The 113,490-nt window shown below is 65.0% G+C and carries 107 protein-coding genes and 3 tRNA genes (2 of these 110 running past the window's edge); 33 read left to right on the top strand and 77 right to left on the bottom strand.

Going from position 1 to position 113,490, the window contains the following annotated elements:
• The 3 genes from IV113_RS01105 to IV113_RS01115 all read right to left on the bottom strand — a co-directional run.
• A protein-coding gene (locus IV113_RS01105; RefSeq protein WP_291079966.1) for a pseudouridine synthase crosses the window boundary here: on the bottom strand, positions 1–437 show its 5' portion. The gene continues 913 nt to the left of window position 1, outside the view; 437 of the gene's 1,350 nt are visible here — the first part of the coding sequence; it begins with the start codon at positions 435–437; the stop codon falls past the left edge of the window.
• Positions 403–1,146: an SMC-Scp complex subunit ScpB gene (gene scpB / locus IV113_RS01110; protein WP_291079968.1), complete on the bottom strand. Its 744-nt coding sequence runs from the start codon at positions 1,144–1,146 to the stop codon at positions 403–405. The genes IV113_RS01105 and scpB overlap by 35 nt, the downstream gene beginning before the upstream one ends.
• Positions 1,147–1,397: 251 nt before the next feature.
• Positions 1,398–2,438 (bottom strand): RluA family pseudouridine synthase, encoded by a 1,041-nt coding sequence (locus IV113_RS01115; RefSeq protein WP_291081143.1) that lies wholly within the window; start codon positions 2,436–2,438, stop codon positions 1,398–1,400.
• A gap of 46 nt (positions 2,439–2,484) precedes the next feature.
• Here IV113_RS01115 and IV113_RS01120 point away from each other — a divergent pair, with 46 nt between their 5' ends.
• Positions 2,485–3,291 carry an outer membrane protein assembly factor BamD gene (locus tag IV113_RS01120; RefSeq protein WP_291079970.1) on the top strand — a complete coding sequence of 269 codons (807 nt, stop codon included), beginning with the start codon at positions 2,485–2,487 and terminating at the stop codon, positions 3,289–3,291.
• Here the strand turns inward: IV113_RS01120 and IV113_RS01125 are convergent.
• Positions 3,254–5,302, bottom strand: a complete 2,049-nt coding sequence (locus IV113_RS01125; RefSeq protein ID WP_291079972.1) for an ATP-dependent DNA helicase — start codon at positions 5,300–5,302, stop codon at positions 3,254–3,256. The two genes, IV113_RS01120 and IV113_RS01125, sit on opposite strands and share 38 nt — an antisense overlap.
• Before the next feature lie 101 nt (positions 5,303–5,403).
• Here IV113_RS01125 and IV113_RS01130 point away from each other — a divergent pair, with 101 nt between their 5' ends.
• Positions 5,404–6,162, top strand: coding sequence for a protein phosphatase 2C domain-containing protein (locus IV113_RS01130; RefSeq protein WP_291079974.1), 759 nt, complete (start codon positions 5,404–5,406; stop codon positions 6,160–6,162).
• A gap of 99 nt (positions 6,163–6,261) precedes the next feature.
• Here IV113_RS01130 and zapE read toward each other — a convergent pair whose 3' ends face one another.
• The 8 genes from zapE to IV113_RS01170 all read right to left on the bottom strand — a co-directional run bounded on the left by zapE (position 6,262) and on the right by IV113_RS01170 (position 17,199).
• Positions 6,262–7,359, bottom strand: a complete 1,098-nt coding sequence (gene zapE / locus IV113_RS01135; RefSeq protein ID WP_291079976.1) for a cell division protein ZapE — start codon at positions 7,357–7,359, stop codon at positions 6,262–6,264.
• Between the two features lie 19 nt (positions 7,360–7,378).
• Complete coding sequence (gene lpdA / locus IV113_RS01140) at positions 7,379–8,806, bottom strand: dihydrolipoyl dehydrogenase (RefSeq protein WP_291079978.1); 1,428 nt, start codon at positions 8,804–8,806, stop codon at positions 7,379–7,381.
• 63 nt (positions 8,807–8,869) lie between these two features.
• Positions 8,870–10,114, bottom strand: coding sequence for a 2-oxoglutarate dehydrogenase complex dihydrolipoyllysine-residue succinyltransferase (gene odhB, locus IV113_RS01145; RefSeq protein ID WP_291079980.1), 1,245 nt, complete (start codon positions 10,112–10,114; stop codon positions 8,870–8,872).
• Positions 10,115–10,197: 83 nt separating this feature from the next.
• Entirely contained in the window at positions 10,198–13,089 is a 2,892-nt protein-coding gene (locus tag IV113_RS01150; protein ID WP_291079982.1) for a 2-oxoglutarate dehydrogenase E1 component, read from the bottom strand.
• 178 nt (positions 13,090–13,267) lie between these two features.
• A complete protein-coding gene (locus tag IV113_RS01155) occupies positions 13,268–13,642 on the bottom strand; it encodes a metalloregulator ArsR/SmtB family transcription factor (protein ID WP_082585987.1) in 375 nt (124 codons plus the stop codon).
• Positions 13,643–13,742: 100 nt separating this feature from the next.
• Positions 13,743–15,644: a propionate--CoA ligase gene (locus IV113_RS01160; RefSeq protein ID WP_291079986.1), complete on the bottom strand. Its 1,902-nt coding sequence runs from the start codon at positions 15,642–15,644 to the stop codon at positions 13,743–13,745.
• A 122-nt stretch (positions 15,645–15,766) separates the two neighbouring features.
• A complete protein-coding gene (locus IV113_RS01165) occupies positions 15,767–16,378 on the bottom strand; it encodes an isochorismatase family protein (RefSeq protein ID WP_291079988.1) in 612 nt (203 codons plus the stop codon).
• Between the two features lie 86 nt (positions 16,379–16,464).
• Entirely contained in the window at positions 16,465–17,199 is a 735-nt protein-coding gene (locus IV113_RS01170; RefSeq protein ID WP_291079990.1) for a TetR/AcrR family transcriptional regulator, read from the bottom strand.
• Positions 17,200–17,467: 268 nt separating this feature from the next.
• Here IV113_RS01170 and IV113_RS01175 point away from each other — a divergent pair, with 268 nt between their 5' ends.
• Positions 17,468–18,019 carry a C40 family peptidase gene (locus IV113_RS01175; protein WP_291079992.1) on the top strand — a complete coding sequence of 184 codons (552 nt, stop codon included), beginning with the start codon at positions 17,468–17,470 and terminating at the stop codon, positions 18,017–18,019.
• 65 nt (positions 18,020–18,084) lie between these two features.
• Here the strand turns inward: IV113_RS01175 and IV113_RS01180 are convergent, their stop codons facing one another.
• Both IV113_RS01180 and IV113_RS01185 read right to left on the bottom strand, forming a co-directional pair.
• Complete coding sequence (locus IV113_RS01180) at positions 18,085–19,056, bottom strand: tripartite tricarboxylate transporter substrate binding protein (protein WP_291079994.1); 972 nt, start codon at positions 19,054–19,056, stop codon at positions 18,085–18,087.
• Positions 19,053–19,988 carry a LysR family transcriptional regulator gene (locus IV113_RS01185; RefSeq protein ID WP_291079996.1) on the bottom strand — a complete coding sequence of 312 codons (936 nt, stop codon included), beginning with the start codon at positions 19,986–19,988 and terminating at the stop codon, positions 19,053–19,055. Before IV113_RS01185 ends, IV113_RS01180 begins: the two co-directional genes overlap by 4 nt.
• A 97-nt stretch (positions 19,989–20,085) precedes the next feature.
• Between IV113_RS01185 and IV113_RS01190 the strand changes: the two genes are divergently transcribed.
• A complete protein-coding gene (locus tag IV113_RS01190) occupies positions 20,086–21,432 on the top strand; it encodes a hypothetical protein (RefSeq protein WP_291079999.1) in 1,347 nt (448 codons plus the stop codon).
• 65 nt (positions 21,433–21,497) lie between these two features.
• Here IV113_RS01190 and lpdA (IV113_RS01195) read toward each other — a convergent pair whose 3' ends face one another.
• The 3 genes from lpdA (IV113_RS01195) to aceE are packed head-to-tail and all read right to left on the bottom strand — an operon-like array spanning position 21,498 to position 27,766.
• Positions 21,498–23,363, bottom strand: a complete 1,866-nt coding sequence (gene lpdA, locus IV113_RS01195; RefSeq protein ID WP_291080001.1) for a dihydrolipoyl dehydrogenase — start codon at positions 23,361–23,363, stop codon at positions 21,498–21,500.
• Between the two features lie 9 nt (positions 23,364–23,372).
• Entirely contained in the window at positions 23,373–25,043 is a 1,671-nt protein-coding gene (aceF, locus tag IV113_RS01200; protein ID WP_291080003.1) for a dihydrolipoyllysine-residue acetyltransferase, read from the bottom strand.
• A gap of 20 nt (positions 25,044–25,063) precedes the next feature.
• Entirely contained in the window at positions 25,064–27,766 is a 2,703-nt protein-coding gene (gene aceE / locus IV113_RS01205; protein ID WP_291080006.1) for a pyruvate dehydrogenase (acetyl-transferring), homodimeric type, read from the bottom strand.
• A 204-nt stretch (positions 27,767–27,970) separates the two neighbouring features.
• Here aceE and IV113_RS01210 point away from each other — a divergent pair, with 204 nt between their 5' ends.
• From IV113_RS01210 to folD, 3 genes are all read left to right on the top strand, one after another.
• Positions 27,971–30,532, top strand: a complete 2,562-nt coding sequence (locus tag IV113_RS01210) for a PAS domain-containing sensor histidine kinase (protein WP_291080008.1) — start codon at positions 27,971–27,973, stop codon at positions 30,530–30,532.
• A complete protein-coding gene (locus tag IV113_RS01215) occupies positions 30,529–31,155 on the top strand; it encodes a response regulator transcription factor (RefSeq protein WP_291080010.1) in 627 nt (208 codons plus the stop codon). The genes IV113_RS01210 and IV113_RS01215 overlap by 4 nt, the downstream gene beginning before the upstream one ends.
• A gap of 78 nt (positions 31,156–31,233) precedes the next feature.
• Positions 31,234–32,085, top strand: coding sequence for a bifunctional methylenetetrahydrofolate dehydrogenase/methenyltetrahydrofolate cyclohydrolase FolD (gene folD / locus IV113_RS01220; protein WP_291080012.1), 852 nt, complete (start codon positions 31,234–31,236; stop codon positions 32,083–32,085).
• Here the strand turns inward: folD and IV113_RS01225 are convergent.
• The 21 genes from IV113_RS01225 to rpsB form a co-directional block, all read right to left on the bottom strand.
• A complete protein-coding gene (locus tag IV113_RS01225; RefSeq protein ID WP_291080013.1) occupies positions 32,082–32,540 on the bottom strand; it encodes a DUF4149 domain-containing protein in 459 nt (152 codons plus the stop codon). The two genes, folD and IV113_RS01225, sit on opposite strands and share 4 nt — an antisense overlap.
• Positions 32,540–33,016, bottom strand: coding sequence for a transcription elongation factor GreA (greA, locus tag IV113_RS01230; protein WP_291080015.1), 477 nt, complete (start codon positions 33,014–33,016; stop codon positions 32,540–32,542). Before greA ends, IV113_RS01225 begins: the two co-directional genes overlap by 1 nt.
• A gap of 152 nt (positions 33,017–33,168) precedes the next feature.
• Positions 33,169–36,414 (bottom strand): carbamoyl-phosphate synthase large subunit, encoded by a 3,246-nt coding sequence (carB, locus tag IV113_RS01235; protein ID WP_291080017.1) that lies wholly within the window; start codon positions 36,412–36,414, stop codon positions 33,169–33,171.
• Positions 36,415–36,451: 37 nt separating this feature from the next.
• A complete protein-coding gene (locus tag IV113_RS01240) occupies positions 36,452–36,814 on the bottom strand; it encodes a hypothetical protein (protein ID WP_291080019.1) in 363 nt (120 codons plus the stop codon).
• A gap of 10 nt (positions 36,815–36,824) precedes the next feature.
• Positions 36,825–37,991: a glutamine-hydrolyzing carbamoyl-phosphate synthase small subunit gene (gene carA / locus IV113_RS01245; protein WP_291080021.1), complete on the bottom strand. Its 1,167-nt coding sequence runs from the start codon at positions 37,989–37,991 to the stop codon at positions 36,825–36,827.
• 165 nt (positions 37,992–38,156) lie between these two features.
• Positions 38,157–38,936, bottom strand: a complete 780-nt coding sequence (locus tag IV113_RS01250; protein WP_291080023.1) for an RNA methyltransferase — start codon at positions 38,934–38,936, stop codon at positions 38,157–38,159.
• A complete protein-coding gene (gene rnhB, locus IV113_RS01255) occupies positions 38,929–39,579 on the bottom strand; it encodes a ribonuclease HII (protein ID WP_291080025.1) in 651 nt (216 codons plus the stop codon). The genes IV113_RS01250 and rnhB overlap by 8 nt, the downstream gene beginning before the upstream one ends.
• Positions 39,551–40,696 (bottom strand): lipid-A-disaccharide synthase, encoded by a 1,146-nt coding sequence (lpxB, locus tag IV113_RS01260; protein WP_291080027.1) that lies wholly within the window; start codon positions 40,694–40,696, stop codon positions 39,551–39,553. Before lpxB ends, rnhB begins: the two co-directional genes overlap by 29 nt.
• Positions 40,697–40,703: 7 nt before the next feature.
• Positions 40,704–41,498 carry an acyl-ACP--UDP-N-acetylglucosamine O-acyltransferase gene (gene lpxA / locus IV113_RS01265; RefSeq protein WP_291080029.1) on the bottom strand — a complete coding sequence of 265 codons (795 nt, stop codon included), beginning with the start codon at positions 41,496–41,498 and terminating at the stop codon, positions 40,704–40,706.
• Between the two features lie 19 nt (positions 41,499–41,517).
• Positions 41,518–41,958, bottom strand: a complete 441-nt coding sequence (gene fabZ, locus IV113_RS01270) for a 3-hydroxyacyl-ACP dehydratase FabZ (RefSeq protein ID WP_291080031.1) — start codon at positions 41,956–41,958, stop codon at positions 41,518–41,520.
• Complete coding sequence (gene lpxD / locus IV113_RS01275) at positions 41,955–43,007, bottom strand: UDP-3-O-(3-hydroxymyristoyl)glucosamine N-acyltransferase (RefSeq protein ID WP_291080033.1); 1,053 nt, start codon at positions 43,005–43,007, stop codon at positions 41,955–41,957. Before lpxD ends, fabZ begins: the two co-directional genes overlap by 4 nt.
• A 16-nt stretch (positions 43,008–43,023) precedes the next feature.
• The gene (locus IV113_RS01280) at positions 43,024–43,542 is read right to left on the bottom strand and encodes an OmpH family outer membrane protein (RefSeq protein WP_291080035.1); all 519 of its coding nucleotides are present in this window, start codon (positions 43,540–43,542) and stop codon (positions 43,024–43,026) included.
• Positions 43,542–45,869: an outer membrane protein assembly factor BamA gene (gene bamA / locus IV113_RS01285; protein WP_291080037.1), complete on the bottom strand. Its 2,328-nt coding sequence runs from the start codon at positions 45,867–45,869 to the stop codon at positions 43,542–43,544. The genes IV113_RS01280 and bamA overlap by 1 nt, the downstream gene beginning before the upstream one ends.
• A gap of 12 nt (positions 45,870–45,881) precedes the next feature.
• Complete coding sequence (rseP, locus tag IV113_RS01290) at positions 45,882–47,246, bottom strand: RIP metalloprotease RseP (protein WP_291080039.1); 1,365 nt, start codon at positions 47,244–47,246, stop codon at positions 45,882–45,884.
• Between the two features lie 55 nt (positions 47,247–47,301).
• Positions 47,302–48,486: a 1-deoxy-D-xylulose-5-phosphate reductoisomerase gene (ispC, locus tag IV113_RS01295; RefSeq protein WP_291080041.1), complete on the bottom strand. Its 1,185-nt coding sequence runs from the start codon at positions 48,484–48,486 to the stop codon at positions 47,302–47,304.
• 5 nt (positions 48,487–48,491) lie between these two features.
• Complete coding sequence (locus IV113_RS01300; protein WP_291080043.1) at positions 48,492–49,325, bottom strand: phosphatidate cytidylyltransferase; 834 nt, start codon at positions 49,323–49,325, stop codon at positions 48,492–48,494.
• Positions 49,318–50,088 (bottom strand): polyprenyl diphosphate synthase, encoded by a 771-nt coding sequence (gene uppS / locus IV113_RS01305; protein WP_291080045.1) that lies wholly within the window; start codon positions 50,086–50,088, stop codon positions 49,318–49,320. The genes IV113_RS01300 and uppS overlap by 8 nt, the downstream gene beginning before the upstream one ends.
• Before the next feature lie 36 nt (positions 50,089–50,124).
• Positions 50,125–50,685, bottom strand: a complete 561-nt coding sequence (gene frr / locus IV113_RS01310) for a ribosome recycling factor (RefSeq protein WP_069046663.1) — start codon at positions 50,683–50,685, stop codon at positions 50,125–50,127.
• A 41-nt stretch (positions 50,686–50,726) separates the two neighbouring features.
• Complete coding sequence (gene pyrH, locus IV113_RS01315) at positions 50,727–51,437, bottom strand: UMP kinase (protein WP_291080050.1); 711 nt, start codon at positions 51,435–51,437, stop codon at positions 50,727–50,729.
• Positions 51,438–51,585: 148 nt separating this feature from the next.
• Positions 51,586–52,506, bottom strand: coding sequence for a translation elongation factor Ts (gene tsf / locus IV113_RS01320; protein WP_291081145.1), 921 nt, complete (start codon positions 52,504–52,506; stop codon positions 51,586–51,588).
• A 110-nt stretch (positions 52,507–52,616) separates the two neighbouring features.
• Entirely contained in the window at positions 52,617–53,372 is a 756-nt protein-coding gene (gene rpsB, locus IV113_RS01325) for a 30S ribosomal protein S2 (protein ID WP_291080052.1), read from the bottom strand.
• Positions 53,373–53,709: 337 nt separating this feature from the next.
• On the opposite strand from rpsB, the gene IV113_RS01330 reads away from it, so the two are divergent.
• Positions 53,710–55,002, top strand: coding sequence for an FAD-dependent oxidoreductase (locus IV113_RS01330; RefSeq protein WP_291080054.1), 1,293 nt, complete (start codon positions 53,710–53,712; stop codon positions 55,000–55,002).
• A 15-nt stretch (positions 55,003–55,017) separates the two neighbouring features.
• Positions 55,018–56,604: an NAD(P)H-hydrate dehydratase gene (locus tag IV113_RS01335; protein WP_291080056.1), complete on the top strand. Its 1,587-nt coding sequence runs from the start codon at positions 55,018–55,020 to the stop codon at positions 56,602–56,604.
• Between the two features lie 14 nt (positions 56,605–56,618).
• On the opposite strand, the gene IV113_RS01340 is transcribed toward IV113_RS01335, so the two are convergent.
• The 3 genes from IV113_RS01340 to rnr form a co-directional block, all read right to left on the bottom strand.
• The gene (locus tag IV113_RS01340) at positions 56,619–57,170 is read right to left on the bottom strand and encodes a YggT family protein (RefSeq protein WP_291080058.1); all 552 of its coding nucleotides are present in this window, start codon (positions 57,168–57,170) and stop codon (positions 56,619–56,621) included.
• A gap of 50 nt (positions 57,171–57,220) precedes the next feature.
• Positions 57,221–58,075, bottom strand: a complete 855-nt coding sequence (locus IV113_RS01345) for a gamma-glutamyl-gamma-aminobutyrate hydrolase family protein (protein WP_291080060.1) — start codon at positions 58,073–58,075, stop codon at positions 57,221–57,223.
• A 124-nt stretch (positions 58,076–58,199) separates the two neighbouring features.
• Positions 58,200–60,497 carry a ribonuclease R gene (rnr, locus tag IV113_RS01350; protein ID WP_291080062.1) on the bottom strand — a complete coding sequence of 766 codons (2,298 nt, stop codon included), beginning with the start codon at positions 60,495–60,497 and terminating at the stop codon, positions 58,200–58,202.
• 34 nt (positions 60,498–60,531) lie between these two features.
• Here rnr and IV113_RS01355 point away from each other — a divergent pair.
• Positions 60,532–60,616, top strand: a tRNA-Leu gene (locus IV113_RS01355).
• Positions 60,617–60,785: 169 nt separating this feature from the next.
• Here the strand turns inward: IV113_RS01355 and rimO are convergent.
• From rimO to IV113_RS01380, 5 genes are all read right to left on the bottom strand, one after another.
• Entirely contained in the window at positions 60,786–62,171 is a 1,386-nt protein-coding gene (gene rimO / locus IV113_RS01360; RefSeq protein WP_291080064.1) for a 30S ribosomal protein S12 methylthiotransferase RimO, read from the bottom strand.
• 90 nt (positions 62,172–62,261) lie between these two features.
• Positions 62,262–62,798, bottom strand: coding sequence for a polyhydroxyalkanoate synthesis repressor PhaR (gene phaR, locus IV113_RS01365; protein ID WP_291080066.1), 537 nt, complete (start codon positions 62,796–62,798; stop codon positions 62,262–62,264).
• 213 nt (positions 62,799–63,011) lie between these two features.
• Positions 63,012–63,088: transfer RNA gene (locus IV113_RS01370), tRNA-Val, on the bottom strand.
• 48 nt (positions 63,089–63,136) lie between these two features.
• Positions 63,137–65,437 (bottom strand): bifunctional (p)ppGpp synthetase/guanosine-3',5'-bis(diphosphate) 3'-pyrophosphohydrolase, encoded by a 2,301-nt coding sequence (locus IV113_RS01375; RefSeq protein ID WP_291080068.1) that lies wholly within the window; start codon positions 65,435–65,437, stop codon positions 63,137–63,139.
• 13 nt (positions 65,438–65,450) lie between these two features.
• On the bottom strand, positions 65,451–66,371 hold the full coding sequence (locus IV113_RS01380) for an alpha/beta hydrolase (RefSeq protein WP_291080070.1): 921 nt from the start codon (positions 66,369–66,371) through the stop codon (positions 65,451–65,453).
• Between the two features lie 87 nt (positions 66,372–66,458).
• Between IV113_RS01380 and IV113_RS01385 the strand changes: the two genes are divergently transcribed.
• On the top strand, positions 66,459–67,229 hold the full coding sequence (locus IV113_RS01385; protein WP_291080072.1) for a 3-hydroxybutyrate dehydrogenase: 771 nt from the start codon (positions 66,459–66,461) through the stop codon (positions 67,227–67,229).
• A 57-nt stretch (positions 67,230–67,286) separates the two neighbouring features.
• Here IV113_RS01385 and IV113_RS01390 read toward each other — a convergent pair whose 3' ends face one another.
• Both IV113_RS01390 and IV113_RS01395 read right to left on the bottom strand, forming a co-directional pair.
• On the bottom strand, positions 67,287–67,952 hold the full coding sequence (locus IV113_RS01390; RefSeq protein WP_291080074.1) for an SIMPL domain-containing protein: 666 nt from the start codon (positions 67,950–67,952) through the stop codon (positions 67,287–67,289).
• A 68-nt stretch (positions 67,953–68,020) separates the two neighbouring features.
• Positions 68,021–68,314, bottom strand: coding sequence for a hypothetical protein (locus IV113_RS01395; RefSeq protein WP_291080076.1), 294 nt, complete (start codon positions 68,312–68,314; stop codon positions 68,021–68,023).
• Between the two features lie 169 nt (positions 68,315–68,483).
• On the opposite strand from IV113_RS01395, the gene ompR reads away from it, so the two are divergent.
• On the top strand, positions 68,484–69,215 hold the full coding sequence (gene ompR / locus IV113_RS01400) for a two-component system response regulator OmpR (protein ID WP_291080078.1): 732 nt from the start codon (positions 68,484–68,486) through the stop codon (positions 69,213–69,215).
• Positions 69,215–70,618, top strand: coding sequence for an ATP-binding protein (locus tag IV113_RS01405; protein ID WP_291080080.1), 1,404 nt, complete (start codon positions 69,215–69,217; stop codon positions 70,616–70,618). The genes ompR and IV113_RS01405 overlap by 1 nt, the downstream gene beginning before the upstream one ends.
• Positions 70,619–70,631: 13 nt before the next feature.
• Here IV113_RS01405 and ispF read toward each other — a convergent pair whose 3' ends face one another.
• Positions 70,632–71,135 (bottom strand): 2-C-methyl-D-erythritol 2,4-cyclodiphosphate synthase, encoded by a 504-nt coding sequence (gene ispF / locus IV113_RS01410; protein ID WP_291080082.1) that lies wholly within the window; start codon positions 71,133–71,135, stop codon positions 70,632–70,634.
• Positions 71,132–71,866 (bottom strand): 2-C-methyl-D-erythritol 4-phosphate cytidylyltransferase, encoded by a 735-nt coding sequence (ispD, locus tag IV113_RS01415; RefSeq protein WP_291080084.1) that lies wholly within the window; start codon positions 71,864–71,866, stop codon positions 71,132–71,134. The genes ispF and ispD overlap by 4 nt, the downstream gene beginning before the upstream one ends.
• Positions 71,867–72,006: 140 nt before the next feature.
• Between ispD and mfd the strand changes: the two genes are divergently transcribed.
• The 8 genes from mfd to IV113_RS01455 all read left to right on the top strand — a co-directional run bounded on the left by mfd (position 72,007) and on the right by IV113_RS01455 (position 78,437).
• Positions 72,007–75,546: a transcription-repair coupling factor gene (gene mfd / locus IV113_RS01420; protein ID WP_291080086.1), complete on the top strand. Its 3,540-nt coding sequence runs from the start codon at positions 72,007–72,009 to the stop codon at positions 75,544–75,546.
• 53 nt (positions 75,547–75,599) lie between these two features.
• On the top strand, positions 75,600–76,325 hold the full coding sequence (gene serB / locus IV113_RS01425) for a phosphoserine phosphatase SerB (RefSeq protein WP_291080088.1): 726 nt from the start codon (positions 75,600–75,602) through the stop codon (positions 76,323–76,325).
• A gap of 160 nt (positions 76,326–76,485) precedes the next feature.
• The gene (locus IV113_RS01430; protein ID WP_291080090.1) at positions 76,486–76,803 is read left to right on the top strand and encodes a BON domain-containing protein; all 318 of its coding nucleotides are present in this window, start codon (positions 76,486–76,488) and stop codon (positions 76,801–76,803) included.
• Positions 76,804–76,848: 45 nt separating this feature from the next.
• Positions 76,849–77,073 carry a glycine zipper 2TM domain-containing protein gene (locus tag IV113_RS01435; protein WP_056277876.1) on the top strand — a complete coding sequence of 75 codons (225 nt, stop codon included), beginning with the start codon at positions 76,849–76,851 and terminating at the stop codon, positions 77,071–77,073.
• A 59-nt stretch (positions 77,074–77,132) separates the two neighbouring features.
• A complete protein-coding gene (locus IV113_RS01440) occupies positions 77,133–77,507 on the top strand; it encodes a hypothetical protein (RefSeq protein ID WP_291080092.1) in 375 nt (124 codons plus the stop codon).
• 18 nt (positions 77,508–77,525) lie between these two features.
• Complete coding sequence (locus tag IV113_RS01445) at positions 77,526–77,909, top strand: hypothetical protein (RefSeq protein WP_291080094.1); 384 nt, start codon at positions 77,526–77,528, stop codon at positions 77,907–77,909.
• On the top strand, positions 77,906–78,271 hold the full coding sequence (locus IV113_RS01450) for a hypothetical protein (protein WP_291080096.1): 366 nt from the start codon (positions 77,906–77,908) through the stop codon (positions 78,269–78,271). The genes IV113_RS01445 and IV113_RS01450 overlap by 4 nt, the downstream gene beginning before the upstream one ends.
• A gap of 16 nt (positions 78,272–78,287) precedes the next feature.
• Positions 78,288–78,437: a lmo0937 family membrane protein gene (locus IV113_RS01455; RefSeq protein ID WP_291080098.1), complete on the top strand. Its 150-nt coding sequence runs from the start codon at positions 78,288–78,290 to the stop codon at positions 78,435–78,437.
• Positions 78,438–78,458: 21 nt separating this feature from the next.
• Here IV113_RS01455 and IV113_RS01460 read toward each other — a convergent pair whose 3' ends face one another.
• Positions 78,459–78,821, bottom strand: a complete 363-nt coding sequence (locus IV113_RS01460; protein ID WP_291080100.1) for a translation initiation factor Sui1 — start codon at positions 78,819–78,821, stop codon at positions 78,459–78,461.
• Between the two features lie 76 nt (positions 78,822–78,897).
• Here IV113_RS01460 and IV113_RS01465 point away from each other — a divergent pair, with 76 nt between their 5' ends.
• Complete coding sequence (locus IV113_RS01465) at positions 78,898–80,148, top strand: DEAD/DEAH box helicase (protein ID WP_291080101.1); 1,251 nt, start codon at positions 78,898–78,900, stop codon at positions 80,146–80,148.
• Between the two features lie 19 nt (positions 80,149–80,167).
• Here IV113_RS01465 and IV113_RS01470 read toward each other — a convergent pair whose 3' ends face one another.
• Positions 80,168–80,755 carry a sigma-70 family RNA polymerase sigma factor gene (locus tag IV113_RS01470; RefSeq protein WP_291080103.1) on the bottom strand — a complete coding sequence of 196 codons (588 nt, stop codon included), beginning with the start codon at positions 80,753–80,755 and terminating at the stop codon, positions 80,168–80,170.
• 180 nt (positions 80,756–80,935) lie between these two features.
• On the opposite strand from IV113_RS01470, the gene IV113_RS01475 reads away from it, so the two are divergent.
• The 4 genes from IV113_RS01475 to IV113_RS01490 all read left to right on the top strand — a co-directional run bounded on the left by IV113_RS01475 (position 80,936) and on the right by IV113_RS01490 (position 85,632).
• The gene (locus tag IV113_RS01475; RefSeq protein WP_291080105.1) at positions 80,936–81,346 is read left to right on the top strand and encodes a hypothetical protein; all 411 of its coding nucleotides are present in this window, start codon (positions 80,936–80,938) and stop codon (positions 81,344–81,346) included.
• 10 nt (positions 81,347–81,356) lie between these two features.
• Positions 81,357–82,934: a hypothetical protein gene (locus IV113_RS01480; protein ID WP_291080107.1), complete on the top strand. Its 1,578-nt coding sequence runs from the start codon at positions 81,357–81,359 to the stop codon at positions 82,932–82,934.
• Positions 82,935–83,045: 111 nt separating this feature from the next.
• Complete coding sequence (locus IV113_RS01485) at positions 83,046–83,504, top strand: hypothetical protein (RefSeq protein WP_291080109.1); 459 nt, start codon at positions 83,046–83,048, stop codon at positions 83,502–83,504.
• Positions 83,505–83,514: 10 nt separating this feature from the next.
• Complete coding sequence (locus tag IV113_RS01490; protein ID WP_291080111.1) at positions 83,515–85,632, top strand: hypothetical protein; 2,118 nt, start codon at positions 83,515–83,517, stop codon at positions 85,630–85,632.
• Between the two features lie 76 nt (positions 85,633–85,708).
• Here IV113_RS01490 and IV113_RS01495 read toward each other — a convergent pair.
• From IV113_RS01495 to IV113_RS01545, 11 genes are all read right to left on the bottom strand, one after another.
• A tRNA-Val gene (locus tag IV113_RS01495) sits at positions 85,709–85,783 on the bottom strand.
• 69 nt (positions 85,784–85,852) lie between these two features.
• Complete coding sequence (gene dnaQ / locus IV113_RS01500; RefSeq protein ID WP_291080113.1) at positions 85,853–86,560, bottom strand: DNA polymerase III subunit epsilon; 708 nt, start codon at positions 86,558–86,560, stop codon at positions 85,853–85,855.
• Complete coding sequence (gene fdx / locus IV113_RS01505) at positions 86,560–86,898, bottom strand: ISC system 2Fe-2S type ferredoxin (RefSeq protein ID WP_291080115.1); 339 nt, start codon at positions 86,896–86,898, stop codon at positions 86,560–86,562. The genes dnaQ and fdx overlap by 1 nt, the downstream gene beginning before the upstream one ends.
• A gap of 5 nt (positions 86,899–86,903) precedes the next feature.
• Positions 86,904–88,775: a Fe-S protein assembly chaperone HscA gene (hscA, locus tag IV113_RS01510; protein ID WP_291080117.1), complete on the bottom strand. Its 1,872-nt coding sequence runs from the start codon at positions 88,773–88,775 to the stop codon at positions 86,904–86,906.
• 30 nt (positions 88,776–88,805) lie between these two features.
• Positions 88,806–89,324, bottom strand: coding sequence for a Fe-S protein assembly co-chaperone HscB (hscB, locus tag IV113_RS01515; RefSeq protein WP_291081147.1), 519 nt, complete (start codon positions 89,322–89,324; stop codon positions 88,806–88,808).
• Positions 89,325–89,389: 65 nt separating this feature from the next.
• Entirely contained in the window at positions 89,390–89,713 is a 324-nt protein-coding gene (iscA, locus tag IV113_RS01520; protein WP_159605588.1) for an iron-sulfur cluster assembly protein IscA, read from the bottom strand.
• Positions 89,714–89,725: 12 nt separating this feature from the next.
• Positions 89,726–90,112, bottom strand: a complete 387-nt coding sequence (gene iscU / locus IV113_RS01525; RefSeq protein WP_069046695.1) for a Fe-S cluster assembly scaffold IscU — start codon at positions 90,110–90,112, stop codon at positions 89,726–89,728.
• Positions 90,113–90,124: 12 nt separating this feature from the next.
• A complete protein-coding gene (locus IV113_RS01530) occupies positions 90,125–91,342 on the bottom strand; it encodes an IscS subfamily cysteine desulfurase (RefSeq protein WP_291080121.1) in 1,218 nt (405 codons plus the stop codon).
• A gap of 110 nt (positions 91,343–91,452) precedes the next feature.
• Positions 91,453–91,989 carry a Fe-S cluster assembly transcriptional regulator IscR gene (iscR, locus tag IV113_RS01535; protein ID WP_291080123.1) on the bottom strand — a complete coding sequence of 179 codons (537 nt, stop codon included), beginning with the start codon at positions 91,987–91,989 and terminating at the stop codon, positions 91,453–91,455.
• Positions 91,990–92,349: 360 nt separating this feature from the next.
• The gene (uvrB, locus tag IV113_RS01540) at positions 92,350–94,470 is read right to left on the bottom strand and encodes an excinuclease ABC subunit UvrB (protein WP_291080125.1); all 2,121 of its coding nucleotides are present in this window, start codon (positions 94,468–94,470) and stop codon (positions 92,350–92,352) included.
• On the bottom strand, positions 94,424–94,789 hold the full coding sequence (locus tag IV113_RS01545; protein ID WP_291080127.1) for a DUF6172 family protein: 366 nt from the start codon (positions 94,787–94,789) through the stop codon (positions 94,424–94,426). The genes uvrB and IV113_RS01545 overlap by 47 nt, the downstream gene beginning before the upstream one ends.
• 75 nt (positions 94,790–94,864) lie before the next feature.
• On the opposite strand from IV113_RS01545, the gene IV113_RS01550 reads away from it, so the two are divergent.
• A complete protein-coding gene (locus tag IV113_RS01550) occupies positions 94,865–95,467 on the top strand; it encodes a 3'-5' exonuclease (protein WP_291080129.1) in 603 nt (200 codons plus the stop codon).
• A 9-nt stretch (positions 95,468–95,476) separates the two neighbouring features.
• On the opposite strand, the gene IV113_RS01555 is transcribed toward IV113_RS01550, so the two are convergent.
• Entirely contained in the window at positions 95,477–95,689 is a 213-nt protein-coding gene (locus tag IV113_RS01555; protein WP_069046701.1) for a DUF3820 family protein, read from the bottom strand.
• Between the two features lie 88 nt (positions 95,690–95,777).
• Here IV113_RS01555 and IV113_RS01560 point away from each other — a divergent pair, with 88 nt between their 5' ends.
• Entirely contained in the window at positions 95,778–96,371 is a 594-nt protein-coding gene (locus IV113_RS01560; RefSeq protein WP_291080131.1) for a lysophospholipid acyltransferase family protein, read from the top strand.
• Between the two features lies 1 nt (position 96,372).
• Here IV113_RS01560 and IV113_RS01565 read toward each other — a convergent pair whose 3' ends face one another.
• Positions 96,373–97,575 carry a PLP-dependent aminotransferase family protein gene (locus IV113_RS01565; RefSeq protein WP_291080133.1) on the bottom strand — a complete coding sequence of 401 codons (1,203 nt, stop codon included), beginning with the start codon at positions 97,573–97,575 and terminating at the stop codon, positions 96,373–96,375.
• Positions 97,576–97,710: 135 nt separating this feature from the next.
• Between IV113_RS01565 and IV113_RS01570 the strand changes: the two genes are divergently transcribed.
• Complete coding sequence (locus tag IV113_RS01570; protein WP_291080135.1) at positions 97,711–99,135, top strand: hypothetical protein; 1,425 nt, start codon at positions 97,711–97,713, stop codon at positions 99,133–99,135.
• A 21-nt stretch (positions 99,136–99,156) separates the two neighbouring features.
• Here IV113_RS01570 and IV113_RS01575 read toward each other — a convergent pair whose 3' ends face one another.
• The gene (locus tag IV113_RS01575) at positions 99,157–99,483 is read right to left on the bottom strand and encodes a DUF2917 domain-containing protein (RefSeq protein WP_291080137.1); all 327 of its coding nucleotides are present in this window, start codon (positions 99,481–99,483) and stop codon (positions 99,157–99,159) included.
• Between the two features lie 98 nt (positions 99,484–99,581).
• Between IV113_RS01575 and IV113_RS01580 the strand changes: the two genes are divergently transcribed.
• The 4 genes from IV113_RS01580 to IV113_RS01595 all read left to right on the top strand — a co-directional run bounded on the left by IV113_RS01580 (position 99,582) and on the right by IV113_RS01595 (position 102,614).
• Positions 99,582–100,508 carry a LysR substrate-binding domain-containing protein gene (locus IV113_RS01580; RefSeq protein WP_291080139.1) on the top strand — a complete coding sequence of 309 codons (927 nt, stop codon included), beginning with the start codon at positions 99,582–99,584 and terminating at the stop codon, positions 100,506–100,508.
• A gap of 22 nt (positions 100,509–100,530) precedes the next feature.
• Positions 100,531–101,166 carry an endonuclease III gene (gene nth, locus IV113_RS01585; RefSeq protein ID WP_291080141.1) on the top strand — a complete coding sequence of 212 codons (636 nt, stop codon included), beginning with the start codon at positions 100,531–100,533 and terminating at the stop codon, positions 101,164–101,166.
• Between the two features lie 70 nt (positions 101,167–101,236).
• Positions 101,237–102,262: a phosphotransferase gene (locus IV113_RS01590; RefSeq protein ID WP_291080143.1), complete on the top strand. Its 1,026-nt coding sequence runs from the start codon at positions 101,237–101,239 to the stop codon at positions 102,260–102,262.
• A 94-nt stretch (positions 102,263–102,356) separates the two neighbouring features.
• A complete protein-coding gene (locus tag IV113_RS01595; protein WP_056275206.1) occupies positions 102,357–102,614 on the top strand; it encodes an SWIB/MDM2 domain-containing protein in 258 nt (85 codons plus the stop codon).
• 124 nt (positions 102,615–102,738) lie between these two features.
• On the opposite strand, the gene IV113_RS01600 is transcribed toward IV113_RS01595, so the two are convergent.
• The 11 genes in view from IV113_RS01600 to bioB are tightly spaced (at most 10 nt apart) and all read right to left on the bottom strand, a layout consistent with a single transcriptional unit that may run on beyond the window.
• Positions 102,739–103,638 (bottom strand): GNAT family N-acetyltransferase, encoded by a 900-nt coding sequence (locus IV113_RS01600; protein ID WP_291080149.1) that lies wholly within the window; start codon positions 103,636–103,638, stop codon positions 102,739–102,741.
• 8 nt (positions 103,639–103,646) lie between these two features.
• Positions 103,647–104,201: a histidine phosphatase family protein gene (locus tag IV113_RS01605; protein ID WP_291080151.1), complete on the bottom strand. Its 555-nt coding sequence runs from the start codon at positions 104,199–104,201 to the stop codon at positions 103,647–103,649.
• Complete coding sequence (locus tag IV113_RS01610) at positions 104,198–105,001, bottom strand: adenosylcobinamide-GDP ribazoletransferase (protein ID WP_291080153.1); 804 nt, start codon at positions 104,999–105,001, stop codon at positions 104,198–104,200. Before IV113_RS01610 ends, IV113_RS01605 begins: the two co-directional genes overlap by 4 nt.
• Positions 104,998–106,047 carry a nicotinate-nucleotide--dimethylbenzimidazole phosphoribosyltransferase gene (gene cobT / locus IV113_RS01615; RefSeq protein ID WP_291080155.1) on the bottom strand — a complete coding sequence of 350 codons (1,050 nt, stop codon included), beginning with the start codon at positions 106,045–106,047 and terminating at the stop codon, positions 104,998–105,000. The genes IV113_RS01610 and cobT overlap by 4 nt, the downstream gene beginning before the upstream one ends.
• A 2-nt stretch (positions 106,048–106,049) precedes the next feature.
• The gene (locus IV113_RS01620) at positions 106,050–107,501 is read right to left on the bottom strand and encodes a cobyric acid synthase (protein ID WP_291080157.1); all 1,452 of its coding nucleotides are present in this window, start codon (positions 107,499–107,501) and stop codon (positions 106,050–106,052) included.
• On the bottom strand, positions 107,498–108,472 hold the full coding sequence (locus IV113_RS01625) for an aminotransferase class I/II-fold pyridoxal phosphate-dependent enzyme (protein ID WP_291080159.1): 975 nt from the start codon (positions 108,470–108,472) through the stop codon (positions 107,498–107,500). Before IV113_RS01625 ends, IV113_RS01620 begins: the two co-directional genes overlap by 4 nt.
• Positions 108,469–109,443, bottom strand: coding sequence for an adenosylcobinamide-phosphate synthase CbiB (gene cbiB, locus IV113_RS01630; protein ID WP_291080161.1), 975 nt, complete (start codon positions 109,441–109,443; stop codon positions 108,469–108,471). Before cbiB ends, IV113_RS01625 begins: the two co-directional genes overlap by 4 nt.
• A 5-nt stretch (positions 109,444–109,448) precedes the next feature.
• Positions 109,449–110,702, bottom strand: coding sequence for an 8-amino-7-oxononanoate synthase (bioF, locus tag IV113_RS01635; RefSeq protein WP_291080163.1), 1,254 nt, complete (start codon positions 110,700–110,702; stop codon positions 109,449–109,451).
• 4 nt (positions 110,703–110,706) lie between these two features.
• On the bottom strand, positions 110,707–111,387 hold the full coding sequence (gene bioD / locus IV113_RS01640) for a dethiobiotin synthase (RefSeq protein WP_291080165.1): 681 nt from the start codon (positions 111,385–111,387) through the stop codon (positions 110,707–110,709).
• The gene (bioA, locus tag IV113_RS01645) at positions 111,377–112,753 is read right to left on the bottom strand and encodes an adenosylmethionine--8-amino-7-oxononanoate transaminase (protein ID WP_291080167.1); all 1,377 of its coding nucleotides are present in this window, start codon (positions 112,751–112,753) and stop codon (positions 111,377–111,379) included. Before bioA ends, bioD begins: the two co-directional genes overlap by 11 nt.
• A gap of 10 nt (positions 112,754–112,763) precedes the next feature.
• A protein-coding gene (gene bioB, locus IV113_RS01650) for a biotin synthase BioB (RefSeq protein ID WP_291080169.1) crosses the window boundary here: on the bottom strand, positions 112,764–113,490 show its 3' portion. The gene runs 299 nt beyond the window's last position; the window shows 727 of its 1,026 coding nt (coding positions 300–1,026); its start codon lies off the right edge, out of view; the stop codon is at positions 112,764–112,766.

The raw sequence follows: 113,490 nt of genomic DNA on the forward strand, positions 1-113,490 counted from the left end.
TCGCCCGCAGGCTTGTGGTACGCCAGCACGCGGGGCGGCGGCGGTGTCATGCGCACGCGCACCGGCTTGCCGTTGACTTTGATCACGTCGCCAAACTGGATACGCTGCCCCACGTGGGCCGGCTCACCGTTGACCGAAATGCGGCCTTCCAGGATCAACTGCTCCATCTCCAGCCGCGAACCCATACCGGCCTGCGCGAGCACCTTGTGCAGCTTGGGAGACTCGGCCTGGGGCGCCAGCACCCGCTTGGTGGGCAGCAGCGGCAGATCCTGCTCCTGCTCGGCGTCAAAAGCGCCGCTGACCACGTCGTCAAAGCGCAGCACCTCGGGCACAGCCGACGCTTGCGCCAGGCGTGCCGCACCGGCTTGCTCGGGCGCATTCTCCTCGGGAGCGTGATCGGGTTCAGGCGAGGTTGGGGGGGTTTGATCCGGGGTCATGGTCTTCCTGGGTGGACGGTTCCAACAACTGCGGGTCGGAGGGCGGGGAAATGGGGTCAGGCGAAATGGGGTCGGTGGCCAGGGGGTCGGCCACCAGAAGCAGATCTGATTCCGGTGCGTCGGGCTCGGATGCGCCAGGCTGCAGGCTGTTCGCCAGCGATTCGAAATCAAGGCGGTCCAGCGCAGACTCCTGCACCTCGCTGCCGTCCAGCGGGGGCAGTTGGTCCAGCGAAGCCAGCCCCAGGTCGTCGAGGAACTGGCGCGTGGTCGCGAACAAGGCCGGGCGACCAACGGTTTCGCGGTGGCCGATGACTTCGATCCAGCCCCGGTCTTCCAGTTGCTTGATGATCAGCGAGTTGATCGTGACACCGCGGATGTCTTCCATGTCGCCGCGCGTGACCGGCTGGCGGTAGGCAATGATCGCGAGCGTTTCCATGGCGGCGCGGCTGTAGCGCGGCGGCTTCTCGGGATGCAGGCGGTCCAGGTAGGGACGCAGCTCGGGCCGGCTCTGGAAGCGCCAGCCCGTGGCGACCTGCACCAGCTCCACGCCGCGCCCGGTCCACTCGAGCTGCAGATCGGCCAGCAAGGTCTTCAGCGTGTCGGCCGACACTTCCATGTCGAACAGCGTGCCGAGCTCGCGCACCGACAGCGGCTGGGGCGCGCAGATCAATGCCGTCTCGAGGACACGCTTGGCATCCGTTGTGTTCATGGTGTCTGTCAGTCAAAAACCGGTTTGTGGCCGGGACGGTGCGAAAGGCAAACGGTGCTTGCATCATCCGGGCGGTGTGTCCGGGCCATGCGGCATGCGGGTGCGACCGTTGGGTCGGGCGAATCAGCCGGATCCCGCAGCGCCCGGGTGTGGGCTCTCGGTCAGGCGGTTGGTTGGGCAGCTGGACGTTGGTCGGCGTGAAGGAGGCCGTCGGGCGATGGGGCCATCCATCCGCGTGGGAGGGTGCAGCTTCAGGATGCCGATTCGCTGTCCCAGCCTGCTGCATTGTAATGGAGCCCGCAGGATTCCAGCGCCAGGAGCATGTCGGCCGGCGGCGTGGAGCGAAACAACAACGGCTGGCCGTTGATGGGGTGCTTGAGTTCGAGACGCGCCGCGTGCAACGACTGCCGGCCCATGCTCCACAGCGCCCGCCCGCCATACAGCGTGTCGCCCACCAGCGGATGACCAAGCCAGGCCATGTGCACCCGAATCTGGTGGGTGCGCCCGGTGTGCAGCTTGCAGGCCACCAGACTGGCCTGGTCGCAGGTGTCCAACAGGCGGAAGGTGGTCTGGGCGGTCTTGCTGCTGCCACCCTCCACCCTCACCACCGCCATGCGCAGGCGGTTGTGCACGTCACGGCCGATGGGCTGGTCCACATGCTGATCACCCAGGCCCTTCCAGCGGCCATGGGCAAGGGCGAGGTACTGGCGACTCACCTCTCGCGCGGCGATGGCGCGCACCAGCGCTTCCACCGCCTGACGCGACTTGCCCACCAGCATCAGGCCCGAAGTGTCCTTGTCGAGCCGGTGCACGATGCCCGCGCGTGGCAGGCTGGCGGCACCCTTGTGGTGGGCCAGCAGACCATTGAGCAGGGTACCGCTCCAGTTGCCGGCAGCGGGGTGCACCACCAGGCCGGCGGGCTTGTGAATGACCAGCAGGTCGGCGTCTTCGAACACCACGTCCAGCGTCATCGCTTCGGGCACAAACGCCTGGGCTTGCTGGGTGGGCCGCAATTCCACATGCAGTTGATCTCCGGCTGCAATGCGCGCAGACGGTTTGGTCTGGGCCACTCCGCGCAGCTCCACCGCACCATCGGCCATGAGTTGTTGCAGGTAGGAGCGGGAGAACTCGGGGATCAGTTGGGCCAGTGCGCGGTCGACTCGCCAACCATGCATGCCCACAGGCACGGCACAGAGGCGTTTTTCATTCTCGAGCACCCATTCGTCGGTGGTCGCCGCCGCATCGTGGCCTGTGTCTGCTGCCAGACCGTCCGACCCACCCCCCGTCGATATACTTTGCGCTTTCAATCCGTAGTTCCGTTGTGAAGGTGAGTTCGTTATGTTGACGTCCAGATTATCGGCTCTGAGTGCTTGTGCACTGGGGGCCGCGCTCACACTCAGCGCTTGCGGCAGCACCAAACCGGTGGACGAAACCGTGAACTGGAGCCCCAACCGCATTTACAGCGAGGCCACCGACGAACGCTCGGCCGGCAATTTCGAACGCTCGGTGACCTTGCTCGAAAAGCTCGAAGGCCGCGCTGCCGGAACCCCACTGGCGCAGCAGGCCCAGCTCGACAAGGCCTACACACACTACAAAGCCAGCGAGCCGCCACAGGCACTGGCTGCCATTGAGCGTTTCCAGAAGCTCCACCCGGCCAGCCCGGCCATGGACTACGCGCTCTACCTCAAGGGCCTGGTGAACTTCAACGACAACCTGGGTCTGTTCGGCGCGATTGCGCGACAGGACCTGTCCGAGCGCGACCAGAAGGCCGCCAAGGAGTCTTTCGAGGCGTTCCGCGAGCTGACCACCCGTTTCCCCGACTCCCGCTACACGCCCGACGCGCGCCTGCGAATGACCTACATCGTCAACTCGCTGGCCCAATACGAAGTGCACGTGGCCCGCTACTACCTGAGCCGAGGCGCTCATGTGGCGGCCATCAACCGAGCACAAACCGCGCTGAACGAATACACCGACGCGCCCGCGCTGGAAGAAGCCTTGTTCATCCTGGTGCGCTCGTACGACGCACTGGGCATGACCCAGCTGCGCGATGATGCCCGGCGTGTGATGCAGGCCAACTACCCGCGAAGCGAGTACCTGAGCCAGGGCTTCAAGACCGCGAACGATCCTTGGTGGAAGATCTGGTGAGCACCAGCGCGTCCAGCGCTGCGCTCATCTCGGCGTCGTCCATCAAACGGCGCATGGGTGGCAAGCCGGCCAGCAACTGATGTCCGTAGCTGCGCGTGAGCAGCCGACGGTCGCCGATCACCAACACTCCCCGGTCGGTCTCGGTCCGGATCAAACGCCCAGCCCCCTGCTTCAGAGCCATGGCGGCTTCGGGCAAATGCCCATCATTGAATGCCTTGAGGCCCCGAGCCTCCAGGCGTTCTGAGCGCGCAGCGGTCAGGGGATCGTCGGGCGAAGGAAACGGCAGCTTGTCGATCACAAGCAGCTGAAGTCCATCCCCTGGCAGGTCCACCCCTTCCCAGAACGAGGCCGAGGCCACCAGGATGGCGCCGTGGCGCGATGACTCGGCCGCCTGAAACCGCGCCAGCAGCGCTGCGCGCGACAACTGCCCTTGCGCCAGCACCGCCATCGGTGCACAGCGCCCCTGCAGCACCTGCTCGATCAGAGCATCGGCCATGCGAGCCACCGCGCGCAGTGTGGTGGTCAGCACCAGGGTGCGCCCGCCCAACTGACCGGCCCACTGCGCCACCCGCACCGCCAGTTGGGGCGTGTGCGTGGCGTCGGACGGCTCGGGCAGATCGTGCGGCACATAGAGCGCGGCCTGGTCGCCATGGTCGAACGGGCTTGCTACCCGGAGCGTTTGCACGGTGCCGTGATCCGCCAAGCCCAGACCGCGGGTGAACCAGCTCAGTGCATCGTCGTGGCCGAGCGTGGCCGACGCAAAGATCCAGCTTCGAGCGCTGGGCCCAGAGTCCAACACGAGGCGGCTGAAGCGGGCTGCACTGTCCAGCGGCGCACGCACCATGCGCCAGGAACGATCGGCGCCCCACTCCATCCAGCGCACGCTGGCGGCATCCAGCGGGCTCGGGCCGCCCGGCGCCAACAGGCTCCAAGTGGTCTGCAGCCCCTTGATGCGGTCGAGCAGGCGTGCGAGCTCAGCGGCACTCTGGGCGGTGGCTGACACAGCCTCCAGCGCAGCCGTCAAGGCTTGGTCAAGGCCGGATACCGCCAGAAGCCAAGTGCCGGGGTCCAGGCCTTCGGGGGTGGACTCGGTCCACCGGCTGCGACCCTGGATGCCCGCCTCACGGACCAAAGAACCCAAGGTGCGACAGGCCTGCTCCAGGCAGAACGCCAGATGACTCCACGGCCGCAGCCCACGAGCCCAGGCCGTGCCCTGCATGCCCAGCTCGCGCGCGAGATCGCGCAGGTTGTCTGAAGAGATGGACTGCGACAACAGCTGGATGCCGGTGTCATTGAGCTGGTGCGCTTCGTCAAGCACCACCACCCCGGTTTCGGGCAACCAGTCCACCGCTTCGGCTTCGCGGATGACCTGGTCGGCAAAAAAGAGGTGGTGGTTGATCACCACCCAGTCGGCTTCGCGTGCCTGGCGGCGCGCCAGATTGACGTGGCACTGCGCGGCCTGCGGGCAACTGGCTCCTACGCAGTTGTGGCGGGTGGAGGTGATCAGGGGGCGCAGCGGCGAGCGCTCGTCCAGCATGTCCAGTTCCCCCACATCGCCGCTGCGGGTGGTCCGAGCCCAGCGCTGTACCCGTTCCAGGCCTGCGGCCATGGAGGGGTCGCGCTGTGCAGCCGATCCCACGGTTCTGGCCAACTCCAACCTGTGCACGCACAGGTAGTTTGAGCGCCCTTTGAGCAGGGCCGCGCGAACCGGCAAGCCCAATGCGCGAGAGACGGCTGGAATGTCGCGGTTGAACAATTGGTCCTGCAAGGCTTGCGTGGCCGTCGACAACAGCGCGCGTTGCCCGCTCAGCAGCACAGGCACGAGGTAGGCAAACGTCTTGCCCACCCCGGTGCCGGCTTCCACAGCCAGATGCTCGCCCGTCTGCAAAGCCCGCGCCACGGCCAGCGCCATCTGCAACTGGCCGGGTCTGGTGCGAAGACCAGGCCGGCCCGCGGCCAGAGGTCCATGGGCAGCAAACGCGGCTGCCACGCCATCGGCCAGATCGATCACGCCAGTGGCGTGCAGAGGCGCACGGAAGGTAGAGGCACCGCCGAAACATAACTGGATACCATTGCACGCATCGAACGGCATCCGAACAACGATTGATTCATATGTCCAAAGGCTACCGCATCCAGGCATCCACCGGCATCCACCGGGGCGACCGCGACTATCAGCAGGACCAGGTGTGTCTGCTGAACCATCCGCGCCAAAGCAGTTGCATGCTGGCCGTGCTGGCCGACGGCATGGGTGGGCGCAGTGGGGGCCGCAAGGCGTCTGACCAGGTGATGCTCACCGCGCGCCAATTGTTTGAACGGTATGACCCGGACACCGACGACGCGTCCGCCCTGCTGCGCCAGATCGTCGAAGAATCGCACCTGGTGATCAAGCTCACCGCTGTGTCGGCTGAACAGGAACCTCACAGCACCATCGCGGCTTTCCTGATCGATCCCGACGGTGAGAGCCACTGGGTGCACGCCGGTGATTCGAGGGTCTACCACTTCCGCAACGGGCGCCAAGTATTTCGCACCATAGACCATTCCTATGTGCAAACACTGGTCAACCAGGGCGAGATCAGCGAACAGGATGCCCTGGATCACCCGCATGCCAACATCCTCATGGGTTGTCTGGGCACGGAGAACGACCCGCCGGTGGACCTGCACGTGGTGCCACAACTCATTCCGGGGGAAGCCCTGATGGCATGCAGTGATGGCGTGTGGCACTACTTCACGCCCGAAGAACTGGCCAGCACGATCGCCATGCTCTCGCCACGCGAGGCTTGCGAGTTCCTGATCCAGAAGGCGCGCACCCGGGCCAAGGGCGCGGGTGACAACCTGTCGATCGTGATTGTGAAACTGGAACCGCTGAGCTGAGGCCCATCAGGCCCCCACGCTCCACCGCCGCACGGGTCGCTACCCCCGGAGAGGCTGATCCGCCTTGGGGCAGCCCGGAGGCGGATCGCTCGCTGCCTTTCAGGTCAGACCGGTGTCCACCACCCGATGCTCCAGCGCCAGAAACTCCTGTGACTGCATCTCGCTCAAGCGCGACACCGTGCGGGGAAATTCGTGCGACATCGGCCCTTCAAGGTACAGCTCTTCCGGTGGCACCGCCGCCGACATCACCAGCTTGACACGGCGGTCGTAGAGCACGTCGATGAGCCACGTGAAGCGACGCGCTTCGGACGCCTGGCGCACCTGCATCTGCGGCACGCTGGAGAGCATCACCGTGTGGAACTGGGTGGCGATTTCCAGGTAATCGTTCTGTGATCGCGGCCCACCACACAGGGTGTGGAAGTCAAACCAGATCACGCCACCGGCACGGCGCAGCGCACGAATCTGGCGCGACTCGATATGCATCACCGGTTCCTGGTCGCCCGCTTCAGCCAGCTCATTGAAAGTGGCTCGCAGCGCCGCATCGGCCTGTGGCCCGAGCGGGCAATGGTAGAGCTGGATGTGGTTGAGCGTGCGCTGGCGGTAGTCGGTGCCGTTGTCCACGCTGAGCACCTCCAGCCGCTCCTTCAGCAACTCGATGGCGGGCAGGATGCGGTCGCGGTGCAGCCCGTCGGGATACAGGCCGTCGGGGTGGAAGTTGGAGGTGGTGACGAAGCCCACGCCCGCCTTGAACAAGGCATCCAGCAGGCGGTGCAGGATCATGGCGTCTGTGACGTCCGCCACGTGGAACTCGTCAAAGCAGATCAGCTTGTAACGTTTGGCGATGCGCAGGCCGAGTTCGTCCAACGGGTTGACCGTGCCCTGCAGATCGCGCAGTTCGCGGTGTACCTCGCGCATGAACTCGTGAAAGTGCAGCCGCGTCTTGCGCTTCAGTGGCACCGCGTTGAAGAAGCACTCCATCAGGAAACTCTTGCCCCGGCCCACGCCGCCAAACATGTACACGCCGCGCGGAATGTCGGGCTTGATGAAGAGCTTCTTGAGCGAATTGGAGCGGCGCTGCTTGTACACCGCCCACTCGGAGGCACACCGCTCCAGCGCGTCGATGGCACGCTGCTGGGCGGGGTCGGTGCTGTAGCCGCGCTCTTTCAGCGCGGCTTCGTAGGTGCTGCGAACGCTCAAAACCGGCGACCTGGCGTGATCAGAAGTTCAGCGTGCGCTTGTCCACCGCCAGCGCGGCCTCTTTCGTGGCTTCCGACAGCGAGGGGTGAGCGTGGCAGATGCGTGCGATGTCTTCGGCGCTGGCCTTGAACTCCATGGCCACGACGGCCTCCGAGATCAGCTCGCTGGCCATCGGGCCCACGATGTGCACACCCAGGATTTCGTCGGTGGTGGCATCGGCCAGGAACTTGACCATGCCTGTGGTGTCACCCAACGCGCGAGCGCGGCCGTTGGCCAGGAACGGGAAGGTGCCCGCCTTGTAGGCGGCACCGCGCGCCTTGAGCTGCTGCTCGGTCTCGCCCACCCAGGCAATTTCCGGGCTGGTGTAGATCACCCAGGGGATGGTGTTGAAGTTCACATGACCGTGCTGGCCGGCAATACGCTCAGCAACGGCAACGCCCTCTTCCTCTGCCTTGTGCGCCAGCATGGGGCCACGCACCACGTCGCCCACCGCCCACACGCCCTTGAGGTTGGTGCGGCATTCAGCATCGACCACGATGGCGCCGCGCTCGTCGAGCTGCAGGCCAACGGCTTCGGCGTTGAGACCGATGGTGTTGGGCACACGGCCGATGGAGACGATCAGCTTGTCAGCGTCCAGCGACTGGGCCTCGCCCTTGGCGTTGGTGTAGGCCACGCTCACACCCTTTTTGGTGGTCTTGATCTCGCCGACCTTCACGCCCAGCTCGATCTTCAGACCTTGCTTGTCGAACGCCTTTTTGGCTTCCTTGGCGATCTGCTCGTCCACCGCGCCCAGGAAGGTGGGCAGGCCTTCGAGGATGGTCACGTCCGACCCGAGGCGGCGCCAGACCGAACCCATCTCCAGGCCGATCACACCGGAGCCGATCAACACCATCTTCTTGGGCACGGCGCCCAGGCGCAGCGCGCCATCGTTGGAGAGCACCATCTCTTCGTCAAAGGGCGTGCCGGGCAAAGCGCGTGCGTTGGAGCCGGTGGCCACGATGATCTGGCGCGCGGTCAGCAGCTCTTCCGTCGCCCCGGTCACCTGGATCTCATAGCCGGCTTCCACCGCCTTGGCGAACGAACCGCGACCGTGGAAGAACGTGATCTTGTTCTTCTTGAACAGATACAGGATGCCGTCGTTGTTCTGCTTCACCACCGTGTCCTTGCGGCCGATCATCTTCGCGATGTCGATCTTCACGTTGGTGGCGGTGATGCCGTGATCGGCAAAGTGGTGGTTGGCGTGGTCGAAGTGCTCAGACGACTGAAGCAGCGCCTTGGACGGGATGCAACCGACGTTGGTGCAGGTGCCGCCCGGGGCCGGGCCGCCAGCGGCGTTTTTCCACTCGTCGATGCAGGCGACCTTGAAACCGAGTTGGGCTGCGCGGATGGCGGCGATGTAGCCACCGGGGCCACCGCCAATGACGACGACGTCAAATGTTTGAGACATGTTGGATTCCTGAGTTCAAAAGGCCAACGCCCCTGTCGGGGCGTTGGCAAGAGGGGTTGCCGGTCAAATATCGAAGAGCAGACGGGCGGGGTCTTCCAGTGCCTCTTTCATGGCCACCAGGCCCAGCACGGCTTCGCGGCCGTCGATGATGCGGTGGTCATAGGACATGGCGAAGTAGTTCATGGGGCGCACGACGACCTGGCCGTTTTCCACCATGGCGCGGTCCTTGGTGGCGTGCACGCCCAGGATGGCCGACTGGGGCGGGTTGATGATGGGGGTGGACATCATCGAGCCGAAGGTTCCGCCATTGGAAATCGAGAAGGTGCCACCGGTCATTTCATCAATACCCAGCTTGCCGTCCTTGGCTTTCTGGCCGTATTCGGCGATCTTCTTCTCGATGTCGGCAAAGCTCATCTGATCGGCGTTGCGCAGGATGGGCACCACCAGGCCGCGCGGCGAACCCACCGCAATGCCGATGTCGAAGAAGCCGTGATAAACGATGTCGTTGCCATCCACCGAGGCGTTGAGGATGGGGTACTTCTTGAGCGCGTGCACCGCCGCCTTGACGAAGAAGCTCATGAAACCGAGCTTGACACCGTGTTCCTTCTCGAACTTCTCCTGAAACTTCTTGCGCATCTCCATGACCGGGGCCATGTTGATCTCGTTGAAGGTGGTCAGGATGGCGTTGGTCGACTGCGACTGCAACAGGCGTTCGGCCACGCGTGCGCGCAGGCGCGTCATGGGCACGCGCTCTTGCGGGCGATCACCCAGGTCAGGGGCGACCACGGGCACCTGCGGCAACACCTTGGCGGGCGCGCCGGTCGGAATCGCCACGGGTGCTGCCACCGCAGGCTTGGGTGCGGTCACCGCGGAGAGCACGTCACCCTTGGTCACACGGCCATCTTTGCCGGTACCGGGCACCGAACCCGAGGCCAGGTTGTTGTCGGCCATCAGCTTGGCAGCAGCGGGCATGGCCACGCCGGCTTTGCTGGTGGACGCGACCGCGGCTGCTGCGGCGGCAGGGGCCGGGGCGGCAGCAGGTGCAGGTGCAGCAGCACCGGCCACGGCTGCGGTGTCGATGCGAGCGATCAATTGTTCGGCCGCCACCGTGGCGCCATCGCCCTGCAGGACCTCCACCAGCACGCCGGCCGAGGGTGCCGGCACTTCCAGCACGACCTTGTCGGTCTCGATTTCGATCAGGATCTCGTCGACCGCTACCGCGTCGCCGACTTTTTTCTTCCACTGCAGCATGGTGGCTTCGGCCACCGATTCGGAGAGCTGCGGAACTTTGACTTCTACGATTGCCATGTTTCTTCTACCTGGGTTGTTTCGGACTGCGCTTTGGCACCCGACCCGGGATGCACATCCTCGGGCCGGTCAGCAAGAGCGGCTTACTTGGTGAGGATGTAGCCCTTGAGCTTGCCGTAAGCGGCTTCGATCAGGTTCTTCTGCTGTTCCTGGTGCAGGTGGGAGTAACCCACCGCCGGCGAAGCCGACGCTGCGCGCCCGGCATAGCCGAGCTTCTGGCCGTCGAGCATGTTCTCGTGGATGTAGTGCTGCACGAAGAACCAGGCACCCTGGTTCTGCGGCTCGTCCTGGCACCACACGATGTCGGTGGCGTTGGGGTACTTGCGCAGTTCGGCACCAAACACTTTGTGCGGGAACGGATAGAGCTGCTCCACGCGCAGAATCGCCACGTCGTCGGACTCTCGCTCCTCGCGCTTCTTCACCAGGTCGTAGTACACCTTGCCCGAGCAGCAGATGACGCGCTTGACCTTCTCGGCCTTCTTGGCCACGTCAGCACTCTGATCCGGGATGACGGTCTGGAAACCGCCCTTGGTGAACTCGGAGAGCGGCGAGGTCGCGTCCTTGTTGCGCAAGAGCGACTTGGGCGTGAAGATCACCAGCGGCTTGCGCAACCCGCGAATCATCTGGCGGCGCAGCACATGGAAGATCTGGCTGGCCGTGGTGGGCTGCACGATCTGCATGTTGGTGTCGGCGGCCATTTGCATGAAGCGTTCCAGGCGTGCCGAACTGTGCTCGGGACCCTGGCCTTCGTAGCCGTGCGGCAGCATCAGCGTGATGCCGTTGACGCGGCCCCACTTCACTTCGCCCGAGGCGATGAACTGGTCGATCACCACCTGGGCGCCGTTGACGAAGTCGCCGAACTGCGCTTCCCAGATCACCAGCGTGTTGGGATCGTTGGAGGCGTAGCCGTATTCGAAGGCCAGCACCGCTTCTTCGGACAGGATCGAATCGATCACCACAAACGGGGCCTGGTTGTCGGCCACGTTCTGCAGCGGCACGTAGGTGCCCTCGTCGAACTTCTCGCGGTTCTGGTCGTGAATCACCGCATGGCGGTGCGTGAACGTGCCGCGACCACAGTCCTCGCCGGACAGGCGCACCGGGAAGCCACTGGCCACGAGCGAGGCAAACGCCATGTGCTCGCCCATGCCCCAGTCCACCGGAATCTCGCCACGGCCCATGGCCGCGCGGTCGGCGTACACCTTCTTCACGAGTTGGTGCGGGGAGACGCTGTCAGGAATCGTCGTGAGTCGCTCCGACAGTCGCTTCCACTCCGCCATCGGAATGGCCGAGTCGGAGCTGTCTGTCCACTTCTTGTTGAGGTAAGGACTCCAGTCCACCGCGAACTTGCTCTTGAAGTTGGTGAGCACCGGGTCCACCGTGTGGCGGCCATCGTCCAGCGCGGCGCGGTAGGCCTTGGCCATATCGTCGCCGAGCGTGTCGCCCAGACCTTGGGCCGCCAGCTTGTCGGCGTACAACTTGCGCGTGCCGGGGTGGGACGCGATCTTCTTGTACATCAGCGGCTGCGTCAGGCTCGGGGTGTCCTGCTCGTTGTGGCCGAGCTTGCGGAAACACACGATGTCGACCACCACGTCCTTCTGGAAGGCCATGCGGAATTCGAGCGCGAGCTGGGTGGCGTACACCACCGCTTCGGGGTCGTCACCGTTCACGTGCAGCACCGGCGACTCGATCATCTTCACGACATCGGAGCAGTACAGCGTGGAGCGGCTGTCGCGCGGGTCGGAGGTGGTGAAGCCGATCTGGTTGTTGATCACCAGATGCACCGTGCCGCCCGTGGTGTAGCCACGGGTTTCGGCCAGCGCCAGCGTTTCCATGACCACACCCTGGCCGGCAAAGGCCGCATCACCGTGCACCAGCACGGGCAGCACCTGCTTGCCCAACGGATCGCCGCGGCGATCCATGCGGGCGCGCACCGAGCCTTCAACCACGGGGTTGACGATCTCCAGGTGCGAGGGGTTGAACGCCAGTGAGAGGTGCACCGGTCCGCCGGGGGTGGTCACGTCGGAACTGAAGCCCTGGTGGTACTTCACGTCGCCGGAAGGCAGATCTTCAGGGGCGGTGTGGTCGAACTCGGCGAACAGGTCCTTGGGCATCTTGCCCAGGGTGTTCACCAGCACGTTCAGGCGGCCACGGTGGGCCATGCCGATCACGATTTCCTGGATGCCGATCTGGCCCGCCTGGCGGATCAGCTCGTCCATGGACGCGATGAAGCTCTCGCCACCTTCGAGCGAGAAGCGCTTCTGGCCCACGTATTTCGTGTGCAGGAAACGCTCCAGGCCCTCGGCCGCGGTGAGGCGGTCGAGGATGTGCTTTTTCTTCTCGGCGTTGTAAGCCGGCTTGGAGCGACTGCCCTCGAGGCGTTCCTGCCACCAGCGCTTCTGGCTCTGGTCGGTGATGTACATGTACTCGGCGCCGATGGAGCCGCAGTAGGTTTCACGCAGGGCATTGAGCAACTCGCGCAGAGACATCGTCTCCTTGCCGAAGAAGGTGTTGCTCGTGTTGAAGATCATTTCCAGATCGGCGTCGGCAAAGCCGTAAAACGACAGATCGAGTTCTGGAATGTTGTCGCGTTCGGCGCGTTTGAGCGGATCGAGATCGGCCCAGCGGGCGCCCACGTTGCGGTAGGCGGCGATCAGTTGCTGAACGGCGACGCGCTTGCGTCCGAGGTCGGAGTCGGCGCCGGCGGCGATGACGACCTTGGTGCCGCCCTGCTTGGCGCGGTCCGCAAAGGCGTTGATGACGGGCTGGTGGGGAACGTCGCGGGCATCAGAGCCGTCGCCAGCTGGAACGTTTTGAAGTGCGTCGAAATAACCGCGCCAGTTGTCCGGCACGCTGCCAGGGTTGGCGAGGTAGTTCTCGTACATCTCTTCCACGTACGGCGCGTTGCCGCCGAAGAGGTACGAGTTGGTCTTGTAGGCAACATAGACGTTGCCCCCATTGGCTTGGGAATCGCTCATAAATCCGCTGACCTCCGTTTCCCTGCAGGAAACATTAGCTGGTTAGAAAAACCTTCCGCTGCACGGCTTGACCGTTATGCGGATGCGACAGTGACTGTGGAAGGACCTTGCTGCAACCCGAGATTGTGCCACCTCGCCGATGCGTGCAGGAAAAACTTCGGCGCCAGAGGCGCCGTCATCAGGATGTCACACGGGGCGAGAGCCGTTCCGAGGCGGGAACGGCGCTGGGCTCGTCGATCTCGATCGCGATCTGCGTGCACACGGTTCGACACAGCATGACGGCCTTCTCGCTTTGCACCCGGTAGATGACCTGCGTGCCTTCCTTGCGCTTGGCGAGCACCCCGGAGCGGTACAGCAGATTCAGATGCTGGGACAGGTTGGGTTGGGTGGTGTCGATCTCCTGCAGCAACTGCGAGACCGATTTTTCTCGATCACACAGGGCACTCAGGATGCGCAGGCGCATTGGGGTGGCCAGCACGCCGAAAAGTTCTGCCGCGAGTTCGAAAACGCGAACCCGTTCCACCTGCCCGTCAGACGCGATCATCTTGTCCATGGTGCCCGTCGCTCGTGTGAATATAAGCATGAATCATACTTAGAAAGCACACTGCCGACCATGCACCGGGCGTGAGGGAGTGAGATGTGCACAGCTCCCTTCAGCCGAGCAAATCCTTGATCTGCTGCAACGCGGCCGGATCGTCCATGGTGGTGAGGTCTCCAGGATCGCGCCCCTCGCACACCGCCTGAATGGCGCGGCGCAGCAATTTTCCGCTGCGGGTCTTGGGCAACACCGAGACGAAACGCACACGGGCCGGGCGTGCCACCGCGCCCAGTTGCTCGTCCACCAGCTTCATCACCTCGCCTTCAAGCTTCAGGCGCGAGGCGTCGTCGGTCAACGTTGACGCATCTTTGACCACGGCAAATGCCATCGCCACCTGGCCTTTGAGCTGATCGGCCACACCGACCACCGCCACCTCGGCGATGCGCGGGTGGCTGGAGATGCTCTCCTCAATTTCGCGCGTTCCCAGGCGGTGGCCCGCCACGTTGATCACGTCGTCGGTGCGGCCCAGGATGAAGAAATAACCGTCCGCGTCCTTGATGCCCCAGTCGAAGGTGCTGTAGACCATCTTGCCCGGTACGCTCGACCAGTAGGTCTTCACGAAGCGCTCGTCGTCGCGCCACACGGTCTGCATGCAACCAGGCGGCAACGGGCCCTCGATGGCCACCACGCCTTTTTGCCCGGGCTCGGTGAGTTCGGCGCCGGTCTGATCGTCCAGCAGTTTGACGTTGTAGCCATAGACGGCGCGCCCGGGTGAGCCGAACTTGCTGCTGGCCGGCTCCACGCCGTTGCACAACGACAGGATGGGCCAGCCGGTTTCGGTCTGCCAGTAGTTGTCGATGATGGGCTTGCCCAGCGCTTCGGCGATCCATTGCGCGGTCGGCTCGTCCAGCGGCTCGCCAGCGAGGAACAAGGCCTTGAGGCTGGAGAGGTCGTGGTTCTTGATGAACGAGGGGTCGTACTTCTTGAGCACCCGCACGGCGGTGGGTGCGCTGAACATGACGCTGACCTTGTACTTTTCGACCAGATGCCACCAGATACCGGCGTCCGGGCGAATCGGCAGGCCCTCATACATGATGGTGGCCATGCCGGCGATCAACGGTCCGTAGACGATGTAGCTGTGGCCCACCACCCAGCCGATGTCGCTGGTGGAGAAGTAGGTCTCGCCCGGTTCGCCCATGAACACGTGCTTCATGCTCGAAGCAAGCGCCACCGCGTAGCCCCCCGTGTCGCGCTGCACGCCCTTGGGTTTGCCGGTGGTGCCGCTGGTGTAGAGCGTGTAGCTCGGGTGTGTGGAGTCCACCCACTCGCAGGGAACGATGGTGTCCAGATGCTGTTCGCGCGCGCTGGCGTAGTCCACATCACGCCCCGGGACGAGCTTCATGGGCGCCAAGCCGCGGTTGACCATCACCACGCTGGCCGGCTTGTGGGCCGAGAGGCGGATGGCCTCGTCCAGCAGCGGCTTGTACTCAACCACTTTGCCGCCGCGCGAACCGGCGTCGGCACTGACGATGGCCACGGGCGAGGCATCTTCAATGCGGCTGGCCAGCGAATGGCTGGCAAAGCCGCCGAACACCACCGAGTGAATGGCGCCGATGCGCGCGCAGGCCAGCATGGCGAAGGCGGCCTCGGGAATCATCGGCATGTAGATCAGGACGCAATCGCCCTTCTTGACGCCCTGACCGAGCAGCACCGCGGCCATGCGCTGCACCTCGGTGTGCAGTTCACGAAAGCTGTAACTGCGCTCCACGTCGATTTCGGTGGAAACGAAGATCAGCGCGTTCTGGTCGGGACGATCCTTCAGATGCCGGTCCACCGCGTTGTGGCAGAGATTGGTAAGCCCCCCTTCGAACCAGCGGGCAAACGGAGGGTTGTCGTGGTTGCAAACTCGGTCGAACGGCCTTTTCCAGTCCACCAGGGCAGCCTGTTCGGTCCAGAAGGCGTCGCGGTCTTCGATGGAGCGGCGATAGAACTCGGCGTAACCCTGAGCTTGGCTCATGAATGTCTCCTGCGGGTTGTGTCGGGTGGCCCCACCCAAACTGAATTCATAATTATGATCAAGCGGCTTTCGACAGTCTGACAGCGCCCGGCGCCACCTCCCTGGCGCTTTCCCTGTCTGCTCTATTTGATGAGCGCCTGCACGTCGCGAAACAGCGGATGGTCTGCGGTGCGCAACCACTCGAAGGCCACCATCTCGGTCGTCACCAGTTCGGCGCCGGCGCCGGCAAGGCGGTCAAAAGCCGCGTCCCGGTTGCGCTCGGTGCGCGAACCGCAGGCGTCGGTCACCACCCACACGTCGAACTCCTGCTCGATCAGTTCCAGCGCGGTCTGCAGCAGACACACGTGGGCTTCACAACCGGCCACCACCACGGTCTGGCGTTCGGCGGCCGGCGCGGCTGCGGGCTTCTGCAGATGTTTGGGCAGGCTGCGCGCGTTGCCGCCACCCTGGGCGGGGCGCGCAGGCGGGCGCAACCAATCACCCAGCCCTTCAGACACCGCACCAAAGTGCATCTTGGCCAGCGTCTTGCGGCACATTTCGCGCAACTCCGGCGGGTTGGGCCCCAGCTTCTCGGGGTTCTGTTCGGTGCCCCAGGCCGGCACCTCCAGCAGCTGTGCCATGCGGGCCAGACGCACGGCGTTGGCCAGCACTTGCGGGCCTTCAAAGATGGCAGGCATCAGGCGGGCCTGGTAGTCCACCAGCACCAGTTGGGAGTCTTCAACGTCCAGCAGCATGCTCAACTTTCCTTGTTTTGTGTGTGGTTCAAATCGCTCGGATGCTGGATTTTCGCAGCGCAGTCCAGGCCTTCCCCTGACAAGCGTCAAAGGCCGAACAAATCAGGCTGATCGAGCCCCCGCGGGGCGGCCAACGCACCCGGGTTCAGGCGTTCCACGAGCTGCTCCACATAACTCGTGAAAAGCGGCTCCACGGACTGTCCAAACAACCGGATGCGGCCGGTGTGCAGCAGCAACAGCAAACCGACGCCGTGCGCGAACAGGGCCGTGTTTTCCCGCAACGCGGACTCGGGCGACAACCCCATGGCCTGCAACGCAACTTCGCAAGGACGCAGCGCGTCCTGCAGGCGGCCATTGAGATGCTGATTGAGTCCTCCGTCGAGCCCGCGCGGCGCCAAGCCCTGGACCAGATAGAAGCAAAGATCCAGGTCACGCGGACTGCTTGCGTAAAAACCAAACCAAGCCTGCGCCTTGGCCGCCAGGGTCAATTGCGGCTGCAGCTTGAAATGCCGGGCGGACGCAACCTCGGCGTTGAGCCGCTCCAGCGACTCAGCGAGCAGCGCGGCGTAGATGGCTTCCTTGCTCTCGAAGTAACTGTAGATCGCACCCGGGGTGTAACCGGCCCGGCGGGCGATCTCGCGGATGCTTGCACCGTCCACACCGCTCTCGGCAAACACGCTGCGCGCGGCGTCCAGCACCAGTGCGCGGCGGGTATCGGACATGGCCAGTTGGCGCTGTTGGCGTTGCTGCTGCTGGCGTTGCGCAGCCTCCTGCTCGGCGGCTGACAGCACCGGGGTGAGCTCGTGCAACTGGACTTCCATGCCGGCAGTTTAGCAATGGCCGACGTGGCCGTACGAATATTTGAACGCAACATTACAAATTTAAACAGCATTTAAAATATTGGTCGAATCTCAATGCAATTTTTTGTGGTCAATCGCTTTGCCTTGCAGTCAAAACAAAGCCGGAGACCTGTGCCATGGAAGCTGAAGGTCGGTTTGCCGGATGAGTGGTACAAAACCTAACAAAATCAATAGTTTGCAGGGTATTTCTCGCTTGACTTCACCGAGCATCGCCGCTACTCTCCGGGCGATGCATCGAATCCTCCTTGTCCTCATGCTCAGCTTCGCTGCCGCCGCCCATGCCGCGCCACCCGACGCAGCCTATGAAGACATGGACAGTTTGCTGACCGAGAAGGGCCTGATGTCCCGCCTGGGAAGCCAGTTTCAGCAAGCCCGCGACACCGTGGGCGAGCAGGCTTCCGGTCTGGTCATCAATGCGATGGCTTTCCTGGGCGTGCCCTACAAGTACGGCGGCAACACGGTGGACACCGGCTTCGACTGCAGCGGCTTTGTGCGCGCTGTTTTCGAACAGTCGGTGGGCAAAATCCTTCCGCGTCGCTCCGACGAGCAGGCAGCGGCCACGCAGGAAATCGAGCGCAGCGAACTCAAACCCGGCGATCTGGTGTTCTTCAACACCATGCGCCGAGCCTTCAGCCACGTAGGCATTTATGTGGGTGACGGCAAGTTCATCCACTCGCCCCGCTCCGGGTCACACGTGCGCGTGGAAGACATGCGCATGGCCTACTGGAGCAAGCGTTTCAATGGCGCGCGTCGCGTGCCGATGGCTGACAAAGGCCCTTGAGCCTGCAGGCCGGCCGCGGCACAGCGGCCATCCACGCGGCGCACCTTGCCGTCGCCCTCCCCCCTTCACTCCATCCGGACATTGACCCTCTTGAGCCGGCGGTTGCTGCGCCACTCGTCCGCGATCCGGCGTGCAAACGCCGGCCGGTCGCCCAGGACGGGCAGGTTGTCCGACGCCAGAAGGCGCTCGCGGATTCCGGGCGTCTCAACGGCCCGGTTGATCTCCGTGTTCAAGCGATCGAGCAGCGCCACCGGCGTGCCCTCCGGTGCGAACAGGCCGAACAGTGAACTGACGTTGGCGTGTGGCAGGCCCAGCTCGGCGAAGGTGGGCACGTGTGGCAAAACATCCAGCCGCTGAGGCGCGCCCACAGCCAGCGGCTTGAAGCGGCCGGCTTCGATATGACGCAATTGCGCCGGCGCCACGTTGGTCGACAACAGCTCGAACTGCCCGCCCAATGCATCGGTGAGTTGCTGACCACCCCCTTTGTAGGGGATGTGCGTCACCGCGATGCCGCTGCCCACCTGCACCTGCTCCAGCACCAGATGGCCCGCGGTGGCCAGGCCCGAGGTCGCCCAGCGAAGCGCCTCCGGTCGCTCACGCGCCTGCGACAACACGTCGGCAAAGCCGTGTCCGCTGAACGCCGGGGTGCCCACCAGCAGCACAGGCGTGTACATCACGCTGGCCACGGGCTCGATACCGTGCAGCGGGTCGTTGCCCACGTGGGGGCGCAGCGTCAACGGGCTGACCGCTGAAAACGCCAGCGTGTGCCCGTCGGGTGTGGCGCGCGCGAGTGCCTGCAGCCCCACGCTTCCGCCGCCACCAGCACGGTTCTCCACCCGAACCGGCACGCCCAACTGCAGCGCGAGGCGCTCGGCGAGCGAACGCGCCACGCCATCGCTGAGACCACCCGGCGGATACACCACGATGATGCGCAGCGCCTGCGCCGGCCAGTGCGGCTGCGATGCACCCAGGCGCAACACAGCGGCGCCCGCCATTGCCAGCAGGGCGTTGAGCGCACGCCGCCGTTGCAGCGTCATGGCGGGCGCCCTCGCCGGCTGCGCGCCTGCGCCTTGCGGGCCGTGTCGCGCGCGATCTTCAGGAAATGCGCGGCCGGCCCGACGCCATCGGCCGTACGGTAGACCAGGGTGAGTGGTGCGTCCAGCGGCGTGCCATCGGCCAGCGGCAGGTAGACCACGGCGTGGGGATGAAGCCCCCGCATCGAGGCCGGCACCACCGCGATGCCGGCGCCCGCGGCCACCAGGTTCAGGCTGGTCACCATGCGCTCCACCTCGGCCGCGATGCGCGGACGAAAACCCAGGGCCTCGCACAGCGCCAGCAGGTTGGCGTACAGACCGGGCGCACCGGGTTGCCGCACCAGGATGAAACCCTCGTTGCGCAATTCGGCCAAGGTCACCGCACGCGCGGTCTTGCGCGTGGCCAGCGCGTGGTCGCCCGGCAGCGCCACCAGCACCGGCTCGCGCAGCAGCACCTCGAAAGTGAGGCCTTCGGGCTGCGACACCGGCACGCGGATCAGGCCGCAATGCAGACGCCCGGCCGCCACCGCTTCGGTGATGCCGGCCGCGTGGTCCTCGCGGATCGACAGCGTGATCCCGGGCCAAGCCCTTCGGCACGCCCTCAACGCATCGGGCGTGAACACGTGGGCGGCCGCCGAACTGGTGAAGCCGACATTGAGCACGCCGAGTTCGCCGCGCGCCACACGCGCCATGCGCTGCTCCATCGCCGCCATGTCGTCCACCAGCCGGCGCGCCTCCATCTCGAACAGCCGGCCCGCATCGGACAAGGCCACGCCCTTGGGATGGCGGTGGAACAGCGCCACCCCGAGCTCCTTCTCCAGCCCCTTGATCTGGAGGCTCAGCGGCGGCTGCTGGATGCCCAGGCGCTCGGCCGCGCGTGTCATGTGGCCCGCTTCGGCGACGGCCAGAAAGTAGCGCAGGTGCCGGATATCCATATCTGAAAGGTATTGAGAATCGGGTTTCAGTATATTTGACACCAGGTGGTTGCACCCCTATCGTGCCCTGGCCTCGCACAAATACAAGGAGACAAACGTGCACATCCGCCCCCTCGCGCTGCTGGCGCTGGCCGCCCTGGCCTGCCACAGCGCCAGCGCCCAGACGCCCGCCAATCCCCAACCCCGTGCCTGCCCGACCGAAGTGCCGGCGAGCGCGGTCTGCCACACAGGCGAAGACGGGCTCGGCGGCTTCTACTGGATCGCCCTGCCCGCCCAATGGAAACCCAAAACGGGCGTGCTGGTGATGCACGCGCACGGTGGCCCCGCCGACACCGGCCCGGCCACGCTGGCACGCGGCGAGGAAGATCTCAAGCGCTGGGCTGTGACCGTCAAGGCGGGCTACGCCTGGGCCAGCGCCACCTACCGGCGCGGCGGCTTTGGCGTGACCATGGCCGCTGAAGACACCGAGCGCGTTCGTCGCATTTTCGTGAAGCATTTCGGCCCGCCGCGCCGCACCATCCTGCACGGTCAAAGCTATGGCGGATCGGTCGCGGCCAAGGGCGCGGAACTGTATGCCATGGTGGACGGCCCCAGCGGACCGGTCAAGGGCCCCTACGACGGCATGCTGCTCACCAGCGGCATGCTCGGCGGCGGCACCCGTGCCTATGACTTTCGGATCGACCTGCGCGTGGTCTACCAGTACGTCTGCAAGAACCACCCCAAGGCGGACGAACCGCAGTACCCGCTCTGGCAGGGCCTGCCACTGGACGCCAAGCTGTCGCGGGCCGAACTGGCCGCGCGCGTCGACGAATGCACCGGCGTGCGCAAGCCGGCCGCCCAGCGCACCGAACAGCAGAAGACCAACCTCGCCAACATCGTCAACGTCATCAAGATCCCCGAGCGCTCGCTGATCGCCCACCTCAACTGGGCGACCTGGCTGTTCCGCGACCTGACGCAACTGCGTCTGGGCAACCGCAACCCGTTCAACAACGCCAACGTGCAGTACAAGGGCTCGACGGACGACGCGGCATTGAACGCGGGCGTGCTGCGCTACGCGGCCGATCCGGCCGCCGTGGCCGAGCTCGCGAAGGACAGCGACCCGCAGGGCAAGGTCAACGTGCCGGTGCTCTCGCTGCACGCGGTCAACGACCCCACCGCGTTCGTCGAACTCGAGTCCGCCTACCGCGAGACGCTCGACCGCGCGGGCAAGGGCCCGTTGCTGGTGCAGACCTTCAGTGACGAGTCCGAGCACAGCTACCTGAGCGACCCGCAGTACCCCGCCTTGTTCACGGCCCTGCTCAACTGGATCGACAAGAACGACAAGCCCACGCCACAGACGGTGGCCGCTCTCTGCAAGGGCTATGAGGCCGCCTATGGCGACACCTGCAAGCTGCTGCCCGACTACCGCAGCGCACCGCTGGCGAGCCGCGTGGCACCGCGCTGAATCGATCGCCCATGAAAAAGCCGCCAGCCCGTGAGGCTGGCGGCTTTTTTCTTGAGGCCGTCGCGTTACTTGCGCTGCGGCGGCACGTCGGTGCACGAACCGTGGGCGATCTCGGCGGCCATGCCGATGCTCTCGCCCAGCGTGGGGTGCGGGTGGATGGTCTTGCCGATGTCCACCGCGTCTGCGCCCATCTCGATGGCCAGCGCGATCTCGCCGATCATGTCGCCCGCGTGCGTGCCCACCATGCCACCGCCCAGGATCTTGCCGTGGCCATGCGCTTCGGGGCTGTCGTCGAAAAGCAGCTTGGTCACGCCCTCGTCGCGCCCGTTGGCAATGGCGCGGCCCGAGGCGTTCCAGGGGAACAGGCCCTTCTTGACCTTGATGCCCTGCGCCTTGGCCTGGTCCTCGGTGAGGCCCACCCAGGCCACCTCGGGGTCGGTGTAGGCCACGCTGGGGATCACGCGCGCGTTGAACGCGGCACTGGCCAGTTCCTTGTTTCCCTGCAGTTCACCGGCAATCACCTCGGCCGCCACGTGCGCCTCGTGCACCGCCTTGTGCGCCAGCATGGGTTGGCCCACGATGTCGCCGATGGCGAAGATGTGCGGCGCGTTGGTGCGCATCTGGATGTCGACGTTGATGAAGCCCCGATCCGTCACGGCCACGCCGGCCTTCTCGGCTGCGATCTTCTTGCCGTTGGGCGTGCGGCCCACGGCCTGCAGCACCAGGTCGTAGGTCTGCGGCGCAGGCGCCGTGCCGCCCTCTTCGGCCGCGGCGAAGGTCACCTCGATGCCGGTCGGCGTGGCCTTGGCGCCCACCGTCTTGGTCTTCAACATGATGTTGTCGAAGCGCGGCGCGTTCATCTTCTGCCAGATCTTCACCAGATCGCGGTCGGCGCCCTGCATCAGGCCGTCGAGCATCTCCACAACGTCCAGGCGCGCGCCCAGTGAGCTGTAGACCGTGCCCATCTCCAGGCCGATGATGCCGCCACCCAGGATCAGCATGCGCTTGGGCACGTCCTTGAGCGCGAGCGCACCGGTGCTGTCGACCACGCGCGGGTCCTCGGGCATGAAGGGCAGGCGCACGGCTTGCGAGCCGGCCGCGATGATGGCCTTCTTGAAGGCAATCACCTGCTTCTTGCCGGTCTTGTCCTGAGCCGTGCCGCTGGTTTCTTCCACTTCCAGGTGGTTCGCACCGACGAAGGCTCCGTAGCCTCGCACGGTGGTGACCTTGCGCATCTTGGCCATGGCGGCCAAGCCGCCCGTGAGCTTGCCAATGACCTTTTCCTTGTGGCCCCGCAGCTTCTCGATGTTGACCACGGGGCGACCGAAGTCCACGCCCAGGTCGGCCATGTGGCTGACCTCGTCCATCACGGCAGCCACGTGCAGGAGTGCCTTGGACGGGATGCAACCCACGTTCAGGCACACGCCACCCAGAGTGGCGTAACGCTCGACCAGCACGACCTTGAGACCCAGATCGGCCGCGCGGAAGGCCGCGCTGTAACCACCGGGGCCACCGCCGAGCACGAGCACGTCGCAGTCGAGATCGGCGGAGCCAGCGAAGCTGGCTGCAGCGGGAGCGGGAGCCGTGGCTTCGCTCCCTCTCCCGCTGGCGGGAGAGGGTTGGGGTGAGGGCTTGGGCGCCGAGGCAACCTCACCCCGGCCCTCTCCCGCCGGGGCGGGAGAGGGAGAGGAGACAGCCGCCTCCAGCGTGAGCACCACACTGCCCTGCTTCACCTTGTCGCCCAGCTTGACCTTGAGCTCCTTCACCACACCGGCGGCGCTGGATGGGATCTCCATCGAAGCCTTGTCGGACTCGACCGTGATGAGCGACTGTTCGGCCTTGACGGTGTCGCCGGGTTTGACCAGCAACTCGATGACTGCAACTTCGTCGAAGTCGCCAATGTCCGGAACTTGAATTTCTATGATGGCCATCGTCATTCCTTAGAGAAGAACGCGACGGAAGTCGCCGAGGATTTGACCCAGGTACGCGTTGAAGCGCGCAGCCGCAGCCCCGTCGATCACGCGGTGGTCCCAGGTGAGCGAAAGCGGGAGCATCAGGCGCGGCGCAAATGCCTTGCCGTCCCACACCGGTTCCATCTGGCTCTTGCACACACCCAAAATGGCCACCTCGGGTGCATTGATGATGGGCGTGAAGTAACGCCCACCGATGCCGCCCAGGCTGGAAATGGTGAAGGTGGCACCGCTCATCTCGGCCGGGCTCAGCTTGCCCTCGCGAGCCTTCTTGGCGAGTTCGCCCATTTCCTGGCTGATCTGCAGCACGCCCTTTTTGTCGGCGTCCTTGATCACCGGGACCATCAGTCCGTTGGGCGTGTCGGCGGCAAAGCCGATGTGCCAGAACTGCTTGTAGACCAGGGCGTCACCATCCAGCGAGCTGTTGAACTCGGGGAATTTCTTGAGCGCGGCCACGCAGGCCTTGATCAGGAAAGCGAGCATCGTCACCTTCACGCCGCTCTTCTCGTTCTCCTTGTTGGTGGAGACGCGGAAAGCTTCGAGGTCGGTGATGTCGGCGTCGTCGAAGTTGGTGACCGCCGGGATCATGACCGCGTTGCGCAGCAGGTTGGCGCCACTGATCTTCTTGATGCGGCCCATCTCCTTGCGTTCGATCGGGCCGAACTTGGCGAAGTCGACTTTGGGCCAGGGAATCAGGCCCAGCTCGGAGCCGCCACCGCCGGATGTGGCCGGCGCCTTGGCCGCTTGCGCGGCGGTCTGCACCGCGCCGGCCATCACGGATTTCGTGAACGACTGGATGTCTTCGGCGGTGATGCGGCCCTTGAGGCCCGAGCCTTTGATTTCAGCCAGCGGCACGCCGAGTTCGCGCGCGAACTTGCGCACCGAAGGCGAGGCGTGGGGCAGGCCCACGGGGGCTGAGGCGGTGGGGTTGTGCGCCGCTGGCGCTGCAACCACCTCCGTTCGCCCTGAGCTTGTCGAAGGGCTCGCCTGAACCTGGGCCGGGGCTTCGACAGGCTCAGCCCGAACGGTTGGAGTGGCAGTCGATACGGTGGGAGTCACAGCACCTTCCAGGATCGCCAGCAGATCCCCAATGTTGACCGTGTCGCCCACCTTGACCTTGAGCTCCTTGAGCACACCGGCGTGCGACGACGGGATCTCCATCGAAGCCTTGTCGGACTCCACCGTGATCAGGCTTTGCTCCAGCGCGATCTTGTCGCCCGGCTTGACCAGCACCTCGATCACCGCGACGTCCTTGAAGTCACCGATGTCGGGCACATGCACCTCGACCGGGCCGCTGGCGGCAGAGGCCGCCACCGGCGCCGCTGCAGCCGGGGCAGGAGCGGCCACGGGCGCGGCAGCCGCCGCTGGGGCCGCAGCCACCGGCGCGGGAGCGGCGGCTTCACCCGCAGCCTCCAACACCAACACCACCGAGCCCTGTTTCACCTTGTCGCCCAGCGCGACCTTGAGTTCCTTCACCACGCCAGCCGTGCTCGACGGAATTTCCATTGAAGCCTTGTCAGACTCCACCGTGATCAGCGACTGCTCGGCCTTCACCGTGTCGCCCACCTTGACCAGCAGTTCGATCACTGCCACCTCGTCGAAGTCACCGATGTCCGGGACCTTCACATCTATGAGTGCCATGTTGTTGTCTCCTCGCCGTATCAGGCGTACAGCGGGTTGATCTTGTCGGCCTTGATGCCGTACTTGGCAATGGCTTCGGCCACCTTGGCCGCCGGCACTGTTCCCTCTTCGCTCAGCGCCTTGAGCGCAGCCACCACGATGTAGTGGCGGTTGATCTCGAAGTGCTCGCGCAGCTTGCTGCGGAAGTCGCTGCGGCCGAAGCCGTCGGTGCCCAGCACCTTGTAGGTGCGGCCTTTGGGGATGAAGGACCGGATCTGTTCGGCGTAGTTCTTCATGTAGTCGGTGGAGGCGACCACCGGGCCGGTGTGCTTTTCCAGCTGTTTGGCCACGAACGAAACACGCTGTGGCTCGGTCGGGTGCAGCAGGTTCCAGCGCTCGGTGTCCTGGCCGTCGCGGGTGAGTTCGTTGAAGCTCGGGCAGCTCCACACATTGGCGGCCACGCCCCAGTCTTTTTCCAGCAGTTCCTGCGCGGCAATGGATTCGCGCAGGATGGTGCCGGAGCCCAGCAGTTGCACGCGCGGCGTCAGCTTTGCGCCCTCCTTGCAGAGGTACATGCCCTTGATGATCTGGTCTTCGGTGCCGGGCGTGAGGCCGGGCATGGCGTAGTTCTCGTTCAGCAGGGTCAGGTAGTAGAAGACGTTGTCCTGCTTCTCCACCATGCGCTTCAAGCCGTGGTGCAGGATCACACCGACCTCGTGCGCAAACGTCGGGTCGTAGCTGATGCAGTTGGGAATGGTGCCGGCCAGGATGTGGCTGTGACCGTCTTCGTGCTGCAGGCCTTCACCGTTGAGCGTGGTGCGCCCGGAGGTGCCGCCCAGCAGGAAGCCGCGCGCCTGCATGTCGCCGGCCGCCCAAGCCAGGTCGCCGATGCGCTGGAAGCCGAACATGGAGTAGTACACGTAGAACGGCACCATGATGCGGTTGCTCGTGCTGTAGCTCGTGGCCGCCGCGATCCAGCTGCTCATGCCGCCGGCCTCGTTGATGCCTTCCTGCAGGATCTGGCCGGCCTTGTCTTCCTTGTAGTACATGACCTGGTCTTTGTCGACCGGGGTGTACTGCTGGCCTGCGGGGTTGTAGATGCCGATCTGGCGGAACAGGCCTTCCATGCCGAAGGTGCGCGCCTCATCGACCAGGATGGGCACGACGCGCGGGCCCAGGGCCTGGTCGCGCAGCAATTGGGTGAGGAAACGCACGTAGGCCTGCGTGGTCGAAATCTCGCGGCCTTCCACGGTGGGCTCCATCACGGCCTTGAAGGTTTCGATCGAGGGCACGGTGAAGCTCTCGTCGGCCTTCACGCGGCGTTTGGGCAGATACCCGCCCAAGGCTTGGCGGCGCTCGTGCAGATAGCGCATTTCCGGCGTGTCGTCGGCAGGCTTGTAGAACGGGATCTTGGAGAGTTCGCTGTCGGGGATCGGCAGGTTGAAGCGGTCGCGGAAGATCTTGATGTCTTCGTCGGTGAGCTTCTTGGTCTGGTGCACCGTGTTCTTTCCCTCACCCGACTTGCCCATGCCAAAACCCTTGACGGTCTTGATCAGCAGCACGGTCGGCTGGCCCTTGTGGTTGACCGCCTTGTGGTACGCCGCATAGACCTTTTGTGGGTCGTGGCCGCCGCGCTTGAGGTTCCAGATGTCGTTGTCGCTCAAGTGGGCCACCATCTCCAGCGTCTTGGGGTCGCGGCCAAAGAAATGCTTGCGCACGTAGGCCCCGTCGTTGGCCTTGAAGGCCTGGTAGTCGCCGTCGACCGTGTCCATCATGATCTTGCGCAGCGCGCCGTCCTTGTCGCGCGACAGCAGCGAATCCCATTCGCTGCCCCACAGCAGCTTGATCACGTTCCAGCCGGAGCCGCGGAACTCGCCTTCGAGCTCCTGCACGATCTTGCCGTTGCCGCGCACCGGGCCGTCCAGGCGCTGCAGGTTGCAGTTCACCACGAAGATCAGGTTGTCGAGGTTCTCGCGCGCGGCCAGGCTGATGGCGCCCAGCGACTCGACCTCGTCCATCTCACCGTCGCCGCAGAACACCCAGACCTTGCGGTTCTCGGTGTTGGCAATGCCACGGGCGTGCAGGTATTTCAGGAAACGCGCCTGGTAAATGGCCATCAGCGGGCCCAGGCCCATCGACACCGTGGGGAACTGCCAGAACTCGGGCATCAGCTTGGGGTGCGGGTAGCTGGAAAGACCCTTGCCGTCGACTTCCTGGCGGAAGTTGAGCAGTTGCTCTTCGGTCAGGCGGCCTTCGAGGTAGGCGCGGGCGTACACGCCGGGCGACACGTGGCCCTGGATGTAGAGGCAGTCGCCGCCGTGGTTTTCGCTCTCGGCGTGCCAGAAGTGGTTGAAGCCGGCGCCGAACATGTGGGCCAGCGAGGCAAAAGAGCCGATGTGGCCGCCCAGATCACCACCGTCTTCGGGGTTGTGGCGGTTGGCCTTGACCACCATCGCCATGGCATTCCAGCGCATGTAGGCGCGCAGGCGTTCTTCGATCTCGATGTTGCCCGGGCAGCGCTCTTCCTGATTCGGCTCGATCGTGTTCACATAGCCGGTGGTGGCCGAAAACGGCAAGTCGATGCTGTGCTGGCGAGCCTCCTCCAGCAGTTGCTCCAGCAGGAAGTGGGCGCGCTCGGGGCCCTCCCGTTCGATCACGGCGCCCAGCGCCTCCATCCATTCGCGTGTTTCCTGGGTATCCAGGTCGCCGGCGCTGCGGCCATCCTGAGCGTTGTTCGCTGCCATGCTTGTCTCCTGTTGATTGAAATCGAGCTTACGGGGGTCATTCCGCGCTGTCACGGAGTTTCCCACAATGCTTTTCAAATTTCAATATGTGCTTTCAATTTCTACATTATGAAATACTGAGTGGCATTGAAAAACGGAGATTCGGCACAGAGGCGCTGCACAAATGGAAGCATTGGGCGCTTGCTCACGTAGACTCGGCAGGCTATGAGTTCAGCGCCCTCGACACCTGCAGCACCACCGCCAACAGCCGCACAGGCGCCTTGGTGGAAACGCTGGTGGCGACGTCTCCCGCCGTCGCGGCAGGACCGTTTTGCCACGCTGGCGCCGCTGCTGTCGGTACTGCTGTTCCTCTCGGCGATCGTGGTGGCCATCACCTATTTGCGATTTGAAGAGCTTGAGCGCGAGCAGGAGGCCGTGACGCGCGACGTGGAATACGCGCAGCAGCGTTTGCGCCTGCGCCTGCTGGAACGACAGGAGCAGCTCATGCGACTGGCCCGCGAAATCGACAACAAGGACATCGACACGGAAGAGTTTGTGTTCCAGGTCGAAGCGCTGGTGAGCCAGTTCCCCGAGTTGCTGGCCGTGACCTGGGTGGACGCCCGGCGCAACGTGCTGGCCAGCTACACCTCACCCAGCGCACCGTTGCGCTTGATGCGACCGACCGGCAGCACACTTTCTCCCAACGAAACCGACGGTACCTTCGACCTCGCGCGTGACTTGCGACAACCCACCTACTCGCGCCCACTGGAAACCCAGGATCCACGCCATGCGACGCTGATGCTGCACGTGCCGCTGAGTGAGCAGGGCCGGTTTGCGGGCACGGTCATGGGCGAGTACGCCATTGACGGTCTCATGCGCTTTGGCATGCCCCCGGAGATCATGGCGCGCTACGCGGTGGCGCTGGTGGACGACCGAGGCCAAGTGCTCGCGGGCAGTCTGCAGGCGCCCAGCGACGTGCTGCGCCTGCTGCCCTGGTCCAACCCACCCATGGAACATGAAGTGCCGGTCTCCCCGGTGGGCAACGGTTTGATCGTGAAGGCGCAGGGCTACCGCACCTCGCAGGACATTGTGGGCAGCGGCTTCTTTTGGGTGATCGGTGCGCTGTCCGCCCTCACGGTGTGGATGCTGCTCGGGACCTGGCGCCACACACGCCGGCGCGTGCAGGCGCAGCAGGCCCTGGTGTCCGAAACCAACTTCCGCCGCGCCATGGAAAACTCCATGCTCACCGGCATGCGCGCGCTCGACATGCAGGGCCGCATCACCTACGTCAACCCGGCCTTCTGCTCCATGACGGGATGGACCGAAGGTGAACTGGTGGGGCGCACCGCGCCCTTCCCCTATTGGCCCGACGAAGACCACGACCAGTTGTCGGCCCGCCTGGAAGATGAGCTGCGCGGGCGCTCCACGCCCGGCGGCTTCGAGGTGCGGGTGCAGCGGCGCGACGGCAGCATCTTCGACGCACGCATGTACGTGTCACCGCTGATCGATCCCAAGGGCCACCAGACCGGCTGGATGACCTCGATGACCGACATCACCGAGCCCAAGCGCATTCGCGAGGAACTATCAGCGTCGTACGAGCGTTTCACCACCGTGCTGGAAAGCCTGGACTCGGCCGTGTCGGTGGCGCCGCTGGGCAGCGACGAGATGTTGTTCGCCAACAAGATGTACCGCATGTGGTTCGGCACGCGCGGCCAGGGTCACCGCCATCTGGTGGACCTGGCGGGCAACCAGCCCACGCCCAGCCCGGACGACGGCGATGCGGTGGACGCCTTTGCCGGCATGCCGACCGAGACCTTGACAGACGCCGGTGCAGAAAATGCCGAGGTGTTCGTCGAGGAGCTCGACCGCTGGCTGGAGGTGCGCACGCGCTACCTCACCTGGGTCGACGGGCGCCTGGCGCAGATGGTGATTGCCAGCGACATCACGCCGCGCCGCTACGCCGAAGAGCAGGCCTCGCGCCAAGCCGAACGCGCGCAGACCGCCAGCCGACTGATCACCATGGGGGAGATGGCATCGAGCGTGGCGCACGAGCTCAACCAGCCACTCACCGCCATCAGCAACTATTGCAACGGCATGATCTCGCGAGTCAACGAAAACCGGATCAGCACGGAAGACCTGCTCGGCGCTTTGGAGAAGACCGCTCGCCAAGCACAGCGCGCCGGGCAGATCATCCAGCGCATCAAGGCCTTCGTGAAGCGAAGCGAACCCAACCCGGCGCCGTCCGACGTGGCGCAGATGGTGAGCAACGCGATCGAGCTGGCCGACATCGAACTGCGTCGCCATCAGGTGCGCCTGTCGCCGTACGTGGCGGCGCGCCTGCCCAGCCTGATGGTCGACCCCATCCTGATCGAACAGGTGTTGATCAACCTGCTGAAAAACGCAGGTGAGGCCATCATGCAGGCGGGCCGTGCGCCCGGAGAGCGCTATGTCGAGTTGCGCGTGGGGCCCCGCCGCCAGGAAGATCTGGACGTGGTCGAGTTCTCGGTGCGCGACTCTGGCAACGGCGTGCCCGACGAGATGATCGAGCGCATCTACGAAGCCTTTTACAGCACCAAGAGCGAAGGCATGGGCATTGGCCTGAAACTGTGTCGCAGCATCGTCGAATCGCACCACGGCAGGATGCATGTGCACAACATCTACAATGGGGAAGAGGTTGTGGGTTGCTGCTTCAGTTTCTGGATCCCCGTGATTTCGAGATTGAAGGTCAGCGGCACATCAACCGGACCAGCCACAGAGCCGGTGACGGACACAGAAAGAGCGAGATGAGTTTGATCCCCAAAAAAGGCACTGTTTATGTTGTCGATGATGACGAGGCGGTGCGCGACTCACTTCAATGGCTGCTCGAAGGCAAGGACTTCCGGGTCCGCTGCTTCGAATCGGCCGAGGCCTTCCTCAGCCGCTACGACGCCCGCGAGGTGGCTTGCCTCATCGCCGACATCCGCATGGGCGGCATGACCGGCATGGAGCTGCAAGAGCGGCTGATCGAACGACAATCGCCTTTGCCCATCGTCTTCATCACCGGCCACGGCGACGTGCCGATGGCTGTGGAATCCATGAAGAAGGGCGCGCTGGACTTCATTCAGAAGCCGTTCAAGGAAGACCAGCTCGTCACGCTGGTCGAGCGCATGCTTGAGCACGCGCGTGAAGCCTTCACCACGCACCAGCAAGCGGTGAGCCGCGACGCTCTACTCTCCAAGCTCACCAGCCGCGAAGCCCAGGTGCTCGAACGCATCGTCGCCGGCCGGCTGAACAAGCAGATTGCCGACGATCTGGGCATCAGCATCAAGACGGTGGAGGCGCATCGCGCCAACATCATGGAAAAACTCGGTGCCAACACCGTGGCCGACCTGCTCAAGATCGCGCTGGGACAGGCCCCGGCCAAGGCCTGACGCCCCTCACCAACACACCCGATCAACGCCCGCCCTTCCCGGCGGGCGTTTCCATTTCAACCGCAGCCCGAACACCCCATGACCGCACAACTCATCGACGGCAACGCCCTCTCCCGCCAACTTCGCGCCGACGTGACCGCACGGGTCACCGCCCTGAAAGCGCGTGGCATCACGCCGGGTCTGGCGGTGATCCTGGTGGGCGAGAACGCGGCGTCGCAGGTGTATGTGCGCAACAAGGTCAAGGCCTGCGAAGACACCGGCATGCATTCCGTGCTGGAGCGTTGGCCCGCCACCATGACCGAGGCAGAACTGCTGGCGCGCGTGGACGCGCTCAATGCCGACGCCACCATCCACGGCATCCTGGTGCAGCTGCCATTGCCGGCGCACATTGATGCACAGAAGGTGATCGAGGCGATCTCGCCCGCCAAGGACGTCGATGGCTTTCACATCGCCAGCGCCGGCGCGCTCATGACCGGCATGCCAGGCTTCTGGCCCTGCACACCCTACGGCTGCATGAAGATGCTGGAGAGCATCGGCTACGGGCTCAAGGGCAAACACGCGGTGGTGATCGGCCGCAGCAACATCGTCGGCAAGCCGATGGCGCTCATGCTGCTGCAGCAGAACGCCACGGTCACCATCTGCCACAGCGGCACCCCGGATCTCAAGGCCATGACACTGCAGGCCGACGTGATCGTGGCCGCTGTGGGCAAGCGCAATGTGCTCACGGCCGACATGGTCAAGCCTGGAGCCGTGGTGATCGACGTGGGCATGAACCGCAACGACGAAGGCAAGCTGTGCGGCGATGTGGACTTTGAAGGGGTGCGGCAAGTCGCCGGCTGGATCACCCCCGTGCCCGGTGGTGTGGGCCCCATGACCATCACCATGCTGATGGTCAACACCCTCGAATCAGCCGAACGCCTGGTCGCTTAAACCGCTTGGGTGCGTGGCGCGCTGAGACGCCACAACACGGCGCCAGCGCACAGCCACTGACCCAGCACCATCACGGTGCCCAAGCCGTGCCACAGGCGCAGGCTGCCACCGCTGGCGCGTGCGGTGACGATGTTCTGGGCCACGCCGAACTCCTGCACGATTGCGAGCAGCATCGCGAACAGCACGAAGCCCATGGTGGTGACGGCAGCGGGCGCGACAGCAGCGCCCTCACCGCGCCAGCGGCGCAGGATCAGCAGCAGCACCAACCCCAACACGAGGCCGGCCCAGCATTGCAGCGAGAAGATCTTCGCAGCCACAGGCCCGGCCACTGCGGGGCCGGCCACTGCGGGGCTGCCCAACGTGGCAAAGAGCAGCGGAACCGCGAGAAAACTGAGTGCCGAGAGACCGCCCCACCACAAGGCGGCGACGAAAACGGCGAGCCGTTGCAGCGGCATCAGGCGTAGCGCACGGCCACGATCTCGAAGCGCTTGGTACCACTCGGCGCCTGCACCTCGGCCACATCACCCTCTTCCTTGCCGATCAGCGCGCGTGCGATCGGGCTGCCAATGTTCACCAGCCCGAGCTTGAGGTCGGCCTCGTCTTCGCCCACGATCTGATAAGTGACGGCCGCTCCGCTGGCTTCGTCTTCCAGTTCCACCGTGGCGCCAAACACCACCTTGCCGCCCGCATCCACCGCGGTCGGGTCGATGATCTGCGCGGCCGAGAGCTTGCCCTCGATCTCGGCAATGCGACCTTCAATGAAGCCCTGGCGATCCTTGGCAGCGTCGTACTCGGCGTTTTCACTCAGATCGCCCTGCGCGCGCGCTTCGGCAATCGCGTTGATCACCCAGGGGCGGTCCACGGTCTTCAGGCGGTGAAGCTCCTCCTTGAGTTTTTCAGCGCCGCGCTTGGTGATGGGTAGGGTGGCCATGTGGTGCTCCGGAAGTCGGGAATGCAGCAGTCTTCGTCGTGTCTGCGTCAATACAAAAGGAAACCGCCGAGCGTTGCCGGTCGGCGGTGTACTGTGTCGAATTATGCCCCGGGCAAGCCCGAGGGTTCAACCGGGAAGAACCCGGATCGGGCTCACAACTGGGCGTGCATCTCCTGCACCGAGATCACGCTCAGGTTGTCCAGGTACTTCATGCCTTCCACCGCGGCTTCAGCGCCAGCGATGGTGGTAAAGGTCGTCACACGGGCCAGCAGCGCCGAGGTGCGGATGGCGCGCGAGTCGGTGATGGCGTTGCGGCGCTCTTCCACGGTGTTGATCACCAGCGCGATGTCCTTGTTCTTGATCATGTCGACAATGTGCGGGCGGCCTTCGGTGACCTTGTTCACCGTCTGCACCACCACGCCAGCCTCGGCAATGGCCGCCGCCGTGCCACGCGTCGCGACCAGCTCGAAACCCATGGCCACGAGCTGGCGCGCGATCTCCACCGCCCGCGGTTTGTCGCCGTTCTTGACCGTCAGGAACACCTTGCCCGAGGTCGGCAGCTTGGTGCCGGCGCCGATCTGGCTCTTCACGAAGGCTTCGCCAAAGGTCTTGCCCACGCCCATCACCTCGCCGGTGGACTTCATCTCGGGGCCGAGGATGGTGTCCACACCCGGGAACTTGACGAACGGGAACACGGCTTCCTTGACGCTGAAATACGGCGGCGTGACCTCGGCGCCGATGCCCTGGTCGTCGAGCGACTGGCCGGCCATGCAGCGTGCGGCCACCTTGGCCAGCTGGATGCCGGTGGCCTTGGAGACGAAGGGCACGGTGCGCGAGGCACGCGGGTTCACCTCCAGCACATAAATCACGTCTTGGCCATCCACCTCCTGGATCGCGAACTGCACGTTCATCAGACCGATCACGTTCAGGCCTTCGGCCATGGCAGCGGTCTGACGCTTGAGTTCGTCCACCGTGGCTTTGCTCAGGTAGTACGGCGGCAGCGAGCAAGCGGAGTCGCCACTGTGCACGCCGGCCTGCTCGATGTGCTCCATCACGCCGCCGATGAACACACGACCGGTGTGGTCGCGAATCGCGTCCACATCGCACTCGATCGCGTCGTTCAGGAAACGGTCGAGCAGCACCGGCGAGTCGTGGCTGACCTTCACCGCTTCGCGCATGTAGCGTTCGAGGTCGCGCTGCTCGTGCACGATTTCCATCGCGCGGCCACCCAGCACATAGCTTGGGCGCACCACAAGCGGGTACCCCAGCGCTGCGGCTTTCTCCAGAGCCTCTGGCTCGGCGCGCGCGGTGGCGTTGGGCGGCTGGCGCAGGCCCAGGGTGTGCAGCAACTGCTGAAAACGCTCGCGGTCTTCCGCCGCGTCGATCATGTCCGGGCTGGTGCCAATGATGGGCACGCCCGCAGCCTCCAGGCCCAGCGCGAGCTTGAGCGGCGTCTGGCCGCCGTACTGCACGATCACGCCCAGGGGTTTTTCCTTGTCGACGATTTCCAGCACGTCTTCGAGCGTGAGTGGCTCAAAGTACAGGCGGTCGCTGGTGTCGTAGTCGGTCGAGACGGTTTCGGGGTTGCAGTTGACCATGATGGTCTCGTAACCGTCCTCGCGCATGGCGAGGGCGGCGTGCACGCAGCAGTAGTCGAACTCGATGCCCTGGCCGATGCGGTTCGGACCACCGCCGAGCACCATGATCTTCTTGTTGTTCGTCGGCTCCGCTTCACACTCACCGTCGCCGTGGCCTTCGTACGTGGAGTACAGGTAGGCGGTGTCGGTGGCGAATTCGGCCGCGCAGGTGTCCACACGCTTGTAGACCGGGCGGATGTTCTCGGCAATCCGGCGCTCGCGCACGGACTGGTCGTTGGTCTTGAGCAGCTTGGCCAGGCGGCGGTCGGAAAAGCCCTTCTTCTTCAGGCCGCGCAGCGTCTCGGCGTCGATCGCTTCCAGGCTGGTTTTCTCCAGCGCGAGTTCGATCTTCACGATCTCTTCGATCTGCACCAGGAACCAGGGGTCGATCTTGGTGAACTGGTGCACCTCGTCCATGGTCCAGCCGGCGGCGAAGGCGTCACCCACGTACCAGATGCGGTCCGGGCCGGGCTCGCCGAGCTCACGCTCCAGCGTCTCGCGGTCCTGCGTCTTCTCGTTCATGCCGTCCACGCCTACCTCGAGGCCGCGCAAGGCTTTCTGGAACGATTCCTGGAAGGTGCGACCCATGGCCATGACCTCGCCCACGCTCTTCATCTGCGTGGTCAGGCGGCTGTCGGCGGTGGGGAATTTTTCGAATGCAAAACGCGGGATCTTGGTGACCACATAGTCGATGCTGGGCTCGAAGCTGGCCGGCGTGGCGCCGCCCGTGATCTCGTTGCGCAGCTCGTCCAGCGTGTAGCCGATGGCCAGCTTGGCCGCCACTTTGGCGATAGGAAAGCCCGTGGCCTTGGAGGCGAGTGCGGACGAACGCGAAACACGCGGGTTCATCTCGATCACCACCATGCGACCGTCGGCGGGGTTGATGGAGAACTGCACGTTGGAGCCACCGGTGTCCACACCGATCTCGCGCAACACGGCCAGACTGGCGTTGCGCAGGATCTGGTATTCCTTGTCGGTCAGCGTCTGGGCGGGTGCCACCGTGATCGAGTCGCCGGTGTGCACGCCCATGGGGTCCAGGTTCTCGATCGAGCAGACGATGATGCAGTTGTCCGCCTTGTCGCGCACCACCTCCATCTCGTACTCTTTCCAGCCGAGCAGCGATTCTTCGATCAGCAGTTCGCTGGTCGGCGAGGCTTCCAGGCCGCGTTTGCAGATGACCTCAAATTCTTCCGGGTTGTAGGCGATGCCGCCGCCGGTGCCACCCAGCGTGAAGCTGGGGCGGATCACCACGGGGAAGCCCACGGTCTTCTGCACGCCCCAGGCCTCGTCCAGGCTGTGGGCAATGCCCGAGCGCGCCGAACCCAGACCGATCTTGGTCATGGCGTCCTTGAACTTGAGGCGGTCTTCGGCTTTGTCGATGGCCTCTGGCGTGGCGCCGATCAGCTCCACGTCGTACTTCGCCAGCACACCGTGGCGCCAGAGGTCGAGCGCGCAGTTCAGCGCGGTCTGACCACCCATGGTCGGCAGGATGGCGAAACCGCCCTTTGCCAGCGGACGCTCCTTGGCGATGATCTTCTCCACCGTCTGCCAGGTGATCGGCTCGATGTAGGTGACGTCGGCCGTGGCCGGGTCCGTCATGATGGTCGCGGGGTTGCTGTTGATCAGCACGACCTTGTAGCCCTCTTCGCGCAAGGCCTTGCAGGCCTGCACGCCGGAGTAGTCGAACTCACAGGCCTGGCCAATGATGATCGGGCCGGCGCCGATGATGAGGACGGTTTGGATGTCGGTTCTTTTGGGCATGGTTCGCGGTGGGTGTGCGCAGGGTCGGAGAGATCTCTCAGGCCTGGCGCTGGGTATCCAGTGTGTTCAGCAAGGCCTGCAGTCGCTCGGCCGGCACATTTTTCTGCATCAGCTGCAGCAGGCCGTCGCCTTCGATCAGGGGACGCAGCACCTCGACTTCAGCGTCGTAAAAGCGCGCGTCCCAGGCAGCCAGTTCGGTGTTGAAGGTCTCATCGTCCCAGGTCTTGCCCTTGGCCAACAGCGTCACCAGCGGCATGGCCTTGTTTTCCAGAAACGCCTTGCGGTAGGGCTTCTGCGCCCAGCGCTGGGCGAACCACTCCTTGTGCGGAGCCGCCAGCGTCAGCATGCGCTTGCTGATGGCTTTCTCGATGGAGAACACTGGAAAACTGAAGAGCTTCATTGCGACGGCCTCAGGCGGTAGCGGGCACGCGGGCCTGCATGAGATCGATGAAACGGTCGAACAGGTAGCCGATGTCGTGCGGGCCGGGCGAAGCCTCGGGGTGGCCCTGGAAGCAGAACGCGGGCTTGTCGGTGCGGGCCAGCCCCTGAAGCGTGCCATCGAACAGGCTCAGGTGCGTGGCGCGCAGCGTGGCCGGCAGGTTTTTCTCATCCACCGCGAAGCCGTGGTTCTGGCTGGTGATGGAGACGCGGCCGTTGTCGAGGTCTTTCACCGGGTGGTTGGCACCGTGGTGGCCGAACTTCATCTTGAAGGTCTTGGCGCCGCTGGCCAGCGCCAGGATCTGGTGGCCCAGGCAGATACCGAAAGTGGGCACGCCCGCTTCGATGATCTCGCGCGTGGCGGCGATCGCGTAGTCGCAAGGCTCCGGGTCGCCCGGGCCGTTGGAGAGGAACACGCCGTTGGGCTTGAGCTTGAACACGTCGGAGGCGGGCGTCTGTGCTGGCACCACGGTGATCTTGCAGCCGCGTTGCGCCAACATGCGCAGGATGTTGTACTTCACGCCGAAGTCGTAAGCCACCACATGGAAACGCGGCGCGATCTGCTCGCCGTAGCCGAAGCCGAGTTGCCACTCGGTCTGCGTCCAGGCGTAAGGTGCGGAGGCCGAGACCACCTTGGCCAGGTCTTGGCCGGCCATGTTGGGTGCGGCTTTCGCGGCGGCCACGGCCGCGGCGCGGTGAGCCTCGGTGATGGTGGCGCCGGCGGGCAGAGCCACGATGCAGCCGTTCTGTGCGCCGTGGGTGCGCAAGCGGCGCGTGAGGGCCCGGGTGTCGAGGTCGGCAATGGCGACCGTGCCTTCGCGCTGCAGGTAGTGCGAGAGGGTTTCGGTGCTGCGGAAGTTGGAGGCCAGCAGGGGCAGGTCTTTGATGATCAGGCCAGCGGCGTGGATGCGGCTGGCTTCGACGTCTTCGGCGTTGATGCCGGTGTTGCCGATGTGCGGATACGTGAGGGTCACGATCTGCTGGCAGTAACTCGGATCGGTGAGGATTTCCTGGTAGCCGGTGAGCGAGGTGTTGAACACGACCTCACCCGTGGTCTGACCGGTGGCGCCGATGGAGACGCCTGTAAAGACCGTGCCGTCGGCGAGCGCGAGAAGGGCTTTCGGGTGGACGGGAAGCACGGATGGGACTCCAGAAGTGGGGCGAAACGCAGGCCACCGGCGGTTGGTGCCGCGCAGGCTTCGCACCCGCCCTGCCCTCACTTTCTGGGGACTCGGACGGAAGGAAACCTGGGGTGAGGAACCGGGGTAAGCGCGCGTCGCGCTGATTGCGGGTAAACCCCGGAATTATATGCTGGCCTCACGCTCCGCCGCGCTCGCGTGCAGGCAGATGGCGGCAGCGGCAGCCACGTTGAGCGACTCTTCACCACCTGGTTGCGCAATGCGCACCGACTGCGCGGCCATGGATTCCAACGCCGCACTCACGCCCTGCCCTTCGTGCCCAAGCACCCAGGCGCACGGCCAGGGCAGCGCTGCGCGATGCAACAGATCGCCCTGGTGCGAGCTGGTCACCAGCAGCGGAACCTCCAGCGCGGCGAGATCGCCCACCGACAGGCCTTCCACAAGGCGCAAGGCAAAGTGCGCTCCCATGCCCGCGCGCAACACCTTGGGCGACCAGAGCGCGGCCGTGCCCTTGAGCGCGAGCACCTGGTCAAAACCGAAGGCAGCCGCGCTGCGCAGGATCGAACCCACGTTACCGGCGTCCTGCAGGCAGTCCAGTACCACGGCGGCCTGGCCCGCAGCCAGGGCAGTGGTTTTGGGCAGGTCCCACACGAAGCCCACACCGGCAGGCGATTCCAGTCCGCTGATGGTGGCCATGAGTGCGCGCGGCACCGTCACATTGTGGTCGGACGCGTCGCGAAAGTCGTGCGGGGCCTGGGCCCAGGCGTCCTCGGTGAACACGGCCATGGCGGGCCGGTGACCACGCGCAAGCAAGGCCCGGCAAAGGTGGTCACCTTCAAGCCAGACCTGTTCCTGCTTGCGGTAGGCCGTGTTGTCCTGCGCGAGCACGCGCAGGCGCTTGAGCAGCGGGTTGTCGCGCGAGGTGATGGCGGTGGGTTCACTCATTGGGATGTGCTCCGGTCAACACGGCATTGGCGAGCACCCGCGCCACCGGCGCGAACGTTCGCCGATGCATCGGCAACGCCCCATGCTCCTGCAGCGCACGCAGGTGTTCGGCCGTGCCGTAACCCTTGTGGCGATCGAAGCCGTACTCGGGGTGCTGCAGATGCATCTCGCACAGCAGCCGGTCGCGCGTGACCTTGGCCAGGATGGACGCCGCGGAGATGCAGGGCACCAGCGCGTCGCCCGACACGATGGCCTCGGCCAGCACGTCCAGCGCGGGCAGGCGGTTGCCGTCTACCAGGACCTTGGTGGGTTTCAGGCGAAGCCCCAGCACCGCCCGGCGCATGGCCAACATGGTGGCCTGCAGGATGTTGAGCTGGTCGATCTCCTCCACGGAGGCCTGCGCAACGCTGCAGCAGAGTGCCTTGGCGCGGATTTCGTCGTAAAGCCGCTCGCGGCGCAACGCGGTGAGCAATTTCGAATCGGCCAGCCCCTTGATGGGCGAGCGATCGTCCAGGATCACGGCCGCGGCCACCACCGGCCCGGCGAGCGGACCGCGCCCGGCTTCGTCCACGCCGGCCACCAGCCCGGGCACATCCCAGGCGAGGTGGGCCTGCTCAGCCTTCAAGAACTTTTTCGATCGCATCGGTGGCCAGTTGGGCGGTGTCGCGCCGCAAGGAGTGGTGCAGCGTGGTGAAGCGCTGTTGCAAGGCATTGATTCTCTCAGGCGCGTCGAGCCAGTCCAGCACGCTTTGAGCCAGCGCCTGGGGCGAGGCCGCCTCTTGCAGGAACTCGGGCACCACAAATTCGCCACATAGGATGTTGGGCAGGCCCACCCAGGGCTGCAGCTGCTTGCGCCGCATGATCTGCCACGACAGCCAGTTCATGTTGTAGGCAATCACCATGGGGCGCTTGAACAGTGCCGCCTCCAGCGTGGCCGTGCCGCTGGCGATCAGGGTCACGTCGCAGGCGGCCAGCGCGGTGTGCGACTGGCCCGGGATCACCTGCAGCTCGGCACCCAGGCCTGCGCTGCGGGCTGCGCCTTCAATGCGCTCGCGCAGCGTCGGCACCGCGGGCACCACGAAACGGATGCCTGGCCGCACGCTTCGCAGGCGCACGGCAGTCTCAAAGAACACTTGAGCGAGGTACTGCACTTCAGAGGCTCGGCTGCCCGGCAGGATGGCCACCACGGTGTCTTCATCGCGCAGACCCAGGGCGACCCTGGCGGCAGCTCGGTCCGGCTCCAGCGGAATCACATTGGCCAAGGGGTGGCCAACGTAGGTCGAGGCGATGTCATGCCGGGCCAGCAGCTCGGGTTCAAACGGGAAAATGCACAGCACATGGTCGGCGCTGCGCCGGATTTTCTCGACCCGCTCTGCGCGCCAGGCCCAGACAGACGGACACACGAAATGCACGGTGCGCACGCCATTGGCCTTCAGGTTGGCTTCCAGATCCAGATTGAAGTCGGGTGCGTCGACGCCGATGAACACGTCGGGCCGGTCGGTGGACAACAGCCGCTGCTGCAGTTGCGCGCGAATCCCGACGATCTCCCGGTAATGGCGCAGCACCTCGACGTATCCGCGCACCGCCAGTTTTTCGCTGGGCCACCAGGCCTCGAAACCTTGGGCTGCCATCTGCTGGCCGCCAATGCCGAACGACTTCAGATCTGCCCAGCGTTGCCGCACACCTCCGAGCAGCAAACCCGCCAGCAGATCACCTGACGTTTCGCCCGCCACCAGGGCAAAACGTTTTGGAGGCGTCATGTCGGGATCAGCGCACGATGCCGCGCTGGGGCGACACCTGGCCCAGGAAATTCAACATCATCTCGACGTCGGGAGCAGCTTCAGGCGTCTTCTCAGTCAGTGCACGAATGCGGTCCACCGACTGCTCGAGCTTGAGGTCTTCGCGGTACAGCGCCTTGTGCATGGCCTTCACGGCCGAAATGCGTTCCGTCGAAAAACCGCGACGGCGCAGACCTTCAAAGTTCATCGAACGTGCCTGGGCCGGCTGGCCCTGACACATCACGAACGGCGGCAGATCGGCGAAGAGCAGCGAACACATCGCCGTCATGGCGTGCGCACCCACACGCACGAACTGGTGCACCACGGTGAAGCCGCCGAGGATCACCCAGTCGTCCACCACCACGTGGCCCGCGAGCTGCGAGTTGTTGGCGAAGATGGTGTGGTTGCCCACGAGGCAGTCGTGCGCCAGATGCACGTAAGCCATGATCCAGTTGTCATTGCCGACCTGGGTCTTCGCGCGATCGCCGGGTGAGCCAATGTTGAAGGTGCAGAACTCACGCACGGTGTTGCGGTCGCCCATGACGAGCTCACAGGGTTCACCAGCGTATTTCTTGTCTTGCGGCACCGCGCCCAGCGAGTTGAACTGGAAGATGCGGTTGTCGCGTCCGATGGTGGTGTGGCCCTCGATCACGCAATGCGCGCCGATGGTGGTACCCGCACCGACCTTGACGTTCGGGCCGATCACGGTGTAGGGGCCGACTGCGACCGAGCTGTCGAGTTCGGCGGCCGGGTCCACCAATGCGGTGGGGTGGATCAGAGACACAAGGCGCCCTCCCCCACCGTCAGGCGATGGTGCGCATGGTGCACATCAGCTCGGCTTCGCACGCCACCTGCTCGCCCACGCGGGTGATGCCCTTGAACTTGAAGATACCGGCCTTCATGCGGTCCAGCGTCACGTCCATCACCAGCTGATCGCCCGGCTCCACCGGGCGCTTGAAACGCGCACCGTCGATGCCGGCGAAGTAGTACACCGTCTTGTCGTCCGGCGTCACGCCCAGGGTGTCGAAAGCCAGCAAGGCTGCGACTTGCGCCATGGCTTCAAGCATCAGCACACCCGGCATCACCGGGCGGTGCGGGAAGTGCCCGACGAAAAAGGGCTCGTTGATGGTCACGTTCTTGAGCGCCTTGATGCTCTTGCCTTTTTCAAGCTCCAGCACCCGATCCACCAGCAAGAACGGATAACGGTGGGGCAATTGCTTGAGAATCTGGTGAATGTCCATCATGGCTTTGTGTTGTTCTGGAGGGCTTGTTCGATCGCGTGTTCCGCCACCTTGAGGCGTTCGCGAATGCGGTTGAGCTGCTTGAGGGACGCAGCATTTTTTTCCCACGTTGCATTGTCGTCGATGGGAAACATGCCGGTGTAGTGACCTGGTTTGAGCAGCGAGCGGGTGACGACCGAAGCCGCCGACACATGCACGCCGTCGGCCAGCTTCAAATGGCCCAGCACCACAGCGCCACCACCAATGGTGCAGCCGGTGCCAATGGTGGCACTCCCAGCCACCCCCACACATCCGGCCATCGCCGTATGGGCGCCCACGTGCACGTTGTGGCCAATCTGGATCAGGTTATCGAGTTTCACGCCGTCCTCGATCACGGTGTCGTCCAGCGCGCCACGGTCGATGCAGGTGTTGGCGCCGATCTCGACGTCGTTGCCAATGCGCACAGCGCCCAGTTGCTCGATCTTGATCCATTGACCCTGGTGCGGAGCAAAGCCGAAACCGTCAGCGCCAATGACCGCGCCCGAATGCACCACACAACGCTCACCCAAGGTGCAGCGCTCACCCACCGTCACACGCGGGTGCAGCCGGGTTTGCGCACCCACATGCACATGCTCGCCGAGCACGCTGTGCGCCCCGATGCGAACGCCTGGGGCGATCCGAACGCCCGCAGCGATGACCACAAACGCACCAATATCGACGCCGGGCGCCAACTCGGCCGTTGGATGCACCACAGCGGTCGGATGGATGCCGGTTGGTGACGCGGGCGCATGCTCGCGTCGCCACCATTGGGTTAGGCGGGCAAAGTACAGGTAAGGATCGTCGGTGACGATGCACGCACCGCGCTTGCTGGCGGCACTGCGCAGCGACGGTGGAACGATCAGGCCGGCTGCGCGCGTGGTGGCGACTTGCGGCGCGTAGCGAGCGTGTGAAACAAAGGCCAGCGCATCGGGCTCAGCCGTGGCCAGCGGGGCGAGCCGGCGGATGGCCACGTCGGGTGAGCCGACGAGTTCACCACCGAGGGCTTCGACAATGGAGCCCAGTGGTCTCGACACACCCGGTTCCTGCGGCTTACTTGCTGCCGTTCAAGCCGCTCAGCACCTTGTCGGTGATGTCGTGCTTGGGGTTGATGTAGACCGCTTCCTGGATGACCAGGTCGAACTTCTCTGCCTCGGCCACCTGACGGATGATGCGGTTGGCGCGTTCCAGAACGCTTTGCAGCTCTTCGTTCTTGCGCATGTTCAGGTCTTCCTGAAACTCGCGTTGCTTGCGCTGGAAGTCGCGATCTTGCTCCACGAGTTGCCGTTGGCGTGTAGTGCGCTGCCCCTCAGGCAGCGTGGGCGCTTCGCGCTCGAACTTCTCGGACGCCGTCTTGAGTTGAGCCGCCAATGCCTGGACTTCTTTTTCGCGGCGGGAGAATTCCTGCTCGAGTTTGGTCTGGGCGGCCTTGGCCGAGTTGGAGTCGCGCAAGATGCGCTCCAGGTTCACGAAGCCGATGCGCAGGTCTTGCGCGGTAACGCCGAGCGTTGCAAGCCCCAAGGCCACAGCAACGAGCGTCTTGCGGTTGAACAGGCTGGTAAGTGTCTTCATCAAAAGGAGGTTCCGATCTGAAACTGGAATTTCTGGATTTTATCGCCGGTGAATTTCCGGATGGGGTTGGCGATGGCGAATCTGAGCGGGCCGACAGGCGAGATCCAGCTCAGGCCCACGCCCACGGAGGCACGCAGGTCTTTGGCATTCGGGCGTGAGTCGTTCTCACCGAACACATTGCCCACGTCCACAAACCCGAACATGCGCAGGCTGCGGTCGTTGCCGGCGCCGGGGAATGGGGTGATGAATTCGGCATTGAGCGCAATGCTGCGGTTGCCGCCGATGTTGACGGTATCCGTGGAGCCCGTGACCAGTGAACTGGGGCCGAGGGTGCCTTGCTCAAACCCGCGCACAGAACCCAGGCCACCGCCAAAGAAGTTCTTGAACACCGGATAGGGGCGCCCACCCAGGCCTTTGCCGAAACCCAGCTCGCTGTTCAGGGCCAGGGTGTACTGCTTGCTCAGCGGGTAATACTGCTGAAACTGGTAGTTCGCCTTGACGTAGCGAGCGTCGCCAGCGACGCCGAGTTCAGTGTTGAATCGCTGCAGGCGGCCCCGGGTGGGCACCAACGCACTGTCACGCGTGTCGCGAGACCAACCCACCGTCAGGGGCACGGTATTGCTGGTCTCGCCAAAATCGCGGGCGTAGTCGCGGTAGGCATCCGGGAGGAAAACGCCGGATTCAATCGTGGTCTGCTCGATACCCACACCAAAAAATACGGTGTCGGCTTCGGTGAACGGCACACCAAAGCGCAGCGACGTGCCCTTGGTGATCAGGCGGTAGTCACCCGTGTCGGTGCTCGACTGTGAGTCATAGGGCCGTGTCGTGCGGTAGTACGCATCGATGCTGCGCGAGATGCCGTCGGGCGTGAAGTACGGATCAACCGTGCTGACCACCAACTGGCGGTTGAACTTGCTGGTGTTGATGTCGATGCCCAGGTAGTTGCCCGAACCGAACACGTTTTCCTGGCGAATGCCCGCGATGATCGACAGCTCCTCGGCCTGCGAGTAACCCGCACCCAGCGACAGGTTGCCGGTGGGCTTTTCCACCACTGAAACGGTGAGGTCGACCTGGTCTGGCGAGCCCGGCACCGGTTGCGTGTCGATACCGACTTCGGTGAAGAAACCCAGGCGGTCCACACGGTCACGGGACAGACGGATGCGATCGCTGTCGTACCAGGCCGATTCGAGCTGGCGGAATTCGCGGCGCACCACTTCATCGCGGGTGCGGTTGTTGCCTTCGACGTTGATGCGACGCACATACACACGCCGGGCCGGCTGGCCGCGCACCACGAACGAGACACGCTTGTTGACACGATCGATCTCGGGCGTCGCTTCGACCTGTGCGAACGCGTATCCGAAGGCGCCGAAGTAATCGGTGAAGGCCTTCACGGTGCTGGTGACGTCTTCGGAGTTGTAGGCCTCACCGGCGCGCAGAGTCACCAGGGACTTGAACTCTTCTTCCTTGCCCAGGTACTGGCCTTCCAGCGCCACCGACGACACCACGTAGCGGTTGCCTTCGGTGATGTTCAGCGTGATCGACATGTCCTGCTTGTCGGGCGAGATGGCGACTTGCGTGGAGTCGATACGGAACTCGAGGTAACCGCGGGTGAGGTAGTACGAGCGCAGCGTTTCGATGTCCGCGTTGAGCTTGGCCCGCGAGTACCGGTCGGACTTGGTGTACCAGCTCAGCCAGCCACCGGTGTCGAGGTCAAACAAGTTGCGCAAGGTCGATTCGGAGAAGGCCTGGTTGCCCACGATCCGGATTTCCTTGATCTTGGCGACATCGCCTTCGACGACGCTGAAATTGAGGTTGACCCGGTTGCGCTCACCCGGTGTGACGGTGGTCACCACCTGGGCGGCATACATGCTCTTGCTGATGTATTGGCGCTTGAGCTCCTGCTCGGCACGATCGGCCAGCGCCTTGTCGAACGGGCGGCCCTCGGTCAGACCGACGTCGCGCAGGGCCTTGGTCAGCACTTCGTTGTCGAATTCCTTGATGCCGGAAAAGCTCACATCGGCCACCGTGGGCCGCTCTTCCACGATCACCACCAGCACGTCGCCATTGATCTGCAGGCGGATGTCGCTGAACAACCCCAGGCCGAACAGCGAACGGATCGCGGTCGAGCCCTTGTCGTCGCTGTACTGGTCACCAATGCGGAACGGCAGCGATGCGAACACCGTGCCGGGTTCAACACGCTGCAGACCTTCCACGCGGATATCGCGCAAGGTGAATGGATCGACGGCCCAGGCAGGCAAAGCGCTCAGCAAGGCGGTCGCGAGCGCTGAAAGGGTCAGGCCACGCAGACCGTTTTTGTTTTTTGTCATGAGGAAAAGTGTTCAGCCAGCCAAGCGGGCCACATCATTGAACAAGGCAACGGACATGAGCGCCATGAGAACCACGACACCACCGCGTTGCAGGCGCTCCATCCAAACGTCAGACACGCTGCGACCGGTCACACCCTCCCAAAGATAATACATCAGGTGCCCCCCGTCCAAGACCGGCAGCGGCAGCAGATTCAACACCCCCAGACTCACACTGATGAGAGCCAGAAACAGGATGTAAGAGGTGATGCCCAGGCTGGCCGACTTGCCCGCGTAGTCAGCGATCGTCAGCGGCCCGCTGAGGTTCTTGATCGAGGCTTCGCCGATCAGCATGCGTCCCATCATTTTCAGCGTGAGCCACGACACCTCCCAGGTGCGCACCACGCCCTTGAGCAACCCGTCAACGGGTCCATGGCGCACCGTCATCATCTCGGGCGCCGCGCCAACGTAGGCTCCAATACGTCCCACCCACACATCGCCTTGCAATTCGGGAATCGGCTTGACCGTCAGATGGACGGTCTGTCCCTTGCGTTCCACGACCCACTGCTGTTCGCGGGCTTCACCGGCAGCGCCGGTGGACGCCCGGATCAACGCGCGCAGACGCTGGCCATCGGACACGGCAGCGCCATCCACACTGCGAACGGTGTCCCCGGCCTGCAATCCTGCGGCCGCAGCGGCACCGCCCGCCATCACCTCTCCCATCACAGGTTGCGTCCAGGGTCCGGTGATGCCGATCTTCTGGAACAGGGTGGCATCGGCCTCGCGCACATCAAGCTGGGCCAGGGGCAGCAGCACCGAGCGGGACACACCGCCCTCCTGATTGCTGACCCTCAACGTCATGTCTTCACTGGACAGCGCGGCCTGGGTCAGGCGCCAGCGCAGGTCTTCGAAAGAGCCCACGTCGGTGAGGCTGTCTTCATCGGCTCCGGCCTGAGACACCCATTCGCCACCACGCAGCCCTGCGCCTGCAGCCAACGAGCCAACTGTGGGGCTGGCCAGCACGGGCTTGGGTTCTTCAACACCGCTCCAGTTCACCACCGCATACAGCAACACGGCCAACAGCAGGTTGGCCGCAGGACCGGCGGCCACGATGGCTGCGCGCGAACGCAGGGGCTGGGTGTTGAACGCGAGGTGGCGCTCGGCCGCGTCGACCGGCGCCTCGCGCTCGTCCAGCATGCGCACATACCCACCCAGCGGCAAGGCACACAGCACGAACTCGGTCGGACTGCCCTTTTTGTGCCAGGTCAACAGCGGTTTGCCAAAACCCACCGAAAAACGCAGCACCTTCACGCCACAGGCCACCGCCACGCGGTAGTGCCCGTACTCGTGCACCGCAATCAGCAGGCCGAGGGCAACCACAAAAGCAACGAGTGTGAGCATGGTGGCGGATCGTGAAGTTGAAAACGTGTGCTTCAGCGCCTGCGCGCCAACGGTGTCAGCGAGACAGGCGTTCGACCTGGGCTTGCGCCAGGTGGCGCGCCTGCTGGTCGATGGCCAGCAAGTCGGGCAAGTCGTTGGGCTTGGAGGGCACCAGCGCCTGCAAAGTTGCATCGTTGATGACGTGGATCTGATCAAAGCGCAACCGCTGTTCAAGAAACGCAGCCACGGCCACCTCGTTGGCTGCATTGAGCACCGCGGTCGTCCCGAGCGGGCCGTTGAGGGAGTCCCACGCCAGCTGAAGCCCGGGAAAACGCAGGTCATCGGGCTTCTCGAAGGTCAGCGCACCCAAGGTGCTGAAATCCAGCGCCGCGGCACCCGATGCAATGCGCTCAGGCCATGCCAGGCCGTAAGCAATCGGGACCCGCATATCGGGTGTGCCGAGTTGCGCAACCACCGAGCCGTCGTTGTACTGGACCATCGAATGGATCACGCTTTGCGGGTGGATCACCACCTCGATCTGCGCCGGTGGCAGGCCAAAGAGATAACAGGCCTCAATCACTTCGAGCGCCTTGTTCATCATGGTGGCCGAGTCGACCGAGATCTTGCGCCCCATCACCCAGTTGGGGTGCGCGCAGGCTTCATTGGGGGTCACCTGTGCCAGGGTCTGGGGGTCGCGCGTGCGAAACGGTCCACCAGACGCTGTCAACACGATCTTCTCCACCCGGCGCGACCACGACGCCGGATCTTCAGGCAATGACTGGAACACAGCGGAGTGCTCGCTGTCGATGGGCAGCAGCGTGGCACCGCCATCGCGCACCGCCTGCATGAACAACGCCCCACCCACCACCAGGGCTTCCTTGTTGGCCAGCAGCAGCTTTTTGCCCGCACGCGCCGCCGCCAAGCTGGGCGCCAGGCCGGCTGCACCCACGATGGCCGCCATGACCACGTCCACCCCGGCGTCGGTGCACACGTCGCACAGAGCCTGGGCACCCGAGAGCACCTGTACCTTCAAGCCGAGTTCTTGAACCTGATTGGCCAACTGCCTGGCATGCACCGGGCTCACCATCACGGCGTAGCGGGGGGCAAACTGCTGGCACTGCGCCAGCATCAGATCGACCTGCGTGGAAGCCGTGAGGGCAAACACGCGGTAGCGGTCGGGATGGCGGGCCAGCACGTCCAGCGTGCTTGTGCCGATGGAGCCGGTGGACCCCAGAATGGTGATGGACTGCGTGGCGTTCATGAAAGTCAGAGGGTGGTGAGCATCATCGCCAAAGGCAGCACAGGCAGCAAGGCGTCGACACGGTCGAGCACACCGCCGTGGCCGGGCAGCAGGTTGCTGGAATCCTTCACGCCGGCGCTGCGCTTGACCAGGGACTCCACCAGGTCACCGACCACGCTCATGGCCACCACGAATGCCAACGACACGACGGCCAGCAGCGGCCCGAAAGCCCAGAGTCGGGCATAGAGGCTGGTTGCGTTGTCCAGGCCTTGGGCGTCAGCCCAGAGCCAGGCTGCCGCCAGCACGAACACGCCGATGAAACCGCTGATGGCGCCTTCCCACGACTTGCCCGGGCTGATGGTTGGAGCGAGTTTGCGCCGCCCGAATGCCTTGCCTCCGAAGTAGGCGGCAATGTCGGCCATCCACACCAGCAGCAGTATCGACAGCAGAAAGCCCAACCCCATGAGGCGGGCCTGAACCATGGCGAGCCACGCGCAGCCGATCAGGACCAACCCCAACCACAGGCGCAGACCAGCAGGCCATGCGCTCCAGCCCGACACACCGCGCGCGAGCATGGCCATGGACAACACGACCCAAAGCGCCCCCACGCCGATCCACAAGGCGCGCCAGGATTGGTTCAGACCGCCCGAGAGCCAGATCGCGGCCATGACCGATCCCAGACCCAGGCCGAACGCGAGCGCCAGACGTGAGCCCACCCCATTGAGGCGTGCCCACTCCCATCCGGCCGCCACGATGAGCAGCAGCGTGAGGGCCGCAAAGGGTTCGATGGAGGGATAAAACAGCGCGGGCAACAAGACCGCCAGCAGCAGCAAGGCGGTGATGACGCGCTGTCTAAGCATGTCGGTCGCCGCCCACGGCCAGCAAGGGCTCGGCTTGGCCGACTTGCTCCGACGTCTGGCCAAACCGGCGCTCGCGGCTGGCGTATTCCAGCAGGGCTCGGTCCAACTCCGCTGCGTCGAAGTCCGGCCACAGGCATTCGGTGAAAACCAATTCCGTGTAGGCCGCCTGCCAGAGCAGGAAGTTGCTGATGCGCAGCTCGCCGCCGGTGCGGATCAGGAGGTCGGGGTCGGGCACATGCGCCAACGCCAACTCACTGTTGAGGCTTGCCTCAGTGATCTCGCGTCCTTGCGCGGCGAGCCGCTGGGCGGCCTGCGCCACGTCCCAGCGTCCGCCGTAGTTGAAGCAGACATTGAGCACGAGCTTGTTGTTGTGCGCCGTGTCGCGCTCGGCAACCATCAGGCCTTGCACAACGCGGTTGGACAGCCCACGGCGATCACCGGGAAAGTGCAGGCGTACGCCGTTGCCGCTGAGCGAGGGCACCTCTCGCGAGAGCGCCAGCACCAGCAGGTCCATCAGGCTGGAAACCTCCTCCACCGGGCGGTTCCAGTTTTCAGAGGAGAACGCGAACACCGTCAGCACCGACACACCGCGCTCCAGGCAGGCCTGGACGACGCGGCGCAGGGCTTCAACACCCTGTTTGTGTCCGGCCACGCGGGGCAACCAGCGCTTCTGCGCCCAGCGGCCGTTGCCGTCCATCACGATGGCGACGTGCCGGGGCAGTGAGGCCGCGGGGACGTCTGGTGTGGAACTGGGCTGGGACATGTATTGCGGTGCGTAGGGTTGCAGACAGACCTGCCGTCAGACCGCCATGATGTCCTGCTCCTTGCCGGCCACGAGGCGGTCCACCTCGTTGATGACGCGATCGGTGAGCTTCTGGATGTCTTCTTGCGAACGGCGATCGTCGTCCTCGGACGCCAGCTTTTCCTTCACCAGTTTCTTCACCTGTTCGTTGGCATCGCGCCGCAGGTTGCGGATCGCGATCTTGGCGGCTTCGCCGTCACCTCGCACAACCTTGGTGAGCTCCTTGCGGCGTTCTTCGGTCATGGGTGGCATCGGCACACGGATCAGGTCGCCCTGGCTTGAGGGGTTCAAGCCCAGGTCGGACTCGCGAATGGCTTTCTCGATCTTGGCTCCCATGCCCTTTTCCCAGGGCGCCACACCAATCGTGCGCGAATCGAGCAAGGTGAGGTTGGCCACCTGAGACAAGGGCAGCATGGCGCCGTAGTAATCCACGTGCACGGTGTCGAGCAGCGCGGGATTGGGGCGACCGGTGCGGATCTTGGTCAGTCCGTTCTTGAACGCTTCAACCGACTGCATCATCTTGTGCTCGGCGGTTTTGCGAATGTCATCAACGCTCATGAAAACTCCTCATTTCAGCAAGTGGTGCGCGCCTTGGGGCGTCACACGTGAACCAACGTGCCTTCGTCCTTGCCCATCACCACATCGCGCAGCGCGCCGGGCTTGAAAATCGAAAATACCTTGACCGGCAGTTTCTGATCGCGGCACAGGGCAAACGCCGTGGCATCCATGACCTGCAGGTTCTTGCTCATGGCCTCGTCGAAGCTGATCGAGGCATAGCGGGTGGCGGTGGGGTCCTTGTTCGGATCGGCGCTGTACACGCCATCCACCTTGGTGGCCTTGAGCACGATCTCGGCACCGATCTCGGCGCCACGCAAGGCGGCGGCCGTGTCGGTGGTGAAGAACGGATTGCCCGTACCGGCAGCAAACACCACGACCTTGCCCTCTTCCAGGTACTGAAGCGCCTTCGGGCGCACATAGGGCTCGACCACCTGCTCGATGGCGATGGCCGACATCACGCGGGCCACCAAACCGGCCTTGTCCATGGTGTCTGCCAGCGCCAGCGAGTTCATCACGGTGGCCAGCATGCCCATGTAGTCGGCAGTGGCGCGGTCCATGCCGACCGAACCACCCGCCACGCCACGGAAGATGTTGCCACCCCCGATGACGATGGCCACCTGGACGCCCAGGCGGGTGACTTCTGCGATTTCTTCCACCATGCGCACGATGGTGGCCCGATTGATGCCAAAGGCGTCGTCGCCCATGAGGGCTTCACCCGACAACTTCAACAGAATCCGTTTGTAGGCAGGCATGTGACAACTTTCAGGAAGCGAAAACACAAAATTCAACCGGCAAGTGTACCGAGGAGCCACTCCCCCTCGGTGCCGGTTACACACAAGACAACGGGCCTTGCGGCCCGTTGTCTTGTTCAGGGCAGCAACGGCCGCCGCAACAGAACGCTCAGGCGCCCTTGGCTGCAGCGACCTGGGCGGCCACTTCGGCAGCGAAGTCGTCCACCTTCTTCTCGATGCCCTCGCCCACCACATACAGGGTGAAACCCTTGACCGTGGTGCCGACGGCCTTGAGCATGGCTTCGACGGTCTGCTTGTCGTTCTTCACGAAGGGCTGGTTGAACAGCGACACTTCCTTGAGGTACTTCTGCACAGCGCCGTCGATGCGCTTGGCCACGATCTCGGCGCTTTGTGCCGGTTTGCCAGCCGCCACCAGCTCCTTGTTGGCTTCATCTGCCTTGGCCGTGGCCACGGAGCGCTCGCGCTCGATGAACTCGGCGGGCACGTCGTTGCTGGTCAGGGCGACGGGTTTCATGGCGGCCACGTGCATGGCAACGTCCTTGGCAGCCGCTTCTTCGCCGTCAAACTCCACCACCACACCGATACGGGTGCCGTGCAGGTAGCTGGCCAGCTTGGTGGAGCCACTGTAGGCCTTGAAGCGGCGGAACGACATGTTCTCGCCGATCTTGCCGATCAGGCCCTTGCGCACGTCTTCCAGGGTGGGGCCGAAGCCGTCCTGGCTGTAAGGCAAGGCGCCCAGCGCGGCGACATCGGCAGGCTGGTGCTTGGCCACGAGCTCAGCGGCAGCGTTGGCCAGGGCCAGGAAGCTGTCGTTCTTGGTAACGAAGTCGGTTTCGCAGTTGACTTCGATCAGGCCGCCGGTGGTGCCTTGGATGAAGCTGGCCACGACGCCTTCGGCCGTCACGCGGCTGGCGGCCTTGCCGGCCTTGGTGCCGAGCTTGACGCGCAGCAACTCTTCGGCCTTGGCCATGTCGCCTTCGGCTTCGGTCAGCGCTTTCTTGCACTCCATCATGGGAGCGTCGGTCTTGGCGCGCAGTTCGGCGACCATGCTTGCGGTAATTGCCATCAGTGTTCTCCTTGGCGCCGCCTCACGCAGGTGGGTGAGATCGGCCATGTTCAATGATCGGTTTTCGTGTGAAAAAGGGGCTCACGAGCCCCTCTTTCATGGGAGCAACGCCTTCAAGCGGCGGTGTTTTCCTTGACTTCGACGAACTCGTCGGCGCCTTCGGAGGCAACAGCCTTCACGACGTCGTTGACGGCGTTGCTGCGGCCTTCGAGGATGGCGTCCGCGATGCCGCGGGCATACAGAGCCACGGCGCGCGCCGAGTCATCGTTGCCGGGGATCACGTAGTCGATGCCCACGGGCGAGTGGTTGGTGTCCACCACGCCAACCAGCGGGATGCCCAGCTTCTGCGCTTCAAGCACGGCGATCTTGTGGAAGCCCACGTCGATCACGAAGATGGCGTCGGGCAGGGCCGTCATGTCCTGAATGCCGCCGATGTCCTTTTCCAGCTTTTCCATTTCACGGGAGAAGGTCAGCTGTTCTTTCTTGGTCATGCTGTCCAGGCCGCCTTCTTTCTGGGCCTGCATGTCCTTCAGACGCTTGATCGAGGTCTTGACGGTCTTGAAGTTGGTCAGCATGCCGCCGAGCCAGCGCTGGTCGACGAAAGGCACGCCGGCGCGGCGGGCTTCCTGGGCCACGATGTCGCGCGACTGGCGCTTGGTACCCACCATCAGGATGGTGCCGCGGTTGGCGGAGAGCTGACGCACGAACTTGGCCGCGTCCTCAAACAGAGGCAGCGTCTTTTCGAGGTTGACGATGTGGATTTTGTTGCGGTGACCGAAGATGTACGGAGCCATCTTGGGGTTCCAGAAGCGGGTTTGGTGACCAAAATGGACACCGGCTTCCAGCATTTCGCGCATGGAGATAGACATGAGTTAACTTTCCAGAGGTTGAGTCTAAAATCCAGCCCCGATCACCTGATGGCCACCCAATCGATTCTGATTCGGTCGCCGCAGACGACACCCGGTTGGGCTGGTTTGCGATTTGCCCTGCGAGTCTGATGGGACTGCTGTCCCGCCTGTCACTTGCAAAGCCTGTCGATTATAGCAGTCTGGTCCCTTCCTTCAGCCATCACCTCCGGGCGTGCCGCTTGTGCGCCACCCGGGAACTTTGCGTGCCTCCGTCCATGCCTGACACCGTGCCAAGCCCCTTGAGCTTTGAGCAGCACCTGCCGCTCACCGGCAGAATGCAGTTTTCAGGGAGTCAGGTTTGAAAATCGCGATCGTAGGAGCGGGTGTCGTGGGCATTGCCTGCGCGCACGAGTTGTCACAGGACGCCCACGAGGTCACTGTCTTCGAGCGGCGCAGCACGGTGGCCGAGGAAGCCAGCTTTGCCAATGGGGCACTCATCGCTCCAGGCTGGACGGGGCCTTGGACGCACGACCACCGGCGCCTCGCATGGCCCTGGTCTGCCAGCGGTGCAGGTCTTCAGCTGTCGCGCCTGCCTCGCGGGACCGAATGGAACTGGCTATGGCAATGGCGGCGTGCCGGCCAGGGTTCGCAGATGCTGTCGAACCACGCGCAGATTCACCGATGGCTGCGCTACAGCCAAGAGCGCCAGCAGGCGATCACCGATCAGTACCAGTTTGAACACGATCGCAGCCACGGCATGCTGGTGCTGCTGCGCAGCGAGTCGGAAGCAGCAGTCGCCCAGACCCCATTGGCACAACTGCGCGACCTCGGGCTGACGCCCAGGTTGCTCTCGGCGGATGAGGCACGCGCCTTGGAGCCCGCGCTCAACACCGAAACGCCATTGCACGGCGCTGTTGAACTCGGCGGGGAGGCTGTGGCCAATTGCAGGGAATTCGCCGTGTTGTTGCGCGCCCAGGCTCAGGGGATGGGCTGCCGCTTCGAGTTCAACACCATCGTCAGCCGCATCGAGCCGCAATTGACTGCAGGTGTGAACCTGACACTCACCCACACCGCCTCCCACCCGTCCGGCGAAACCCCGAACAACATGGCTCAGCGGTTCGATGCGGTGGTGGTCTGCACCGGCGTGGCCGCTGCCGGCATGCTTTCACCGTTGGGCTTGAAATTGCCGCTGCAATCGGTGGTCGGCCATTCGCTGAGTGCCGCGGTACGCGAACCCATGGATGCACCGCAATCGGCGGTGCTGGATGCGCGGCACGGCATTTCCATCGCCCGCCTGGGCCAGCGCGTGCGCGTGGCCGGCGGAGCCGAGTGGGGACGCGAATCCGGCCCGCCGTCAAAAGCCGGACTGCAACGTTTGTACCGCGCGCTCTCCGACTGGTTTCCTGGCGCTGTCCGCCTGGGCGGACCGGCCGGCAGCGTGCAGGAATGGCGCGGCGTGCAAGCCACCGTGCCCGATGGAATGCCGCTGATCGGCGCGAGCCGGCTGCCCGGAATCTGGTTGAACCTGGGTCACGGACAAGTCGGGTGGTCCGTGGCATGTGGTGCCGCGAGGGCACTCGCCGACCGCATCGAAGGCCGCACACCCGATATCGATCTGGCCGCCTGTTCGCCCCAGCGCTACGGACTTTGAGCCAGACTGGGGCCCATGCGAATCATCACCCACGATCGACTTGAGCCTCTCTTTGATACGGCGGCCACGCGGGCCATCGAACAAGCCGCCCAGGCCACCCTGCCCCACCACGCGCTGATGGCGCGAGCGGGCTTGGCGGTCGCGCGGCTCGCGCAGGCGCTGGCGCCGCATGCCCGCTGCATTTGGGTGGCTTGTGGCCCGGGCAACAACGGGGGCGATGGCCTGGTGGCTGCCATGCACCTGCACGCGTGGGCGCGGCAGTCGGGCAGCGCCCTGCGGGTGGTGGTTACCCATGCCGCCGACCCCGCGCGTCTGCCTCCAGACGCGCGCCAGGCACTGGTCGCCGCGCAAGCCGCGGGCGTTGCTTTCCATTCCTCTCCACCAGACGACGCCGACCTCGCGATCGACGCGCTGCTGGGCATCGGCGCCATACGTCCACTGAGAGGACCGCTCGCCGCCTGGCTGGCCAAGCTGCGCACAAGCGCCGCGCCGGTGTTGTGCGTTGATCTGCCCAGTGGCCTGCACGCCGACACCGGTGTGCTGACGGCGATAGAGCATGTCGGGAACGACCCAGCCGTCGCCATGCGGCCCGGGCCGCGCCACACCCTGTCGTTGTTGACCTTGAAACCGGGGTTGTTCACCGGGCAGGGTCGAGACGCTGCGGGCCAGGTCTGGTTCGACGATCTGGGTGCGATGCCTGCGGCCGACGTGCGCCTGGCGGCCTGGCTGTCCGGCCGTGCGGCACATGCCGACCCCAAGGCGTCCATGTCGCACGCAAGCCACAAAGGCAGCTTTGGTGATGTGGTGGTCATCGGTGGACAAGGCGTGGCCACGAACGGCGCGGGCATGACGGGCGCGGCGGTGCTGGCGGCCCGAGCGGCGTTGCATGCCGGCGCAGGAAGGGTGTTCGTCGGGCTGCTGGAAGCCGCTTCGCAGAGCGAAACCACCTGGGACCCTGTGTGCCCCGAACTCATGTTTCGCAGACCGGAAACCTTGCTGGACACCCCTCTGCTGCGTCAAGCCAGTGTGGTCTGCGGTTGTGGGGGTGGCGCGTCCGTGGCGGCGATGCTGCCCCGGTGTTTGTCCAGTGCACCCACGTTGGTGCTGGACGCCGATGCACTCAACGCCGTCGCACAAGACGCCAGTCTGCAAGCACAACTGACCCACCGCCAGGGGCGCGGCTGGATCACCGTGATCACCCCGCATCCCTTGGAAGCCGCTCGATTGCTCGGAACCGACACCGCCCAAGTCATGAGCGATCGCCTGCGGGCCGCGCGCACCCTCGCCTCGCAGTTCGGCGTCATTTGTGTGCTCAAGGGTTCAGGCACAGTGATCGCCGCACCGACCGAGACCACCCGCATCAACGCCACCGGCAACGCAGCGCTCGCCACGGCGGGCACCGGCGATGTATTGGCGGGCATGATCGGCAGCGCCTTGGCGCGGCCGGTTTCGTCGCCCGAAGAAGCACTGGATCGCGTGGCCGGCGCAGTGTTCCAGCATGGCTGGCTGGCTGATCACTGGAATGACGGCGAATGGTCGACCCCGCAGCGTCCATCACTGGTCGCCGGCGAGCTCGCCCTGCGCGCCAGACCCATCGGCTGACGCGGGACGAGCGATCAGCCCAGGATCATCAGCCCGACCTGCAGCAGGATGATGAGCACCAGCGCCGACAGGTCGACACCGCCCACGAGCGGAATCACACGGCGGATCGGGCGCAGCAGGGGCGCACACAGGCGATCCAGCGTGACCATCACCGGCGACTGCGGCTGCACCCACGACAGGATGGCGTAGCCGATCAACAGGATCATCAGGCCCTGCAACAGCGTGCGCACCAGGATGCGCAGTGCCATGGTCAGGATGGTGACCACCCACGTGGCGGGCGAGGCCGAGCCCTCCGACACGCCGGTTGCCAGCATCAGCCAGATCCCGCCATACGCCAACGCCAGCAGCACGGCAGACAGAAGGCTGCCCCAGTCGATGCGGCTCTGCGCCAACGCACGCGGCAGGATGCGCCGCACGGGTTGGACCAGCCAGTCGGTCACGGCAATCGCAAAGCGCCCGGGTTGGGCCGACATGTGCACGCGCAGGTGGTTCATCCAGGCGCGCAGCAAGGCCATCGCCATCAGGAAAAAGAACAGGGTTTCGAGCAGGAAGAAAACGATGCGCATGCGTTGCTGGTGTGTGATGAGTGCGAGAAACGGGCAAGCCGATGCGAAGTTCAGGCGCCTGCCAACCGCAATGGCGGACGAGGCACGCGTGGGTCGGGCTCGCGGCCCGCGGCCAAGCGCTCCATGGCGGCAGCGCGAGATGCCTCCAGGAAGTCCAGCATGATCGGCGAGCTGTCGGCCAGCGCGTGCCGACCGTGATGGAACTCCGGATGCCACTGGACACCTCGGGCGTAGGCGTCGCCGGTCCAGCGAATCGCCTCCACCATGCCGTCCAGCGTCGACACGGCCTCCACCACCATGCCCTTGCCGAGTTCGGCCACAGCTTGGTGGTGGATGCTGGTCACACGCAACTGAGACGCATTGGGGTACAGCTTGGTCAACGCCGTGCCTTGCAGAAAGGTGACATCGTGTTCGAGCTGGTCGTACAGATCGGTGTCCACATGGGAATGAGCCGCCGGACACTGGGTGGGAATGTCCTGGTACAACGTGCCGCCGAACGCCACATTGAGCAGCTGCGCACCGCGGCACACGCCCAGCACCGGCTTCTTCTGTGCCAGAAAGGTCCTGAGCAAGGCCAGTTCGTATTTGTCGCGCACCACGTCGCCGTGCCAGCGCGGGTCGATCGGCGTCTGCCCGTAGGTCTGAGGCGCCACATCGGCCCCGCCCTGCAACACCAGTGCGTCGAGTTCCTGCACCACATGCTCCACTTTGAGGTGGCGCGCAGCATGCTTGCTGTCGTGCGCGACGGCGGGGACCATGAACGCAATGGCCCCGTGCTCCATGATCCAGTGCGCCAGCGACTGCTCGATGTACTGCAGGTTCTTGTTGCGGAAACCCAGCTCCGAGGGCACGTGGTACAGCAGTCGGGCCGACACGCCAATGCGCAGCGGACGCTCGGCGGACATCGGAGGCACCTTGGGCAGCGCTGCCTTCACCGGCCGCGATCGGACGCGACTGGTCGATGGGGCTTCCAATGCAGCCGACTTGGAAGCGGTCTTCTTTGGCGCAGTGCTCACGGTGTGCGGCCCTTCAACGACGACTCTTGCGGGGCTGATTGGCGGTGCTGCGCGCGCCACCTCGGTCCGACTTCTTGCCTGCGGCCTTCTTCACCGCCGCCTTGACTTCCATCGCCGGTGCGCGTGGCGCACGCTCCTGACGGCCCGAGGGCGCGACATCGGAGCCGCGACCCCGATGGGGTTTGCCGCGCCCGGCTCCGGCGGTCCCGTCTGCAGGCCCTGCTTGACCCGTCTTGTCGCGCATGGCACGCAGCACCAGGTCGTCGTCGCCACTGACAAGGCGGAAGTCGATGCGACGACCATCCAGGTCCACCCGGCTCACCTGCACCTGCACGCGCGTGCCCAGGGCATAACGAATGCCCGTTCGTTCGCCGCGCAATTCCTGCCGCGCTTCGTCAAAGCGGAAGTACTCACCACCGAGCTCGGTGATGTGCACCAAGCCTTCAACGTACATGGCATCGAGCGTGACGAACAGTCCGAAGCTGGTGACCGAGCTGACAACACCGCTGAACTCCTCCCCCAGATGCTCGCGCATGTACTTGCACTTGAGCCAGGCCTCCACATCGCGGCTGGCCTCGTCGGCGCGGCGCTCGTTGGCGCTGCAGTGCAGGCCGGCAGCCTGCCAGGCCAACGTATCGACCGACGGTTTTTTCACCACCTCGCCCACCGCCAACGGCTTGGCTCGACTGGCCAGGCGTTTGCTCAGCTTGGCATGGGCCTCACCCGGTGTGGGCAGCGCGGGCAACTCATAGCGCTTGCGCGCCAGGATCGCCTTGATCACGCGGTGCACCAGCAAATCGGGGTAGCGGCGGATAGGACTGGTGAAGTGCGTGTAGGCCTCGAAGGCCAGGCCGAAGTGGCCGCTGTTGATCGGTGTGTAAATGGCCTGCTGCATGGATCGCAGCAGCATGGTGTGGATCTGCTGCGATTCGGGCCGGTCCTTGGTGGCGGCCGCGATCTTCTGGAAATCGGCGGGCTTGGGATTGTCGCCAATGGTTTGCGACACGCCCATGGCCTTGAGGTAATTGCGCAGGATTTCCTGCTTCTCGGGCGTGGGGCCTTCGTGCACACGGAACAGGCCGGTGTGCTTGCCTTCGCTGATGAAGTCGGCCGAGCAGACGTTGGCCGCCAGCATCGCTTCTTCAATCACCTTGTGGGCGTCGTTGCGGGTGCGCGGAATGATCTTTTCGATGCGCCCCGACTCGTCGCAGACGATCTGCGTCTCGGTGGTCTCGAAATCCACCGCACCGCGCTCGCCACGCGCGGCAAGGAGCGCGCGGTACACGTCGTGAAGATTGAGCAGGTAAGGCACGAGCGCCTTGCGTTGGCTCGCCTCGGGACCTCGCGTGTTCTGCAGGATGGCCGCCACCTCGGTATAGGTGAAGCGTGCGTGGCTGAACATCACCGCTGGGTAAAACTGATAGGCGTGGACTTCGCCCTTGGCGTTGACCAGCATGTCACACACCATGCAGAGGCGCTCCACGCCGGGGTTCAGCGAACAGAGACCGTTGGAGAGCTTCTCCGGCAGCATGGGGATCACGCGGCGCGGAAAGTACACCGAGGTTGCGCGGTCGTAGGCGTCGATGTCGATGGCCGAGCCGGTCTGCACATAGTTGCTCACATCGGCGATGGCGACCAGCAAACGCCAGCCTTTGCCCTTGCCCACCTTGGCCGGCTCGCAATACACGGCATCGTCGAAGTCACGCGCGTCTTCGCCGTCGATGGTGACCAAGGGCACATCACGCAGATCAACACGGTCCTTGTGATCGACTGCGCGCACGTGGTCAGGCAGTGCACGGGCCTGCGCCATGGCAGCATCCGAGAACTCGTGTGGCACACCGTACTTGCGCACCGCAATCTCGATCTCCATGCCGGGGTCGTCGATCTCTCCAAGTACTTCCTTCACACGACCCACCGGCTGCCCGTACAGCGCAGGTGGCTCGGTGAGTTGCACCACCACCACCTGGCCCGGCTTGGCCGAACCGGTGGCGCCCTTGGGAATCAACACGTCCTGCCCATAGCGCTTGTCTTCGGGCGCCACCAACCACACACCGCTCTCCTGGAGCAGGCGGCCGATGATGGGGGAATCGGAACGTTCGACGATTTCCGTCACGCGTCCTTCGGGGCGACCTTTGCGGTCGAGGCGCACGACACGGGCCTTGACCCGGTCCTTGTGAAGTACGGCCCGCATCTCGTTGGAGGGCAGATAGATATCGGCCTGACCATCGTCGCGGATCACAAAACCATGGCCGTCCCGATGACCGGAGACGACACCTTCATATTCGGCCAACAGGCTGTTTTTTTCGTTCACTTTTTCTCTGCTATAATTTCGTTTTTCCTGAAATGCCCAGGTGGCGGAATTGGTAGACGCACTAGTTTCAGGTACTAGCGCTGAGAGGCGTGGAGGTTCGAGTCCTCTCCTGGGCACCAATCATAAGGGCTTGCAAACGTGATGTTTGCAAGCCCTTTTCTTTTGTCTCAACGCAAACAAGCGCACAACCGCCTGTTGACACGTTGATCGCATGCTCCGAAATTCGGAGCATGCGTTGCTGGACAGCTGCGGCACTGCTTGGGGCGACCAAGAGGCCGGCTTTCACCATCAAATCGGGACCGCCAACAGGTCGTGTCCCTGCGCTGCGACAACCCGCGCCTTGGTGAATTCACCCACCTTCAAAGTCTTGCTGATCTTCTCTGGCGGGAGCAAACGCACCAATCCGTCGATCTCGGGCGCATCCGCATAACTGCGGCCAATGCCCCCCTTCTTGCCCATGCCGGGCGCCGAATCCACCAGCACCTGCATGGTCGCGCCAACGCGCTGTTGCAGCTTGTCGGCCGACACGGCTTCAGCCACCGCCATGAAGCGCGCCCGGCGCTCTTCACGCAAGGCATCGGGCACGGCATCAGGCAATGCATTGGCCGCGGCACCGGGAACGGGCGAGTAGGCAAAGCAACCCGCTCGGTCGATGCGCGCTTCGCGAAGGAAGTCCAACAAGTGATCGAACTCGGCCTCCGTCTCGCCGGGGAAACCAGCGATGAAGGTGCTGCGCACAACGATCTCCGGGCACAGCTCGCGCCAGCGCGCGATGCGCTCGAGATTCCTTTCACCACTGGCCGGCCGCTTCATGCGGCGCAGCACGTCGGGGTGGCTGTGCTGCAGCGGCACGTCGAGGTACGGCAAGCACAGACCTTCGGCCATGAGCGGAATGATTTCGTCCACGTGCGGATACGGATAGACGTAGTGCAAGCGAACCCAGGCGCCATAGCCTTTGGCCAACTCGCCCAGCGAGCGCACGAGGTCGAACATGCGCGTTTTCACCGGTTTGCCGTCCCAGAAGCCGGTGCGGTACTTCACGTCCACGCCATACGCCGAGGTGTCCTGGCTCACCACCAGCAACTCTTTCACACCGGATTCGAACAGCTTGCGCGCTTCTGTCAGCACGTCTCCAATGGGGCGACTCACCAGATCGCCGCGCATGGAGGGAATGATGCAGAAGGTGCACCGGTGGTTGCAGCCCTCGCTGATCTTCAGGTAGGCGTAGTGGCGCGGCGTGAGCTTGATGCCCTGCGGTGGCACCAGATCCACAAAGGGGTCGTGCGGCTTGGGCAGGTGCTGGTGCACCGCGGTCATCACCTCGTGCGTGGCGTGCGGGCCGGTCACGGCGAGCACGCTGGGGTGCATCTGGCGCACCAGGTTGCCGCCGCCCTCGCCTTCGCGCGCGCCCAGGCAACCCGTGACGATGACCTTGCCGTTCTCGGCCAGGGCTTCACCAATGGTGTCCAGGCTTTCACGCACGGCGTCGTCGATGAAGCCGCAGGTGTTGACGATCACCAGATCTGCGCCGGCGAAGGTCTTGGAAGTTTGGTAGCCCTCGGCGCTGAGTTGCGTGAGGATGAGTTCGGAGTCAGTGAGCGCCTTGGGGCAACCCAGGCTGACAAAACCGACTTTGGGGGCCGCGTTGGCGACCGGGACAAGCGTTTCAGACATGCCCCGATTGTCTCAGACCTGCTGCAACGCCGCAGAGAAATGGATGATCCGGCGCCGACCAGCGCGGCGGCGGAGCGTGGGGGACATGCTTCAGCGTTTGAGCCCGAGTGCTGCCAGCATCTGCTCGCTGTTCTTCTGCATCTGCTCCTGCATCTGGGTGAACGCGCTGCGCGACTGCTCCAGGTAGGTGCCCATCATGCCCTGCATCATGGGCGACTGCACGTTCATGAACTGCTTCCAGGCCTCGGGATTCACACCGCTGGACTGCTCGGTCATCTTGTGCTGCAGGTCCATGAAGATCTGCACGTTCTTCTCCAGGTAAGCACCCATGAAGTCCTGCATGGCGTGCCCGTAGAAGCGAATGATGTTGGCCAGCACCTGCTCGGTGAAGATGGGCACGCCGGCAGTTTCCTCTTCCAGGATGATCTGCAGCAGGATGCTGCGCGTGAGGTCATCGTTGGTCTTGGCGTCGCGCACCACGAAGAGCTCGTTGTCCATCACCAGCGTCTTGACTTCGGCCAGCGTGATGTACGACGAAGTATCGGTGTCGTAAAGACGCCGATTCGGGTACTTCTTGATGACGCGCACAGCGGGCTGGCTGCCACTCTCGGCCTTGTTTTTTTGCACTGATGGATCTTTCTGGAAGAAGGGAATGAACCGCCGGATACGGTCGGGGGTTCATGGGGCATTCTAGAAACGCTTGAACGCCCCCGCAGCATGGGTTTTCCCTGTGCATGCTAACGATCTCCGCGCTTTTCAGGAGAACAATCAGAACAGGCCACAAAAAAGCCCGACTCGGGGTCGGGCTTGGTTGCTGGATGCCTGGCATCCGGAAAAGTTTGGTAGGCGCGATTGGACTCGAACCAACGACCCCCACCATGTCAAGGTGGTGCTCTAACCAGCTGAGCTACGCGCCTACAAACGATTCGAAGCTGCGAAGTATAGCAGCACTCCGAGACCGTTTTTCAGCGCCGACGAACCACGCGCACGCCCGGCACGTCACCCACCACCGCCATGGCCCTGGCGACCTGGCGCGCGTCGGCCACTTCGATGGTGAACGTCATCCAGGCCACTCCACGCACCGACTGGGTCTGCACGCCGATGACGTTCATCTTCTCGCGGGCGAACACGTCCGAGATGTCGCGCAGCAAGCCCTGCCGGTCCTGCGCCTCGATCCCCACATCCACCGGGTAAACCGCTGCCTGACCGTCCCGACCGGCACCGGTCTGGCCGCTCCACTGCACCTCGATCACGCGGTCCGGGCTCTTGCGCTGGAGGTGCGCGAAATCGGTGCAGTCGACGCGGTGGATGCTCACGCCCTTGCCGCGGGTGACGAACCCACCGATCTCGTCGGGTGGTGCCGGTTTGCAGCACTTGGCCAGCTGCGTCATGAGCGAGTCCACGCCCACGACGAGCACGCCACCGGCCGATGCGCCGGAGTTCTTGCGCGGCTTCTTGAGCCACACGGGCATTTCGTCCGGTGCGGCCACTTCGGGCGGGCGCAAATGCAGTTCGATGGCGCGCAGCGACAACTCGTCCTTGCCCACCTGCTCAAACAGTTCCTGCGCCGACGCCAGGCCCATGGCGATGGCGAGATCGTCGAGCTTCAGCGCGGTCTTGCCTTCGCGCTGCAGCAGTTTTTCCACCGCCTCACGCCCGCGCGCCACGGTCTCTTCCATGGCTTGCGCGTTGAACCAGGCCCTCACCTTGCTCTTGGCACGGTGGCTGACAAGATACCCCAGCTCACCATTGAGCCAGTCACGCGAAGGGCCACCTTCCCTGGCCGCCGTGATCTCCACGGTCTGGCCGTTCTGCAGCGGCGTGTTGAGCGTGACCATGGCTCCGTCAACACGGGCGCCGCGGCAGCGATGACCCAGGTTGGTGTGCACGGTGTAGGCGAAGTCCACCGCGGTGGCACCCCGGGGTAGCTCGACGATGGCTGCGTCCGGCGTGAGCACGTAGATGCGGTCATCAAACAGGCCCTGAGCCGCCCCGCTGAGGTCCCGCTCCCAGGCCAGCAACTGGCGCAGCACGGCGATCTTGGCGTCGTAGTCGGAACTGGCCGACACACCCGCATAACCCTTGGACCCGGCTTCCTTGTAGGCCCAGTGCGCGGCCACACCGTGCTCGGCGTGGTCGTGCATCGCCTGCGTGCGAATCTGGATCTCGAACGCCCTGCCCTGAGCGTCGCGCACCACGGTGTGCAACGACTGGTAGCCATTGGGTTTTGGCTTGGCAATGTAGTCATCAAACTCGTCAGCCACCGGCACGAAATGGGCATGCACATGCGCCAGCACGGCATAGCTGTCGCCCACCTGCGGCACGATCACGCGCAGCGCGCGGATGTCGAACACCTGATCAAAGTCGAGCGACTTGCCGCGCATCTTCTTGACGATGCTGTAGATGTGCTTGGGTCGACCTTGCACCGAGGCCGATACGCCTTGTTGCTGCAGATCGTTTTCAAGTTGTTGACGCACTTGCTCCACATGAGCTTCGCGCTCGGCGCGCTTCTCGTCGAGCAGGCGGGCCACTTCCTTGTAGGTCTGCGGCTCCAGGAAACGGAACGCCAGGTCTTCCATTTCCCACTTGATCTGCCAGATGCCCAACCGGTTGGCCAGGGGCGCGAACACATGCAGGGACTCGCTGGCGAGGGCCTGCCCTGGATCGCTCTTGCTGGCGGCGAAGTAGCGCAAGGTCTGCAGACGGGAGGCCAGGCGCAGCATGACCACGCGCAGGTCGCGCGAGAACGCCAGCAGCATCTTGCGCACGTTCTCGGTCTGGCTGGCCGCCAGCTCCGACACGGGCCCCTTGTTCGGGGCAGCCACCGCCGGGTCCAGCGCTGCCAGACGTTCCTCTTCTTTTTTCGCCTGCACCTCGGCGGTCTTGATGCGCGCCTGGCGCTGCAGTTGCACGAGCTTGGTGGTCTCCAGTGCCAGCGCGGCGAAGTTTTCGCCGAAGGCCTTGGTGATCACTTCCTGAGGCCGGTTCAGGTACTGGCAGGCATAGACCAGGTAGGCCGCGGCCTGCATGGCCTCGGAGCCACCGATGTCGGACAGCACATTGGCCACGGCATCGGCGTGCGCGAGGATGTTCTCGCCGGTGTCGAGTTCCTCGTGGGACAGCAGGGGTTCGGCAAAGGCCCGCGCTCGCTGCAAGGCCTGCGCCTGGTGCGGCAGGCTCGCAGCGGTGGCCGCCACGATCGCCGACGGCACGGCAGAAGGCGTCTCGGACGCTTCGGCGTGTCCCGGGGATGGAGTGCGCTTCATGCCGGTTGCCCCATCAGCTCGACCACAGGAAATCCCGCACCACGGCCACCTGGTCGTCGGCCACCAGCGTGGGCGCGTGACCCACACCATCGAAGGTGACCAGCGTGGCCTTGGGTCCACGCTGCGTCATCTGCAGCGCCGTCTCGGGCGTGAGCAGGTCGGACTGCGCGCCCCGAAGCAGCAACGTGGGCACCTGGATCGCGTCGTACAGCCCCCAGAGGGCCGCCTCACCCGCCTGCACGATCCGCTGTGCGCTCGCCTCGTCGGCCGTGGCCGTCATGGCCTTGAACGGCACCGCAATCGCGGGGTCGTAGTGCAACCACCAGCGTCCATCTCGCTCGCGCAGAAGCGGACGCGAAAGCGCCTGCCACTGCTCGGGCGTGTGGGGACCGAAGCCAGCCGAAATGGTGGCCAGGTAAGCCACTGCTGCCTGTTCACTGTCGAACGACGGGTTGAGTCCGAGGTAGGTGCCGATGCGCAGCAGTGCTTCCCACTGAATCACCGGCCCCACATCGTTGAGCACCAGTCGGCGCAGCGCCATCTGCGGCTGGGCTGCCATTGCCATGCCGATGAGGCCGCCCATGCTGGTGCCCACCCAGTCGATCTGAAGGTCGGGCGCGTCGGCGCGCAGGTACGTGATCAGAGCAGCCATGTCAGCTGCGTAGGTGGGAATCTGGTATCCCATGGGGTCGGCCAGCCTATCGCTGTGGCCACGACCGGCCACGTCCACCGCGATCACCCGTGAGCGCTGGCGCAAGGTCTGGGCCAGGGTGTCGAAGTCCAGGCCTTGACGCGAGAGGCCGTGCACACAGACCACGACACTGCGGTGATCAGCGACCTGGCAAGACCAGTCCCAGTAAGCCAGACGGCGGGGTGCACCCGTCGCAGCGGGCACGCCGCCCACGGTGAGATGTTGGAGTTGGGGTGCTTGCATTGGTGCGAGGAGATGGAGAGGCGAGATGTGTCCGTGATAATGAACCGGGCACCGTTCAATCAATCGTAATGGAAGTGGGGATTTCACATGCTTGCCAACAAAACCGCCCTCGTCACCGGCTCCACCAGCGGCATCGGCCTGGGCATCGCCAAGGCCCTGGCGCGCCAGGGTGCCAACATCGTGCTCAACGGGTTCGGTGATGCCGAAGGCCCCAAGGCCGAGATCGCAGCGCTGGGTGCGAAGGTGGCCTACCACGGCGCAGACATGAGCAAGGCCGCCGAGATCGAAGCCATGATGGCTTTTGCCGCCGCGACCTTCGGGCAGGTCGACATCCTCGTGAACAACGCCGGCATCCAGCACGTGGCGCGCATTGAAGACTTCCCGGTCGATCGCTGGGACGCGATCATCGCCATCAACCTCACGAGCGCCTTCCACGCCAGCCGCCTCGCCCTGCCAGCGATGCAGAAGGCCAACTGGGGCCGCATCATCAACGTGGCCTCGGTTCACGGGCTGGTGGGTTCAGCCGAAAAGTCGGCCTATGTGGCGGCCAAACACGGCATCGTCGGCCTGACCAAGGTCACCGCGCTGGAGAACGCCACGTCCGGCGTGACCTGCAACGCGATCTGCCCGGGCTGGGTGCTCACGCCCCTCGTGCAGAAACAGGTGGACGCCAAAGCCGCCGCGCAGGGCATCTCCAACGAAGACGCCAAGAAGCAGTTGCTGGGCGAAAAAGAGCCGTCGATGCAGTTCACCACTCCCGAAGAGCTGGGCGATCTGGCGGTGTTTTTCTGTTCACCCGCAGGCAACAACGTGCGCGGCGTGGCCTGGAACATGGACGGCGGCTGGGTGGCGCAATAAGCGCTGATCCTCAACAAAAAAGGCCCGCACGAAGCGGGCCTTTGTCTGGGCGCAAGCTCAGCGCAGTTGGACCGAGCCCGACACCGTCACGTTGACCGTGGACTTGCCCGGCTCCACCGGCACGGCCGCGTCCGACATGGCGGCCTTGGCTTCCATGGCCATGGCGCGCGGCTGGAACGGGCGGCCTTCCTGGTCGGCCGAGCTCACTGCCACTTCGCGCAGGTTGTAGCCGGCGAAGCCAAAACCCTTGGCCACCTCGCCAGCCTTCGACTTGAAACGCTCGATGGCCATCGCCTGCACGTCCGACTCCAGCTTCAGCCGCGCTTCGCGTGAGAGCGAGAAGCCCATGTTGCTCATGGTGAGCGTCTGGATCTTGCCGGCGGTGGTGCTGATACGGGCGAAGTCGCGCCCTTCGAGCACCAGCTCGGTGCTGCCCTGCCAGCCGCTGATCTTGCCCTTGTCGGTGTATCGCGGGTACAGGCTGAACTGGCCGGTGCGCACTTCGAGCTGCTGGGGCTGGGCGCTGGCGCGGGCCACCGCCAGAGCTGCTTCGAGGGCCGCCTTGAGCTGGTTCTGCACGGTGACCGCATCGGGTCCTTCGCGCGTGGTGCTCAGGCTCATGCTCAGCCAGTCTTGCGGAGCTTCGAGGAAGCCGCTGGCCGAGAGGTTGACGACGTTGAGAGGTGGCGGCTGCACTCCCTGGGCGTTTGCCAGGGAGCCCATGGCGATGAGGGAGGAGAGAACGAGAGTGCGGAAACGAGGAAGTTGAACGGTGCGTTGGGCTGACAAGGTCATGGTTTGAATTTGTTTTCATGCGGCGACTGGCCACGCAGCTGTTCGCGCAGTCGGTGACGCTCTTCAACGGACAAGCGGTAAGGCTTGGCGTTGTCCTCCATGTCGTCGTAGGGCTGCCGCAGCACATCGCGCAGACGCAACACGTTGCGAGGCTCCCCGTCATCCACCGAAATGGGCAAGACCATCACCGATGCGTTGGTGGGCATCGGATGTGCGCGCTGATCCCCGGGTGCGGCATGCGCCGTTCCCAGTGTCAACATGATCAAGCCCAAGGGCAAATACGTTTTCATGGTCCGCTCAAGTATCGTCAATCCAGTCATTGTGTGATGTGCGTGTCATGAACGGTTCGACCGCACGGGCAACATCTGTAACAGCATGTCAGAAAAATAAAAATCCAGTGTTGACAAGCACTTGGCGCTGCCACAATCGCGTTTGTTACATATTCAGGAAGTTGCCTACATGCCACAAAACAACGCACGCCCCAACAAGATCCTCGTGGTCGACGACGACGTCCGCATCCGCGACCTGCTGCGCCGCTACCTCATGCAGGAGGGATTTGAGGTCATGCTGGCCGAAGACGGCAAGTCGCTCAACCGGGTTCTGCAGCGCGATTCGGTGGATCTGGTCGTGCTCGATCTCATGATGCCGGGCGAAGATGGCCTGTCCATCTGCCGCCGCCTGCGTGCCAACGGCGACCGCACGCCGATCATCATGCTCACCGCCAAGAGCGAAGACGTCGACCGCATCGTCGGCCTGGAAGTCGGTGCCGACGACTACCTGGGCAAGCCATTCAATCCGCGTGAACTGCTGGCCCGCATCCACGCCGTGCTGCGCCGCCGCCCCCCCACCGAAGTGCCCGGCGCGCCGTCTCAGGACCAGGAAGTCGTGAACTTTGGCCCCTTCGAGTTCGACCTGAGCCTGCGCACCCTGCGCAAGGAAGGCTCCGACCTGCCACTGACCACCGGCGAGTTCGCCATGCTCAAGGCGCTGGTGCGCCACCCTCGCCAGCCGCTGTCGCGCGAGAAACTGGCGCAACTGGCCCGCGGGCGCGAGTTCGAGCCGTTTGACCGCAGCCTGGACGTGCAGGTCTCTCGCCTGCGCAAGCTGATCGAGGAAGACGCGGCTTCGCCGCGTTACCTGCAGACGGTGTGGGGCGTGGGCTATGTCTTCGTGCCGGACGGCAACGCCTGATGTCGGAGGAGTCGCGGGTTCCTTTTGAAACCCATCCCACTTCACTGGAGACCGCACCTGCTCCGCTGGAACTGAGGCCCAGCCGAGGTTTCAGCCTGTTCTGGCGCACCTTCTTCTTTCTGGCCGTGTTGCTGGTGGGCTGCATCGTGGCTTGGCTGCAGACTTTCAGAGCGCTCGAGTACGAGCCCCGCGCCCTGCAGAGCGCCAACCAGCTTGCCTCGCTGGTCAACCTGAGCCGCGCGGCCCTGGTGCACTCGGATTCGATCGCACGGGTCTCGCTGATCAAGACCTTGGCCGACGAAGAAGGCCTGCGCATCGCGCCGCGCGAGCCCAACGACACCTTCCGCCTCTACAACACCGATGTGCTCAGCCGCAACGTGGCTGAGCGCCTGAGCGGGCGCCTGGGGCCTGGCACCTTGGTGGCGCGTGAAGTCAACGGCACACCGGGTCTCTGGATTGGTTTCAACATCGACGGCGACCCCTACTGGCTGCTCACCGACCCGTCGCGCATCGGCCCAGTGGCAGGCACCACCTGGTTGATCTGGCTGGGCACGGCTGCTCTGCTCTCGCTCACCGGTGCGGCGCTCATCGCCCGTTTGATCAACCGGCCGCTGAAGAAGCTGTCGTTTGCGGCCAGCCGCGTGCGAGAGGGCGACTTCAACGCCAGCCAGCTCAACGAAACCGTGGCCACCAGCGAAATCCGCGAGGTCAATATCGGCTTCAACCGCATGGCGCAGCGCCTGTCCAAGATCGAGCAGGACCGCGCGCTCATGCTCGCCGGCATCTCGCACGACCTGCGCACACCGCTGTCCCGGCTGAGGCTGGAAACCGAGATGAGCGTGGCCGACCCCATCGCCCGGGAGCACATGGCGGCCGACATCGAGCAGGTCAATTCGATCATCGACAAGTTCCTCGACTACGCCCGCCCCGATCACATCAAACCCGACCGGGTGAGCCTGAACCAAGTCGTCGATGCGGCGGTGTTCGCGCTGGGCGATGACGAACGCAACGTGTTCACCACCAGCATCCCGCCAGAGACCGTGGTGATGGGGGATGCGGTGGAGCTGCAGCGCGTGTTTGCCAATCTGCTGGAAAACGCCTGCCGCTACGGCCGTGACCCCCACACCGGCGTGGCGCGCGTGGACATTGCCGCCAAGCCCAAGGACGATTGGGTTTTGATCAAGCTGCGCGACCACGGACAAGGCGTGGACCCGGAAATCCTGGAGCAGCTGACCCAGCCGTTCTTCCGGGGCGACGTCTCACGGACCTCGGCCACCGGCACCGGCCTGGGTCTGGCCATTGTCGACCGCGCCATTGCCCGCATGGGTGGGCGCTTTGCGCTGGCCAACAGCAGCACGGGCGGCCTCTCGGCCCACTTGAAGCTGCAGCGCGCTCCCGCCTGATCCCGCCCAGGGCTCAGGCCCGCGCAAAGAGCATGGCCACGGCCCGCGCTTCGATGGAGAGGCCCTGCCCCACCGGACCGATCTTCTCGGCGGTCTTGGCCTTCACGTTGACCTGACCGAGCGACACGCCCAGCGCGCGGGCGATGCCCTCCACCATGCCCGGGATGTGCGGCGCCAGCTTGGGCGCCTGCGCGATCACGGTGCTGTCCACGTTGCCGATTTCGAAACCCGCCTCGCGCACGCGTCGCGCGGCCTCGTTCAGCAGCTCGCTCGAATCCGCACCTTTGAAACGCTCGTCGGTGTCGGGAAAGTGGCGGCCGATGTCGCCGAGCGCCGCCGCACCCAGCAAGGCGTCGGTGATGGCGTGCAGCAGCACGTCGGCATCGGAATGGCCCAGCAGGCCCTGGCTGTGCGGAATGTGCACGCCACCGATGATGAGTTTGCGACCGGGCACGAGCGCATGCACGTCCCAGCCCTCGCCGATGCGCCATGTCGGAGCCGGGATCGGGGTGTTCATGCGCGGCTCCTGAAGATGGCTTCGGCCAGTGCGAAGTCATCGGGGTAGGTGATCTTGAAATTGCGGGAACTGCCCTGAACCAGCAGCGGACGGTGGCCGGCCATCTCCATGGCGCTGGCTTCGTCGGTCACGCCGGCAAAGCCTTGTGAGGCGGTGGCGGCCAGCGCCGCATGCAACGTCCCCAGGCGAAACATCTGCGGCGTTTGCGCGAGCCACTTGCCCGCGCGATCCACCGTGGTCGTCACACGCCCATCGGTCTCGGCCTTGAGCGTGTCGGGTAAAGGAATGGCCAGCAGTCCACCCACCGGGTCGTGCAGACAGGCATCGATCAGCGCATCGACCATGGGCGCCGTGACCAGGCAACGCGCGGCGTCATGCACCAGCACCCAGTCTTGCGGGTTCGTGCCCTGGTCCAGCATGGCCTGCAAGCCGTTGAACACACTTTCAGCGCGAGAGCTGCCACCACAGCGCAGCGCGGTGACGCCGGGATAGCCCGTGGTCCAGAACGCGTCACCAGGCGCCGCCACCACCACGAGCCGTTCCAGCCGGGCCACCGCCCGCAACGCCGCCAACGTGTGCAAGACCATCGGCAACTCAAGGATGGGCTGGTATTGCTTGGGGACCTCGGTGCCGGCACGCGAGCCGGTACCGGCGCACGGCAACAAGGCGTGGCAACGGATGCCGGCCTCGGTAGAAGTGTGGGGGGTCAATTCGCGGGCGGCATCAGGCATGGGTGGCTGCATTCTAAAATCACGGCTCACACACCCCCTGCTCTCCCGAGCCGGGGGTGTTCGTCATGGACGGTCCGGGGCACATGCCCCGATCGCCCATCAGCCAACCGCCTTGCACAGCGCGCCGAACACTGCCCTTCATGGACCTGCCCAAACTCACCCCCGGCAAACGCTTCACCCTGCCCCACCCGGGCGGCTCGGCCGACGCGCTGTTGCTGGCGAAGCTGGCCGCGCGCGACAAGGCCGCGGGCCGGCTCACGGCCATCATCACGTCGGACGCCAACGACGCGCAGCGCCTCATCGACGAGATGGCGTTCTTCGCACCCGAGCTGCGCTGCGCCCTCTTCCCCGACTGGGAAACCCTGCCCTACGACACCTTCTCGCCACACCAGGATCTGATCAGCGAACGGCTGGCCACCCTCTGGCGCATCTCGCAGCGCGACAAGGAGACCGGCGCCGACGTGGTCCTGGTGCCCGCGACCACCGCGCTCTACCGCGTGGCGCCGCCAGCGTTTCTCGCCGGCTACACCTTCCAGTTCAAGGTCAAGCAAAAGCTGGACGAGGCGCGTCTGAAGAGCCAGCTCACGCTGGCGGGTTACCAGCATGTGACGCAGGTGGTGAGCCCGGGCGAATACGCGGTGCGCGGTGGCCTGATCGATCTCTTCCCCATGGGCAGCCCCGTGCCCTACCGCGTGGACCTGTTCGACGACGAGATCGACAGCATCCGCACCTTTGACCCCGACAGCCAGCGCAGCCTGTACCCGGTGCCCGAGGTGCGGCTGCTGCCCGGGCGCGAATTTCCCATGGACGACGCGGCGCGCGCGAAATTCCGCAGCCGCTGGCGCGAACTGCTCGATGGGGACCCGACCAAGAGCCGCATCTACAAGGACATGGGCAACGGCGTGGCCACCGCCGGTATCGAGTACTACCTGCCGCTGTTCTTCGACGACACCGCCACCGTGTTCGACTACCTCGGTGCGGACGCCACGGTGGTGCTGCACGGTGACCTGGAGCCCGCGTTCCAGCGCTTCTGGCAGGACACGAAAGACCGCTACCGCCTGGTGCACGGCGACCCGGAGCGCCCGGTGTTGCCACCCGAGTCGCTGTTCCTGGGCGTGGAGCAGTTCTATGCGCGGGCCAACGAGCACGCGCAGCTCGCCATCAAATCCGTTCGCCCTGAGCTTGCCCTTCGACAGGCTCAGGGCGATCGGGAGCCAGAGGCTTCGACAGGCTCAGCCCGAACGGCGTTTGTGCAATTCAACGGATTGCCAGACCTCTCCGTGGTGCGTGGTGCCGAAGACCCGCTGTCCCGCCTGCAAGGCCACATCCGCAACACGGCGCAGCGTGTGCTGTTGCTGGCCGAAAGCGATGGCCGGCGCGAGAGCCTGCTCGACTTTCTGCGCGCGAGCGGCGTCAACCCTCCGGCCTTCGACTCCTTGCTGGAGTTCCAGACCAGCAGCGAGAAGCTCGGCATCGCCACCGCCGCACTGGCCACGGGTTTTTCTTGGCTGGAAGACGGCATCGACTTCGTCACCGAGACCGAGCTGTTTGCCGCGAGTCCCACCACGCGCAGGCGCAAGAAGCAGGAACAGGTCAGCGACGTCGACGCACTGATCAAGGACCTCTCCGAGCTCAACCTGGGCGATCCGGTGGTGCACATCGCCCACGGCATCGGGCGCTACCGCGGCCTGATCAACCTGGACATGGGCGAGAAGAACGCAGACGGCACGCCAGCGCTGATGGAGTTCCTGCACCTGGAGTACGCCGACAAGGCCGTGCTCTACGTGCCGGTGAGCCAGCTGCAACTGATCGGCCGCTACACCGGCGTGGGCGCCGACGAAGCGCCCTTGCACCGCCTGGGCAGCGGTCAATGGGAGAAAGCCAAGCGCAAGGCAGCCGAGCAGGTGCGCGACGCCGCAGCCGAACTGCTCAACATCTACGCCCGCCGAGCCGCGCGCCAGGGCCACGCCTTCCGCTACTCGGCGCAGGACTACGAGGTGTTCGCCAACGACTTCGGTTTCGAGGAAACCGCCGACCAGCGCGCGGCCATCCACGCCGTCATCCAGGACATGATCAGCCCGCGCCCGATGGACCGGCTGGTGTGTGGCGACGTGGGCTTCGGCAAGACCGAGGTCGCGCTGCGCGCGGCCTTCGTGGCCGTGACCGGTGGGCGCCAGGTGGCCCTGCTGGCGCCCACCACGCTGCTCGCCGAGCAGCACTACCAGACGCTGGTGGACCGCTTCGCCAAGTGGCCGGTGAAGATCGCCGAGATGAGCCGCTTCCGCTCCGCCAAGGAAATCACCTTGGCGGCCAAGGGCCTGGCCGATGGTTCGGTGGACATCGTGGTCGGCACGCACAAGCTGCTGAGCGAAAGCGTGAAGTTCAAGGACCTGGGCCTGCTCATCATCGATGAGGAACACCGTTTCGGCGTGCGCCACAAGGAGCAGATGAAGGCGCTGCGCGCCGAGGTCGACGTGCTCACGCTCACCGCCACACCGATCCCACGCACGCTGGGTATGGCACTCGAAGGCCTGCGCGACCTGTCGGTGATCGCCACCGCGCCGCAGCGCCGCCTGGCCATCAAGACCTTCGTGCGCAACGAGGGCAACGGCGTGATCCGCGAAGCCGTGCTGCGCGAACTCAAGCGCGGCGGGCAGGTGTACTTCCTGCACAACGAGGTCGACACGATCGAGAACCGCCGGCAGAAGCTCGAAGAGCTGCTGCCCGAGGCGCGCATTGCGATTGCCCACGGCCAGATGCCCGAGCGCGAACTGGAACGCGTGATGCGCGACTTCGTGGCGCAGCGCTTCAACGTGCTGCTGTGCTCCACCATCATCGAGACCGGCATCGACGTGCCCACGGCCAACACAATCGTGATGGCGCGCGCCGACAAGTTCGGCCTGGCGCAATTGCACCAGCTGCGCGGGCGCGTGGGCCGCAGCCACCACCAGGCCTACGCCTACCTCATGGTCCCCGACATCGAGGGCCTCACCAAACAGGCTGCGCAGCGGCTGGACGCGATCCAGCAGATGGAAGAACTCGGCAGCGGCTTTTACCTGGCCATGCACGACCTGGAGATCCGCGGTGCGGGCGAGGTGCTGGGCGAGAACCAGAGCGGCAACATGCTGGAAGTCGGTTTCCAGCTCTACAACGAGATGCTCAGCGAAGCCGTGCGCTCGCTCAAGGCCGGCCGAGAACCCGACCTGCTCTCTCCCCTCTCGGTCACCACCGACATCAACCTGCACGCACCGGCCTTGCTGCCCAGCGACTACTGCGGCGATGTGCACCTGCGCCTGTCGTTCTACAAGAAGCTCGCCACCGCGCAGACCACCGACCAGGTGGACGGTCTGCTGGAAGAAATCGTGGACCGCTTCGGCAAACTGCCACCCCAGGCGCAGACGCTGGTCGACGTGCACCGCCTGCGCGTGCTGAGCGCTCCTTACGGTGTGGTCAAGGTCGACGCCGCACCAGGGGTGGTGCAGATCACCTTCCGCCCCAATCCACCGTTCGACTCGATGCGCATCATCGAGCTGATCCAGAAGAACCGCCACATCAAACTCGCTGGCAACGAGAAGCTGCGCATCGAGCGCGCTCTGCCCGAGGTGAAAGACCGCGTGCAGCTGGTGCGCGACGTGCTGCGATCGCTTGGTCAACCCATCCAACAACCCGTCACTGCCTGAAGGCACTCCACCCACCCCGTTCGGGCTGAGCCTGTCGAAGCCCCCGCCAACCCATGACCACCGCCACCGAATTCGCCTCCGGCCTCACCGTTCAAGGCTTCACGCCGCCACTCAAGCTCAGCGACTTCAAGCTGATCGCCTTCGACATGGACTCCACGCTCATCAGCATCGAGTGCGTGGACGAGATTGCCGACGCCGTGGGCAAGAAGGCCGAGGTGGCCGCGATCACCGAGGCGGCCATGCGCGGCGAGATCACCGACTACAAGGACAGCCTGCGCCAGCGCGTGGCACTGCTGCGCGGCGTCACCATCGCCGACATGGAGCAGGTCTACACCGAGCGCCTGCGCATCAACCCCGGCGCGGCCGAGCTCATCACCGCCTGCAAGGCCGCGGGTCTGAAAGTGCTGCTGGTCTCGGGCGGCTTCACCTTCTTCAGCGAACGCGTGCGCGAGCGTCTGGGCATCGACTTCACGCGCGCCAACGTGCTCGAAGTGGAAAGCGGTCCCAACTGCGGCCAGCTCACCGGCCGCATGGTCGACCAACCCTGGGGCGACATTTGCGACGGCGCCGAGAAGCGCCGCACCCTGCTTGAAGTGGCCTCGCTGCTGGGCATCGAGCCTGCACAGTGCATCGCCATGGGCGACGGCGCCAACGACCTGCCCATGATGAGCGTGGCGGGTCTTTCGGTGGCGTACCACGCCAAGCCCGCGGTGCGCGCGCAGGCGATGGTGTCCATCAACGAAGGCGGACTCGACCGTCTGCTCAACGTCCTTCGCTGAAGCGTCGTTGCCCTTTGCATGAAGGTGCGACAGCGCACAGACGACATGCAAATCTCTTTTTAGAGTCTGCACATTGGCGGTGGGGCTTGATGCCCCGCACCATGCGATGACCTTGCAAGCATGTTGGGCCACGCGTCTCAACCACTCCAAGGAACACTCCATGAAAACACGTCAATTTTTCCCCATCGTCATGCTCGCCGTGGCCGCTTCCGTCATGACTTTGGCTGGGTGCTCCTCCACCTCCAAGCAGTCTAGTACCGGTCAGTACATCGACGACACCGCCATCACCGGCAAGGTGAAGGCCGCGATCTTCAATGACGCTTCTCTCAAATCGGCGGAAATCAACGTCGAGACCTTCAAGGGCGCCGTGCAGCTCAGCGGCTTCGTGAATTCGCAAGCCGATATCCAGCGTGCCGTGGCCGTGACTCAAGGCGTCTCGGGCGTGAAGTCGGTCAAGAACGACATGCGTCTGAAGTAAGCCGCAGCCGCTCTTTTTTTACAGTCAACGCCAAAGGAGATCACCATGAAATCCATTGCATCGCGCTCAATGACGATCGCAGCTTCCATCGCCTTGCTCGCCGGCCTCACCGCCTGCAGCGGCATGTCGCGCCAAGACCAGAACACCGCCATTGGTGCGGGTGCTGGTGCGGTGGGCGGCGCCGTCCTCACCGGCGGCAGCACGATGGGCACCCTGGGAGGTGCTGCCATCGGGGGCCTGATCGGCAATCAGGTCGATACCAAGAAGTGATCCACAAGCCGGCCAGCGCCGGCTTCGGATCCATTGTTCAACCCTTATGAAAGACGCTCATGATCAAGTCTGACGATCTCTCCACTTTGGCTCACGACGCGGCGCAAACCGCGGAACGTGCCGCCCATTCAGCCCGCAACGGCATCGGCCAAGGCCTGCATGAAATGTCCAACGGACTGGAGCATGCGCGCTCGGAAACCGGACAAGCCCTGCGCCAGTTGGCCTCCGATTCGGACGCGCTGCTGCACCGTGGCATCGACAAGGTGCGTGGCGGTGCTGACCAGCTGCGTGAAAAATCGCTGCACGCCAAAGATGCGGCCACCACCTACATCCAGCACGAACCCATGAAGTCGATACTCATGGCCGCAGCTGTCGGCGCTGGGCTGATGGCGCTCGTGGCACTGTTCAGCCGCAACCACCACTCCGGCCGCTGATCGCGGGCGCAAACGTCCATGCTCCACCCCGTGTTCCGCCTCGCGGCGTCACAACCGCAACTGCTGGCGGAACACGCCGCGGGCTATGTCGGCCTGTTGGCCGAAGAACTGGCCGAGAGCGGTGCGCACTTCAAACGGCGCATCACCTGGCAGATCGTCGGGCTGCTGGGCTTGATGGTGGCAGCCATTCTCGGCGGCGTGGCCCTGTTGTTGTGGGCTTCGTTGCCAGCGGTGTCGATGCAGCAGCCTTGGTTGTTGTGGTTCGTCCCGCTGGTGCCGGCGGTGCTCGGTGCGCTGGCGCTGTGGGCGTCCAGCAGCGATAACGCGCAACCCGCTTTTGCCACACTGCGCGAGCAGCTTGATCAAGATGCCGCCATGTTGCGCAGAACCACATCGCCATGAACCACGCTGAATCTGCCCAGCAGCGGCTGGCACGCAGTCGAGCCCAGATGATGTTGTGGTTGGACACCGATCACTCGCGTCGCGAAGCTTTTTCGCACAGCGGTCTGGGCCAGTTCTCGGCGCTGCCGTGGGTCCGGAGCATCGGCAATCATCCGCTGGCCAGCCTGGCCTTTGGGGCTCTCACGAGATGGTGGATGAAGCCGCGTGCGACGCAATCATCCACAGCCCGTGTGCTGGCGCTGGGCACGGGCCTGGGCCTGCTGCGCCGTCGGCCGCTGCTCACCGTGGCCACCGTCACGGTGATCGGCGCATTGGCCTGGTGGACCCAGTTCCGCAAGCGTCCCCCTGCTCGATTGAAATAAGAAACAAGGAATCATCATGCTTTACACCATTGCCGTCGTGCTGCTCGTCCTCTGGCTGCTCGGCCTGGTCACCTCAACCACCCTGGGCGGCTTCGTCCATGTGCTGCTGGTGATCGCCGTCGTCATGGTGCTGCTGCGCGTGATCAGCGGACGCAAACCTTTCTGACGCCGCGGGGCTGGGAGCGTCTCAGCCACCCGCGCGTTTGACGGTGTGACCTCGCGCCTGGAGCGCGGCCATCACCTTCTCGACGTGATCGCCCTGGATCTCGATCACGCCGTCTTTCACGGTGCCGCCCGATCCACACGCTGCTTTGAGCTGCTTGCCCAAGGCGGCCAAATCCTGCGCTTCCATGGCCACCCCCCTCACCAGGGTGACAGCCTTGCCGCCGCGCCCCTTGGTCTCGCGCGACACGCGCACCACACCGTCGCCCGCGGGCGCAGCCTGGGCCTGCTTGCACACACATTGCGCCACCGGCTGGCGGCACGCCAGGCACATGCGGCCCGCTTCGGTGGAATAAACCAGACCGCTGGTGGAGAGCTTGCTTTTCATGGGGCTGGATCGTAGCGCGCTCCAACCGCTTGCACGCGCACCATCCCGGTACACTGGGTCGAAACATTCCAACGCCATGCCATTCCACGCTCTGGGCCTCGCGCCCGCCCTCGCCCAAGCCGCGGTCGAACTCGGCTTCACCGCCCCCACCCCCATTCAGCAAGCGGCGGTTCCTGCCGTGCTCAGCGGTGGTGACGTGCTCGCCACGGCGCAGACCGGCTCCGGCAAGACCGCCGCTTATGTGCTGCCGCTGCTTCAGCGACTGTTGGCCGACCCCGCGCGCACACCCCGGCGCGTGCGCGCACTCGTGCTGGTGCCCACGCGCGAGCTGGCGGCGCAGGTGGGCGAAGTCGTGCGCAGCCTGGCGCAACACCTGCCCACCAAGACCAAGACGGCCGTGGTGTTCGGCGGCGTCTCCATCAATCCGCAGATGCTGGCCCTGCGCGGCGGCGCCGATGTGGTGGTGGCCACACCGGGGCGTCTGCTCGATCTGGTCGAGCACAACGCTCTGAAACTCGCCGGTGTGGAACTGCTGGTGCTCGACGAAGCCGATCGCCTGCTCGACCTCGGCTTTGCCGACGAACTCGCCCGCGTGCTGGCGCTGCTGCCCCCCGTGCGCCAGAACCTCTTTTTCTCGGCCACCTTCCCGCCCGCCGTACAGGAACTGGCCAGCACCCTGCTGCGCGAGCCGCAGCGCATCGACGTGCCCGGCGTTGAAGTCGAAGAAGCGGTGATCCTTCAGCAGGCCTTTCTGGTCGACAGCACGCGCCGCACGCAGTTGCTGCGCCAGCTCATCAAGACTCAGGGCTGGCAGCGTGTGCTGGTGTTCGTGGCCACGCAGTACCTGGCGGAGCGCGTGGCCTCCAAGTTGCATCAGGGAGATCTGTACGCCACCTCGTTCCATGGTGGTCTGAGCCAGGGCGCGCGCAAGCAAGCACTGGACGAATTCAAGGAAAAGCGCTGGGACGTGGTGGTGACCACCGACCTGGCCGCGCGCGGCATCGACATCAGCCAGTTGCCGGTGGTGGTGAACTACGACCTGCCCCGCTCTGCCGTGGACTATGTGCACCGCATCGGCCGCACCGGTCGCGCGGGCGCCAGCGGCCTGGCGGTGAGCTTTGTCACCCCGGCCACCGAGGCGCATTGGCGCTTGATCGAAAAACGCCAGGGGCTGAGCTTGCCGTTGGAAGTGGTGCCCGGGCTGGAGCCCTCCGAGGTGGCACCGGTGAGCGAGGCTGGCGGCGGTGTCAAAGGCAAACGCCCCAGCAAGAAGGACAAGTTGCGCGCAGCTGCACTGGGCGCTGCGCCCGAGCGGTCCAAGCCGTAAATCGAGGTCCCACGCCCCGTCAGACGCCACCGGCGCGCAGCGTGGTCCGGGCACGAGCCACGCGGTGCTTCACAGCGGCCACGCTCACGCCCAGCAAGGCCGCCGCTTCCCCGTAAGACAGGCCGTCCACCGCGATGAGCCACAGCGCCGCTGTCTGGCTTGCGGGCAGCTCGTCGAGACCACTTTGGAGGCGCGCAAGCGCCTCGCGCTGCATGAGCTGCTCGCAAGGGCCCGGCACGGTGCACGGGGCCTCGTCCACCGCGTCGTCTCGCCCGAACTGCACCGGGCCCGCTGTCCCGCGCGACACGTGCTGCCGGGCGAGGTTGTGGGCAATCCCGAACACCCACGTCGACACCTCGGCCTCGCCACGAAACGCAGACCAACCCGCCACCGCTTGCAGCAGTGCCTGCTGCACCAGGTCGTCCGCATCACTGACCAGCGACACCCGCCGCTGCAGCGTGTAACGCAGCGCTCCCCCGTAGCGCAGGACCAGCGTGCGCCAGGCCTCATCCGACAAGCGCGGCCGCTCGGTGGCTGCCACACCGCCAGGAGCAACGTGGTCTGAGGGTGTGTCTTCGGGGGTGTCGTGGGGAGCAGGCAAGTACATGCCTGCAGTCTTGCCGCGCCGGGCACGCCGCGGAATCCCGCCACCACCCGATGGCATGCGCTCTGCGCGCTGGGCTCAGGCGCCTGCGGTCTCGCGCAGCCGAGACCAACAGCGCACCCAGGCCACCCATGGACAGCGAGGGGATACGCCCCGCGCACCCCCAACTCCATGGAGAACTGCATGCGCGAAAAATTCGAACAACTGGCCAAGGACTTCTGCGCCTTGGTGAAACTGCCCGACGCCGCCCAGGTGATCGCTGGCCAGGCCTTCGACGCCAATGGCATCACCTGCTCGTTGAACTACGACGAGGTATTGACCGGAGACCGCTGCTTCCTGTTCGCTGACTGTGGCCCCACCAGCCCCACCACACCCCCCGCGCTGTACCACGAGCTGCTGGTCCGCAATTTCAGCAACTTCACCGGTTCGGGCATCGGCTTCGGCATCTCGCCAAAAACCGGCCACATCTTTTACGCCGAACCGGTTCTGCTGGTCAGCACAACAGCCGACCAGTTGCTCAACACCTGCCTCTTCGCTGCCCAGCAGGCCCTGGAGCTGCACCAGAAATTCCCTGCCCCTGTGGCCAAGAAGTGAGGGGCTGGTCATGCACAAAGACGAAAACATCATCACGCTGAGTCTCGACAAGAGTGAATCACCCCATGCCCAGAAGCTCGAGCGAAAGTTCTCGAAGGCGGATGTGCACTTTCACCACAAGAACTACGCACAGCAGGGCTCCAACCCGCAAGAGCTGCTGGAAGCCATGGACTACATGCGCATGCAATACACCGTGCTGTCGCCCATCCCCACCAACCTGCTGGTGCAGTGCGGCAGCTGCGACGCCGCAGACCACCAACCCAAGCCACTGACCCCCAAACAGATGGCCAGCCTCGAGAAGCTCTGGAACGGGGGCGTGTGGAGCGATGTGCAGTGGGCGGAGTTCCAACCGGGCGCTGGATCGACCTCGCTCGACATCCACGATATGCCCAACTACTACATCTCGGACATAAAGATTCGTCAAGGCTTTCAAGTGGATGAAAAGACATACAGCACGTTGATCGCGAAGGACGGTCCGCTCTACTACAACACCATGGTGGACGACCAGACAGCTTCGGCCTACAGGGCGTTGAAGGACGAAGACAAGCACCGGTTCGACCCGATGGTGACCGGCCTGGTGCTGGGGGACATGCGCTGCAGCGAGATGCTGATCGACAAGCTGCGCCGCAATCCCGGTGTGTTCACCGGGGTGGGCGAAATCACCGTCTACAAGGAATGGGTGCAGGAGAAGGTGGGGGTCACCCTGCAGGCCGACATGCAGTCACGCGCCTGCGCACTGACCAAACTGATGAACACCTGCGGCGTGATCGGCATGCCCGTGGTGCTGCACTGCGACGTGGACGTGATGCCCTGGGACCGGAAGTTCAGCGGACCGGCGCACTTTGACAACATCTGCAGCTTCTTCGGCAGCAGCGAGTGCAAAAACACCACGATCATCTGGGCGCACGCCGGAGGACTGGGCAAGTATTCACGCATCCGCGACGGACACCTGGACCGCTTGAGGCAAGTGCTCAAGGACCCCAGCTTGAGCCACGTGCACTTCGATCTGTCGTGGGACACCGTGGCCAAGCAGCTGACCATGGACGACAAGGAAACTGCCGCTGACCCCAAAAAAATCCAGCAACTGGTGGAGTTGCTTGAGGCCTATCCCGACCGCTTTTTGTTCGGCTCGGACGCCTTGAGCCCCAACGGCGTCGAATTTTGGCGAGGCACGGAGATGGCCTACGAAGTGGTGTTCAAAAAGTTGAAACCTCAAACCGCCGACGCCATCAAGTTGGGCAACTACCAACGGTTGATCGTGGACGCACGCAACAAGGTTCGGCTGTACGAAAAGTATTGCGTGGACTACGCGGGACTTGCCACCGATATCCGTCAGGACAACGGGCGTCCCGAACATGTGAAGTGGGCCGTGCGTGAGGCGATCAAGGATGCGGTGGCCTATGGTCTGGCGTTGCGTGCTCACGAACTGGACGCCACGGTGGCCGCGCCACCAAAAGATGCGCAGGCTCATCTGGTCTCGCTGGCTGATCTGCGAGCGATCGCCACCAAGGTGCTGATGCCCAAAGAGGAGCCATGGGAGAAGGTGCCCACCTTCAAGCCCTACCTGGACCGCGCGCCGAAGATGTAACGACAGAAAGTCCCCGACCCACCGGGGCGTTCGCCTGCACCACCCAACCCAAGATTCCTGCCGACGCGACGAGCCACGACCGCGCGCGGCCCTCCCATTGAAAGCACCACCATGAACCCAAAAATCTTTGCCCTGCTGTGCGCCGACGCCAGCAAGGCCCTGGCCCTCAAAGACACCACCGCCCTGGGCTTGGGCCAACCCATCAGCATTCACGGCGTCGACGTGGAGCTGATGATGAAAACCTCGTTTCCCGCCGGTGTTCAAGTCATCTTCGAAGTGGGTGCACCCGAGCCCAAGCAACGCCAGGCCGTTTACGAAGCCCTGCTGGCTCAGCAAATGCTGTGGATGGGCGATCTCAATGGCCTTTTCTGCTACGACGCCAGCCACGACCGTGTGCTGTTCAGCGTGGGAATGCCCACCGACGACAACACCAAAGGCGAACAACTCGCCAAATCCATCCAGGGCTTCGCCGATCTGGTGCTGAGCTGGCGCAACGGCCTGCTCAAAGGCCTGCTGGATCCGGAGTGGCTGGATCGAGACGCATTGCTCGACAAAGCCGCCCACGCCTGAGGATGCCACCATGGAAAAAATGTCATCCTCCGAAGAGCACAGCGCCAGCCAAGATGCCGACCATCCTGCCAGGACAGATGAGGACCTGCTGGCTTTCATCAAGATTTTTGGTGCGCTCCCAGACGATCAGGCGATGCCGCCCTTGCCGTTGATCCCGGTAGGTCAAGGCGTGGCGCAGCTCAGCCATCGCGATCGGTTGAGCTTGTCCAAAGCTCTGGGCAACAGCCCGCCCAACAGCCCGAAGCCGACATCACCGCGCATCGACATCATGATGGTGCCGACCCCCCGTGACTCAGAGGGCATGGCCAACGAAGGCGCGAGCTGGGTCACCAAGCTGTTGGTGCAAATGCGCGCCCTGTCTGAGTTGTCCGACGACAACAAGGCGCAGCTGCTCAGCCAAGTACCGTCCCTGTCAGAAGCCAAGGCTCTGGCCACCCAGGAAACGCTGGCCAGGGTGAACGCGCTGACGGGTCGGCGTTGGCGCACCAGCATGTACTCTGCGTTGGTGATGTACTGGTTGACCTTCGGGCTGGGCAAGGTCGCGGGCAACGCCTACGGGGCGGCCATGGTGGCATGCGGCCTCCCGACAGCGGCGCTGTATGCGCCCCTGTTCACCATGCTGGGCGTTCCCTTCACGCAGGTGATATTTGGTGAGCCCTACGGCGGGGCGCTTCGCAGCGCGGGGGTGAGCTACGGATCACCCGATCAGGCGGCCTACATCAACCATCAGACCGCGCACGCGTTGTACATCCGCGCCTGGTTGGAGGACAACAAGGCCGATGAGGAGAAGTACCGCAAGATCATGAACGGCATCGTCGACGGTTTGATCAAGCGGGAACTGGTCAAGAAGCCCGACGGCACCTCGCGCATACCGAAACGGCTCCGCTCGAACGCCAGCGTGCCTGATCGCCATGACGATGGCACTGTCAAGCCCGGGCACATCGATCCCGCCAAAGCGGTGGTGGGTGCAGCGCGAACGCGTTCGTTCATCACGGACGAGGTACCGGTGCACACGTTCACCGTGCTCAACGGCATGTCGGGCTTTGCCAACCTGTTCTGGAAGCTCTTCATGGGTGGAGCGATGACACGGGTGCCCGACATGGTGGCTCACACGGTGATGGGCTCCATCGCCATGGTGACCATGTTCGAGTGGCAAAACGTCTGGCGGGCGCAGTACCAGGGCGTGGACCTGGCCGATGGCGGGCACCCGGCCGTCTTGGTCGCTCAGAAGGAAGCCGCTCGTGCGACCGTGGAGATCTGGCGCAAGCGCTACTGGGATGCACTTACCTTGCTCAAGAAGATCGAGGTCATGCTCGGTCGGGTGAACGAATACCGACACAGCCACGACCCCGAAGACAAGCACTGGAACGACATCCTTGGCCTTGAAGCCACCCTGATTGCGGCCCAGCGCCAACTGCGCGAATCACTCGCAAAAATCATGGCGTCCTCAAAACAGGCCAAGAAGGAGCTCAGTACATTGACCACGCGGGGCGCACGGGCCAATGTCGCGGCCAAAAAGATCATGTCTTCGATGGTGGGCGAGAGTTCAGCGCCAGAGCCCTGGCTGGATGGTGCCCCCATGCGAATCCGCAGCGTCTCACGCGTGCTGGGGTACATGACCGTGCTGGGAGCAACGGCGACCCACGCCATTTTGCTGGGTATGTCATTGATGGACTACGCCCAGCGGCTGCAGGAGGGCCAGGACATGGCGGCCCTTCAGTCGAAGGACGCCCTCGTCACGGAACCTCTGAATGTGCTGGGTTTGACCTCCGACCAAATGGTCGTGGCTTCGTTCACTGCGAGCACGGTCGCCTGCACCGCCATCGTGGGCTGGACGGCAAAGACTTTGTACGGTTTGCCTCTCTGGGAGCACGGCATCCATGGCATTGCGGGCATTGCCACACGGGCCCTCAAGGAAACCGCCAAATGCCTGGGCCTTGCACCAGATGCCACGCTGCCGGTTTACGCCGACCCCATCCCCGAACATCCCATCGAACCAGCTGACGGACCCGCCTACAGCAGCGATGAAGAGAGTTCGGAGGACAGCAACAAGCTGTACCCTCTGCCCAAGATCAAGACCGGAGACACTTCCTCGAGTTCGAGCAGCGAAGGTCGCCATCCCAATTGAAGTGGAGCGCTCGTGGACTGGGCGCAAATGCAAAACGAAAACCCCCGATGGCCGAGGCCAACGGGGGTTGATGTTTTGGTGGGCGGTGCAGGGTTCGAACCTGCGACCCCTGCCGTGTGAAGGCAGTGCTCTACCACTGAGCTAACCGCCCGATCGCTCAATCATGCACAAGGCATCGATCGATCGGAAGCCTTAGATTATAGCCAGGTTTTTGGCGTTTTCAGGCAGGTGCCAGCGAACGCCACACGGTTTTTCCTTTGCTGGCTTTGTCCAGGTCGGCCAGCACACCGTCGTGGGCTTGCGTTTCGTGTTCGTTGGCGCGCAGCACAGGCAGTTCGAAACTGCTCAAGTCCAGCGTCTCGGTCAGGCCGTTCTCGTCGGGCGCGTCACCCAGGTCCATGAGCAGGGCATCCTGGCCGCGCGTCATGTTGATGTAGACGTCGGCGAGCAACTCGGCGTCGAGCAGCGCGCCGTGCAGCGTGCGGCCCGAGTTGTCCACGCCCAGGCGGTCGCACAGGGCGTCCAGGCCATTGCGTTTGCCCGGGAACATTTCCTTGGCCATCACCAGACTGTCGGTGACCTGGCCAATCACTGTCTTGATGGGCGGGCGGCCCAGCCGGTCAAGCTCCTTGTTGAGGAAGCTGATGTCGAACGGCGCGTTGTGGATGATCAGTTCGGCGTCGCGCAGGTACTCCAGCAACTCGTCGGCGATGGCCGCGAACTTGGGCTTGTCGCGCAGGAACTCGTTGCTGATGCCGTGCACCTTGAGCGCGTCCTCGTGGCTGTCACGCTCGGGATTCACGTAGAAGTGCAGATTGTTGCCGGTGAGTTTGCGGTTGAGCAGCTCGACGCAGCCAATCTCGATGATGCGGTCGCCGTTGTCGGCGGACAGGCCGGTGGTTTCCGTGTCAAGGACGATCTGCCGCATCAGTGGAGCTCCTTGGCGTGGTTGATGGAGTATTTTGGGATCTCCACCGTCACGTCGTTCTGCGCCAGGATGGCCTGGCACGAGAGACGAGAGTTCGGCTCCAGTCCCCAGGCGCGATCGAGCAGGTCTTCTTCGGTCTCGTCGAGTTCGTTCAAGCTGTTGAAGCCCTCGCGCACGATCACGTGGCAGGTGGTGCAGGCAGCGCTCATGTCGCAGGCGTGCTCGATGTTGATCTTGTTGTCGAGCAAGGCCTCGCAGATCGAGGTACCGGCGGGCGCCGAAACGCTGGCGCCCTGGGGGCAGTATTCGGGGTGGGGCAGGATTTTGATGATGGGCATGGGGTTCAGACTTCTTCGAGTTTTTTGCCGGCCAGGGCTTTCTGGATACCGCGGTTCATGCGCATCGCAGCGAATGCTTCCGTGCCCTTGGCCAAGGCCGTGGTCGCGGCTTCGATGGTGGCGGCCTCGGTGCTTCCCAAGGACTGGCTCAGCGATTCGATGAGGGTGTCGATGTTCAGGCGTTCGTCGGCTTCCAGCAAGTCCGCATCGGCGGCCAGTGCGGTGCGGGTGGCGGCGATCATCCGATCCGCGTCCACACGGGCTTCGACCAGCGCGCGCGCCTGCATGTCTTGCTGGGCAGTGGCAAAGCTGTCCTGCAGCATGGCGGCAATCTGTTCATCGCTCAAACCGTAGGCGGGTTTCACGTCCACCCGCGCCTCCACGCCACTGCCCTGCTCTTTGGCGCTCACCGAGAGCAGGCCATCGGCGTCCACCGTGAAGGTCACGCGGATGCGCGCCGCTCCGGCCACCATGGGCGGAATGCCGCGCAGTTCGAAGCGGGCGAGGCTGCGGCAGTCGGCCACCAGGTCGCGCTCGCCCTGCACCACGTGCAGCGCGAGCGCGGTCTGGCCGTCTTGATAGGTGGTGAAGTCTTGTGCGAGCGCGGTGGGGATGGAGCTGTTGCGCGGCACGATGCGTTCGACCAGGCCACCCATGGTCTCGATGCCCAGCGACAGCGGGATCACGTCAAGCAGGAGCAGGTCTCCGTCTTTGCTGTTGCCGGCCAGCGCATTGGCCTGGATGGCCGCGCCCAGTGCCACCACCTCGTCGGGGTTGAGGTTGGTCAGCGGCTCCTGGCCAAAGAATTCACCCACGGTGCGGCGCACCACCGGCATGCGGGTCGAGCCACCGACCATCACCACACCCTTCACCTCGTCCTTGGTGATGCCGGCATCGCGCAGCACCTTGCGCACGGCGGTCATGGTGCGAGCGGTGAGCGCTGCGGTGCAGGCCTCGAAGTCGGACGGGGTGACGGACTGTTCGAAGGTCTGACCCGCCACACTGGCGCGGAAGGTTTCGCTGCCGCTGGAGGACAAGGCTTCCTTCAGGCGGCGCGCCTCGGCATGCACCGCGGCACGCTCCGACGCATTCAGCAAAGCGTTCACGCCCTGCTGAGCCAGCACCCAGGCGGCCAGCGCCTGGTCGTAGTCGTCACCGCCCAGGGCCGAGTCACCGCCGGTGGCCATCACCTCAAACACGCCGCGCGTGAGGCGCAGGATGGAAATGTCGAAAGTGCCGCCGCCCAGGTCGTAGATGGCGTAGACGCCTTCCGAGCCGTTGTCCAGGCCGTACGCAATGGCTGCGGCCGTGGGTTCGTTGATCAGGCGCAGCACGTTGATGCCGGCGAGTTGCGCCGCGTCCTTGGTGGCCTGGCGTTGGGCGTCGTCGAAATAGGCGGGCACGGTGATCACCGCGCCGTAGAGTTCGTCGTCGAAGCTGTCTTCGGCGCGAAAGCGCAGCGTCGCCAGGATTTCGGCACTCACCTCCATCGGCGTCTTGCGGCCGGCCACGGTTTCCACCACAGCCATGCCGTCCTGCTCCACCACGGTGTAGGCCAGTTTGTCCACGTCAACCACTTGGTCGCGGCTGCGGCCCATGAGGCGTTTGACCGAGCTCACCGTGTTGGCGGGGTCCTGCACTTGGGCCGCGAGTGCGTCAAAGCCGATCTGCCGACCGGAGCCGCCCAGGGCCGGGTCGAGGTAGCGCACGACGCTGGGCAAGATCACACGGCCATCGCCGGCTGGCAGGCACTCGGCGACGCCGTGGCGAACAGCTGCGACCAGCGAATGCGTGGTGCCCAGATCGATGCCCACCGCCACGCGGCGCTGATGTGGGTCGAGGGATTGGCCGGGTTCAGAAATCTGCAGGAGCGCCATGGGTCACGATCGGTTCAAAAAAACAACCACCTATTGTCCCAGCAGATCGATGCGGCTTTCCACATCGCGTGCAAAGCGCTCAACGAACATAAGGGCTCTGACCTGGCGGGCCAGCGCAGGCCAGTCGCGCAACTCGTCGGCTGTGGTCTGCAGACCTTGCAACATGTCGCGGCGCGCGGCAGCCACGTCATCGGCCATGCGCTCCAGGTCTGCCACTGCGCTGGCCTCATCCAGGTCCTCGCGCCACTGCATCTGCTGCATCAGGAAGGCCGCCGGCATGGCGGTGTTGTTCTCGGCCTGGATCGGTGCGCCATGCAGCTCGCAGAGGTAGGCCGCGCGCTTGAGCGGGTCTTTCAGGCGCTGGTAGGCCTCGTTGATGCGTACCGACCACTGCATGGCCTGGCGCTGCGCCTGCGCGTCGGCGGTGGCAAAGCGGTCGGGGTGGGCCTCACGCTGCAGGTCTTTCCAGCGCTCGTCGAGTGCAGCGCGATCCAGCTCGAAGCGAGGGGTGGTGCCGAAAATCTCGAAATCGTTCGATTGCAGGTTCAGGTTCATAAAGCAAAAGCCGCCGGCGCTTTGACGCGCGGGCGGCTTGAATGGTGCGCACTAAAACATCAGACCCGGAAACTCTCGCCGCAACCGCAACGGTCGCGCTCATTCGGGTTGTTGAAACGAAAACCCTCGTTGAGGCCTTCACGCACGAAGTCGAGCTGGGTGCCGTCGATGTAGGCCAGGCTCTTCGGATCAACCAGCACCTTCACGCCGTTGTCTTCAAACACCACGTCCTCAGGGGCGATGTCGTCGGCGTACTCCAGCTTGTAGGCCAGCCCCGAACAACCAGTGGTCTTCACACCCAGGCGCACGCCGACACCTTTGCCGCGTTTGGCAATGTAGCGGGTGACGTGCCGTGCAGCGGCTTCAGAAATGGAAATGGACATGGCGCCTGCAGCTCAGTGGGAGTGCTTCTTGCGGTAGTCGTCCACCGCCGCCTTGATCGCGTCTTCGGCCAGGATGGAGCAGTGGATCTTCACGGGTGGCAAAGCCAGCTCTTCGGCGATCTGGCTGTTTTTCAGTGCCGCCGCTTCGTCCAGCGTCTTTCCCTTGACCCACTCCGTCACGAGCGACGACGAAGCAATGGCCGAGCCGCAGCCGTAGGTCTTGAAGCGCGCGTCTTCAATCACACCCGTGGTCGGGTTGACCTTGATCTGCAGCTTCATCACGTCGCCGCACGCAGGTGCGCCCACCATGCCGGTGCCGACGCTGTCGTCGCCCTTTTCGAACGAGCCCACGTTGCGGGGGTTTTCGTAGTGGTCAACCACTTTTTCTGAATAAGCCATGATCTTTCTCCTTCAGTGTGCTGCCCACTGGATGGTGGACAGGTCAATACCGTCTTTGAACATTTCCCACAGGGGGGACAACTCGCGCAACTTGGCCACGTTCTCTTTGATCGTGGCGATCGCGTAGTCGATTTCTTCTTCGGTCGTCCAGCGACCGATGGTCATGCGCAGGCTGCTGTGGGCGAGTTCGTCGCTGCGGCCCAGGGCGCGCAACACATAGCTGGGCTCCAGGCTGGCCGAGGTACAGGCCGAGCCCGACGACACTGCCAGACCCTTGATGCCCATGATCAGCGACTCGCCTTCAACGTAGTTGAAGCTCATGTTGAGGTTGTGCGGCACGCGCTGCGTCTCGTGGCCGTTGATGAAGACCTCTTCCACATCCTTGAGGCCGGCGACCATGCGGTCGTGCAGGGCCTTGATGCGCTGGTTCTCTTCGTGCATCTCGGCCTTGGCAATGCGGTAAGCCTCGCCCATGCCCACGCACTGGTGGGTGGGCAGCGTGCCCGAGCGCATGCCGCGCTCGTGGCCACCGCCGTGCATCTGCGCCTCGATGCGGATGCGCGGCTTGCGGCGCACATACAGGGCGCCGATGCCCTTGGGCCCATAGGTCTTGTGCGAGGTCAGGCTCATGAGGTCGACCGGCAGCGTCTGCAAATCGACGTCGACGCGGCCGGTGGCTTGCGCCGCGTCCACGTGGAAGATCACGCCCTTCTCCCGGCAGATGGCGCCGATGGCCGCGATGTCCTGGATCACACCGATCTCGTTGTTCACGAACATGACCGAGGCCATGATGGTGTCGGGGCGGATCGCGGCCTTGAAGGCCTCCAGGTCGAGCAAGCCATCGGCCTGCACGTCCATGTACGTCACCTCAAAACCTTGGCGCTCCAGCTCGCGGCAGGTGTCCAGCACAGCCTTGTGCTCGGTCTTCACCGTGATGAGGTGCTTGCCCTTGGTCTTGTAGAAATGTGCCGCGCCCTTGAGCGCGAGGTTGTTCGACTCCGTCGCGCCACTGGTCCAGACGATTTCACGCGGGTCGGCGTTGATCAGCGCTGCCACCTGCTCGCGCGCGGTCTCCACCGCCTTTTCGGCTTCCCAACCCCAGGCGTGGCTGCGCGATGCCGGATTGCCGAAGTGCTCGCGCAACCAGGGAATCATGGCGTCCACCACCCGCGGATCGCAGGGATTGGTGGCGCTGTAGTCCATGTAGATGGGGAAGTGAGGAGTGCTCATGGCGGGCTGTCTTTGTGCGGATCTGTGGGGGATCGAATGAAAAATGTTGCTTGGTGCTTGGACTGGCTGACGCTGGACCTGCCCGGAGCGGTGCTCCGGGCAGGTCAGGCTCATTTGGAGAACGCCACTCCACCCAGTGCGAACACCGAGTTGGGCGCGTTCACGCGAATGGGCTTGACCACCGGGGCGCTGGAAATGGCTCGCTTGATCATGGGCGCGTTCTCCACAACCACGCCTTTGGCGAGCTGCTCGTCCACCAGCGACTGCAGGGACACGGAGTCGAGGAAGTCCACCATCTTGGTGTTCAGCGCGGCCCACAGTTCGTGGGTCATGCAGCGGTGTCCTTCGCCCATACAGTTTTCCTTGCCACCACATTGTGTGGCGTCGATCGGCTCGTCCACCGACACGATGATGTCGGCCACGGTGATCTCGGATGCCTTGCGGCCCAAGGTATAACCACCGCCCGGCCCACGGGTCGATTCGACCAGTTCGTGGCGACGCAGCTTGCCGAACAACTGCTCGAGGTAAGACAACGAGATCTGCTGCCGCTGGCTGATGGCAGCGAGCGTGACAGGTCCATTGTTCTGGCGCAGGGCCAGATCAATCATGGCTGTGACCGCAAAGCGGCCTTTGGTCGTGAGGCGCATCTTCAAGCTCCTTTAAATGTTGGCTTGACCGTCGTTGACTGGCTCAATGGGTTGTCCCCTTGAACCCCTTCTCCGCCCACCCTGACCACTGCTGGTCGCTTCATCGAAGGCTTTCCCGACTGTTTTCGTCGAGTATAGCGTAAAAGCCTAGTGATTCACTCGGCATCTTAAACCAGAAAGCCATTTTGTCCAGGACAAATACACTCTCGACCGAAAAGACCAGAACAGGACTCTTCAGTCAATTTGGAGCTTGGGGTGTGGGTTCAGAGTCATGTCTTGACCAAATCGTTCAGACAAAACGAGAAAAGAAGCACCGGCACATGCATACGAGCGCGATGCAGCCGTCCTTGGGGACAGGCGTCAAGCGATGTTGTCCATGCCAGGGGCTCCGAACACCGAGGCCTTGAGCCGGCTCAGTTGGTCCCGCACGCTGGCTGCTTTCTCGAATTCGAGGTTGCGCGCGTGCTCCAGCATCTGCTTTTCCAGCCGCTTGATCTCGCGCGCCACGTCCTTCTCATTCATCTCCTCGACGCTGGCGCGGTGTGCGCTCTCGGCGGCCAGGCGATCAGCCTCCTTGCCCGCCTTCTCGCTGTAGACACCGTCGATCAGGTCCTTGATGCGCTTGTTGATGCTGCGCGGCTCGATGCCCATGGCGAGGTTGTGGGCCACCTGTTTGGTGCGGCGGCGATTCGTCTCGTCGATCGCCTTCCTCATCGACTCGGTGACGCGGTCGGCGTACAGGATGGCGCGGCCGTTGAGGTTGCGCGCAGCGCGTCCGATGGTCTGGATCAGGCTGCGCTCGGAGCGCAGGAAGCCTTCCTTGTCGGCGTCCAGGATGGCCACCAGCGAGACCTCGGGAATGTCCAGGCCCTCGCGCAGCAGGTTGATGCCGACCAGCACGTCGAAGGCGCCCAGGCGCAGGTCGCGCAGGATCTCCACCCGCTCCACCGTGTCCACGTCGCTGTGCAGGTAGCGCACCTTCACGCCGTTCTCGGTCAGGTAGTCGGTGAGCTGCTCGGCCATGCGTTTGGTCAGCGTGGTGATCAGCACACGCTCGTTTTTTTCCACGCGAATGCGGATTTCCTGCAGCACGTCGTCCACCTGGTGGGTGGCCGGGCGCACCTCCAGCTCCGGATCCACCAGCCCCGTGGGGCGCACCAGTTGTTCCACCACCTGGCCAGCATGCGTTTTTTCGTAATCGGCCGGCGTGGCTGAGACGAACACCACCTGGCGCATGCGCTGCTCGAACTCGTCGAGCTTGAGTGGCCTGTTGTCCAGCGCGCTGGGCAGGCGGAAACCGTATTCCACCAACGTGGTCTTGCGCGCGCGGTCACCGTTGTACATGCCCCCGAACTGGCCCATGAGCACGTGGCTCTCGTCCAGGAACATCATCGCGTCCTTGGGCAGGTAGTCGGTCAGTGTGGACGGCGGCTCGCCCGGCAGGCTGCCCGAGAGGTGGCGTGAGTAGTTCTCGATGCCCTTGCAGTGGCCGACCTCGCTGAGCATTTCCAGGTCGAAGCGGGTGCGCTGCTCCAGCCGCTGCGCCTCCACCAGCTTGCCCATGCCCACCAGCTCCTTGAGCCGGTCGGCCAGCTCGAGCTTGATCGCCTCGACCGCGCTGAGCACCTGCTCGCGCGGCGTCACGTAGTGGCTGCTGGGGTAAACGGTGAAGCGCGGAATCTTCTGCCGCACCTTGCCGGTGAGCGGGTCGAACAACTGCAGGGTCTCGACCTCGTCGTCGAACAGCTCGATGCGGATCGCCATTTCGGAGTGTTCGGCCGGGAACACGTCGATGGTGTCGCCGCGCACGCGGAACTTGCCGCGCGAAAAATCTTGCTCGTTGCGCGCGTATTGCATGCGCACCAGTTGCGCGATGAGGTCGCGCTGGCCGATCTTGTCACCCACGCGCAGCAGCATCACCATCTGGTGGTAGCTCTCGGGCTTGCCGATGCCGTAAATGGCCGACACCGTGGCCACGATCACCACGTCGCGCCGCTCGAGGATGCTCTTGGTGCAGCTCAGCCGCATCTGCTCGATGTGCTCGTTGATCGCGCTGTCCTTCTCGATGAACAGGTCGCGCTGCGGCACGTAGGCCTCGGGCTGGTAGTAGTCGTAGTAGCTGACGAAGTACTCGACCGCGTTTTTCGGGAAGAACTCGCGGAACTCGCTGTAGAGCTGCGCGGCCAGCGTCTTGTTGGGCGCAAACACGATGGCCGGGCGGCCCAGCCGCGCGATCACGTTGGCCATGGTGAAGGTCTTGCCCGAGCCGGTCACGCCCAGCAGGGTCTGGAACACCTCCCCGTCGTTCACCCCCTCGACCAGCTGGCGGATCGCCTCGGGCTGGTCGCCAGCGGGGGGGTACGGCAGGAACAGCTCGAATGGCGAGCCGGGAAATTTGAGGAACTCGCCCTCCGGGGGCGCTTCGCTCAGCCCTTCAATCAGCGGGTTTTTCGGCGTCGGGGGCAGTGTCGTCTGGGGCATCGGATGATTGTGCCGGATGGTCGCGGTCAGCATCGGTCCTCGGTCTGCGCACGCCGGGCTTGGCCAGGATTTCCACATAGGCCTGCGCGCCGCCCTCTTTCGCGATCGCGTCGAGCTGGCCCATCAGGGCCGCGAGATGCACCACCTCCGCGGTCTCTTTGGTCGCACCGCAGCGGCAATCGAAATCGAGGAAATCGGCACCTTCGGGCAGGTCGCGGCGGCGCTCGCGCTTGAGGTACTTGCGGATTTCATGTTTGACGGCTTCGAGCACGCGGTCGCGGTGAAGGCCCTCTTGGGTCAAGGCAAAGATTTTTCTCATGGCGGTCGAGCGCGTGCGGCGCGTGTCAGGGGACGAAGGGCGCGATTATGCGCGCCGGGGTATCCTGCGCCGCACATGACACCGCGCGAACAACACCCCACCCCCAGCAAGGACGAGATCGCCCTGCTCGAACCCTTCGAACGCCTCGGGTTGGACCGCATCGTGCTTGTGAACACCGCAGCACAGGCGCGAGAAGCCTGCGCCGAGTTGACCGACCACGCGGTCTGGGGCTTCGACACCGAGTCCAAACCCACCTTTTTCAAGGACCAGGTCTCCGACGGGCCGCACATCGTGCAGCTCGCCACCCTGCAGCGTGCCTGGGTGTTCCAGCTGCACGACCCGGCGTGCCGCGATCAGGTTGCGGCATTGTTGGCCGATGCCAGGTTCACCAAGGCGGGCTTCGGCCTGGGCGACGACACCCGACGCATCGTCTCCAAACTCAAGGTGGAGCCGGCAGCCGTGCTGGAGCTCAACACCCTCTTTCGCCAACGCGGCTACCGCAAGGACATGGGCGTCAAGGGCGCTGTGGCGGTGTTGTTCAACCGGCGTTTTCTCAAGTCCAAGAAAGCCGCCACGTCCAACTGGGCCAACTTGCACCTGAGTGAGGCGCAGCTGGTGTACGCAGCCAACGACGCGTGGGCCGCCGGGCGTGTGGTTGAAGCCTTGGGGTTGCGTTGAGCTGCCCGATCATCGCCGCCGCAAAGGCGTGAGCAGATCGCCCAGGCCGTTGTGGTCGATCTCGTGCATGAGCTGAAGCAATCGACCCACTTCGCTTTTCGGAAAACCCTCGCGGGCGAACCAGTTGAGGTAGTTGCCCGGCAGGTCTGCGATCACGCGGCCCTTGTGTTTGCCGAACGGCATTTCCACGGTGAGCAGGCGTTCCAGGTCTTCGGGCTTCATGCGGTGTCTCGGCGTCGGTTCGAACAAGTGGGGCGCACGGCATCGTAACGCGTTGGATGCACGCCACCGGTCGCCGATACTGGGCAACATGCAACGCACGATCTTCACCACACCCGTCGTCAACACGGTGCTGCGCGCTTTCTCGATCGGTTTCCTGAAACTCACCGGATGGCGCGTTGAAGGCGCCCTGCCCGCCCACGCAGCCAGGAGCGTGCTGATCGCAGCACCTCACACCAGCAACTGGGACCTGCCCTACACCTTGATGGTGGCCTTCGCCTTGCGGCTCAACATCCACTGGATGGGCAAGCAAGGCATCTTCCGCGCGCCCTTTGGCGGCTTCATGCGTTGGCTCGGCGGCATCGCGGTGAATCGCGAGCAGTCCACCAGCCTGGTGGCCGCCTCGGCCCAGGCCATCCGCAACGCCGATGGGCCGCTGCAACTCATCGTGCCGCCCGAAGGAACGCGCAGCAAGACACGCTACTGGAAGACCGGCTTCTACTACATCGCCCGCGAAGCCCGGGTGCCCATCGTGATGGCCTACATGGACTACGAACGCAAGGTCAGCGGCCTGGGTCCGCTGTTCGAACCCACCGGCGACGTGGACGCCGACATGGCAACCATCAAGGCGTTCTACGCGCCGTTCAAGGGCAAGAACGCGACGCAGTTCGAATCGACCGACTGAATCAGAAGGCCTGGGCCAGGCGGCCCACGCCTTCTTCGATCTTCTCCAGGCCCACGGTGGCAAAGCTCAGGCGCAGCGTGGCGGCGTCGGGGTTGCTGGCGTAGAACGGCGCGCCGGGCACGAAGGCCACGCCCTTGTCGATCGCGCGTTTGGCCAGTTCGGCACCATCGGCCACCTTGCCACCCGCGCCGGTGAGCCGCGCCCAGATGAACAGACCGCCTTGCGGCTGCACGAATTCGATGGCGCCACCCAGTTCACGTTTCAATGCCTGGCCCATGGTGGTGGCGCGCTCGGCATACACCTGGCGCACCCTGGCCAGGGTGGCGGGCATGCGCCCTGCCTTGAGGTATTGGGCTGCCGTGGCTTGCGCGAAGGTGCTGGTGTGTGCGTCGCTGAACTGCTTGCACATGGTGGCCTTGGCCAGCAAGTCGGCCGGGCCCACCATCCAGCCCACGCGCAGACCCGGGCTCAGCACCTTGCTCAGGGAGCCACAGTGCACCAGCCGCTCGCGGCTGCCGGGGACTTCGGCGCTCAGCGACAGCAGGCTGGGCGGGGGCGCCTCACCGAAGTACAGGTCGCCATACGGATCGTCTTCCACGATCAAGGTGTCGTGCTTCACGGCCATCTGCAACACCGCCTTGCGCCGCTCCAGGCTCATGAGGGCGCCGCTGGGGTTGCCGAAGGTGGGGATGAGGTAGACGAACTTGGGCTTGTGCTCCTGGATGAGCTGCTCCAGCGCGTCGGTTTTTGTGCCCTCGCCGTCCACCGGCACGGTGATGAGCTCTGCACCGTACAGGCGGAAACACTGGATGGTGGCCAGAAACGTGGGGCCTTCAACGATCACCTTGTCGCCGGGCGAGATCAGCGTCTTGCCCAGCAGATCGAGCGCCTGCTGGCTGCCCGTGGTCACGATGAGGTCGTTCGCGCCCACGCCCGTGTTGCCCTTGCCCGTCATGAAGGCGGCAATCTGTTCGCGCAGCGGCTGGTAGCCCTCCGTGGCGCCGTATTGCAGCGCGCCGCCGGGTTCTTCGGTCAGCGCGGCGTTCACCGCTTCGCGGATGCCGTCCACGTCGAACAGCGCGCTGTCGGGGAAGCCACCGGCAAAACTGATGATGCCGGGCTTGCCCAGCAGCTTGAACAGTTCGCGGATGGCGGAAGTCTCGACGTTGTTGAGGCGGTCGGCAAAGGGGATGGTGAACGGCATGGTGGGGGCGGATGTGGTTGGCAATGGAGCGAACACCCGATGGTAGCGAAAGGCGGTCGTGGGCTGTTGACGCGATTCCCGCGCAGCTGGTGGATTTCTAAAGTTGTTTGCATCGCATTCAATGGAAAAACCCACATGACTTGTTCAATCCGACGCCTCTCGTTTCTGGTTTTGCTGGTGGCCACGCTGGCCGGCTGTGGTGGGCGGGGTGGGCCTGATGCCGCGCCAGACGCAACACCCACCACGCCCACCAGTCCCACCACTCCCACGACCCCTCCCACCACGCCCGACGCCCCGGCCAACCCCGAGCCTCCCGCCTGGCGCGACGCCGAGCGACTGGATCTCGGCGACGTTGGGTCCGCGCGAAACGCGCGGCTCGCGATGAACCGCCAAGGCGCGGGCATGGTGGTCTGGGAACAGGTGGACGGATCGACCGTTCAAGAAGTGCACGCGCGCACCGTGTCGATCAACAACGGCCACGGCCACGGCGTCACCACCTCACTCGGTACCGGCATCGCGGCGTTGCCGGACGTGGCCGTCAATGAACAAGGCCGTGCACTGGTGGTCTGGGTCCAGGGCGCAAGTCCGCTCAACCAGATCTGGGCCCAGAGCTACGACCCCGACACCGGCTGGGGAACCGCGGAGCTGATGTCCAGGCCACAAGACACGCTGGTGGCACATCCGCGCGCCGCCATCAACGAAGCAGGCGAGATGGCCGTGGTCTGGATGCAGACCGTGGACGTGACATACCAGGTGCACGCCCGGCGCTTCAGCCCGACGCAGGGCTGGAGCTCGGCGGTGCGGCTCGACAGCGCGCCATACGATGCACGGACCCCCCAGGTGAGCCTGAGCGCCGAGGGCCGCCTGCTCAGCGTCTGGCACCAGTCCGACGCGAACGGTAGGGACGACTTGTGGGCCAATCACATCAATCCCGACGGCACGTCCCTAACGGCCGTGCAGATCGACCAGAGCGACGGCTATTCAAACCAACCGGTGTTGGCCCGGCTGGGCGACGGCAGCACCCTGGCGGTATGGCGGCAGACGAACGAAGTGTTGCAACAACTCATCGGCCTGAACCACTTCCTGCCTGACTCGGGTTGGGCCACAACCACCAGCGCATCGGGCGCCTACGCCTCGGTGACACGCAGCCCCTACCTGGCACCGTGGGGCGCGGCGCACGCCATCACCGCCTGGGTGCAATCCAACGGCGGCCGCACCGAAGTCTGGGCCAATCGAACTGAGCACGGACAACCAGGTCAGCCTATGGCCTTGCACAGCGGCCAGTCACTGGCACAGGACGACGTGCGCATGGGCGCCGACGACCTCGGCAATGCGATGGGCATGTGGACTGTGCGGGACGGCGATGCACGCACCCTGTGGACGACACACTGGCCCGCCAGCGGCGCACCGGGTACGGCGCAACGGCTGGACAACAGCGCATCCGCCTCGGTCTCAGAATCGGCCCTGGGGGTGGACGCGCAAGGCCGGGCCCTGGCGGTGTGGATCCACACGGAAGGCGACCGCGCGCGCTTGTGGGCCAGGCCCTACCGCGCGCCCTGAAACCCGCGATGGGCCATCGGCTCAGGCCGGGACCGGGACGGCGCCAGCGTGCGCGCCGCTTCGGCGCAAGCGCTGTGGCCACCAGCGCCAGCGCGGCGCGGTGGCGCGCCGGGTGCACACCACCGGCTCCAGCCTCAGCACCGATGTCTCCAGCGCATAGACAATCGCGCGCTGCCGGGGCAGCGTGTTGAAGACTTCGCCGGGGTTCAGCACCACGTCGCGCTGCTCGTGATCCAGCGTGATCCAGACGCTGCCTTCGCGGCAGACCAGGCGCAGCGCGCCCTGGGGAATGACCTGCAAGGCCTTGTGGGGCATGTTGAGGTCGACGGTCAAGGTATCGGTTTTCATGGAACAGTCCTTTCACATCAGGGATGTGCATGACTGTACGGAGCCGTCCTATACTGCGCAAACGATGTTTTCGAATGCTTCGCATGCCGATACAGAATGTGAAAACCCCGCCCCCGCCGGTTCCGCGCTCACAGATGCTGCGGCTGGACTTGCTGCCCTGCTTCGACGCCGCCGCGCGCACGCTGAGCTTCACCCTGGCCGCACAGGAGCTCAGCCTCACGCAGTCGGCGGTGAGCCGGCAGATCCAGCTGCTCGAAGAGAGCCTGGGCGTGGCGCTGTTCGAGCGCGGACACCGTTCGCTCACGCTCACCGAGGCCGGCGAGGTGATGCAGCGCGCCACACGCGATGCGCTGGAACGCCTGCTCGATGCGTCCGCGCGCGTGCGCCCCGGCCCGGGCCTGCGCCAGGTGGCCATGACGTGCACGCACGGCTTTGCCTCCCTCTGGCTCATCCCGCGGCTCTCGCGCTTCACCGCCAGCCACCCACAGGTGGATGTGCGCATCTCGGCCTCCATGGAGATCATGGACTTGGCACGCCACCGGCTCGACGTGGCGGTGCGCTTCGTGCCGTCCAGCGTCGGGCGCGGGCAGGCGCTGTTCGAGGAAACGGTGCAACCCCTGTGCGCGCCCGCGCTGCTGCGCGACAAGACGGCGCCGCTGCGCCAGCCGGCTGACCTGGCCCGGCACACCCTGCTCACGGTGGAGAAGCCCGCGGGTTATGCGCTCACCTCGGACTGGGACCCCTGGTTTCAGGTGATGGGGCTGCAGGACATGCGCATGAAGAACACCATGCACTTCACCCAATACGCCGACGCGGTGTCCGCTGCCGTGGCCGGGCAAGGCGTGGTGATCGGCCGCCTGCCCCTGCTGCAGTCGCTGGTGAACGAGAAGAAACTGGTCGCACCGTTTCGCAGTGGAGCGGCGACACGCCGGGGCTACTACGTGGAGGTGGCGGACCATGCCCATGGCAACGCCGACGCGCTGGACTTCGCGAACTGGCTGCGCGCCGAGGCCGAAAGCGCGTGAGCGCGTGGGAGAATCCGCGCCCATGACGCCCGCCCAGATCGACGCCTTTTTCGCCACACTCAAAGCCGCCAACCCTCACCCGCAAACCGAGCTCGAATACACCAGTGTGTTCGAGTTGCTGGCCGCCGTGCTTCTCTCGGCCCAGGCCACCGACGTGGGCGTGAACAAGGCCACGCGCAAGCTGTTCCCGGTGGCGAACACCCCGCAGAAGATCCTCGACCTGGGCCTTGACGGGCTGGAGGGCTACATCAAGACCATCGGTCTGTACCGCAGCAAGGCCCGCCACCTCCTGGAGGCTTGCCGCATGCTGGTGGAGTTGCACGGCGGCGAGGTGCCGCGCACGCGCGAAGCGCTCGAAGCCCTGCCCGGCGTGGGCCGCAAGACCGCCAACGTGGTGCTCAACGTGGCCTTTGGCCAGCCCACCATGGCGGTGGACACGCACATCTTTCGCGTGAGCAACCGCACCGGCCTGGCACCGGGCAAGAACCCGCTGGCGGTGGAACTTCAGCTCATGAAACGCGTGCCGCCGGCCTATGCGGTGGACTCGCACCACTGGTTGATCCTGCACGGTCGCTACGTGTGCCAGGCGCGCAAGCCGTTGTGCCCGAAATGCGCGGTGATCGCGTACTGTGACTACAGGGACAAGACGGTGATCTGACAAAAAGGCCTGTCACGTTGTGCCAGATCACGACGCGAAATTCGTCAAAGGTGGACATGGATAATTTGCCATGCCCGTCACCCAGCAACACGACCCCGATCTCGTCGCCACGCACACCACCGCTGCCGCCACCTCCATCGCACGGTGGGTGGCGCAGCACCATGGCCTTGCGGTGCAGCAGTGCCACCTGATTCGCCGTGGCCTGAACGACAACTACGCGCTGCGTTCGGCCGACGGGATGCGCTACGTGGCGCGCCTGTGCTCGGTCCGGCCCCGTGGCGGCTTCAACATTGATTTTGAAGTCTCTCTGCTGTCACACCTGAAAGCCAAAGGCACGGGAGTTGCCGCTCCGGTGACGACCCCGGACGGGCGCTCGCACATCCCACTGCAGTTCCCCGAAGGACCGCGCGCCTTGGCGCTGTTCCGCCATGCTGAAGGCGCGATTCCCGATACTTTGGAAGAATTCGAACTCACAGGGCGCACGCTGGCCAACATCCACGAAGCGGCACGCGACTACACGGGGCCGCCCAGCCGCTACACGCTGGACGGCCACCACCTGGCCGGCCGGACATTGGGCTACCTGCAGGCGTACCCGGAGGTGAGCGCGGAGCTTCTTGAAACGTACCGCGGGCTGGTACACCGCCTGCTTGAAGCGCTGGCCGCGGCCGAGCGCGGACTGACACGCGTCGTCTGCCACGGCGACACACACGGCTTCAACAACCATGTGCACACGGACGCGGCCGGTATCAAGAAGACCGTGTTCTTCGACTTCGACGATGCGGGCCCGGGCTTCCTGGCCTACGACCTGAGCGTGCTGCCCTGGTCGTATCTGTTTCGCAAAGGCCTCAAGGAACCCGACGACGCGCTGCGCGGGCGCTGGACGCACTACCTGCGCGGGTACCGCGCGGGCGGCTGCGAGGTGAACGAGGACGACCTGGCGGCATTGCCACTGTTCGTGCAGCTTCGCCACCTGTGGAACATGGGCGAGGCAGTGGGGCGGCTGCACCACTGGGGGACGACTCCGATGCCTGTGGATTGGCTGCAAAAGCAGGTGGAGGTGTTCAAAGCTTGGAGCGGGATGGACTTGCGCGCCTGACGGCTTGCCGCTGTAGCGGGTGCCGCTTTCGCAGGCGGTTACAAAGGGATCGGAAGCTCGCCCTAGAATCTTCGTTTCAACCAATGAGACTCAGATGACCACTGCCAAGAAGCAAACCGCATTCAACCGCGCCCTCACTCCCAGCGCCGAGCTGGCCGCTGTGATCGGTGCAACGCCGCAACCCCGCACCGAAGTCGTGAAGCTCATGTGGGAGTACATCAAGGCCAACAACCTGCAGAACCCGAAGAACAAGCGAAACATCCTGGCCGACGCCAAGCTCAAGGCCGTCTTCGGAAAGGATGAAGTCACCATGTTCGAGATGACCGGCCTGGTCGGCAAGCACCTGAGCTGACGGGAAACCCCGGGCCCTGCTCTCGTGGCCCGGAGCCGCGCGGCGAGCGATAGGGGACTCGTGCAAGGTTCTGCAACTGCAGCGTCGTGTGCATTGTCGGCGTCCACGCCAAGCACGGATTCGTTCATGCCGGCGTCGCGTGTGCACGCAGCGCAGCCGCTATGAGCGCGCGCGCCAAGCCACGCCGGCGCCACTGCGCGCCCACGCTGATGAATTCCGTCTCACCACGTCGGCGTTTCTGCGTCACGTTCTGCTCATCGTTGATAAAGGGCTTGACCTGCCCGGCGACACGACCGCTTTCGATGTGCCATGCCACCTGCCAAAGATGTGGCTGGAATGTTGGCAGCGTCGTCCAACGTTCAAAGTCGCCGGGCTTTGGCGGTGTCACGCCCCAGTGTCCCCGCAGAGCTTCCATGTGGGCGTCGAAGATCGGGCGCCAATGTTCTGCATCCACCGGACGCACCTCGAAGCCTTCGGGCAGCGGGACCTTGGGTATGTCATCGAGCGTTGGCCGCTCCATGCGCAGGAAGTGGCGCGCGGGCACGTAGCCGGCACGGCGCAGCATGGCTGCGCGGCCGACTTCGCCCTCGGTCACAAAGACGTGATGCATGGACGCAGCACCTTGGCCCTGGGCAAACTCGCGCTGTCGAGATTCCACCCAGCGCAGCAATTCAGTGCCGATACCTCGCCGCCGGAAGGCCGGGTGGACGAAGCCAATCTGGGCCTGGGCCAGCCAGCCGTTTTCGTCGGTCCAGTGCGAGGTGCGCACGTACCCCACCAGTTGGCCGTCGACCTCGGCCATCACGATGTCGCCCAAAGGGTCGAAGTCAGTGAACTGGGCGTAATCGCGACGTATGTGTTCCGGCGTGCGAACCCAGCCCATCTTGTCAGCCGCAAACACCGCGTTCGCCACCACCGCCATCGCAGGAAAGTCGTCATCGCCAGCAAAGCGCCGCAATCGAAGGCCTGGTAGAAATTTTTCATTCATTGCGTCAAACGTCCACTCCTTGCCGATTGAAGACATCGTCGGTCTCACAGCGATACCGACGTCCACCCACCCGGCTCGGGCGCGTCCTTCGGCCACTCGGCCGCATCCTTGATGTGCACCCCGCCACTGGCCACGATGTGCTGCACCGCGCGGATCACGCCCGCGTGCGTGACCCACACCACGTCGGTCGTCTTCGCAGGTCGCAGATCCGCGAGAGCGGCAGCCACGCGGTAGAGCAGCATCTGCGTGCTCTCCGTGCCGCCAAAGCGGTGGTGCGCGAAGTCGGCCATCCACTCGTCGAAGGCGCTGCGCGGCATGCCGTCCCAGCGCTGCAGTTCCCACTGGCCAAAGTCCATTTCGTTCAGGCGCGTGTCCATGCGCGCGGCGCCCAGGTCGGGCCGCACGGCCTGCAGCGCACTCACCATTTGCTGCGCGCGCAAGAGGCCTGAGACCCACACCGGGGTGCCGGGAGGTGGCAGGGGTGCAAAGGCCTGCGCGGCTTCCCGTGTGAGCGCGGCGTCGGCCGGCACGTCGCTCGCACCATAGCAAAGGCCTTCGGGCAAGACCACGCGCGCGTGGCGCAGCATCCAGAGTTTCATGGCAGTGACAAGGCCAGGCCGAGGTAGAACATCACTTCACACACCTGCTGCGTGGCGCCCAGTCCGTCGCCAGTGAAGCCTTGCAGCCGGCGCCGCAGCAGGCGCCACATCCAGACGAGGCCGATCAGCGCGCCGAGCACGGCCTGCGCCCACGGCGCACCCGGCAGCAGCCACACCACCAGCGCCAAGGCCAGTGCCCACCACAGCAGGCCAGCGGCCAAGCCGGCGTTGCCGATGCTCTCGGCCAGTGGTTTGCTTTTTGATCGAGGTGTGTCGCCCACATGCGCCAGCGTGCGGATCACGAACAGCGGCGCGGTACGCGAAGTGACATGCGCCGCGAACAGCGCCACCACCACCAGCCATGCGTTCGTTTGCGCCAGCAGTGCGAGCAGCGCCACCTTGGCCAGCACCGTCAGCACCAGCGCCATCGCGCCATAGCTGCCGATGCGCGAGTCCTTCATGATCTCCAGCGCACGCTCGCGCTGCGCGCTACCACCCAGGCCGTCGGCCAGATCGGCCAGTCCGTCTTCATGGAAAGCGCCCGTGAGCAACACGCCGAACACGGTGCTCGCGATCGCCGCCACCCAAGGTGCGGCGGGCACCGCCGGCAACAGCAGCAGCAGCCCCCACAACACCGCCGCCGTGAGCCCGCCCACGACCCAGCCCACCCCCGGAAAATGCGCCGCGCTCGCGCGCAGCATCGCCGGGCTGAAGCCCACCCAGTCGGCCAGCCGCCCCGTGACCGGGATGCGGGTGAAGAACTGCAAGGCGAGCAGGAAGTGGCGAGCGAACTGCGTCATGCGCGCGCGGGAGCCGCCTCGTCTTCGCTGCGAGACACACCCGCCGCCTCGAAGCTCGCCATCTCGCGCAGCAGCGCACATGCACTCACCAGCAGTGGCCAGGCCAGCGCGGCGCCCGAGCCTTCGCCCAGGCGCAGGCCCAGGTCCAGCAGCGGCTCGGCCTTGAGGTGAGCCAGCATGAGCGCGTGGCCGCGTTCGCCAGAGCGGTGCGCGAACACGCAGCGCTGCAACACATGCGGCTGCAGGTGCGCCGCCACCAGCACGGCCGAGGTGGCAATGAAGCCGTCGACCACGATCACTCGGCACTCTTCCGCGGCCTGCAGCACGGCACCCACCAGCGTGGCAATCTCGAAACCGCCAAAGGCCGCGAGCGCATCGAGCGGCGCGTTCGCGTCGGCGTGGCGCGCCAGCACCTCGCGCAGGATGCCGATCTTGCGCTGCACCGCCTCAGCATCAAGCCCGGTGCCCGCGCCGGTGACATCGGCCACATCCAGCCCACCCAGACGCGCCAGCAACATCGAAGCCGCCGAGGTGTTGCCAATGCCCATTTCACCCAGCAGCAGCGCGTTGCCGGGCAGGCCCTGCAAAACCTCGCGCCCGTTGGCGATGGCCTGCGCGCACTGCGCCGCGCTCATGGCCGGGCCGTCGAGCGCATCGGCCGTGCCGTGCGCGACCTTGCGGATGAACAGGCCTTCGCGTTCGGCGAAGTCGTGCTTCACGCCGCAGTCCACCACCGTGAGACCAATGCCGTGCTGGCGCGCGAGCACGCTCACCGCGGCGCCACCAGCCAGGAAGTTCTCCACCATCTGCCAGGTCACGTCACTCGGAAAGGCCGAGACCCCGCGAGCGGCCAGGCCGTGGTCGCCCGCGCACACCAGCATCTGGGGCGACTGCAGCACGGGTGCCGTGCTGCCCAGGATCAAACCGATGCGCTGCGCCAGCGCCTCCAGGCGACCGAGCGAGCCCAGCGGCTTGGTCTTGTTGTCCAGCGCGTGCTGCAGGGTCTGGGCGAGTTCGGGCTGGGAGATGTCGGGAATGGTGGTCATGGTCAGGGTGAGATGAGTTGATCGAGCACGCCGGGCTCGACATGTTTTTCGATGAAATCGGCCAGGCCGTCGAACACGGTCTCCAGCGTGGGCGCGGTGGCGCCAAACAGCGCATGCATCACGCGCAGGTCTTCAAACAGGCCATGCAGGTAGACGCCGAGCACGTTGCCCGCGGCGTTCTGCCAGCCCAGGCCTCCGGGCAACACCTCGCGTGCCACATCGCCGCCCGCCGCCATGGCCGGGTGCTGCGCGGTCTGGCCGTGGTGAATCTCGTAGCCGGCGGCGGCCACGCCAGAGAGGGCGGACCATGCGCCGTGCAGTGCGCCAAAAGCGGTGTGCGTGTGGCGCACGGTCTTCTGCAGGTCGAACTGCGTCACCAGCGGCAACAGGCCCAGGCCGGGTGCGTTCCCATCGATGCCGTGCGTGTCGATCAGCGCCTCACCCAGCATTTGCAGCCCGCCACACACACCCAGCACCGCCCCGCCCTGCGCAGCGTGCGCAGCGATCGCGCGGTCCAGCCCCTGTGTCCGCAGCCAGGCCAGGTCGGCTGCGGTGGCCTTGCTGCCGGGCAGCACGATCCAGTCGGCACCCGCGCAATCGGCGGGGGTGCGCGCCCAGACCAGGCGCACGCCGGGCACGTTCTTGAGCGGCTGAAACTCGTCGAGGTTGCTGATGCGCGGGTAGGCAATGACGGCGATGGTCTTGTTCACGGCGCCGGCGGCACGTGTGCGGTCGTCAAAAACACCGTCCTCCTCGGGCAGGCCGTGTTGCCACCACATGGGCAACACCGCCACGGTGGGCACACCCGTAAGTTCTTGCAGCATCTGCGGCGCGGGCGCGAGCAGACTGGCGTCGCCGCGGAACTTGTTGAGCACGAAGCCGTGGATGAGCGCGCGCTCCTCAGCCGGCAGCAACGCCCAGGTGCCATACAGATGGGCGAAGGCACCGCCGCGATCGATGTCCGTCACCAGCAGGCAGCGCGCCTGCGCATGCAGGGCCACGCGCATGTTCACGATGTCGCTGGCGTGCAGATTGATCTCGGCCGGCGAGCCCGCGCCCTCGATCACCACCACGTCGTTTTCTTCGCGCAACGCGTCCAGCGCAGCGGCAATCTGCGGCCACACGTGCAAGCTGCGGCCACGCCAGGGCATGTTGGACAGCGCTTCGTTCACCTGCCCCATCAGCACCACCTGGCTGCGCGTGTCGGCCTCGGGCTTGAGGAGCAACGGGTTCATGCGCACCTCGGGCTCGGCTTGTGCCGCCAGGGCTTGAAAGTATTGCGCGCTGCCGATCTCCCCGCCATCCACGACCCGTGCGTTGTTGCTCATGTTCTGCGCCTTGAACGGCGCAACTTTGAGACCTTGCCGCACGTAATGCCGACACAGCGCGGTGGTGAGCCAGCTCTTGCCCGCGCCGCTGGTCGTGCCCAGCACCATCACGCAACGCGCGGTCATCGGCACACCTCCGTGCGGTGCAATGCCGTGCGCAAAGCGGCCTGCGCCTCGGGCGGCAACACGCCCAGGCGCCAGTGGCCCGGCAAGCCGAAGGACGTGGTGTCACGCAGCTTGATGCCGGCCGCGCGCAAGCCCATCGCATCCACCGGGTTCCGGGGTTTGCCGCAGACGTAGTTGGCCTCGCTGGGCAACACGCGCCAGCCCAGGTCGTTCAACAAGCCCAGTTGTTCGTGCTTCCACTCGCGCAATGTCTCCAGACTCCGCGTCAGCCAGTCCTGGGCGGCCGGCGACACCCAGGCATCGAGCATCGCCACGGCGTGCGCGCCCAGCGGCCACGAGGGCGCCATTTGATCGAGCGCGCGCGCCTCGGCCACGGCGCGCTCGGGGGCGATGGCGTAAGCGCCGCGCACGCCGGTCAGCCCCATCGCCTTGTTCGGCGTCCAGAGTTGCCAGATGCGTTGCAGCGCGACGGGGTCGAGGCTGCAGGCACCATTCAGGCGAAGCGGCTCGTAGGCGCGGTCCAGCACCACCTGCGCGCCCGATGCGACCACGCGCCGCGCGAACGGCTCGATCTCGCCCGTCGGGCTTGATGGCTCACAGATCCAGGCGAGGTGGGCACGTGCCGGGTCGTGCATGGGCTCCAACCGCCAAGTCTGCGCGGCATGCGCATAGTCGCCATAGGCCAGCACCGGCAGCCAGACACGCTGGCCACCCTCGCGCGCCACCCAGACGGTGAAACGGTGGATGAACTCGCTCGCGCTGCCGGCCAGCACGATGCGCGCGGCATCCACCGCGTGGAAGGCTGCGAGCGATTCGCGCAAGACCGTGTACGTGGGGTCGGGGTAGTGGCGCACATCGGCCTGCTGCACAGCCACCAGCGCCATGGGGCACGGGCCGCAGGCGTTGGCGTTGGTGGAGAAGTCCCAACGGGGCACGCCCAGTGCGTCGGGGCCGCCGTGCGTGATGTTCATGGTGTGAAACTCCAGATCAGCGCCGCCCAGAGCAGCGCAGTGACGGTGAGCAAGGCCACCACGCGGCCGGCGAGCTGCAGCGCCTGCGCGGTGTCGGCGGCCTGCGGGCTGCGGCCCGCGCCGTGCAATTCGTACACGCCGGGCTTGCCCAGGCGCACATCGAGCGCCAGCGCCATCGCAGCCATGGGCCAGCCGCTGTTGGGCGACGGTGTGCGCCGCGCCTGCGCCGGCAGCGTGCTCAGGCCGCGCGCTGAACCGAGCAAGCCCAGCAAGGCGGCAGTGATGCGCGCGGGCAGCCACGACAACACGTCGTCGGCCCGCGCCGCCCACTTGCCGGCCCAGGTCCAGTCGCGGCCGCCGCGCTCGCCGCGGTAGCCCCACATGGCGTCGGCCGTGTTGGCGAAACGGTAGAGCGCGGCGCCGGGCAGACCCGCCACGGCGAACCAGAACAACGGCGCGACCACCGAGTCGTTGAGGTTCTCGGCGAGCGATTCGATGGCGCTCTCGCGCACCTGCGCGGCGTCGAGCGCACTCACGTCGCGACTCACCAGCCACGACAGACGCTCGCGCCCCGCCGCCAGCGACTCGCCCAGCGCCGCCTCCACCGCCCGCACCTCGTCGCGCAACATGCGCCAGGCCAGCAGCGGCTTGAGCAACAGGCCCAAGGCCAGGGCCTGCAGCCACGCCGGCCCCTGCCCCACAGTCCAGGTCGCCGCGAGCGCGGTCAGCACCACCACAGCGGCCCCGGCGATCCAACCCAGCGCGCCGGCCACGAACAGCCGGCCAGCGGCGGGCGCGGACTCGCCCATGGCAGGCGCAATGCGCCGGCCCATGGCGTCAAGGCCCCGCCCCATCCACACCACCGGGTGCCAGCGCGTCGGCGGTTCGCCCCACCAGCGATCGATCAGCAGGGCCACCAACGTCGCGATGGGCGTAACCACGTCGGGCAACAGGGGGAGGAGCCCGCTCATGGCGTTCACGCGGTGGCCAGCGGGGAATGCACCGCCTGGCCCTGCGCGCCCATGGCACGCGCCGCGATGCGCAGCGCGCGCAACAGCGCGTCCACGTCGGCGGATTCGTGTGCGGCCGACAGCGCGATGCGCAGCCGTGCGGTGCCTTGCGGCACGGTGGGTGGGCGGATCGCGGGCACCCACAGGCCCTGCTCGCGCAACACGGCCATCACGGCCAGGGCGGCTTCGTTGTCGCCGATCACCAGGGGCTGGATCGCGGTATCCGAGGGCATCAGGGTCCAGCCAGCGGCATCGACCGCCGCGTCGGCACCGGGGGCCAAGCCCTCTCGCAATTGGGCGACCAAGGCATTCAGGTGCCGCCGGCGGCGCTCGCCCTCGGGCCCCAGCACGCAGCGCAGACCCGCCCGCACAGCCTCGGCCAGCAGGGCTGGCGCAGCGGTGGCGTAGGTGTAGCTGCGGGTTTTCTGCAGCAGCCATTCCACCAGCCGCTCAGGCCCGGCCACGAACGCCCCGGCCACGCCCAGCGCCTTGCCCAGCGTGGCCATGTAGATCACGCGCGGCGAAGCCCACGCGCCGGTCAGGCCGGCGGCGGCCAGGGCGCCCCGGCCCTGCGGCCCCAGCACGCCGAAACCGTGCGCGTCGTCGAGCAGCAGCAGCGCGTCGTGCCGTTCGCACAGCGCGTGCAGGCCCGCGATGTCGGCGATGTCGCCGTCCATGCTGAACACCGCGTCGCTGATCACCAGCTTGCGGCGCGCCGGGCTGGCCGCCAGCAGCGCGTCGAGCTGCTGAAGATCGGCATGGCGGTAGCGGTGCACCGTGGCTTTGGACAGGCGCGCGCCATCGATCAGGCAGGCGTGGTTCAGCGCGTCGGAGAACAGCGCGTCGCCCTCGCCCACCAGCGCCGGCACGATGCTGGCGTTGGTGGCATAGCCGGCGTAGAAGTACAGCGCGCGCGGCAGGCCCACGGCCTCGGCGAGTTCACGCTCCAGCGCGGCGTTGGCCACGCTGTGGCCACTGACCATGGGCGAGGCGCCCGAGCCGACACCGTAACGGTCCACCGCGGCGTGCACCGCCTCGCGCAACGCCGGGGCCTGGGACAGGCCGAGGTAGTCGTTGCTGCAGAAGGCCAGCAGGGACTCACCGTCCACGTTGAGCCGCGCGCCCTGCTCCGGCACCACCTCACGGCGGCGACGGCGCAGTGCCTGCGCATCCAGTGCACTCAGACGTTCATCGAATTCGTTCAACCAGCTCACAGTCATTCCTTTATTGCCATGCAGAGGGCAGTTGCAGCGCGATGTGGCGCGCATCGGGCGCCTCAGCGTGCCACGGCACGGTGCCCAACAGCGGTGCCGACAGGCGCTGGCGCAGTGTGTCGATGTTGTCCTCGCGGAAGGGCATGGTGGGGTCGACCGCATTGGCCACCCAGCCCGCCAGTTCCAGCCCATCGGCGCGAATCGCCTCGGCCGTGAGCAGCGCGTGGTTCAGGCAACCGAGGCGCAAGCCCACCACCAGCACGACGGGCGCGCCAATGGCGCGTGCCAGATCGGCCAGGGTTTCGTGGTCGTTGATCGGCACGCGCCAGCCACCCGCACCTTCCACCACCACCGCATCGGCCTGGTCCCGCAAGGCGCGGTGCGCGGCCCGCAGAGCGGCCACGCTCACGGCCTGCCCCGCGCGCCGGGCCGCGATGTGCGGTGCGATGGCATCGGGCAAGGCCACCGGGTTGTCGAGCGCGGCGGGCACGGCCACGGTGGAGGCCGCGCGCAGGGCGAGCACGTCTTCGCTGACCCACTGCCCCTGGTGATCGATCAGGCCGGCGGCCACCGGCTTCATGCCGACCACGCGCCGGTGGTGGCGCGCCAGCGTGTGCAAGAGCGCCGCGCTCACCAGCGTCTTGCCGACACCGGTGTCGGTGCCGGTGATGAAGCAGCCGTCAAACGCCATCGCACACCCCTTCCAGAGCGAGCGCGCTGGAGGGCTCTTCTTCGGCCAGCGTGGCCTGCAAGGCGACGAGCGCACCTGTGGCCAGGTGCGCGCCTTCAGCTTCGTCGATCACATACGGCGGCATGGCGTACAGCGTGTGGCCGATGGGCCGCAGCAGCAGGCCCTGGTCGAGCGCATGGCGGGCATAGCGGCGAGCGAAGTCGGGCAGGCTGCTGGGCACGTCCCACGCAAAAATCATTCCTTGGCGCCGTGCGTGGCGCACACGCGGATGGGCTGACAGCGGCGCGAACTGCGCGGCCATGCGCTCGCCGGTGCCCACGTTGCGGCGCAGCACGTCGGTCTGTTCGAACAGGTCCAGCGTGGCCAGCGCCGCGCGGCAGGCCAGCGGGTTGCCGGTGTAGCTGTGCGAGTGCAGGAAGCCGCGCGCGACCTGGTCATCGTAAAAGGCGGCATAGACCTCGTCGGTGGTGAGCACCACCGACAGCGGCAGCGTACCGCCGGTCAAGCCCTTGGAGAGGCACAGGAAGTCGGGCCGGATGCCTGCCTGCTCGTGTGCGAACAGCGTGCCGGTGCGGCCGAAGCCAACGGCAATCTCGTCCAGCACCAGATGCACCTGGTAGCGGTCGCACAGCTCGCGCGCGCACCGCAGGTACAGGGGATCGTGCATGGCCATGCCGGCGGCGCACTGCACCAGCGGCTCGACGATCAGCGCCGCCGTGTCCTCGTGGTGTTCGGCCAGCCAGTCGGCCAGCGCGCCTGCGGCCCGTTCGGCCACATCGGCGGCCGACTCACCCGTCGCAGCCGCGCGGGTATCGGGGCTGGGCACGGTGGCACCCAGGCGCACCAGCGGCGCATAGGCTTCGCGAAACAGCGCGATGTCGGTCACGGCCAACGCCCCCACGGTCTCGCCGTGGTAGCCACCGGCCACGCCGACGAAACGGTTCTTGCGCGCGCGCCCGGCGTTGCGCCAGTGGTGCGCGCTCATCTTGAGTGCGATCTCGGTGGCACTCGCGCCGTCGCTGGCGTAGAAGGCGTGTCCGAGACCGGTGAGAGCGGACAGGCGCTCCGACAGCTCCACCACCGGCGCGTGGGTGAAGCCGGCCAGCATCACGTGGTCCAGCGTGTTCAGTTGATCAATCAGCGCAGCGCGGATGGCGGGGTGGTTGTGCCCGAACAGGTTCACCCACCAGGAGCTGATCGCGTCCAGGTAACGCCGGCCTTCATGGTCGTGCAGCCACACGCCTTCGGCGCGGGCCACGGGAATCAGCGGCAGCGCGGCACCATCGCTCGCGTGCAGCTTCATCTGGGTGCAGGGGTGCCACACCGCCGCGAGGCTGCGCTGGCGCCAGGCTTCGTTGACCGACATGGCGGTGTGATCAGGCGCGACGCGCCTGCATGCCCAGTCTGGCGAGCATGTCCATGTCGGCGGCCACGTCGGGGTTGCCGGTGGTGAGCAGCTTCTCGCCGTAAAAGATGGAGTTGGCGCCACCCAGGAAACACAGGGCCTGCACCGCTTCACTCATTTGCTGGCGCCCGGCCGAGAGGCGCACGCGGGCGCGCGGCATGGTGATGCGCGCCACCGCGATGGTGCGCACGAACTCCAGCGGATCGAGGTCGGGCTGGTCGGCCAGCGGCGTGCCCTGCACCTTCACCAGGTTGTTGATCGGCACCGACTCGGGGTAGTCGGGTGCGAGGTTGGCGAGCTGTGCCACAAGCGCGGCGCGTTGGCGGCGCGACTCGCCCATGCCCACGATGCCGCCGCAGCAGACCTTCACGCCCGCGCCGCGCACGCGCTCCAGCGTGTCCAGGCGGTCCTGGTAGTCGCGCGTGGTGATGACTTCACCGTAGAAGTCGGGCGCGCTGTCCAGGTTGTGGTTGTAGTAGTCCAGGCCGGCGTCGCGCAGGGTCTCGGCGTGGCCTTCGTTGAGCATGCCCAGCGTGGCGCAGGCCTCCAGGCCTTCTTCTTTCACGGCGCGCACGAGTTCGGCCACGGCGTCCACGTCGCGGTCTTTGGGCGCGCGCCAGGCGGCGCCCATGCAGAAGCGCGTGGCGCCCGCCTGCTTCGCGCGCTGGGCGGCTTCGCGCACAGCGGCCACGCCCATG

The sequence above is a fragment of the Hydrogenophaga sp. genome, from assembly GCF_018780385.1.
Lineage (GTDB): Bacteria > Pseudomonadota > Gammaproteobacteria > Burkholderiales > Burkholderiaceae_C > Hydrogenophaga.

Bases quoted from the DNA above. Each gene is read 5' to 3' on its own strand.
- scpB (WP_291079968.1), bottom strand. From the start codon at position 1,146: ATGAACACAACGGATGCCAAGCGTGTCCTCGAGACGGCATTGATCTGC.
- IV113_RS01120 (WP_291079970.1), top strand. From the start codon at position 2,485: ATGTTGACGTCCAGATTATCGGCTCTGAGTGCTTGTGCACTGGGGGCC.
- IV113_RS01130 (WP_291079974.1), top strand. From the start codon at position 5,404: ATGTCCAAAGGCTACCGCATCCAGGCATCCACCGGCATCCACCGGGGC.
- lpdA (WP_291079978.1), bottom strand. From the start codon at position 8,806: ATGTCTCAAACATTTGACGTCGTCGTCATTGGCGGTGGCCCCGGTGGC.
- odhB (WP_291079980.1), bottom strand. From the start codon at position 10,114: ATGGCAATCGTAGAAGTCAAAGTTCCGCAGCTCTCCGAATCGGTGGCC.
- IV113_RS01150 (WP_291079982.1), bottom strand. From the start codon at position 13,089: ATGAGCGATTCCCAAGCCAATGGGGGCAACGTCTATGTTGCCTACAAG.
- IV113_RS01155 (WP_082585987.1), bottom strand. From the start codon at position 13,642: ATGGACAAGATGATCGCGTCTGACGGGCAGGTGGAACGGGTTCGCGTT.
- IV113_RS01160 (WP_291079986.1), bottom strand. From the start codon at position 15,644: ATGAGCCAAGCTCAGGGTTACGCCGAGTTCTATCGCCGCTCCATCGAA.
- IV113_RS01165 (WP_291079988.1), bottom strand. From the start codon at position 16,378: ATGCTGCTGGACGTTGAAGACTCCCAACTGGTGCTGGTGGACTACCAG.
- IV113_RS01170 (WP_291079990.1), bottom strand. From the start codon at position 17,199: ATGGAAGTCCAGTTGCACGAGCTCACCCCGGTGCTGTCAGCCGCCGAG.
- IV113_RS01175 (WP_291079992.1), top strand. From the start codon at position 17,468: ATGCATCGAATCCTCCTTGTCCTCATGCTCAGCTTCGCTGCCGCCGCC.
- IV113_RS01180 (WP_291079994.1), bottom strand. From the start codon at position 19,056: ATGACGCTGCAACGGCGGCGTGCGCTCAACGCCCTGCTGGCAATGGCG.
- IV113_RS01185 (WP_291079996.1), bottom strand. From the start codon at position 19,988: ATGGATATCCGGCACCTGCGCTACTTTCTGGCCGTCGCCGAAGCGGGC.
- lpdA (WP_291080001.1), bottom strand. From the start codon at position 23,363: ATGGCCATCATAGAAATTCAAGTTCCGGACATTGGCGACTTCGACGAA.
- aceF (WP_291080003.1), bottom strand. From the start codon at position 25,043: ATGGCACTCATAGATGTGAAGGTCCCGGACATCGGTGACTTCGACGAG.
- aceE (WP_291080006.1), bottom strand. From the start codon at position 27,766: ATGGCAGCGAACAACGCTCAGGATGGCCGCAGCGCCGGCGACCTGGAT.
- IV113_RS01210 (WP_291080008.1), top strand. From the start codon at position 27,971: ATGAGTTCAGCGCCCTCGACACCTGCAGCACCACCGCCAACAGCCGCA.
- IV113_RS01215 (WP_291080010.1), top strand. From the start codon at position 30,529: ATGAGTTTGATCCCCAAAAAAGGCACTGTTTATGTTGTCGATGATGAC.
- folD (WP_291080012.1), top strand. From the start codon at position 31,234: ATGACCGCACAACTCATCGACGGCAACGCCCTCTCCCGCCAACTTCGC.
- IV113_RS01225 (WP_291080013.1), bottom strand. From the start codon at position 32,540: ATGCCGCTGCAACGGCTCGCCGTTTTCGTCGCCGCCTTGTGGTGGGGC.
- greA (WP_291080015.1), bottom strand. From the start codon at position 33,016: ATGGCCACCCTACCCATCACCAAGCGCGGCGCTGAAAAACTCAAGGAG.
- carB (WP_291080017.1), bottom strand. From the start codon at position 36,414: ATGCCCAAAAGAACCGACATCCAAACCGTCCTCATCATCGGCGCCGGC.
- IV113_RS01240 (WP_291080019.1), bottom strand. From the start codon at position 36,814: ATGAAGCTCTTCAGTTTTCCAGTGTTCTCCATCGAGAAAGCCATCAGC.
- IV113_RS01250 (WP_291080023.1), bottom strand. From the start codon at position 38,936: ATGAGTGAACCCACCGCCATCACCTCGCGCGACAACCCGCTGCTCAAG.
- rnhB (WP_291080025.1), bottom strand. From the start codon at position 39,579: ATGCGATCGAAAAAGTTCTTGAAGGCTGAGCAGGCCCACCTCGCCTGG.
- lpxB (WP_291080027.1), bottom strand. From the start codon at position 40,696: ATGACGCCTCCAAAACGTTTTGCCCTGGTGGCGGGCGAAACGTCAGGT.
- fabZ (WP_291080031.1), bottom strand. From the start codon at position 41,958: ATGATGGACATTCACCAGATTCTCAAGCAATTGCCCCACCGTTATCCG.
- IV113_RS01280 (WP_291080035.1), bottom strand. From the start codon at position 43,542: ATGAAGACACTTACCAGCCTGTTCAACCGCAAGACGCTCGTTGCTGTG.
- bamA (WP_291080037.1), bottom strand. From the start codon at position 45,869: ATGACAAAAAACAAAAACGGTCTGCGTGGCCTGACCCTTTCAGCGCTC.
- rseP (WP_291080039.1), bottom strand. From the start codon at position 47,246: ATGCTCACACTCGTTGCTTTTGTGGTTGCCCTCGGCCTGCTGATTGCG.
- ispC (WP_291080041.1), bottom strand. From the start codon at position 48,486: ATGAACGCCACGCAGTCCATCACCATTCTGGGGTCCACCGGCTCCATC.
- IV113_RS01300 (WP_291080043.1), bottom strand. From the start codon at position 49,325: ATGCTTAGACAGCGCGTCATCACCGCCTTGCTGCTGCTGGCGGTCTTG.
- uppS (WP_291080045.1), bottom strand. From the start codon at position 50,088: ATGTCCCAGCCCAGTTCCACACCAGACGTCCCCGCGGCCTCACTGCCC.
- frr (WP_069046663.1), bottom strand. From the start codon at position 50,685: ATGAGCGTTGATGACATTCGCAAAACCGCCGAGCACAAGATGATGCAG.
- pyrH (WP_291080050.1), bottom strand. From the start codon at position 51,437: ATGCCTGCCTACAAACGGATTCTGTTGAAGTTGTCGGGTGAAGCCCTC.
- rpsB (WP_291080052.1), bottom strand. From the start codon at position 53,372: ATGTCTATCTCCATGCGCGAAATGCTGGAAGCCGGTGTCCATTTTGGT.
- IV113_RS01335 (WP_291080056.1), top strand. From the start codon at position 55,018: ATGCGAATCATCACCCACGATCGACTTGAGCCTCTCTTTGATACGGCG.
- IV113_RS01340 (WP_291080058.1), bottom strand. From the start codon at position 57,170: ATGCGCATCGTTTTCTTCCTGCTCGAAACCCTGTTCTTTTTCCTGATG.
- IV113_RS01345 (WP_291080060.1), bottom strand. From the start codon at position 58,075: ATGTCCGCCGAGCGTCCGCTGCGCATTGGCGTGTCGGCCCGACTGCTG.
- rimO (WP_291080064.1), bottom strand. From the start codon at position 62,171: ATGTCTGAAACGCTTGTCCCGGTCGCCAACGCGGCCCCCAAAGTCGGT.
- IV113_RS01375 (WP_291080068.1), bottom strand. From the start codon at position 65,437: ATGAAGCGCACTCCATCCCCGGGACACGCCGAAGCGTCCGAGACGCCT.
- IV113_RS01380 (WP_291080070.1), bottom strand. From the start codon at position 66,371: ATGCAAGCACCCCAACTCCAACATCTCACCGTGGGCGGCGTGCCCGCT.
- IV113_RS01385 (WP_291080072.1), top strand. From the start codon at position 66,459: ATGCTTGCCAACAAAACCGCCCTCGTCACCGGCTCCACCAGCGGCATC.
- IV113_RS01390 (WP_291080074.1), bottom strand. From the start codon at position 67,952: ATGGGCTCCCTGGCAAACGCCCAGGGAGTGCAGCCGCCACCTCTCAAC.
- IV113_RS01395 (WP_291080076.1), bottom strand. From the start codon at position 68,314: ATGAAAACGTATTTGCCCTTGGGCTTGATCATGTTGACACTGGGAACG.
- ompR (WP_291080078.1), top strand. From the start codon at position 68,484: ATGCCACAAAACAACGCACGCCCCAACAAGATCCTCGTGGTCGACGAC.
- IV113_RS01405 (WP_291080080.1), top strand. From the start codon at position 69,215: ATGTCGGAGGAGTCGCGGGTTCCTTTTGAAACCCATCCCACTTCACTG.
- ispF (WP_291080082.1), bottom strand. From the start codon at position 71,135: ATGAACACCCCGATCCCGGCTCCGACATGGCGCATCGGCGAGGGCTGG.
- ispD (WP_291080084.1), bottom strand. From the start codon at position 71,866: ATGCCTGATGCCGCCCGCGAATTGACCCCCCACACTTCTACCGAGGCC.
- mfd (WP_291080086.1), top strand. From the start codon at position 72,007: ATGGACCTGCCCAAACTCACCCCCGGCAAACGCTTCACCCTGCCCCAC.
- serB (WP_291080088.1), top strand. From the start codon at position 75,600: ATGACCACCGCCACCGAATTCGCCTCCGGCCTCACCGTTCAAGGCTTC.
- IV113_RS01430 (WP_291080090.1), top strand. From the start codon at position 76,486: ATGAAAACACGTCAATTTTTCCCCATCGTCATGCTCGCCGTGGCCGCT.
- IV113_RS01435 (WP_056277876.1), top strand. From the start codon at position 76,849: ATGAAATCCATTGCATCGCGCTCAATGACGATCGCAGCTTCCATCGCC.
- IV113_RS01440 (WP_291080092.1), top strand. From the start codon at position 77,133: ATGATCAAGTCTGACGATCTCTCCACTTTGGCTCACGACGCGGCGCAA.
- IV113_RS01445 (WP_291080094.1), top strand. From the start codon at position 77,526: ATGCTCCACCCCGTGTTCCGCCTCGCGGCGTCACAACCGCAACTGCTG.
- IV113_RS01450 (WP_291080096.1), top strand. From the start codon at position 77,906: ATGAACCACGCTGAATCTGCCCAGCAGCGGCTGGCACGCAGTCGAGCC.
- IV113_RS01455 (WP_291080098.1), top strand. From the start codon at position 78,288: ATGCTTTACACCATTGCCGTCGTGCTGCTCGTCCTCTGGCTGCTCGGC.
- IV113_RS01460 (WP_291080100.1), bottom strand. From the start codon at position 78,821: ATGAAAAGCAAGCTCTCCACCAGCGGTCTGGTTTATTCCACCGAAGCG.
- IV113_RS01465 (WP_291080101.1), top strand. From the start codon at position 78,898: ATGCCATTCCACGCTCTGGGCCTCGCGCCCGCCCTCGCCCAAGCCGCG.
- IV113_RS01470 (WP_291080103.1), bottom strand. From the start codon at position 80,755: ATGTACTTGCCTGCTCCCCACGACACCCCCGAAGACACACCCTCAGAC.
- IV113_RS01475 (WP_291080105.1), top strand. From the start codon at position 80,936: ATGCGCGAAAAATTCGAACAACTGGCCAAGGACTTCTGCGCCTTGGTG.
- IV113_RS01480 (WP_291080107.1), top strand. From the start codon at position 81,357: ATGCACAAAGACGAAAACATCATCACGCTGAGTCTCGACAAGAGTGAA.
- IV113_RS01485 (WP_291080109.1), top strand. From the start codon at position 83,046: ATGAACCCAAAAATCTTTGCCCTGCTGTGCGCCGACGCCAGCAAGGCC.
- IV113_RS01490 (WP_291080111.1), top strand. From the start codon at position 83,515: ATGGAAAAAATGTCATCCTCCGAAGAGCACAGCGCCAGCCAAGATGCC.
- dnaQ (WP_291080113.1), bottom strand. From the start codon at position 86,560: ATGCGGCAGATCGTCCTTGACACGGAAACCACCGGCCTGTCCGCCGAC.
- fdx (WP_291080115.1), bottom strand. From the start codon at position 86,898: ATGCCCATCATCAAAATCCTGCCCCACCCCGAATACTGCCCCCAGGGC.
- hscA (WP_291080117.1), bottom strand. From the start codon at position 88,775: ATGGCGCTCCTGCAGATTTCTGAACCCGGCCAATCCCTCGACCCACAT.
- iscA (WP_159605588.1), bottom strand. From the start codon at position 89,713: ATGTCCATTTCCATTTCTGAAGCCGCTGCACGGCACGTCACCCGCTAC.
- iscU (WP_069046695.1), bottom strand. From the start codon at position 90,112: ATGGCTTATTCAGAAAAAGTGGTTGACCACTACGAAAACCCCCGCAAC.
- IV113_RS01530 (WP_291080121.1), bottom strand. From the start codon at position 91,342: ATGAGCACTCCTCACTTCCCCATCTACATGGACTACAGCGCCACCAAT.
- iscR (WP_291080123.1), bottom strand. From the start codon at position 91,989: ATGCGCCTCACGACCAAAGGCCGCTTTGCGGTCACAGCCATGATTGAT.
- uvrB (WP_291080125.1), bottom strand. From the start codon at position 94,470: ATGCCCCAGACGACACTGCCCCCGACGCCGAAAAACCCGCTGATTGAA.
- IV113_RS01545 (WP_291080127.1), bottom strand. From the start codon at position 94,789: ATGAGAAAAATCTTTGCCTTGACCCAAGAGGGCCTTCACCGCGACCGC.
- IV113_RS01550 (WP_291080129.1), top strand. From the start codon at position 94,865: ATGACACCGCGCGAACAACACCCCACCCCCAGCAAGGACGAGATCGCC.
- IV113_RS01555 (WP_069046701.1), bottom strand. From the start codon at position 95,689: ATGAAGCCCGAAGACCTGGAACGCCTGCTCACCGTGGAAATGCCGTTC.
- IV113_RS01560 (WP_291080131.1), top strand. From the start codon at position 95,778: ATGCAACGCACGATCTTCACCACACCCGTCGTCAACACGGTGCTGCGC.
- IV113_RS01565 (WP_291080133.1), bottom strand. From the start codon at position 97,575: ATGCCGTTCACCATCCCCTTTGCCGACCGCCTCAACAACGTCGAGACT.
- IV113_RS01570 (WP_291080135.1), top strand. From the start codon at position 97,711: ATGACTTGTTCAATCCGACGCCTCTCGTTTCTGGTTTTGCTGGTGGCC.
- IV113_RS01575 (WP_291080137.1), bottom strand. From the start codon at position 99,483: ATGAAAACCGATACCTTGACCGTCGACCTCAACATGCCCCACAAGGCC.
- nth (WP_291080141.1), top strand. From the start codon at position 100,531: ATGACGCCCGCCCAGATCGACGCCTTTTTCGCCACACTCAAAGCCGCC.
- IV113_RS01590 (WP_291080143.1), top strand. From the start codon at position 101,237: ATGCCCGTCACCCAGCAACACGACCCCGATCTCGTCGCCACGCACACC.
- IV113_RS01595 (WP_056275206.1), top strand. From the start codon at position 102,357: ATGACCACTGCCAAGAAGCAAACCGCATTCAACCGCGCCCTCACTCCC.
- IV113_RS01600 (WP_291080149.1), bottom strand. From the start codon at position 103,638: ATGTCTTCAATCGGCAAGGAGTGGACGTTTGACGCAATGAATGAAAAA.
- IV113_RS01605 (WP_291080151.1), bottom strand. From the start codon at position 104,201: ATGAAACTCTGGATGCTGCGCCACGCGCGCGTGGTCTTGCCCGAAGGC.
- IV113_RS01610 (WP_291080153.1), bottom strand. From the start codon at position 105,001: ATGACGCAGTTCGCTCGCCACTTCCTGCTCGCCTTGCAGTTCTTCACC.
- cobT (WP_291080155.1), bottom strand. From the start codon at position 106,047: ATGACCACCATTCCCGACATCTCCCAGCCCGAACTCGCCCAGACCCTG.
- IV113_RS01620 (WP_291080157.1), bottom strand. From the start codon at position 107,501: ATGACCGCGCGTTGCGTGATGGTGCTGGGCACGACCAGCGGCGCGGGC.
- IV113_RS01625 (WP_291080159.1), bottom strand. From the start codon at position 108,472: ATGAACATCACGCACGGCGGCCCCGACGCACTGGGCGTGCCCCGTTGG.
- cbiB (WP_291080161.1), bottom strand. From the start codon at position 109,443: ATGAGCGGGCTCCTCCCCCTGTTGCCCGACGTGGTTACGCCCATCGCG.
- bioF (WP_291080163.1), bottom strand. From the start codon at position 110,702: ATGACTGTGAGCTGGTTGAACGAATTCGATGAACGTCTGAGTGCACTG.
- bioD (WP_291080165.1), bottom strand. From the start codon at position 111,387: ATGGCGTTTGACGGCTGCTTCATCACCGGCACCGACACCGGTGTCGGC.
- bioA (WP_291080167.1), bottom strand. From the start codon at position 112,753: ATGTCGGTCAACGAAGCCTGGCGCCAGCGCAGCCTCGCGGCGGTGTGG.